Annotated in this window: 105 protein-coding genes and 4 tRNA genes (2 of these 109 cut by a window edge); 43 read left to right on the top strand and 66 right to left on the bottom strand. The window is 45.9% G+C overall.

Annotated elements, in window-relative coordinates:
* Together uspE and ttcA are read left to right on the top strand one after the other, a co-directional pair.
* Positions 1 to 237: the end of a universal stress protein UspE gene (gene uspE, locus K6Y21_RS02815; protein ID WP_233070160.1), read on the top strand. The gene continues 696 nt to the left of window position 1, outside the view; only the last 237 of its 933 coding nucleotides appear in the window; the start codon falls outside the window, past its left edge; the stop codon is at positions 235 to 237.
* A 99-nt stretch (positions 238 to 336) separates the two neighbouring features.
* Positions 337 to 1,245: a tRNA 2-thiocytidine(32) synthetase TtcA gene (gene ttcA / locus K6Y21_RS02810; RefSeq protein ID WP_233070159.1), complete on the top strand. Its 909-nt coding sequence runs from the start codon at positions 337 to 339 to the stop codon at positions 1,243 to 1,245.
* Positions 1,246 to 1,336: 91 nt separating this feature from the next.
* Here ttcA and K6Y21_RS02805 read toward each other — a convergent pair whose 3' ends face one another.
* The 13 genes from K6Y21_RS02805 to K6Y21_RS02740 form a co-directional block, all read right to left on the bottom strand.
* Positions 1,337 to 2,005 (bottom strand): DUF2987 domain-containing protein, encoded by a 669-nt coding sequence (locus K6Y21_RS02805; protein WP_233070158.1) that lies wholly within the window; start codon positions 2,003 to 2,005, stop codon positions 1,337 to 1,339.
* Positions 1,998 to 2,804, bottom strand: coding sequence for a DUF2189 domain-containing protein (locus tag K6Y21_RS02800; protein ID WP_233070157.1), 807 nt, complete (start codon positions 2,802 to 2,804; stop codon positions 1,998 to 2,000). The genes K6Y21_RS02805 and K6Y21_RS02800 overlap by 8 nt, the downstream gene beginning before the upstream one ends.
* A 168-nt stretch (positions 2,805 to 2,972) precedes the next feature.
* Positions 2,973 to 3,707 carry a Sir2 family NAD+-dependent deacetylase gene (cobB, locus tag K6Y21_RS02795; protein ID WP_233070156.1) on the bottom strand — a complete coding sequence of 245 codons (735 nt, stop codon included), beginning with the start codon at positions 3,705 to 3,707 and terminating at the stop codon, positions 2,973 to 2,975.
* A gap of 210 nt (positions 3,708 to 3,917) precedes the next feature.
* On the bottom strand, positions 3,918 to 4,214 hold the full coding sequence (gene ihfA / locus K6Y21_RS02790) for an integration host factor subunit alpha (RefSeq protein ID WP_233070155.1): 297 nt from the start codon (positions 4,212 to 4,214) through the stop codon (positions 3,918 to 3,920).
* Between the two features lie 3 nt (positions 4,215 to 4,217).
* Positions 4,218 to 6,605, bottom strand: coding sequence for a phenylalanine--tRNA ligase subunit beta (pheT, locus tag K6Y21_RS02785; RefSeq protein ID WP_233070154.1), 2,388 nt, complete (start codon positions 6,603 to 6,605; stop codon positions 4,218 to 4,220).
* 14 nt (positions 6,606 to 6,619) lie between these two features.
* On the bottom strand, positions 6,620 to 7,600 hold the full coding sequence (gene pheS / locus K6Y21_RS02780; protein WP_233070153.1) for a phenylalanine--tRNA ligase subunit alpha: 981 nt from the start codon (positions 7,598 to 7,600) through the stop codon (positions 6,620 to 6,622).
* A 347-nt stretch (positions 7,601 to 7,947) separates the two neighbouring features.
* Complete coding sequence (locus tag K6Y21_RS02775) at positions 7,948 to 10,845, bottom strand: EAL domain-containing protein (protein ID WP_233070152.1); 2,898 nt, start codon at positions 10,843 to 10,845, stop codon at positions 7,948 to 7,950.
* A 234-nt stretch (positions 10,846 to 11,079) separates the two neighbouring features.
* Positions 11,080 to 11,439: a 50S ribosomal protein L20 gene (rplT, locus tag K6Y21_RS02770; protein ID WP_233070151.1), complete on the bottom strand. Its 360-nt coding sequence runs from the start codon at positions 11,437 to 11,439 to the stop codon at positions 11,080 to 11,082.
* Between the two features lie 14 nt (positions 11,440 to 11,453).
* Entirely contained in the window at positions 11,454 to 11,651 is a 198-nt protein-coding gene (gene rpmI, locus K6Y21_RS02765) for a 50S ribosomal protein L35 (RefSeq protein WP_233070150.1), read from the bottom strand.
* 98 nt (positions 11,652 to 11,749) lie between these two features.
* A complete protein-coding gene (infC, locus tag K6Y21_RS02760) occupies positions 11,750 to 12,292 on the bottom strand; it encodes a translation initiation factor IF-3 (RefSeq protein WP_233070382.1) in 543 nt (180 codons plus the stop codon).
* A gap of 3 nt (positions 12,293 to 12,295) precedes the next feature.
* Positions 12,296 to 14,221 (bottom strand): threonine--tRNA ligase, encoded by a 1,926-nt coding sequence (gene thrS / locus K6Y21_RS02755; RefSeq protein ID WP_233070149.1) that lies wholly within the window; start codon positions 14,219 to 14,221, stop codon positions 12,296 to 12,298.
* A 158-nt stretch (positions 14,222 to 14,379) separates the two neighbouring features.
* Entirely contained in the window at positions 14,380 to 16,020 is a 1,641-nt protein-coding gene (locus tag K6Y21_RS02750) for a flagellar assembly protein A (RefSeq protein ID WP_233070148.1), read from the bottom strand.
* Positions 16,021 to 16,560: 540 nt separating this feature from the next.
* Positions 16,561 to 17,877 carry a DEAD/DEAH box helicase gene (locus K6Y21_RS02740; RefSeq protein ID WP_233070147.1) on the bottom strand — a complete coding sequence of 439 codons (1,317 nt, stop codon included), beginning with the start codon at positions 17,875 to 17,877 and terminating at the stop codon, positions 16,561 to 16,563.
* Positions 17,878 to 18,039: 162 nt separating this feature from the next.
* Between K6Y21_RS02740 and K6Y21_RS02735 the strand changes: the two genes are divergently transcribed.
* The 4 genes from K6Y21_RS02735 to fabA all read left to right on the top strand — a co-directional run bounded on the left by K6Y21_RS02735 (position 18,040) and on the right by fabA (position 22,860).
* On the top strand, positions 18,040 to 19,983 hold the full coding sequence (locus K6Y21_RS02735; protein WP_233070146.1) for an exoribonuclease II: 1,944 nt from the start codon (positions 18,040 to 18,042) through the stop codon (positions 19,981 to 19,983).
* A gap of 137 nt (positions 19,984 to 20,120) precedes the next feature.
* Entirely contained in the window at positions 20,121 to 20,513 is a 393-nt protein-coding gene (locus K6Y21_RS02730; protein WP_233070145.1) for a glycine zipper family protein, read from the top strand.
* A 103-nt stretch (positions 20,514 to 20,616) separates the two neighbouring features.
* Positions 20,617 to 22,245 carry a S16 family serine protease gene (locus K6Y21_RS02725; RefSeq protein WP_233070144.1) on the top strand — a complete coding sequence of 543 codons (1,629 nt, stop codon included), beginning with the start codon at positions 20,617 to 20,619 and terminating at the stop codon, positions 22,243 to 22,245.
* A gap of 84 nt (positions 22,246 to 22,329) precedes the next feature.
* Positions 22,330 to 22,860, top strand: a complete 531-nt coding sequence (gene fabA, locus K6Y21_RS02720; protein ID WP_233070143.1) for a 3-hydroxyacyl-[acyl-carrier-protein] dehydratase FabA — start codon at positions 22,330 to 22,332, stop codon at positions 22,858 to 22,860.
* Positions 22,861 to 22,909: 49 nt separating this feature from the next.
* Here the strand turns inward: fabA and rmf are convergent, their stop codons facing one another.
* The 5 genes from rmf to rlmKL all read right to left on the bottom strand — a co-directional run bounded on the left by rmf (position 22,910) and on the right by rlmKL (position 29,341).
* A complete protein-coding gene (gene rmf, locus K6Y21_RS02715; protein WP_233070142.1) occupies positions 22,910 to 23,086 on the bottom strand; it encodes a ribosome modulation factor in 177 nt (58 codons plus the stop codon).
* 159 nt (positions 23,087 to 23,245) lie between these two features.
* On the bottom strand, positions 23,246 to 25,084 hold the full coding sequence (locus tag K6Y21_RS02710; RefSeq protein WP_233070141.1) for a DUF3466 family protein: 1,839 nt from the start codon (positions 25,082 to 25,084) through the stop codon (positions 23,246 to 23,248).
* Positions 25,085 to 25,091: 7 nt separating this feature from the next.
* On the bottom strand, positions 25,092 to 27,008 hold the full coding sequence (uup, locus tag K6Y21_RS02705; RefSeq protein ID WP_233070140.1) for an ATP-binding cassette ATPase Uup: 1,917 nt from the start codon (positions 27,006 to 27,008) through the stop codon (positions 25,092 to 25,094).
* Positions 27,009 to 27,011: 3 nt separating this feature from the next.
* Entirely contained in the window at positions 27,012 to 27,227 is a 216-nt protein-coding gene (locus K6Y21_RS02700) for a glutaredoxin family protein (protein ID WP_233070139.1), read from the bottom strand.
* Positions 27,221 to 29,341 carry a bifunctional 23S rRNA (guanine(2069)-N(7))-methyltransferase RlmK/23S rRNA (guanine(2445)-N(2))-methyltransferase RlmL gene (gene rlmKL / locus K6Y21_RS02695; RefSeq protein WP_233070138.1) on the bottom strand — a complete coding sequence of 707 codons (2,121 nt, stop codon included), beginning with the start codon at positions 29,339 to 29,341 and terminating at the stop codon, positions 27,221 to 27,223. Before rlmKL ends, K6Y21_RS02700 begins: the two co-directional genes overlap by 7 nt.
* Before the next feature lie 336 nt (positions 29,342 to 29,677).
* Here rlmKL and K6Y21_RS02690 point away from each other — a divergent pair.
* From K6Y21_RS02690 to K6Y21_RS02675, 4 genes are all read left to right on the top strand, one after another.
* A tRNA-Met gene (locus tag K6Y21_RS02690) sits at positions 29,678 to 29,754 on the top strand.
* A gap of 150 nt (positions 29,755 to 29,904) precedes the next feature.
* Positions 29,905 to 29,981, top strand: a tRNA-Met gene (locus K6Y21_RS02685).
* A 145-nt stretch (positions 29,982 to 30,126) separates the two neighbouring features.
* Positions 30,127 to 30,203, top strand: a tRNA-Met gene (locus tag K6Y21_RS02680).
* 123 nt (positions 30,204 to 30,326) lie between these two features.
* Positions 30,327 to 30,403 (top strand) — tRNA-Met (locus K6Y21_RS02675).
* 401 nt (positions 30,404 to 30,804) lie between these two features.
* Here the strand turns inward: K6Y21_RS02675 and K6Y21_RS02670 are convergent.
* From K6Y21_RS02670 to K6Y21_RS02605, 13 genes are all read right to left on the bottom strand, one after another.
* Complete coding sequence (locus tag K6Y21_RS02670; protein ID WP_233070137.1) at positions 30,805 to 31,128, bottom strand: hypothetical protein; 324 nt, start codon at positions 31,126 to 31,128, stop codon at positions 30,805 to 30,807.
* Positions 31,129 to 31,229: 101 nt separating this feature from the next.
* On the bottom strand, positions 31,230 to 31,610 hold the full coding sequence (locus tag K6Y21_RS02665; protein ID WP_233070136.1) for a hypothetical protein: 381 nt from the start codon (positions 31,608 to 31,610) through the stop codon (positions 31,230 to 31,232).
* A 242-nt stretch (positions 31,611 to 31,852) separates the two neighbouring features.
* Positions 31,853 to 33,025 (bottom strand): group II intron reverse transcriptase/maturase, encoded by a 1,173-nt coding sequence (ltrA, locus tag K6Y21_RS02660; protein ID WP_233070135.1) that lies wholly within the window; start codon positions 33,023 to 33,025, stop codon positions 31,853 to 31,855.
* A gap of 674 nt (positions 33,026 to 33,699) precedes the next feature.
* The gene (locus tag K6Y21_RS02655) at positions 33,700 to 34,086 is read right to left on the bottom strand and encodes a hypothetical protein (RefSeq protein ID WP_233070134.1); all 387 of its coding nucleotides are present in this window, start codon (positions 34,084 to 34,086) and stop codon (positions 33,700 to 33,702) included.
* A 295-nt stretch (positions 34,087 to 34,381) separates the two neighbouring features.
* The gene (locus K6Y21_RS02645; protein ID WP_233070133.1) at positions 34,382 to 34,981 is read right to left on the bottom strand and encodes a LysE/ArgO family amino acid transporter; all 600 of its coding nucleotides are present in this window, start codon (positions 34,979 to 34,981) and stop codon (positions 34,382 to 34,384) included.
* Between the two features lie 33 nt (positions 34,982 to 35,014).
* On the bottom strand, positions 35,015 to 35,302 hold the full coding sequence (locus tag K6Y21_RS02640) for a carboxymuconolactone decarboxylase family protein (protein WP_233070132.1): 288 nt from the start codon (positions 35,300 to 35,302) through the stop codon (positions 35,015 to 35,017).
* A gap of 74 nt (positions 35,303 to 35,376) precedes the next feature.
* Positions 35,377 to 36,069 carry a hypothetical protein gene (locus tag K6Y21_RS02635; RefSeq protein ID WP_233070131.1) on the bottom strand — a complete coding sequence of 231 codons (693 nt, stop codon included), beginning with the start codon at positions 36,067 to 36,069 and terminating at the stop codon, positions 35,377 to 35,379.
* Complete coding sequence (locus K6Y21_RS02630) at positions 36,063 to 38,843, bottom strand: hypothetical protein (RefSeq protein WP_233070130.1); 2,781 nt, start codon at positions 38,841 to 38,843, stop codon at positions 36,063 to 36,065. Before K6Y21_RS02630 ends, K6Y21_RS02635 begins: the two co-directional genes overlap by 7 nt.
* Positions 38,844 to 38,930: 87 nt before the next feature.
* Complete coding sequence (locus K6Y21_RS02625; protein WP_233070129.1) at positions 38,931 to 39,539, bottom strand: MSMEG_1061 family FMN-dependent PPOX-type flavoprotein; 609 nt, start codon at positions 39,537 to 39,539, stop codon at positions 38,931 to 38,933.
* A 116-nt stretch (positions 39,540 to 39,655) separates the two neighbouring features.
* Entirely contained in the window at positions 39,656 to 40,432 is a 777-nt protein-coding gene (locus K6Y21_RS02620; protein ID WP_233070128.1) for an aminoglycoside phosphotransferase family protein, read from the bottom strand.
* A 33-nt stretch (positions 40,433 to 40,465) separates the two neighbouring features.
* On the bottom strand, positions 40,466 to 40,720 hold the full coding sequence (locus K6Y21_RS02615; RefSeq protein WP_233070127.1) for a cysteine-rich CWC family protein: 255 nt from the start codon (positions 40,718 to 40,720) through the stop codon (positions 40,466 to 40,468).
* Positions 40,721 to 40,741: 21 nt separating this feature from the next.
* Positions 40,742 to 41,431, bottom strand: coding sequence for a penicillin-insensitive murein endopeptidase (locus K6Y21_RS02610; RefSeq protein WP_349629454.1), 690 nt, complete (start codon positions 41,429 to 41,431; stop codon positions 40,742 to 40,744).
* Complete coding sequence (locus K6Y21_RS02605; RefSeq protein ID WP_233070126.1) at positions 41,418 to 41,810, bottom strand: VOC family protein; 393 nt, start codon at positions 41,808 to 41,810, stop codon at positions 41,418 to 41,420. Before K6Y21_RS02605 ends, K6Y21_RS02610 begins: the two co-directional genes overlap by 14 nt.
* A 945-nt stretch (positions 41,811 to 42,755) precedes the next feature.
* Between K6Y21_RS02605 and gltS the strand changes: the two genes are divergently transcribed.
* From gltS to K6Y21_RS02540, 13 genes are all read left to right on the top strand, one after another.
* Positions 42,756 to 43,979 (top strand): sodium/glutamate symporter, encoded by a 1,224-nt coding sequence (gltS, locus tag K6Y21_RS02600; protein WP_233070125.1) that lies wholly within the window; start codon positions 42,756 to 42,758, stop codon positions 43,977 to 43,979.
* A gap of 722 nt (positions 43,980 to 44,701) precedes the next feature.
* Positions 44,702 to 45,100 (top strand): acyl carrier protein, encoded by a 399-nt coding sequence (locus K6Y21_RS02595; protein WP_233070124.1) that lies wholly within the window; start codon positions 44,702 to 44,704, stop codon positions 45,098 to 45,100.
* Positions 45,101 to 45,110: 10 nt separating this feature from the next.
* Positions 45,111 to 46,349 (top strand): beta-ketoacyl-[acyl-carrier-protein] synthase family protein, encoded by a 1,239-nt coding sequence (locus K6Y21_RS02590; protein WP_233070123.1) that lies wholly within the window; start codon positions 45,111 to 45,113, stop codon positions 46,347 to 46,349.
* Positions 46,346 to 47,617, top strand: a complete 1,272-nt coding sequence (locus tag K6Y21_RS02585) for a beta-ketoacyl synthase N-terminal-like domain-containing protein (RefSeq protein WP_233070122.1) — start codon at positions 46,346 to 46,348, stop codon at positions 47,615 to 47,617. Before K6Y21_RS02590 ends, K6Y21_RS02585 begins: the two co-directional genes overlap by 4 nt.
* The gene (locus tag K6Y21_RS02580; protein ID WP_233070121.1) at positions 47,614 to 48,951 is read left to right on the top strand and encodes a beta-ketoacyl-[acyl-carrier-protein] synthase family protein; all 1,338 of its coding nucleotides are present in this window, start codon (positions 47,614 to 47,616) and stop codon (positions 48,949 to 48,951) included. Before K6Y21_RS02585 ends, K6Y21_RS02580 begins: the two co-directional genes overlap by 4 nt.
* Positions 48,944 to 49,906: a hypothetical protein gene (locus K6Y21_RS02575; RefSeq protein WP_233070120.1), complete on the top strand. Its 963-nt coding sequence runs from the start codon at positions 48,944 to 48,946 to the stop codon at positions 49,904 to 49,906. The genes K6Y21_RS02580 and K6Y21_RS02575 overlap by 8 nt, the downstream gene beginning before the upstream one ends.
* Before the next feature lie 9 nt (positions 49,907 to 49,915).
* Complete coding sequence (locus K6Y21_RS02570) at positions 49,916 to 50,965, top strand: polyketide synthase dehydratase domain-containing protein (protein WP_233070119.1); 1,050 nt, start codon at positions 49,916 to 49,918, stop codon at positions 50,963 to 50,965.
* Positions 50,959 to 52,092, top strand: coding sequence for a polyketide synthase dehydratase domain-containing protein (locus K6Y21_RS02565; protein ID WP_233070118.1), 1,134 nt, complete (start codon positions 50,959 to 50,961; stop codon positions 52,090 to 52,092). Before K6Y21_RS02570 ends, K6Y21_RS02565 begins: the two co-directional genes overlap by 7 nt.
* A complete protein-coding gene (locus K6Y21_RS02560; protein WP_233070117.1) occupies positions 52,082 to 52,993 on the top strand; it encodes an alpha/beta fold hydrolase in 912 nt (303 codons plus the stop codon). Before K6Y21_RS02565 ends, K6Y21_RS02560 begins: the two co-directional genes overlap by 11 nt.
* Positions 52,986 to 53,513, top strand: a complete 528-nt coding sequence (locus tag K6Y21_RS02555) for a hypothetical protein (protein ID WP_233070116.1) — start codon at positions 52,986 to 52,988, stop codon at positions 53,511 to 53,513. The genes K6Y21_RS02560 and K6Y21_RS02555 overlap by 8 nt, the downstream gene beginning before the upstream one ends.
* Positions 53,514 to 53,531: 18 nt before the next feature.
* Complete coding sequence (locus K6Y21_RS02550; RefSeq protein WP_233070115.1) at positions 53,532 to 54,257, top strand: SDR family NAD(P)-dependent oxidoreductase; 726 nt, start codon at positions 53,532 to 53,534, stop codon at positions 54,255 to 54,257.
* Between the two features lie 89 nt (positions 54,258 to 54,346).
* Positions 54,347 to 55,060 (top strand): 4'-phosphopantetheinyl transferase family protein, encoded by a 714-nt coding sequence (locus K6Y21_RS02545; protein WP_233070114.1) that lies wholly within the window; start codon positions 54,347 to 54,349, stop codon positions 55,058 to 55,060.
* A 108-nt stretch (positions 55,061 to 55,168) separates the two neighbouring features.
* Positions 55,169 to 56,620, top strand: coding sequence for a nitrilase-related carbon-nitrogen hydrolase (locus K6Y21_RS02540; RefSeq protein ID WP_233070113.1), 1,452 nt, complete (start codon positions 55,169 to 55,171; stop codon positions 56,618 to 56,620).
* Here the strand turns inward: K6Y21_RS02540 and K6Y21_RS02535 are convergent.
* Both K6Y21_RS02535 and K6Y21_RS02530 read right to left on the bottom strand, forming a co-directional pair.
* Positions 56,617 to 57,051: a hypothetical protein gene (locus K6Y21_RS02535; protein WP_233070112.1), complete on the bottom strand. Its 435-nt coding sequence runs from the start codon at positions 57,049 to 57,051 to the stop codon at positions 56,617 to 56,619. The genes K6Y21_RS02540 and K6Y21_RS02535 overlap by 4 nt on opposite strands.
* A gap of 46 nt (positions 57,052 to 57,097) precedes the next feature.
* Positions 57,098 to 57,712, bottom strand: coding sequence for a DUF924 family protein (locus K6Y21_RS02530; protein WP_233070111.1), 615 nt, complete (start codon positions 57,710 to 57,712; stop codon positions 57,098 to 57,100).
* 162 nt (positions 57,713 to 57,874) lie between these two features.
* On the opposite strand from K6Y21_RS02530, the gene K6Y21_RS02525 reads away from it, so the two are divergent.
* From K6Y21_RS02525 to K6Y21_RS02505, 5 genes are all read left to right on the top strand, one after another.
* Positions 57,875 to 58,624, top strand: a complete 750-nt coding sequence (locus tag K6Y21_RS02525; protein ID WP_238486316.1) for an HAD-IIA family hydrolase — start codon at positions 57,875 to 57,877, stop codon at positions 58,622 to 58,624.
* A gap of 86 nt (positions 58,625 to 58,710) precedes the next feature.
* On the top strand, positions 58,711 to 60,327 hold the full coding sequence (locus K6Y21_RS02520) for a cation:proton antiporter family protein (protein ID WP_233070110.1): 1,617 nt from the start codon (positions 58,711 to 58,713) through the stop codon (positions 60,325 to 60,327).
* A gap of 191 nt (positions 60,328 to 60,518) precedes the next feature.
* The gene (asnB, locus tag K6Y21_RS02515; protein ID WP_233070109.1) at positions 60,519 to 62,186 is read left to right on the top strand and encodes an asparagine synthase B; all 1,668 of its coding nucleotides are present in this window, start codon (positions 60,519 to 60,521) and stop codon (positions 62,184 to 62,186) included.
* 207 nt (positions 62,187 to 62,393) lie between these two features.
* Positions 62,394 to 62,636, top strand: a complete 243-nt coding sequence (locus tag K6Y21_RS02510) for a hypothetical protein (protein ID WP_233070108.1) — start codon at positions 62,394 to 62,396, stop codon at positions 62,634 to 62,636.
* Between the two features lie 219 nt (positions 62,637 to 62,855).
* Positions 62,856 to 63,803, top strand: coding sequence for a GGDEF domain-containing response regulator (locus K6Y21_RS02505; RefSeq protein ID WP_233070107.1), 948 nt, complete (start codon positions 62,856 to 62,858; stop codon positions 63,801 to 63,803).
* 27 nt (positions 63,804 to 63,830) lie between these two features.
* On the opposite strand, the gene K6Y21_RS02500 is transcribed toward K6Y21_RS02505, so the two are convergent.
* Positions 63,831 to 64,130: a YebG family protein gene (locus K6Y21_RS02500; protein ID WP_233070106.1), complete on the bottom strand. Its 300-nt coding sequence runs from the start codon at positions 64,128 to 64,130 to the stop codon at positions 63,831 to 63,833.
* A 122-nt stretch (positions 64,131 to 64,252) separates the two neighbouring features.
* Here K6Y21_RS02500 and K6Y21_RS02495 point away from each other — a divergent pair, with 122 nt between their 5' ends.
* Genes K6Y21_RS02495 through rsmF form a run of 4 tightly spaced genes read left to right on the top strand, consistent with a single transcriptional unit; the run spans position 64,253 to position 69,585 of the window.
* The gene (locus K6Y21_RS02495; RefSeq protein ID WP_233070105.1) at positions 64,253 to 64,879 is read left to right on the top strand and encodes a paraquat-inducible protein A; all 627 of its coding nucleotides are present in this window, start codon (positions 64,253 to 64,255) and stop codon (positions 64,877 to 64,879) included.
* Positions 64,866 to 65,483 carry a paraquat-inducible protein A gene (locus K6Y21_RS02490; protein WP_233070104.1) on the top strand — a complete coding sequence of 206 codons (618 nt, stop codon included), beginning with the start codon at positions 64,866 to 64,868 and terminating at the stop codon, positions 65,481 to 65,483. The genes K6Y21_RS02495 and K6Y21_RS02490 overlap by 14 nt, the downstream gene beginning before the upstream one ends.
* Complete coding sequence (locus tag K6Y21_RS02485; protein ID WP_233070103.1) at positions 65,467 to 68,100, top strand: MlaD family protein; 2,634 nt, start codon at positions 65,467 to 65,469, stop codon at positions 68,098 to 68,100. The genes K6Y21_RS02490 and K6Y21_RS02485 overlap by 17 nt, the downstream gene beginning before the upstream one ends.
* Before the next feature lie 39 nt (positions 68,101 to 68,139).
* Positions 68,140 to 69,585 carry a 16S rRNA (cytosine(1407)-C(5))-methyltransferase RsmF gene (rsmF, locus tag K6Y21_RS02480; protein WP_233070102.1) on the top strand — a complete coding sequence of 482 codons (1,446 nt, stop codon included), beginning with the start codon at positions 68,140 to 68,142 and terminating at the stop codon, positions 69,583 to 69,585.
* A 135-nt stretch (positions 69,586 to 69,720) separates the two neighbouring features.
* On the opposite strand, the gene K6Y21_RS02475 is transcribed toward rsmF, so the two are convergent.
* The 14 genes from K6Y21_RS02475 to yceD form a co-directional block, all read right to left on the bottom strand.
* Entirely contained in the window at positions 69,721 to 70,332 is a 612-nt protein-coding gene (locus K6Y21_RS02475; protein ID WP_233070379.1) for a trimeric intracellular cation channel family protein, read from the bottom strand.
* A 22-nt stretch (positions 70,333 to 70,354) separates the two neighbouring features.
* Complete coding sequence (locus K6Y21_RS02470; RefSeq protein WP_233070101.1) at positions 70,355 to 71,143, bottom strand: TatD family hydrolase; 789 nt, start codon at positions 71,141 to 71,143, stop codon at positions 70,355 to 70,357.
* Positions 71,133 to 72,107, bottom strand: a complete 975-nt coding sequence (gene holB, locus K6Y21_RS02465) for a DNA polymerase III subunit delta' (RefSeq protein ID WP_233070100.1) — start codon at positions 72,105 to 72,107, stop codon at positions 71,133 to 71,135. Before holB ends, K6Y21_RS02470 begins: the two co-directional genes overlap by 11 nt.
* The gene (gene tmk / locus K6Y21_RS02460) at positions 72,104 to 72,736 is read right to left on the bottom strand and encodes a dTMP kinase (protein WP_233070099.1); all 633 of its coding nucleotides are present in this window, start codon (positions 72,734 to 72,736) and stop codon (positions 72,104 to 72,106) included. Before tmk ends, holB begins: the two co-directional genes overlap by 4 nt.
* A gap of 4 nt (positions 72,737 to 72,740) precedes the next feature.
* The gene (mltG, locus tag K6Y21_RS02455; protein WP_233070098.1) at positions 72,741 to 73,742 is read right to left on the bottom strand and encodes an endolytic transglycosylase MltG; all 1,002 of its coding nucleotides are present in this window, start codon (positions 73,740 to 73,742) and stop codon (positions 72,741 to 72,743) included.
* Positions 73,735 to 74,541 carry an aminodeoxychorismate lyase gene (pabC, locus tag K6Y21_RS02450; protein ID WP_233070097.1) on the bottom strand — a complete coding sequence of 269 codons (807 nt, stop codon included), beginning with the start codon at positions 74,539 to 74,541 and terminating at the stop codon, positions 73,735 to 73,737. Before pabC ends, mltG begins: the two co-directional genes overlap by 8 nt.
* Before the next feature lie 64 nt (positions 74,542 to 74,605).
* Positions 74,606 to 75,844 (bottom strand): beta-ketoacyl-ACP synthase II, encoded by a 1,239-nt coding sequence (fabF, locus tag K6Y21_RS02445; protein ID WP_233070096.1) that lies wholly within the window; start codon positions 75,842 to 75,844, stop codon positions 74,606 to 74,608.
* 78 nt (positions 75,845 to 75,922) lie between these two features.
* On the bottom strand, positions 75,923 to 76,159 hold the full coding sequence (gene acpP, locus K6Y21_RS02440) for an acyl carrier protein (RefSeq protein WP_233070095.1): 237 nt from the start codon (positions 76,157 to 76,159) through the stop codon (positions 75,923 to 75,925).
* A gap of 159 nt (positions 76,160 to 76,318) precedes the next feature.
* Positions 76,319 to 77,053: a 3-oxoacyl-ACP reductase FabG gene (fabG, locus tag K6Y21_RS02435; protein ID WP_233070094.1), complete on the bottom strand. Its 735-nt coding sequence runs from the start codon at positions 77,051 to 77,053 to the stop codon at positions 76,319 to 76,321.
* A 3-nt stretch (positions 77,054 to 77,056) separates the two neighbouring features.
* Complete coding sequence (fabD, locus tag K6Y21_RS02430; protein WP_233070093.1) at positions 77,057 to 77,998, bottom strand: ACP S-malonyltransferase; 942 nt, start codon at positions 77,996 to 77,998, stop codon at positions 77,057 to 77,059.
* Positions 77,999 to 78,011: 13 nt separating this feature from the next.
* Complete coding sequence (locus tag K6Y21_RS02425) at positions 78,012 to 78,971, bottom strand: beta-ketoacyl-ACP synthase III (RefSeq protein ID WP_233070092.1); 960 nt, start codon at positions 78,969 to 78,971, stop codon at positions 78,012 to 78,014.
* A 6-nt stretch (positions 78,972 to 78,977) separates the two neighbouring features.
* Positions 78,978 to 80,006 (bottom strand): phosphate acyltransferase PlsX, encoded by a 1,029-nt coding sequence (gene plsX, locus K6Y21_RS02420; protein WP_233070091.1) that lies wholly within the window; start codon positions 80,004 to 80,006, stop codon positions 78,978 to 78,980.
* An 11-nt stretch (positions 80,007 to 80,017) separates the two neighbouring features.
* On the bottom strand, positions 80,018 to 80,188 hold the full coding sequence (rpmF, locus tag K6Y21_RS02415) for a 50S ribosomal protein L32 (protein ID WP_233070090.1): 171 nt from the start codon (positions 80,186 to 80,188) through the stop codon (positions 80,018 to 80,020).
* Between the two features lie 10 nt (positions 80,189 to 80,198).
* Positions 80,199 to 80,723, bottom strand: a complete 525-nt coding sequence (yceD, locus tag K6Y21_RS02410) for a 23S rRNA accumulation protein YceD (RefSeq protein ID WP_233070089.1) — start codon at positions 80,721 to 80,723, stop codon at positions 80,199 to 80,201.
* Positions 80,724 to 80,851: 128 nt separating this feature from the next.
* Between yceD and K6Y21_RS02405 the strand changes: the two genes are divergently transcribed.
* A complete protein-coding gene (locus tag K6Y21_RS02405) occupies positions 80,852 to 81,433 on the top strand; it encodes a Maf family protein (RefSeq protein WP_233070088.1) in 582 nt (193 codons plus the stop codon).
* Between the two features lie 82 nt (positions 81,434 to 81,515).
* Here K6Y21_RS02405 and rluC read toward each other — a convergent pair whose 3' ends face one another.
* Positions 81,516 to 82,454: a 23S rRNA pseudouridine(955/2504/2580) synthase RluC gene (gene rluC, locus K6Y21_RS02400; RefSeq protein ID WP_233070087.1), complete on the bottom strand. Its 939-nt coding sequence runs from the start codon at positions 82,452 to 82,454 to the stop codon at positions 81,516 to 81,518.
* Positions 82,455 to 82,816: 362 nt separating this feature from the next.
* Here rluC and rne point away from each other — a divergent pair, with 362 nt between their 5' ends.
* Together rne and K6Y21_RS02390 are read left to right on the top strand one after the other, a co-directional pair.
* Complete coding sequence (rne, locus tag K6Y21_RS02395) at positions 82,817 to 85,918, top strand: ribonuclease E (RefSeq protein ID WP_233070086.1); 3,102 nt, start codon at positions 82,817 to 82,819, stop codon at positions 85,916 to 85,918.
* A 211-nt stretch (positions 85,919 to 86,129) separates the two neighbouring features.
* On the top strand, positions 86,130 to 87,701 hold the full coding sequence (locus K6Y21_RS02390) for a SulP family inorganic anion transporter (protein ID WP_233070085.1): 1,572 nt from the start codon (positions 86,130 to 86,132) through the stop codon (positions 87,699 to 87,701).
* Between the two features lie 356 nt (positions 87,702 to 88,057).
* Here K6Y21_RS02390 and K6Y21_RS02380 read toward each other — a convergent pair whose 3' ends face one another.
* On the bottom strand, positions 88,058 to 88,531 hold the full coding sequence (locus K6Y21_RS02380; protein ID WP_233070084.1) for a YaiI/YqxD family protein: 474 nt from the start codon (positions 88,529 to 88,531) through the stop codon (positions 88,058 to 88,060).
* Positions 88,532 to 88,987: 456 nt separating this feature from the next.
* Here K6Y21_RS02380 and K6Y21_RS02370 point away from each other — a divergent pair, with 456 nt between their 5' ends.
* The gene (locus K6Y21_RS02370) at positions 88,988 to 90,670 is read left to right on the top strand and encodes an NAD-dependent malic enzyme (RefSeq protein WP_432757972.1); all 1,683 of its coding nucleotides are present in this window, start codon (positions 88,988 to 88,990) and stop codon (positions 90,668 to 90,670) included.
* Between the two features lie 128 nt (positions 90,671 to 90,798).
* On the opposite strand, the gene K6Y21_RS02365 is transcribed toward K6Y21_RS02370, so the two are convergent.
* The 4 genes from K6Y21_RS02365 to apbC form a co-directional block, all read right to left on the bottom strand.
* Positions 90,799 to 91,248: a low molecular weight protein-tyrosine-phosphatase gene (locus K6Y21_RS02365; protein WP_233070082.1), complete on the bottom strand. Its 450-nt coding sequence runs from the start codon at positions 91,246 to 91,248 to the stop codon at positions 90,799 to 90,801.
* A gap of 58 nt (positions 91,249 to 91,306) precedes the next feature.
* Positions 91,307 to 93,244 (bottom strand): AsmA family protein, encoded by a 1,938-nt coding sequence (locus tag K6Y21_RS02360; RefSeq protein WP_233070081.1) that lies wholly within the window; start codon positions 93,242 to 93,244, stop codon positions 91,307 to 91,309.
* 82 nt (positions 93,245 to 93,326) lie between these two features.
* Complete coding sequence (gene udk, locus K6Y21_RS02355; protein ID WP_233070080.1) at positions 93,327 to 93,971, bottom strand: uridine kinase; 645 nt, start codon at positions 93,969 to 93,971, stop codon at positions 93,327 to 93,329.
* Between the two features lie 94 nt (positions 93,972 to 94,065).
* Positions 94,066 to 95,157 (bottom strand): iron-sulfur cluster carrier protein ApbC, encoded by a 1,092-nt coding sequence (gene apbC, locus K6Y21_RS02350; protein ID WP_233070079.1) that lies wholly within the window; start codon positions 95,155 to 95,157, stop codon positions 94,066 to 94,068.
* Between the two features lie 132 nt (positions 95,158 to 95,289).
* Here apbC and metG point away from each other — a divergent pair, with 132 nt between their 5' ends.
* Positions 95,290 to 97,350 (top strand): methionine--tRNA ligase, encoded by a 2,061-nt coding sequence (metG, locus tag K6Y21_RS02345; RefSeq protein ID WP_233070078.1) that lies wholly within the window; start codon positions 95,290 to 95,292, stop codon positions 97,348 to 97,350.
* 56 nt (positions 97,351 to 97,406) lie between these two features.
* On the opposite strand, the gene K6Y21_RS02340 is transcribed toward metG, so the two are convergent.
* Positions 97,407 to 97,679 (bottom strand): acylphosphatase, encoded by a 273-nt coding sequence (locus K6Y21_RS02340; RefSeq protein ID WP_233070077.1) that lies wholly within the window; start codon positions 97,677 to 97,679, stop codon positions 97,407 to 97,409.
* A gap of 136 nt (positions 97,680 to 97,815) precedes the next feature.
* Here K6Y21_RS02340 and K6Y21_RS02335 point away from each other — a divergent pair, with 136 nt between their 5' ends.
* Positions 97,816 to 99,009 carry a class I SAM-dependent methyltransferase gene (locus K6Y21_RS02335; protein WP_233070076.1) on the top strand — a complete coding sequence of 398 codons (1,194 nt, stop codon included), beginning with the start codon at positions 97,816 to 97,818 and terminating at the stop codon, positions 99,007 to 99,009.
* Between the two features lie 28 nt (positions 99,010 to 99,037).
* Here the strand turns inward: K6Y21_RS02335 and K6Y21_RS02330 are convergent, their stop codons facing one another.
* Positions 99,038 to 99,187, bottom strand: coding sequence for a TIGR02808 family protein (locus K6Y21_RS02330; RefSeq protein WP_233070075.1), 150 nt, complete (start codon positions 99,185 to 99,187; stop codon positions 99,038 to 99,040).
* 153 nt (positions 99,188 to 99,340) lie between these two features.
* Between K6Y21_RS02330 and K6Y21_RS02325 the strand changes: the two genes are divergently transcribed.
* Complete coding sequence (locus tag K6Y21_RS02325; RefSeq protein WP_233070074.1) at positions 99,341 to 99,967, top strand: CDP-alcohol phosphatidyltransferase family protein; 627 nt, start codon at positions 99,341 to 99,343, stop codon at positions 99,965 to 99,967.
* 330 nt (positions 99,968 to 100,297) lie between these two features.
* Here the strand turns inward: K6Y21_RS02325 and K6Y21_RS02320 are convergent, their stop codons facing one another.
* The gene (locus K6Y21_RS02320) at positions 100,298 to 103,774 is read right to left on the bottom strand and encodes an acyl-[ACP]--phospholipid O-acyltransferase (RefSeq protein WP_233070073.1); all 3,477 of its coding nucleotides are present in this window, start codon (positions 103,772 to 103,774) and stop codon (positions 100,298 to 100,300) included.
* Between the two features lie 246 nt (positions 103,775 to 104,020).
* On the opposite strand from K6Y21_RS02320, the gene K6Y21_RS02315 reads away from it, so the two are divergent.
* Positions 104,021 to 104,761, top strand: coding sequence for a M48 family metallopeptidase (locus K6Y21_RS02315; protein ID WP_233070072.1), 741 nt, complete (start codon positions 104,021 to 104,023; stop codon positions 104,759 to 104,761).
* A 104-nt stretch (positions 104,762 to 104,865) separates the two neighbouring features.
* Positions 104,866 to 105,408, top strand: a complete 543-nt coding sequence (locus K6Y21_RS02310; protein WP_233070071.1) for a DUF6942 family protein — start codon at positions 104,866 to 104,868, stop codon at positions 105,406 to 105,408.
* Here K6Y21_RS02310 and K6Y21_RS02305 read toward each other — a convergent pair.
* The gene (locus K6Y21_RS02305; RefSeq protein ID WP_233070070.1) at positions 105,405 to 105,671 is read right to left on the bottom strand and encodes a hypothetical protein; all 267 of its coding nucleotides are present in this window, start codon (positions 105,669 to 105,671) and stop codon (positions 105,405 to 105,407) included. The genes K6Y21_RS02310 and K6Y21_RS02305 overlap by 4 nt on opposite strands.
* 80 nt (positions 105,672 to 105,751) lie before the next feature.
* Between K6Y21_RS02305 and K6Y21_RS02300 the strand changes: the two genes are divergently transcribed.
* Positions 105,752 to 107,026, top strand: a complete 1,275-nt coding sequence (locus K6Y21_RS02300; protein WP_233070069.1) for a hypothetical protein — start codon at positions 105,752 to 105,754, stop codon at positions 107,024 to 107,026.
* 15 nt (positions 107,027 to 107,041) lie between these two features.
* Here K6Y21_RS02300 and K6Y21_RS02295 read toward each other — a convergent pair whose 3' ends face one another.
* The 8 genes from K6Y21_RS02295 to K6Y21_RS02260 form a co-directional block, all read right to left on the bottom strand.
* A complete protein-coding gene (locus K6Y21_RS02295; RefSeq protein ID WP_233070068.1) occupies positions 107,042 to 107,242 on the bottom strand; it encodes a DUF3283 family protein in 201 nt (66 codons plus the stop codon).
* A gap of 78 nt (positions 107,243 to 107,320) precedes the next feature.
* Positions 107,321 to 108,862 (bottom strand): hydroxymethylglutaryl-CoA lyase-like TIM-barrel protein, encoded by a 1,542-nt coding sequence (locus tag K6Y21_RS02290; RefSeq protein ID WP_233070067.1) that lies wholly within the window; start codon positions 108,860 to 108,862, stop codon positions 107,321 to 107,323.
* Positions 108,863 to 108,976: 114 nt separating this feature from the next.
* Positions 108,977 to 109,591: a 3-isopropylmalate dehydratase small subunit gene (leuD, locus tag K6Y21_RS02285; protein WP_233070066.1), complete on the bottom strand. Its 615-nt coding sequence runs from the start codon at positions 109,589 to 109,591 to the stop codon at positions 108,977 to 108,979.
* A 36-nt stretch (positions 109,592 to 109,627) separates the two neighbouring features.
* Complete coding sequence (gene leuC, locus K6Y21_RS02280) at positions 109,628 to 111,031, bottom strand: 3-isopropylmalate dehydratase large subunit (protein ID WP_233070065.1); 1,404 nt, start codon at positions 111,029 to 111,031, stop codon at positions 109,628 to 109,630.
* A 361-nt stretch (positions 111,032 to 111,392) separates the two neighbouring features.
* Positions 111,393 to 111,686 (bottom strand): MliC family protein, encoded by a 294-nt coding sequence (locus K6Y21_RS02275; protein ID WP_233070064.1) that lies wholly within the window; start codon positions 111,684 to 111,686, stop codon positions 111,393 to 111,395.
* A 5-nt stretch (positions 111,687 to 111,691) separates the two neighbouring features.
* Positions 111,692 to 112,249, bottom strand: a complete 558-nt coding sequence (locus K6Y21_RS02270; RefSeq protein WP_233070063.1) for a DUF1415 domain-containing protein — start codon at positions 112,247 to 112,249, stop codon at positions 111,692 to 111,694.
* Complete coding sequence (locus tag K6Y21_RS02265) at positions 112,246 to 112,413, bottom strand: DUF3012 domain-containing protein (RefSeq protein ID WP_233070062.1); 168 nt, start codon at positions 112,411 to 112,413, stop codon at positions 112,246 to 112,248. Before K6Y21_RS02265 ends, K6Y21_RS02270 begins: the two co-directional genes overlap by 4 nt.
* A gap of 392 nt (positions 112,414 to 112,805) precedes the next feature.
* Positions 112,806 to 114,839, bottom strand: a complete 2,034-nt coding sequence (locus K6Y21_RS02260) for a TonB-dependent siderophore receptor (RefSeq protein WP_233070061.1) — start codon at positions 114,837 to 114,839, stop codon at positions 112,806 to 112,808.
* 132 nt (positions 114,840 to 114,971) lie between these two features.
* Here K6Y21_RS02260 and K6Y21_RS02255 point away from each other — a divergent pair, with 132 nt between their 5' ends.
* On the top strand, positions 114,972 to 115,343 hold the 5' portion of the coding sequence (locus tag K6Y21_RS02255; RefSeq protein WP_233070060.1) for a helix-turn-helix transcriptional regulator. 582 nt of this gene lie beyond the right edge of the window; 372 of the gene's 954 nt are visible here — the first part of the coding sequence; it begins with the start codon at positions 114,972 to 114,974; its stop codon lies beyond the right edge, outside the window.

Here is a 115,343-nt window from a genome sequence, read left to right as displayed (position 1 = left end):
GCCGTAAAGCACGGTATTGCAGAGGAACGATTACATGTTGTAGAGGGATTGGCTGAAGATGTGATCCCGCAAACGGCAAAACAAGTCGATGCGGAGTTAGTGGTCCTTGGCACCGTTGGCCGAACTGGGATCAGCGCCGCATTGATAGGTAATACAGCCGAGCATTTAATCGACAGCTTAGATTGTGATTTGCTTGCATTAAAACCGATTGATTACGTCTCACCCTTACAGCAATAATTTCTGCGGCCAAGCAATTGGCCGCCCCCCTACTACCTGACTTGCTTGGTGCATTCTTGACGCTATAATACGCAGACTTTTTTTGCTGTGGATAGAACTATGGGTACACCGACGGCCGAGGCCAAAGCACAATACAACCAGAATAAACTGCACAAACGTTTGCGTCGTGAGACAGGAAAGGCCATTGCCGACTTTAACATGATTGAAGAAGGCGATAAGGTCATGGTTTGCTTAAGTGGCGGTAAAGACAGTTATGCCCTCCTCGATATTTTAATGCACCTTAAGGCCCACGCACCCATTCAGTTTGATATCGTGGCAGTTAACCTAGACCAAAAACAACCCGGATTCCCTGAGGATGTTCTGCCTACGTATTTGGCGGACATAGGGGTCGATTTTGAAATTGTCGAGGAAGACACGTATTCCATCGTAATGGACAAGATCCCCGCAGGTAAAACAACCTGTTCATTATGCTCTCGCTTGCGTCGCGGTATTCTCTACTCCACCGCAACGCGTCTGGGCGCCACCAAAATAGCGTTAGGCCATCACCGTGACGATATTCTCGAAACCTTATTATTAAACATGTTTCATGGGGGGAAATTAAAATCTATGCCCCCCAAATTAGTCAGTGATGATGGCAAACATGTCGTGATCCGCCCGTTGGCCTATTGTAAAGAAGCGGATCTTGAAAAATACGCGCAGGTTAAGCAATTCCCTATCATTCCTTGTAACTTATGTGGCAGCCAAGAGAACTTACAACGCAAAATGATCAAGGAAATGCTGCAAGGATGGGAAAAACGCTTCCCTGGTCGAATTGAAAGTATGTTCCGCAGCATCCAAAATGTTGTGCCTTCGCACTTAATGGATCATCAGTTGTTTGATTTTAAATCAGTGGACCAACACAGTGGCGTGATTGATGGGGGCGATATAGCCTTCGACAAACCCGATTTGCCATCCGTAGCCGCTCCGTCTCATCAACAAGCCCCGCTGCAAGTGATAGAGCTAAAGTAAATATAGCCCTTTAGCTTAAACGATATCTCTCTCAAGTGGCTGATAGGACACTCTATCAGCCATTATGGCCTATTGCACTCGATGGTGGTGACTACTGTACTAACCAAGGCTTAATATCAACCACCCCATCTGTAAGGCTAATTGGCATGCCTATGTGCTCTGCTAACCACTGCTTTGAAATATGGATTTGGCCTTGCTCGACTTCAAAATCCGTATTGACAAGGGTATAACGACTTTGCCCCTGACTTGCTAAGTGGTCGATTAGCGCGTCCGACAAGGTAAGCGTAATACCATTAAAGTCTGGCAAGAAAAGTTTACCCCAAAACCCGGCCTGTCCTAACATCAGCTTTTCCAGCTCATCAGCGATCTTTTTTAACCCATCAACCCTGTCAACCGATTCTATAGGCACCATTAACTTAGTTTGTAATGACATGGTGCAATCTTGTTGATCGCGACGTAACCCTAAGATCAAATCCGCTTTGTCTTGTTTTAGCTTAGCGTCGTAGGGAATAAGCAGCTCACCCGTTGGTTTTTGTAAAACAGTAACGTGACGCTCAGCGGTCTCAATCACCGCCTTAGTCACTTCACAAGGCTGTTGGCCGTGTTTATCCAATAAAAAGAAGGCTGGGCTCACCCGAGTTAAGCCTTCTTTTTTTACCACGGCAAGGCGTTTATAAAAATCACTGTAGGCAAACGTTGATTCTTGTGCGCTGGCCCACGGCGTACACAAAAAAACAAATAGGATTAATAAATTACGCACTAAATTCACCATTATTGTTATCATCTTTCTGTCCATCATTGCCCACTTCAACCGTTAGCCTGATGCCACATACTTCTTTATAAACCACGGCTTGCAATGTAACAACAAATGGAATGATGACCACTAAGCCAACCACCGTCATAAAGCCAAATAACATGAAAAGATTGATCAACGCATGAATGATAAACAAGGAAATGAAGCCCTTATGAGCGACACGGATAGAGGTAGGGATCGCTTGAAACACTGTCATCTGACGCTCTAACATCAAGGGGATCACCAAGGAGAAGATCGCACTAATGTAGATGGTAGGCAATGATGAAAGAATGCCTAACCCGAGGTTCATAAACGCCATCGACAGCAGATTAGGTAATGCAAACGCCACCGCTAATGGCCCAAACAATTTAAAAAAATTAAATATCATTAAAGGTTTTGTTTTTAAACCGACCACATGGTTTAAACTCATCATGGTAAAGCCAGCGATCAGTGACGGCACCACAAACACCGACATAAGTAGGCCAATGGCGATCATTTCTTTAGTGAAAATAACCGGGTTGCCTTCTTCATCAACGACTTCTTTGATATAGCCTAATAATTCACCGCCATGTACCAACACGCTAGTGACCAACATCATAAAACCTAATGCCGCCAAGCAAGCCAGCATTAATGTGCCTAAATTCTTTAAGGTTATTTGGAAAGCTTCGGAAAATACATTCGGTATACTGAGTTTAAAACCTTGCTCTAATGACTGCTTGAGATTGCCGCCAATCTGTACCTGTGTTGTTTGTTGCTCTTCGTTCATTACCAAACCACTTTAGTTGCATGAATGTGCATTTTAAGAGGTTAGCACCAAGATGTGAAAGGGATTTACACCCAATATGGCCTTCTTTAGTGCTTTTTTTAGCTTGGCCCAGACAATTGTTACTAGCTGGCGTAATAAACAGGCTGACCATGATGATTTGTATATTATCTATGCATTGATGGGAGCTAAAATTTGATCTATCAGCTCAGGCACAAGCACACCCGCGGAGCCTAATCTTACTTCGGCAAACTGATTGCTGTTCTCACTCGGCTCTAAGTTAATTTCAATGGTATGAGCACCGTGACTGGCAGCTTCATGGACAAAGCCAGCAGCAGGGTAAACGCTGCCAGAGGTACCAATCGATATAAAGAGATCGGCCTGGGATAAATGACTATATATTCGGTCTAAATGCAGTGGCATCTCGCCAAACCACACCACGTGTGGTCGTAAAGGCTCAGGGAACTGGCAACAGGTACACAGATCGTTAGCCAAGATATCCCCTTTCCATTCCAATGTTTGATTGGTGTGAGGGCAGCGTGCCTTAAGCAATTCGCCATGCATGTGGATGACATTTTCTGCACCGGCTCTTTCATGAAGATCATCAATGTTTTGGGTGATGATGATCATCTCACCATTAAATTCTTGACTGAGTTTCGCCAGTGCCAGGTGGGCACTGTTGGGCTGGATATAAGGTTGTTGCAGTTGCGAGCGACGTTGATTATAAAAACGGTTGACCAGATCAGGATCGCGTTTAAACCCTTCGGGCGTTGCCACATCATTAATATCATGGTTTTCCCATAGGCCATCTTTTGCACGAAAGGTTCGAATGCCTGATTCTGCCGAAATGCCGGCACCCGTTAGGATAACGATATGTTGGTATCTGGATTTGCTGTCCTGTTGCATGGGGGTTAACCCTAATTTTATTATTGATTTGATAACAAATTAGCAACAACAAGGGAAAAAGAACATCACACTATGGTCGTAGTGTGAGGCAGGTTATTAAAATTGAGTGCTACTGAATATGGGCAGCAGCAAAGATGCACTGCACCGCTATTGCAGCAAGGTGTCACAGACCAAAATAACGACAAAGCCGCCCAGAGGGCGGCTTACACATTATTTGTTGGATTGACTCTCTTCAACCCGAGATTTCAATTTCTGACCCGGCCTGAACGTCACAACGCGACGCGCAGAAATAGGGATGTCTTCCCCTGTTTTTGGGTTACGACCCGGTCTCTCATTTTTATCACGTAGGTCAAAATTTCCAAACCCTGAAATTTTTACCTGCTCGCCAGACTCAAGCGACTTACGGATTTCTTCAAAGAATGATTCCACCATATCTTTTGCACCGCGTTTACTTAAGCCTACATCTGTAAACAGACGTTCAGCAATCTCGGCTTTTGTTAGCGCCATAGATCAATCCCTCAAGGAAGCGTTAAACTCTGATTTAACCCCTGCGACGATGTTATCAACCGCATCGGCTATCTCTTTTTCCTCCAGAGTACGCGTGGTATCTTGAAGCACCAAATTAATGGCTAGGCTCTTAAACCCTTCGTCGATACCTTTACCCTGGTACACATCGAACAAGTTTACGCCAACTAACTGATTCCCGCCAATTTTTTGGATAAATTTTATAATTTTACCCGATTCCACTGACTCATCGACCACTAACGCGATGTCTCGACTGTTCGCCGGGAACTTTGAGATAGCGTTAGCTGCAGGTAGTTGACGATTAACAACTTTATCTAACTCTAGTTCAAAAACCAGGGTTCTACCATTTAAGCCACATTTTTTCTCAAATTGCGGATGGATAGCACCGATATAGCCAACTACCTCGCCGTGATGCTTGATCACTGCAGCTTGACCAGGATGTAAAGCACAGTGCTCAGTTTGCTCGAAGCTAAAGTTATTCAGATCAAAAGTATGGCTTAGCAAGGCTTCTACATCGCCTTTAAGATCAAAAAAGTCAGCTGCGCGAGATGGTAAGTCCCAATGTTCATCATGGGCTTTACCCGTCATGATACCGGCAATCATCGGCTCTTGACGAACGCCGTTTTCCGCCGTTTCATCTTTAATAAAGCGAAGACCCGATTCAAACAAGCGTACTCGAGATTGTTGACGGCTTTGGTTATAAGCGACAGCGTCAATTAACCCTGTCCATAAGCTAACACGCATTGCCGACATTTCCGTAGAAATAGGGTTTGGCAAAATAAGGGCATCGGCATCCGGGAACAATAGGCTCTGACGGCTAGGATCAACAAAGCTGTAGGTAATAGCTTCTTGGTAACCTAAGTCAACCAGGGTATCGCGTAAACGCGCTAACGGCAGACGCGCTTCTTGATGATCTGCCATGGCTAATGCTCCCACAGGAGCTGTATTTGGAATATTGTTGTATCCAAACACGCGCGCCACTTCTTCGATCAAGTCTTCTTCAATCGCCATATCAAAGCGATATGTCGGCGTCGTTACAGACCAATCAGCGTCTTGTTTGCGCGCTGTAAAGCCAAGGCGAGCCAGAATTTCTTCTACCTGCTCATCGTCAATATGAATACCGATGATCTTGTCTAACTTAGCACGGCGAAGAACGATTTCAGCGGGCTTTGGTAAGTCTTCAGCACTCACGGCTTCAACGACCGGGCCAGCTTCACCACCACAAATTTCAACAATCAAGGCGCTTGCTCGAGACATTGCACGGGCTTGCAGCTCAGGATCAACACCTCGCTCATAACGATGAGATGCATCAGTGTGTAACCCATACTGGCGAGCGCGACCTGTGATAGCTAAAGGCGCAAAAAATGCGCTTTCTAAAAAGATATCTTGAGTTTCGCTAGTAACGCCTGAATAGAGACCACCAAAGATGCCTGCCATGGCTAAAGCTTTACTTTGGTCAGCGATAACTAAGGTATCCTCAGTTAATGCCACTTCATTACCATCAAGTAACGTTAGCTTTTCGTCGACGTTAGCCAAACGTACATCGATATCCCCGTCAATCTTTGCCAGATCAAATGCGTGCATTGGATGACCAAGCTCAAGCAGGACGTAGTTGGTGATATCTACAACAGGATCGATACTGCGAACACCACAGCGGCGCAGCTTTTCAACCATCCATAATGGGGTCTCGGCATCAAGATTAATGCCTTTGATCACGCGACCTAAGTAACGTGGACACGCCTGCGGTGCGCTGAGTTCGATCGCTTTACTATCATCAATGCTGACCGCAACGTCTTGCCATTGTGGTTCAACCACATCAAGGTGGTTTAACACCCCAACTTCACGTGCAAGGCCTTTAATACCTAAACAATCTGCTCGGTTCGGTGTTAAATCAACATCAATGGTCACGTCTTCAAGGCTTAAGTAGTCGCGTACACACTGCCCGACTGGAGCATCAGCTGGAAGCTCAAGGATACCTTCTGCAGATTCGGCCATGCCTAACTCAGATAAAGAACACAGCATGCCGTGAGATGGCTGGCCGCGCAGTTTAGCTTTTTTAATTTTGAAGTCGCCCGGTAACACCGCGCCGACTTTCGCCACGGCCACTTTTAGCCCTTGACGGCAATTGGCAGCACCACAAACGATATCTAGCAGCGCTTCTTCACCCACATCTATCTTAGTGACTTGCAGCTTGTCAGCTTCTGGGTGTTTACCACATTCAACAACATGACCCACAACCACGTTGCTAAATTCTTTGGCAACGGGCACAACCTCGTCAACTTCAAGACCTGCCATGGTAATTTGTTCGGCCAAGGTGGCTGTATCAATTGCAGGGTTAACCCACTCTCTTAACCAGGATTCACTGAATTTCATGTTAGTCCTTTCTATTACTTAAACTGTTTTAAAAAGCGAAGGTCGTTTTCGAAGAATGAACGTAAATCATTCACCCCGTAGCGCAACATGGTTAAGCGCTCAACCCCGATACCAAAGGCGAAACCTGAGTAAACTTCAGGATCGATGCCGACAGATTTAAGTACATTTGGGTGCACCATGCCGCAGCCTAATATTTCTAGCCAACCATTTTTACCCAGTACGTCAACTTCGGCCGAAGGCTCGGTAAACGGGAAATAAGACGGTCTAAAGCGCACTTGCAAATCTTCTTCAAAGAAATTACGAAGGAAGTCGTGAAGTATCCCTTTTAGCTCTGCAAAGCTGGTGTTTTCAGCCACCAAGAGGCCTTCTACCTGATGGAACATAGGTGTATGGGTTTGGTCGTAGTCGTTTCGGTATACACGCCCTGGCGATATGATGCGAATTGGCGGCTTTTCGACTTCCATAGTACGAATTTGTACACCTGAAGTTTGTGTCCGTAACACTAACTTAGGGTTGAAGTAGAAGGTATCATGATCGGCACGAGCTGGATGGTGCGCTGGAATGTTCAGTGCATCAAAATTATGGTAATCATCTTCGACTTCAGGGCCGGTTTTTACTTCAAAGCCAAGTTCACCAAAGAATTCACAAATCCGGTCGATGGTGCGTGTGACCGGATGGATATTGCCAGGCAGCTGGGTGCGACCCGGTAAGCTAACATCGATTTTTTCGGCGGCTAACTTTGCATTTAACGCAGCTAGCTCGATGCTGCTCTTGCGTTGGCTAAGGGCTTGCTGGATTGCCTGCTTGGCTTTATTTATGGCTTGACCTGCGGCCGGCTTTTGCTCATTGGGTAATGAACCAAGCAATTTCATTTGCTCGGTCATAATCCCTTTTTTACCTAAATACTCGACACGAATTTGATCAAGCTCTGCGGCATCATTTACGGTTTCAATCGCTTTGGTTGCGGTTGCTATCAGTTCATCAAGGTGTTGCATTTGTCCCTCGTCACCCTAAGCTTGTTATGGACTCAATACTCAAACCACCTATCATTGCGTTTGCAACGAGGTGTTATCCTTATTGCGCCAATTGATAAGTTTTACACCACGAACTTGCAGTACAAATCAGTCAACACAACAAGCAAGATCCCGCCCTCTGAGAGCAGCATAAGGGAGCTTGAGTATAAAAGGGCAAATACTACTTAAAACTGCTTGATTTAGCTAGGGCCTGTTGTCTTTTGAGGCGTATTTTAACCGCCAAATGCTAAGGTCTAGCATTTGGCTCAACGAGATAGCTTAGCTCTGCCTTGTGACAGACATAAACGATTCTATTAAGGATGTCTTGTTTACTGGTTCATATTCAGCTTTAGGTGGGTGCTGACCAGTTTTTTTTCTGCCAAAAGACAAGGTTTAGCCACACTAAAGCCCTGCACATAATCAATCCCGATTTGTTTAAGTTTTGCTTCAATGGCTTCACTTTCAACGTATTCGGCAATGGTTTGAACACCTACCGCTTTAGCCAGCTCAGAAAATGAACGTACCATGGCAAAGTCGGTTTCATCTTCCAAGATATCACGGACGAAAGATCCATCTATCTTCAGGTAATCGATAGGCAGACGCTTGAGGTATGAATAAGAGCAAAAGCCAACCCCAAAATCATCCAGTGCAAAGCTACAACCCAAAGACCTGAATGTTTCCATAAAGGCAATGGTGCGATCAATATCACGTATCGCTTGACCTTCGGTCAATTCAAAACAAATTTTATCCGGGGCAATCTGGTATTTCTCAAAACACGCTAAGATGTGAGATTTAACCTCCCTATCGGCCATGGATTGGCCACAGATATTAATACTGGCTTTATTGATGTCTTGGTACAATTCTGGGTTCTGGTTAAGCCAAATGAAAAAGTGCTCAACGACCCACTTGTCAATGGCTGAAATGAGGTTATAGGTTTCAGCAGCCGGTAAGAACTCACTCGGCGCAACCAGCTCCCCCGCTTCATCACGAAATCGGATCAGTACCTCAAAATGTTCGCCTTGGCTTGCGGCTGTTAAAGGTTTGATACTCTGGTATGCCAGTTCGAATGAGTTGTGCTCGAGGGCATCATTTAATCGCGACACCCAACCCATTTCTTTTTGATAACGACTCACAACACTGTTGGTTTCGGTATAGTAGTAAATGCGATTTCGCCCCTGCTCTTTGGCTGTATAACACGCCGTATCAGCGAGACTGAGGACTTCAGCAAAGGATTTCATGTTTTTTTCGATCGCGACGATACCAATACTAATACCTAAGGTAAAAACTTGCTCTCCCCAGACAAATCGGTATTCCTGTACCACCTTACGCAAACGCTCGGCCAGCTCAATGGCATCATTGACAAACGCATTGGTAAGCATGACACCAAACTCATCCCCACCTAAACGCGCTAACACTTGATCTTTTGGAATTTCAGCGACTAACAAGCGTGTTAAGCTTTGCAATAGTTTGTCACCCACACTGTGACCACAGGTGTCGTTAACCACCTTAAACTGATCTAAATCCAGGTAAAACATAATGTTTTTACCTAAATGGGTGCTTTCACTGTTGATCACTTGGGTGACACATTCTTCAAACTTGCGTCGGTTAAATAGACCCGTCAGCTGATCATGTTGCGCCATGTACTTGAGTTTTAATTCTTGTTTCTTGCGTTGACTGATGTCAACGATAGAGCCATCAATAATACGGTCGTCATTGTGATAAAAGTTCGACAAGCGCAGGTTTAACAACGCCCAAAATATGCTGCCATCGGCGCGTACTACCTTGATTTCCACGTTGTTAACAAAACCGGTTTCCAGCATTTCCGCTATCAAGTTATCACGGCTGTTTTCTTGGTGGTAAAACCGGCTCATGTTGCCGCCGTACTTTTCCTTAAGATCATTAAAGTCTTGGTATCCGAAGCTGGCACACAAGGCCGCATTTGCCGACAGCACTTCACCCGACAGAGTACTGGTAAATAGGCCTTCTGGGGCATTCTGAAAAATATCGAAATAGCGGGCGTTGCTGATATCGGCTTGTGCTTGTGCGTCCTTTTTTTGTTGTTTTTCTTGAGAGGTTCGGTGCGCTAAGGCGAGCGCTAAGAAAATCAAACCGAGAAAGGCTGAATTGGCAACAAAGTGTTCCGTAAAATCATTACGGGGGATCACGGCAAAACGGTTCAACAACAACATGCCCATGCCGACAATAAATAATAGCCATGAAGTAGCAAATAGCCGTGCGAGATTATTCCCCTTGACCCAATAATATACGGCTTCGATGAGCGAGCTAAGTGACATAAACGCCACCACAACGGCTAAAAAGTACAAAGCAAATTGGAAATCGATCACTAGGGGGGAGATGATCAAGGCTAAGCAAGCACCGAGTAAACTTTTATTCAGCAAATCAATGATGCGATTGCGTTTAAAGTGCTTTAGTCCTTCACCAAGGAGGCTAAGTACCAAACACAAGGTCCCCACTGACATAATCAGTAAGTTGTCATGCCATTTATTGAGGTTGGAAAAGAAAAAGATGCTGGCGTATCCCTTCAAGATCCACATGGTACTGATAAAGCACAAGCAAAATGCACTGTAGAAAAAGAAGCGTGACTCTTTAAGCATGATAAAGAGGAACAAGCTGTAACAAGACATCAATAAAAAGATGCCCGTCAACATCCCCGTAAATAATTTGCTATTTAGCTGCTCACTGAAATACCACTTTAATTCCCACAAGGTAACGGGGAGCTGAAGAAAGCCATTATTCTCGGCTTTAATGTATACCGTGATGGTTCGCCCAGCCGGTATATCAAGGGGAACACTAAAGGCACGGCTCGGAAAGGGTTTGTTATCGTATGGTCGGCTGGTGCCAAGATCATACTGATACGCAAGTAAATTATTCTCTACTATGTAAATATCCAGAATATTGATCAAGGAGTATCCGACTTCAAGTAAGCTGGCGACATCAGTAATAGTGTGATTACTCAGGTTAAACTTAAACCAATACGGATGGGACACTAAGCCAAAGCTCAATATTTCTTGCTCACTCTCAAGCCATTGGTCTTGGTATTCACCTAATAGCAGGTCTTTAATTTCAATCCGGTCAGCGGTATCGGGTAGGTACTGTACATGCTCGCCAATGGCTAATTGTTTAAAAGAGGGGTTAACAACATGATTGTTTGATTGAGCCAGTGCTTGACTGGTAAACCAACAAATACAAAACAACAACCATCTCATTGGGGGAAACACCTATTCCTTGTTCAACAACGGATACACACCCGATCCAGGTCAACCACTATTGATACTCACATTGATAAACGCAGATTATGCCACGCCTAGGCGGATAATGTCCTAATTAAATTCACTGTTGAAACGTCCCTACTCATCGTTGTCTTGGTCATGGCGAGCTTGAAGAAGTTAAAGACCAAAAAAAAGGAGGCCATGCCTCCTTTTTCATTGCAAATAGCCAAATTACTTAGCTAGTGCACCTTTTGCTGTTTCAACTAACACAGCAAATGTGTTCTTGTCGAAAACTGCGATGTCTGCAAGGATCTTACGATCGATTTCAACAGAAGCTTTTTTCAGACCGTCGATAAAGCGGCTGTAAGACAGACCGTTTTGACGAGATGCAGCGTTGATACGTGCAATCCATAGTTGACGGAACTGACGCTTACGTTGACGACGGTCACGGTAAGCATATTGACCAGCTTTAGTTACCGCTTGTACTGCTACGCGATAAACGCGTGAACGAGCACCGTAATAACCTTTAGCTTGCTTTAGAACTTTTTTGTGACGAGCGCGTGCTACGACACCACGTTTTACTCTTGGCATTTCTCAATCTCCCCTTATGCGAATGGCATCATACGACGTACTTGTGCAACATCAGATGCTGCAACCATGCTTTTAGCACGTAAGTGACGTTTACGCTTGGTGCTCTTCTTCGTCAGGATGTGACGTAGGTGAGACTGTTTACATTTGAAACCGCCAGAAGCCGTTTTCTTAAAGCGCTTTGCAGCACCTTTATTGGTTTTCATTTTTGGCATTGCGAACTCCGCATTGTTCAATGAATATAAATAATAATAGAGGCGAATTAAAATGAGCTTGCCTAGGCAAGCTCAATCAATTACTTGTTGAGCCTTTATTATCGCTTTTTAGGGCCAAGTACCATGACCATTTGGCGTCCTTCCAGCTTAGGGAAAGATTCCACAACACTGATTTCTTCTAAATCCGTTTTGATGCGGTTTAGTAGGTCAGCGCCGAGCTCTTGGTGTGCCATTTCACGACCACGGAAACGCAGTGTGATTTTAGCCTTGTTGCCCTCTTCTAAGAAGCGAGTCAGGTTGCGCAGTTTTACCTGATAGTCGCCTATATCAGTTCCAGGACGGAATTTAACTTCCTTCACTTGGATCTGTTTCTGCTTCTTCCGCTGGTCCTTAGCGGATTTGCTTTTTTCGTAGAGGAACTTACCGTAGTCCATAAGACGACAAACAGGTGGTTCAGCATTTGGGCTGATTTCAACCAGGTCAAGTTGCTGCTCAGCAGCTTGAGCCATAGCTTCAGCTAATGAAACAATGCCGATAGGCTCGCCATCAACGTTAGCCAAACGAACTTCAGTCAGACCTGTGATCTCGTCATTAATACGATTTTTGTTGCCCGCCTGTTGGGGCCTTCTTCCACCTTTTATAGCTTATTCCTCCAAAGTAATTTGAGTTCGGTTTTGGATCTCTTGACTGAGTTTATTTACGATATCGTCAAGTTTAAATTTACCAAGATCCTCACCTTTACGCGTTCTTACTGCTACCTCGCCAGCTTCGACTTCTTTATCGCCGATGACCAGCATGTAAGGAACACGCTTTAATGTATGCTCGCGGATTTTAAAGCCTATCTTCTCATTTCTCAAGTCCGCATTTGCTCTAATGCCCGATTTTTGCAATTTATCGACCACCTGATGGGCAAAATCTGCTTGTTTGTCGGTGATATTGATCACAACAGCTTGCACCGGCGCCAACCAAGTTGGGAAGAAACCCGCACAGTCTTCGGTGATAATACCGATAAAACGTTCAAGTGAGCCTAAAATCGCACGGTGGATCATCACAGGCACATGGCGCTCGTTGTCTTCACCTACATAAGAGGCACCAAGACGACCCGGCATAGAGAAGTCTAGCTGCACGGTGCCACATTGCCATGCTCGGTCGAGACAATCATACAAAGTAAATTCGATTTTCGGACCATAGAACGCCCCCTCACCTGGTAAGTATTTAAATTCTAGGTCTTTTGAATTTAATGCATCGGCAAGGGCTTGTTCTGCTTTATCCCACACAGCATCTTCACCCACTCGCTTTTCAGGGCGGGTTGACAGTTTGATTTCGATATCGTTAAAGCCAAAGGTTTTGTAAGTTTCAAACACCATGTCGATACAACTTGAAACTTCCGCCAAGATTTGGTCTTCAGTACAGAAAATATGCGCATCATCTTGGGTAAAGCCGCGTACACGCATCAAACCGTGTAATGAACCTGACGGCTCGTTACGATGACACGAGCCAAACTCTGCCATACGCAGGGGTAAGTCGCGGTAAGATTTTAAGCCTTGATTAAAGATTTGCACGTGACCTGGACAGTTCATCGGCTTGATTGCATATTCGCGGTTTTCACTACAGGTACAGAACATGCCATCAGCGTACTTATCCCAGTGGCCTGATTTTTCCCATAAGCTGCGATCTAAGATTTGCGGCGCTTTAACCTCTTGGTATTGATATTTAACCAATTTTTCACGCACAAACGTCTCTAACTCACGGAATATGGTCCAGCCATTATGATGCCAGAATACCATGCCAGGCGCTTCTTCTTGCATATGGTAAAGATCAAGTTGTTTACCAATTTTACGGTGGTCACGCTTAGCCGCTTCCTCTAAGCGCTTAAGATAACTCTTAAGCTGTTTCTTATCAGCCCAAGCAGTGCCGTAAACACGCTGTAACATTTTATTGTCTGAGTCACCGCGCCAATAGGCACCGGCCACCTTCATTAGTTTAAAGTGGTGACAAAACTTCATGTTAGGAACATGCGGGCCACGACACATATCGATGTATTCTTCGTGGTGGTAAAGACCTGGACGAGCACCGGCTTCAATGCCTTCAATGATCTCCAGCTTATATTCTTCGCCACGATCGCGAAACACGGCGGCAGCCTCGTCAAGTGATACTTTTTTCTTGATCACTGGGTAATTTGTCTTAGCTAGCTCAAGCATGCGCTTTTCAAGCTTGGCAAGATCCTCTTCACTTAACGGGTTTTCCATATCCACATCGTAATAAAATCCGTTGTCTATGGTTGGACCGATTGCCATTTTAGTGTCTGGCCATAGTTGCTTAATGGCGTGACCAAGTAAGTGAGCGCATGAGTGACGAATGATTTCTAAACCTTCGTCATCTTTGGCAGTAATGATAGAAACATTAACGTCTTTATCAATCGGGTCACACGCATCAACGAGAACGCCATCAACACGACCAGCAATACAGGCTTTGGCTAAACCTGGGCCAATGTCTTGCGCGATTTCCATGACACTTGTTGTGTTTTCAAATTGGCGTTGGCTACCATCAGGAAGAGTAATTAAAGGCATGAGCTTTCCTTGTTACAGTGGTGACGCATACCAAGCGCCACATGTCGATTGTCGATTGTCGATGCTGTACTATACAGCTAAAAAAAGAGCCAACATAGTAGAGAAAAGCCCCTCTCAAATCAACGCTAGGTAACGTAAATCTCCCGCCATGGTGTTAATTAGGTATTTGGTTCGACAATTAATTGCTCATCTTCTAGGCATACATGGCTGTTGATGTACTCTCGCTCCGTGGTTAAGGTATATCTATCTAGGCTCACCACAACCCCCCCATAGAGATGCCCGGCACAACTTACCTGAGCACTTTGTAAATATTCATTGATAAAACGGTCGATTTGTTCGATGCGCTGTTTAACATCTTCGATGCGAGCTTGTTCGTGTTCAATATTCAGCTTAAGGCGATGAGACAAGGTGTCTTTTTTTTCAGATGCAGGTAATGAATTCACTTTCGAGCAAGCCTGAGCCAGCTCTTCTAACTTATGCTCTTCATCATCAATTTCTTGTTGTAGAAACTTCTTTTCTTTTCTTTTTGCTTCAAGCTCGCCTATCAACTGAATTTCGGTGCGAGTGTACGCCTCAGCACCTAAATTAACCGTGCTAACACCTTTAAGGGCCCTAATTATGCCCCCTAAAATCGTGCCTCTTCGGCCCGAGCTGTCAATCACCTCAACCTTATCAAAGCAGGTCACATCACAATGACTAAGTTGATGGTTAAAATGCAAGGCACCATGACATTCAATCTTGGTATATTGAGCAAAAACACCGATGATTTCACCGTGGGCAATTAACTCACAACTAAAGCCGTCATCAGTATGATGACCGATTACCCCTTTTTCCACATGTAAATCCCCGCCAGCTTCCACGTGCGCTGATTCAATCAAGCCTGACACACTGATATCGCCACTGGCTTTCACCTTCATCCCTTCGCAAATGTCACCTTTGATAAGAATGCTGCCATCAAAATCCACATGACCAAAGCTGACGTCCACATTGTTTATCATCAGCACATCATCCACTATCATGCCGTGCTCAATTTCTATGGGGATCCCTGTATTGGTTGCCACTAGGTAATTGGCGTTTTTGTTGCTGACTTCGGTATTTTTACCCACATTAAACGCGATCTCTTTACCCTCTTTATGGGTAATGACTTCCCCTGTCACTTTAAACCCATCTTCCCCTTCAACTTTAGGGTGTTTGCGCATCAATGGCTTGCCTTTCGATACGGAGACCAATGCGCCTAAGTCACGCATGTCTACTTTGCCACCTTGTAATTCCCTTGGTTTCTTTACCCGCTCTTTCAAGGTTTCCACCAACCGTTCAAAACGGGTGTCTTTGCCATCAATGGCTGGTTTACCTTTTGCTACAGGCGCCTTAATAAGTTGGCCTGGTCGGGATTTATTCAAGGTCGACACCAAGGCGTGAATATTGTTTTCTCGAATACCGTAGGTCACCCCAGCCGCACTGATGGCCTCTTTTAGGACATCCTCATCGAGCTTTTTACCGCCCCAAGGCGCAGTCACTCGGGCAATGGCCGTCATCTTTTCTTTATCAATTTCAATTGCGACAACGGCATCGAGTCGCTGAGCAATAATCACAGGATCCGTGTTTTCACTCGGCTCTTTTGCATTTAATCGCGTTAAGGCATCGGTCATACCAACCGAACTGGGTTTAAAGTCGGCATAAGGGCTGGCCGATAAGGCATCAAGAACGTGTGTTTCGGTGACAGGCTCAAGGAGCTCGGGAATATCGAGCAAAAGGTCAACGTCATTTTCATGCAAAGTCAATAAGTCAGGTGAAATCATGTCATCACTTCCTTAGCACAATGAGTGAACGCTGGGTATTACTATATGATTAGTACAGAATCGGACTAGCTCCCCCAATTCCACTCACAATAGCCGCCATAAGTCGATTATTTAGCCACCTTACTGGCATGTCATCGTTGGCTCAATCATTTTTCTCTTTAAACGTGAGACATCTGACAGCGTCTTGTTAAAAGCATCATTTGAGTATAATTCTAGACTAATCTATGCGTTAGGTTTATGCAGCCAGCGGCTGCATAAGGTAGGAAGGCGTTATTCATTGACGTTGCTAGGGCCTGTTGACCTTTGGAGCTTGTTTTTGCAGCGATTTGTTGGGTATTTATGCAAGGCAGCGACTTTGTGGCGTAGTCACCTACGCGAAAAGGCGCTAACGCAGTAGAAATGACCAACAAACACTGTCCTTTGGATTCGGCTAAAAGCGTTTTGCCCGTCGTTGAGCAGTATTTACTTAGAATGCTAAGCTACACACTGCTCGCCTTGCTCAAAACGCTTTTATCTCGAACAAAAATTAACCACGAAAGGTCAACAGGCCCTAGATTTGGGCTTGCGACGCATGGGCGCATCGCCCACATCGATGCCTTTTTCAAAGGTTTTGTTAACACGTTTGATAGGTTTACGTTTAGTTTGCGTTTTACCTGCCTTAACTTGTTTCTTTGTGCGAACTTTGGCAACGGGCGCTGCGTGGCTAAAGCCTTTAAATTTGGCTTCTAGCCCAGCAATGGAGTCAAAGCTAATGGCCTGATTAAGATAAGCTTCAACCGCTTGGAAATTAAGCCAATCTTTTGGCCCGATGAGAGATAAAGCACTGCCTTTCGCCCCTGCCCTGCCGGTACGACCAATCCGATGGACATATTCTTCGGCATGTTTGGGCATATCAAAATTGATGACATGAGACACATTCACTAAATCTAGGCCACGAGATGCAATGTCCGTGGTGACTAACACTTGCTGCTGACCACGTGAAAAACTGTCCATGATTTGATTACGCTTACCTTGGTTCATATCACCACTGAGAGAGGCACAGTTTAAGCCTTGTTCAGTTAAAAACTCGGCTAAGGTTAAGGTATCGGCTCGAGTGGCGGTAAACACGATCATCTGACTGATGGACTCATCGTTAATAATGTGACTCAGCAGTGCTTTTTTATGGTCTAAGTTGTCACATAAAACAAAACGTTGCTGAATATCTTTGTGCTCGTCATTAGCGCCGCCAATGGCCACTCGAACTGGCGCTTTGAGCAATTGTTTGGCTATGCTGTTGACTTCGGTGTTATCTAAGGTTGCCGAAAATAATAAGGTTTGCCTTAGTCTGTGATCCGCAGCGCGGTTGATTTGCAATAGCTGGTCGGCAAACCCCAGATCAAGCATGCGATCCGCCTCATCTAAAATCAACATTTCTAATCCATTAAGATGAATTTGACGCTGACTAAGGTGATCGGCGATTCGCCCGGGGGTGCCAACGATAAATTGCGGGTCTTTAACCAGTTGCTTGGCTTGATCGTTAAAATTCTCCCCACCAACGATTAAGGTCGCCTTTACCCCTGTACCCGCGACTAATAGACGCAGTTGGGCATATACTTGCTTAGCCAGCTCTCGGGTAGGCGTTAAGATCAACACTCGCGCGTCGCGTTTGCTCAATGCGCGTTGCTTTAACACACGTTGCATCGCCGGCAGTAAAAAAGCCAAGGTTTTTCCTGAGCCGGTTTTTGAAGAGGCGATAATATCTTTGCCTTGGATAGCAATAGGAATGGCTTGGCGTTGAATGTCGGTAGCGCGGCTAAGCCCCTGATGTGATAGAGGTTTAAGCAAGCGACGATCGAGTGAGAATTCTTCAAAATCCAAGAGAGGGCTCCAACTAGTGTAAATTTTTCTGATATTATACCCTGTTGTCAGGATCTGGGCACTAACAATACCAAGTTCTCGCTTCTCTCGATTTCAATAGTACTTGGATTTAGCGGCCTCAGCCCTTATATTGCCCTCATCTTTCACTCGGTATTCAACACTATGTTTCAAGATAATCCACTGCTTGCCCAGTTAAAACAGCAAATGCAATCTGAATTGACCAAGAAAGAAGGTCAGGTTAAAGCCAGCGAAAGAGGCTTTGGCTTTTTAGAAACCGATGAAAAAGAGAGCTTTTTTATCCCCCCCAATGAAATGCGTAAAGTGTTACATGGCGATCGCATCACCGCCATTATCCGAGAAAGCAATGACAAACAAACCGCTGAGCCGGAAACACTCATTAATCAAGGACACACCGCGTTCGTCGGTAAATTGCAATCGTATAAAGGCCAACTGCAATTTGTCAGTGAAAATCCACTGTTTAAGTACCCTTTTACTGCCAAACTAAGTAACAAGCTCAAAAGTGAAGGGTTGCAGGAAGGTGACTGGGTCACGGCAACACTACAACACCACAGCCTACGTGATGGCAAACGCTTTAGTGTTAATGTAACAACACGCATCGCCAAAGGTGACGATCCCTACCTAGGCCGTTGGGTCACACTGGCCAAACTTGGCTTACCCACCTTGCCACCGCAAGCGCCATCAGCTTGGCCAGCATTAGATGAATCAAGCCGCAGCGATTATCGCCAACTGCCCTTTATTACTATCGACAACGCATCAACCCAAGACATGGATGATGCGCTTTACATTGAGCAACAGGGCGATAATTGGTTGCTTTATGTCGCCATTGCCGATCCGGAAGCCTATATAGAACAAGGCTCAGCATTAGATGAAGAAGCAGAGCAACGTGGGTTTACAATCTACATGCCCGAATTTAACGTGCCTATGCTGCCACGCCAACTCAGTGATGAATTATGCTCTCTACAACCTAATGTCGATAGACCAGCCTTAGTCTGTAAGATCCTCGTTGCCCCTGATGGCGCTATGTTAGAGAAGCCTCTATTTGAATTGGCGCAAATCCGCTCTCATGCCAAGCTCAGTTATGACGATGTATCGAACTACTTAGAAGAGCAAAGCAGTGATTTCGCTCCTGAGGCCGAGATTGCCAAGCAATTACAGCTACTTAATCTGTTTAGTCAAGCCAGATTAACGTGGCGTGAACACAATGCCCTCACCTTCGACGATAATCCCGACTACAAATTTGTGCTATCTGAACAAGGCGAGCCTATCGACATTTTGTGTTTACCAAGGCGCAGTGCCCATCGCTTGGTTGAAGAAGCCATGGTGTTAGCCAATATTTGCGGTGCTGATTTTTTGACCCATCATCAAGTCGAAGGCGTGTTCAACAGCCAAACTGGCATCCAAAGTGATCGCATTGCAGAAGCGGCCACTTTGTTAAAGGAGCACGGCATTGACGCAACCGAGCAAGCCCTCACCGAGTTAGACGGTTATTGCACCATCCGCCGACAAATCAAAGCCAGTAATAACCGCTATTTAGACTTTCGTTTGCGTCGCATGTTTGCCTACAGTGAATTCAAACCCCAAGCCAGTCCCCATTTTGCAATGGGTTTGCCAGCGTACGCGACTTGGACCTCACCCATCAGAAAATACAGCGACCTGATAAACCACCGCCAAATCAAATCCATATTAACGCAGCAGCCTCCTGCCTCCTTAGATGCCAATATGGGTAACCAATTTAATGAGAAGCGAAAAATACAACGCATGGCTGAAAATGGCGCCAACGCTTGGCTATATGCTCAGTATCTTGACAAGCATCTCAAACAAGGTACCGAGTTTGCTGGCCAGATCATCGACGTGGTTCGCCAAGGCGTCCGTGTCAAACTGACCGACATCGGCGCGATGGCATTTATTCCCGCTCAATTAATATGTCAGGATAAAAATCGGATCACGTGCAAAATGGACACAGGGCACCTACTCATCGATGAAAATATAGTTTTAACTCAAGGAGATGAGCTAGTCGTTAAGCTCCACGAAGTGAATAAAGACAGCAAAAACTTCATTGCTAAACCTGCTGTCAATCTTAGCTAACATAGCAAGACATGGTTACCTCATAAGCAACCTGTATTAAAACTAATCGGCTTCCCTCACTAAGTAGGGGGAAGCCCATATAGCCAGACAACTTCATTGCCGTATGATTTAACAAAAGCAATTGAGGAGTCAGTCACATGAAATCAACTATCGCCATCGCCACATTATTACTCTGTACTTCGCCACTCGCGTTAGCCAACCTGATTATCGACACCGAAGGAGTCGATCAAAATAAATATAATCAAGATAGGTTTCATTGTGAACAGCTTGCTGCACAAGTCAAAACCGAACAGCATAGCCCCAGTGTTGTTGGCACCACCGCCAAAGGCGCATTAGCAGGCGCGGCCATCGGCGCGATATCGGGCAACTCAGGCAGTCAAGGGGCAAAAACAGGGGCCGGTGTCGGTTTAGCCGCAGGGATCATAGGCAAAGGAGCATCAAAGCACTCCGAGCGCCAAGCGAACAGCAATGAAAAGCAGATGGTAATGCGTAACTGTATGACCAATCGAGGCTATACGGTGTTAAATTAAGTGACCATTGCTTTATAGGTCGACAGTGAAATCCGCTTTTAGTGTCGACCTTAATTAAGCTTACAGGCTATAATAGCCTTTTTCATTTCAGACGGTATTGTCATTGCCTAAATTAGCCCCGCTCTTACCCGATTCACTGCAGCCAGACTTTAGCCAGCTTATTGACGCTGTGGCCGATTTACCTCAGTCACCATGGAAAATACTGTTTCCTTATGCCAGTCAACAGCTCACTGATGCTATCGCATTACCTCATCGCTTGATCACCCTCTGTATGAATGATTGGGCGACCGGGATCGCCTTCATTGACTCAACTTTAAGTAGTTTGCCTGAGTCTCCCCTGTATCAGTGTTTGAATAGCTATGGTCAATTGGAACTATTTGGTGAGGTCACCTTAGAAGCTGACGCCCTTACACTCAGTCCGGGGGCGATTTTGCAGCAGCAAAATGGCCTGTTAGGCATCAGCTTGCCGCCATTATTAGAAAATCCACAGTTATGGTATCAAGTGAAAGGTTACCTATTATCAGGGATATTACGATGGCATGATGGTTACGGGGCAAAGCATATTAAAAAAATGCAGCTGCCAAAAGGAGAGCAACCCCGGTGCAAACTTATCCTGATCGGCAGCCGTAGCCAATTTGCTGAGTTAAACCAACTTGATCCTGAGTTTTCCGCCCTCACACAACAGTTTTGTGAAATAGCTGATGAAGCCAAAGTGACCAGCGCGAGCATCAGTGCCATTATCGCTTTGATTGAACAACAAGCAGCACTAGCGGGCATCACCAAGATCACCACATCGGCTAAAAATAAGCTGCTTCAGCACCTGAGTGCAAGACGCGATCATCAGCATTATGTGCAACTTAATGCCAGCTATTTAAGTAAGTTACTCAGTTATTGCCATTACCGGTTTGGCCAAGAGCTCACCCCCAACGCCATTGCTGATTTTATCTCGACCCAACAACAAGCGATGAGGCTGCCGCAACACTATAGCGATGAGTCCATCGTAGAGCGACAAATTCCTATTGCCTTAGAAGGCAAGGCCATCGGCCAAGTCAATGGCTTATCGGTGGTCGAATTAGAGGGTCATCCACTGGAGTTTGGGGAAGTATTTCGTGTTACCGCGGCGGAATTCTTAGGCGACGGCGAAGTGGTTGACGTCGAACGTAAGGCTGAAATGGCCGGTAATATTCACTCTAAAGCCATGATGATAGTAGAAAGCTATCTCAGTCAGGTTTTTGGTAAGGAAGAGCATGTTCCCTTCTCTGCCAACATCGTTTTTGAGCAAAGCTACAGCCATACCGATGGTGATAGCGCAGCGGTCGCAACTTATGTTGCTTTGATCTCAGCCCTAGCACAATTAAGTGTGCGTCAAGATGTAGCCATGACTGGCTCAATGGATCAAGCAGGTAATGTCTTGGCTGTAGGCGGCATCAATGAAAAAGTAGCGGCTATCTACCGCACCGCGCAATTGAAGCAATTACAGCAGCCAGTGTTAGTGTTAATCCCTGCATCCAATCTCGTCAATTTATGTTGCGATGATGCCTTGGTAGAAGCCGTTAATAAACAACGCCTGATCATCTATCCCATTGAGCACGTAGAGCAAGCGATTGAGATCGCCATCGCAGAGGTGGATAAGGTCTATGAAGCCGTCCGCACGCGCATTAAAGAGCTCAACGGCCAAGAAGAAGGCGACACCTCTTGGCTCAAGAAATTAATGCGATATTGGCAAGCCTAACAGCGACACTTTCTTGCACCCCGGCATGCTTTTCTATAAAGTGTGCCACTTTGCTTTTATATCAAACTATTAACGAGTTAGATTATGACCTCTCAAAAAGACTTGGGTAAGCACGCTTACACTAAAGAAGAGCTACAAGCTTGTGGCCGTGGTGAACTATTTGGTGAAACCAATTGCCAACTGCCTGTCGACAATATGCTGATGATGGATCGCATCATCAAGATCAACGACGTAGATGGAGAGCACGGTAAAGGCGAAATCCTTGCTGAGCTTGATATTACACCTGATCTCTGGTTCTTCGATTGCCACTTCCCTGGTGATCCGGTTATGCCGGGTTGTTTAGGTCTTGATGCGATGTGGCAGTTAGTGGGTTTCTTCCTTGGCTGGAGCGGTGGTCCAGGTAAAGGTCGTGCGCTTGGTGTGGGTGAAGTTAAATTCACCGGTCAGATCTTACCAACCTCAAGCAAGGTAAGTTACAAGATCACCATGAAGCGTGTGATCATGCGCAAGCTGGTGATGGGTATTGCTGATGGTGAAGTGTCGGTTGATGGCCGCGTTATCTACACCGCTAAAGATCTAAAGGTTGGCTTGTTTAAAGACACAGATAGCTTTTAATCTCTGGCCTTTACTCGCAGATATAAGAAAGCCCCACTCGGGGCTTTTTTTATTTAAGAAATAGACCGTGGCTCCTTTCTTCATAGGCGTCCCGCCAGCCACCTAGCCAAGAGCTTTTAGCATCGACTTGTTGAAATGGACAAACTTCTTTCGCGCGGCCCATGATACCAGCTTGATAACCTTTAGCGTGCGCCCGTGCGATACGATCTCGTTTTTGTCTTTTCATCGAATACGACCTCATACTAAGCAAAAAAAAAGCACAAGGCGAAGCGCCTTGTACTTTAGAATTAGTTTAAAATTTTGTCTTAGTCAACGATGATAACGCAGCTCATCTCGCCTATAAAAATAAGCTGTTGAATAAAAGTCAGATCCTTTTACAAGGATATTAGCGTTTTGTGAAGCGGCGCACACCCATAAAACCCACTGCCAACGCCACTAACCAAAATGCATGGCCACCTGAGCGCTTAAATGGTTTATCTAAATCTTCACCCTCATCTGCCTCCCAGCAGTTAGGTTGATCATTAATATCACCCGCCGCAAGGTTACGACTAAGCTTTAGCATCACCGGCTTGGCATTACTGATAGATAAAAAATCTTCTTTGGTATCATAGCGATAACCCGTAGCTATGATGGTACCGTCATGACTAATATCTTTGGCCTTTTCTACGCGGTAGTAAGGTAGGTTAATCTTGCCATTAGCATCTTGTGTACATATTAGGTCATTGATGAACCATGCATCTTTTGTTGCGATGTCGTAAACAAACGCGTTTTGACGGCGCAAGTTACCCGACTCAACCGGTTGTGTTTCTTGCCAAGCATCAGCCCAGCCCACCACAGTGCCTGCATCATTGATGGCACTCACCTCGCTATTTGAGCCCGGTTTATTGGTGTTGCTACCTTCGATACGCTCTTTCTTGGTGCGTATATTTTTATCAAGTAATGGAAACTCAATCGCTTTAGTTTGCTTGTTGTAAACGAAAAACTCAGTCGGGTAGTTTCGGCCCTTGACCGTATCAAAGAAACGGTTACCCACAATGATGCCATTGTTATTGATATCCACTGCCCATGTATGGCGCAAGTTATCATCTGGATCATCAATGCCTTGCTCTACTTGGGTGATCTCAATAGGCGAGCCTTGGTAGACGCCGTTGCTGTCTGGCTCAAGATAGATGGCACGAGCGCGATCGCCTCTTTCACCACTGCGGTATGGCAAGGTTGAGTAACCCACAGCGATACCCTGAGCATCAGTATTAAATACATTGGCACTGTATTGCATGTTACGTCTTTTGCTGCGAGGATCTTCTAACCATTGCTCGGTAGGATTAGCCACCATGGCCTGCCCTTCTAATTCACCGGCTGGACACCCTTCTGTTACATCCCAAACCCAAGGCTGAGTGTTAAACCCAGGACAGAAAACAAGTTCATTCAGGCTGTATCTGTCATCGTCTTGCTCACTGGAAAAACAGCGATCCAAGTACACATTCTCATCATTGGGGCGGTTAACACTGGCGTGACCATAAACTAATGTACGCACTTGGCCATTGGGTAAGGTCACGGTGTTTATATGGTAAGCCGCGCTGTAACCGCCTCGAGTTAAGTCAGTCGACGGTTTCAATTGACAAAAAGCGCCGGAAGCATCTTTATAAAAGGCATGACGGTGAAAATCACGGCTAAATGGCACCCCTGTAGAATACTCAGCTGAGCCATAACCCACCACGGCGCCGTCATCTGTAATATCAGTCACAACCTGATCCGTTGTGCCAGAATTGCTCACATCAAAGCCCACTTCTTTTTTCGGTTCAGTCCCCGTTGACAAGGTAAAAGGGATAAATTGACTGCTGTATAAGCGCTCGCCGGCTTCGTTTTGATCCATTCGCCACTGCTTGATGGCATTTTCATAGGTGTTAACTGCAGGGTTGTCACTGCCTTTAAACAACAGATCACAAATATCGGTTGAATAAAAACATTCTCTTTCGTATGTAAAGTGTTGGCCATAATCAAGATTATTGATTGACGAGCGTGTGGTCACGCCTGCAGCTTTGCTTGCGTCTGGGGAAATAGCGACCGCATAAGGGCCAAAATTAGCATCTGCAAAATCGCCGCTTCGCTCAATACTGATTTCTTCCATTTCATAGTATGCACCTGGGTTAACCGGTGCAGCGGTGCTACCTGCGGCGTAAACCAAACCTAATGCCAAAGATAATGCAGATAATTTAACTTTCATCAAAGAGTTATTCCCCTGTTTGTAATGCTTCTAATTCTTCCCAACGCTCTAACGCTGTTTCGAGCTGTTGCTCTAATTCTGCGAGCTTGTTGAGCTTGGTGGACGTCTCATCGTTAGGACGACTAAAAAATTCGGGATCATTTACTTGCGCTTGCAGCGCTTCCATTTCGGCTTCAATACCTTCTAATAAACTAGGTAACTGTTCTAGTTCCAGTTTTAGCTTGTATGATAACTTGTTCTTCTTCGCTGGCGTAGGCTTTTTCGTAGCTGGCTTCGCTTCTGTTGGTGCAGTCACAGCTTGCTGATGTTGTTTTTGTTGCTCAGCACGCTGATCCAACACAGCACGAGCATCACTGTAGCCCCCCACAAAGGTTTCTACTTCGCCTTCACCTTTAAACACCCAGCTGTGAGTGGCCGTATTATCAACAAAATAACGGTCATGGCTCACCAGCAGTAAGGTGCCTTTGTAATTGGCAAGCAATTCTTCTAAAAGTTCCAATGTTTCAACGTCTAAATCATTGGTTGGCTCATCGAGAATGAGTAAGTTACTGGGCTTTAAGAAGATTTTCGCCAGCAACAAACGGTTTTTTTCACCGCCCGATAAGGCTTTAACGGGCGTTCTCGCGCGTTTGGGGTGAAACAAAAAGTCTTGTAAATAGCCCAATACATGACGCATTTTGCCATTGACTTCAACTTCTTGCTTACCCTCGGCTAGGTTATCCATCACCGACTTCTCTGGGTCTAGCTTGTCGCGATATTGGTCAAAGTAAGCCACTTCCAACTTAGTGCCGCATTTTAACTTGCCGCCCTGCACCGCTAATTCGCCCAGCATAATTTTCAGCAGCGTACTTTTACCGCAGCCATTGGGGCCAATTAAGGCTATCTTGTCACCGCGTTGAATGGTGAAGCTCAAGTCATTAACAATGGGCTGTTGTTCAAATTCATAACGTAAATGCTCGGCTTCAAACACAATTTTACCCGAGCGCACCGCTTCGTCGACATTGATCTTCGCCTTGCCCATGACATTCACGCGCTGTGCTCGCTCTTGACGCATGGCTTTTAATGCGCGTACACGTCCCTCGTTACGGGTACGTCTTGCTTTAATCCCTTGACGGATCCACACTTCTTCTTGTGCGAGACGGCGATCAAACTCGGCATTTTGCTCTTCTTCTACCCTAAGGGCTTCTTCCTTACGTTCTAGGTAAAGATCATAATCCCCCGGCCAAGAGGTTAAGTTACCTCGGTCGATGTCCACAATCCGGGTAGCCAAACGGCGAATAAATGCCCTATCGTGACTGATAAACACGATGCTGCCAGCAAAGTTAAGCAAGAATTGCTCTAACCATTCAATGGTAGCCACATCTAAGTGGTTAGTTGGCTCATCTAAAAACAATAAGTCCGGCTCGCTCACCATGGCTTTTGCCAAGGCGACCTTACGTTGCCAGCCCCCCGATAATTGATCCAGTGCGATATCTGGCTCAATTTCAAGCAAAGCCAAAGTTTGATTGATCTTAGTATCCAGTTGCCAGCCATTATGCAGATCAAGTTGCTCTTGTAACTGCTCTAGCCGCTTTAGCTGTTGCTCGCTAGGCGCATCGCCAAGCTCATGGGATAAGTTGTGGTATTCGGTGACCGCCTTACCCACTTCTGCCATGCCACTAGCAACGTATTCGTAGGCTGTCACCCCTTCTACCTGAGGCGGATCTTGCTCTAGCCGGGCAATCTTAACGTCGTTATTTTTAACAATGCGACCGTCATCTAATTGGATTTCACCGCAAAGCACTTTGAGCAGGGTAGATTTACCCGCACCATTGCGCCCAACTAAACAAACCCGCTCTTTGGGTTCAATGACCAGTTCGGCCCTGTCTAATAGCGGATTATCACCAAAGGCCAGATCCGCGTTTTGTAATGTAATTAATGCCACAATCTATTCCAAAAATTTACTTACTGCTTGGCCATCAAAAGGCCAGCCCAATTCTTTACCGTTATACGCAAGTACTGGGATCCTTATGCCATATTGCTCTACCAACTGCTCATCTAAGGCAATATCGACTAACTGATAGTTGAGCCCAGCTTGGTTTAATACCTGCTGGGCTTGTTCACATAAGTGACAGCCCTCTGCTGTATATAAGGTGATCAACATTTTGTTAAGATCCAACACTGGTGGATTTTTCCGTTGCGCTTGAAGTCTTCTGGGATAGACGCCTTACTGACGTCTTCAATCCGATAACCCGCAGCGGCCACGCCCGCGTCATCTAATTTAAAGCCGCGTTTGTTATTTGAAAACACTAATACACCACCTGTAGTTAGGTTCTTGCTTGCATTAGTTAATAGCGCCACATGGTCACGCTGCACATCAAAGGTACCGTCCATGCGCTTTGAGTTAGAAAAGGTTGGCGGATCTAAAAAGATTAAATCGTACTGATGCTGACAATGGTCAAGCCATTTAAGTACATCGGCTTGCTCAAAATGGTGCGCGCCCTTAATGTTGTTTAACGCAAAGTTACGCTTGCCCCAGTCTAAATAGGTATTAGACATATCCACGCTAGTAGTGGAGGCCGCGCCGCCAAGGGCTGCGTGAACCGACGCGCTAGCGGTATAACAGAATAAGTTTAAGAAATGCTTACCCTTAGCCATTTCACCCAGGCGTTTACGCATCGGGCGATGATCTAAAAACAAGCCCGTGTCTAAATAATCACTTAAGTTCACCTCAAACAAGGCATTGTTTTCGGCCACCGTGATAATGGTTTGTTTTTTATTTAGTGCTTGATACTGATTTTTGCCTTTTTGCACTTCACGCACTTTAAGGAACAATTTGTTTTCTGGCGTCGCCATCACATAGCGTGTGGTAGCCACAATATCCAGCACCCGTCTTCTCGCCTTGGCTGGGTCGACTTTCTTGGGCGCGGCGTATTCTTGGATCACCACGTTGTCATCATACACATCAATGGCCACGTTATATTCAGGTAAATCCGCATCATACACGCGATAACAACTGATGTTTTCACGCTTCGCCCATTTTTGGCGTTGCGTTAAATTCTTTTTCAAACGGTTAGCAAAATCTTCAGCATAAATAGCCGGTTTATCGCTAGTTAAACCGCGGTCGCTGATTTGATAGTTTTTCAGCACACACTCAAGTGGGCCATTAAATAATTTATAGGTTTTGCTGGCGCGCAGCCCGATGCAGCTTAATAACTCGGTATCGGTTGAAAACAGCGACGCTTGCCAGCCCGGAAAGGCTTTTTTAAGTTGGTTACCAAATTTAGAGTAAAGATCGATGGCGCCGCTCATGTCGCCCATCCGTTCACCATAAGGCGGGTTCGCAATAATGACACCGGTTTGCTCTGTTAACGGGTTTGCAAATTCGGTTGCATCTTTAACGCTAAAGGTGATCAAATCCGCCACGCCCGCACGCTGTGCATTACCGCGTGCAATTTCAATCAAACGGCGGCTTTTATCCGATGCAAAAAAGCGCGTATCACATTGGTTTTGATTACGTTTATGCATCACGCTTGCCTGCGCGAGCATGCTGTTCCAACAGTCACTGTCATGGCCCAGCCAATGCTCAAAGGCATAGCCTTTACGCAATAAGCCCGGCGCGCGATTGGTTGCCATTAAAGCGGCTTCAATAACTAACGTACCCGAGCCACACATAGGGTCGATTAATGGCTGATCGATTTGCCAACTACTGCGTTTAATGATGGCCGCAGCCAGGTTTTCTTTTAATGGCGCCGCGCCCGTTTCGGTTTTGTAGCCACGATGATGCAGTGGGCTACCGACCATATCTAAATAAACATGGGCTTTATCTTTAAACAAACGAACATTAATGCGGATTTGCGCGTCGCTACGCTCCACATCAGGGCGCTGATCTAACTTTTTACGAAAACGGTCAACGATAGCGTCTTTTACTTTCAACGCACCAAATTGGGTATTACGAATTTCATCGTTGGTGCCGGAAAAATCGATGGCAAATGTCTTATCTACGGCAAAGGTATCCTCCCAAGGGATATAACTACACCCTAGGTATAAATCCATCACGTCGTTGACTTTAAATTCATTCAATCGCATTAATACCCGAGAGGCATATCGTGACCATAAACAAACCTGATAGCCTTGCGCTAGGGTTCCGGTAAAACTCACGCCCGAGCGTACCGCCTTGCCAGTGGTAATACCATAAGATTGCAATTCTTCTTCAACTAAAGGCTCAAGCCCTTGCGCTGTGGTAACGAAGTATTCATAAAGCGTATTTGTAGACATTCAGATTTCCGAGATAAAAGACATTACACCAAGGCGCCGCTGGACACCTTGCAAAAACAAACGGCTAAACAGCTGGCGGGGGTTTAACCAGACAAACAGCATGCTTAACAAGCGCCGTAGTATAACGTATGCAAGCCGCTTAAACATAAACAAATCGCCCTTAGCTCACGAATAAAGCCGCCATTTCGAAGCAGATAGCTAGGTGAGGTGACGTTTCGTGCTGAACCGGTTACTCCTTACCCTGATTGCCTAACAAACGAGCAAACAAATATTATTTCACTTTTAGCCCTTGCATCTCGCTAATCTTATCTATACTATTCGCCGCACTTAGACGGACGCGGGATGGAGCAGTCTGGTAGCTCGTCGGGCTCATAACCCGAAGGTCGTTGGTTCAAATCCGGCTCCCGCAACCAACTTGGTTTTAAAGAACTTGTAGCTCGTTGGGCTCAACTCTTTATTAATGCGAAGGTCGTTGGTTTAAAAACCATGTCCAGCAACCAATTTTAATTAAGATGTAAATTATCCTAGTTAGCAATGGTATCCTCTAAGTAGCATTATACAGTCGCGGGATGGAGCAGTCTGGTAGCTCGTCGGGCTCATAACCCGAAGGTCGTTGGTTCAAATCCGGCTCCCGCAACCAATTTGGTGTTTAAGAGTGTAGCTCGTCGGGCTCAACTCTTAATAAACGCGAAGGTCGCTGGTTTATATCCAGACTGAGCAACCAATTTTGTTAGATTCTATAAAAGAAGTGTCTATCAATGTAATGCAAAATATAGAAATACAGTCGCGGGATGGAGCAGCTTGGTAGCTCGTCGGGCTCATAACCCGAAGGTCGTTGGTTCAAATCCAGCTCCCGCAACCAATTTTGGTGTTTGAGAGTGTAGCTCGTCGGGCTCAACTCTTAATAATTGCGAAGGTCGTTGGTTCAAATCCAGCTCCCGCAACCAATTTCTACACCACATCATATAGTTTCAAAAAATCCAGTCGCGGGATGGAGCAGTCTGGTAGCTCGTCGGGCTCATAACCCGAAGGTCGTTGGTTCAAATCCGGCTCCCGCAACCAATTCTCAGTTTCATATAATATCTCAAGTATCCTTTCTTCAACGCCTTAATCTGGTAGCTCGTCGGGCTCAACTCTCTAAAAATCACAAAGGGCATTAATTCAAATCCGGCTCCCGCAACCAATCTTAATTTTTATTACCCCCTAATCACTCAATAAAGATGGCTGTCCTGTTACTTGATAACACGGCTCGCAAAAGAGGTGCTAAGACGGCGGGACCACCAAAGAAATTACGCGGATATACAGTGGGCAATATGCGAATACATACGCGTGATCCATCAAACAGCAATGCTTAAATTATGAGGGGATCCGTCAGCGCCTCGCAATAAGTGAACCAATTGCTGGCGGGCGAATTGCGCAGCAATTGGCATGACAGCCTTGGTGAATCTTAATTCAGCGACTTGTTAGCTATATTTTTCAATAATTAAAAAAGACTCAGACATTAGTTTTGCACGAAAATTATATTCAACTTTAGCCAGCAAAGGATCGAGCTCAAGAACTTTATCAAAATGCCAGAATAGCCGCTCTGTAGATATTGGTACCTCTGCTGGCAAAGCATTTCTAAATTCTGTGTATATAGGATACCTTTCTACCCAATCATCGCCCAAATCATAAAGGCAGCGTAAAACATGATTAGCTGCTAACGTGATTCCTTGCTGGCCTGTAACCAAACTTCTTGCAGCAGAAACTAGACGTTTTACCCTCGCCGTTTTTTGTTCTGGAGTCATTATAAATCTTTAGCACTCTCGTTATATAGCTAACGCCGCGCGCAGCGTCACAAAAAGTGACAGGTTTTACAGTCCGTTGCTGCGCTATGTTAAGTGCATTTTCATATATTGCGCCAATCCTCTAGCCCACTTTCTCGAAAGAACGTTATCCAATGCTTATGATCTGGGTCGAAAGCCAATCCAAACTTTGGGCTAACAAGGAACCCGAATTTATTAAATATACCTACGTCTTTCTTGGTTAGATAGCCTTCGAGATCACAGAATTGAACGACATCAGAATCTAATGCCAACTTCTCGAGATTAACCGTGACCTCAACGAGTTTACCGCTTGATTCAAATCGATAGATACTCTCTCCATAGTCGAGCTCTTGTAATCCAATAGAGTTAACTCCGGTACTATCTGGCGGTCCAAATCTTTCAATTACTTCAGATTCTGCTGAATCAAAAGGAATCTCATTTATGGATTTATATGGACGATGCATAATTCTCACTAGTACTATCGTGGTAGAGCGACCCATTACTGGGCCGACCCCACACAGATCCGGACGTGCGGAATTACCGCATCCGGCTCTTCAGTTATATATTCACGCGTGTAAACCAACACGCTCCTAGTACCAGTCAACATGAATAAATCGCTTACTCACTCTTGGTCGCTCTATGGCGTAATACATTAGCATCTTCTTGAAATTACTCCAGTTGTAACTGCGCCTGCCACTTCGCCTATTCAGCCATTTATACAAACTGTGCAGCACATAACTGTACAATCTATCAAGGCTGCGGCTGTTGTCTGGCGGCCGAAGTAATTTCGGTATCCCATCAGTTTGCGTTTCAATTGCGGCATCCAAGTGTTCAGCTTGTTTGACCGCTTAGCTTTGATGTATTGGTAAAACTCACTCATGCTGGCGCGGTGCTTTTCAGCGCCTGTTCGCCGCCTGAGTCGGGGCTTACCCTTCGCATCTTTTGCCCAGTAAAAGGCAAAACCGAGAAACACAAATTGCCGTTTGCGACTCGGGTGAAATCGACTGAAACGCAGCAGTGAGGTTTTCTCTTCTGCCACTTCTAAGTTGAACCTCTTGAGTCGTTTTGGCAGTACCTCATAAAATCGCTCTGCATCGTTGGCGTATTGAAACGCACACACAAAATCATCAGCGTACCGGATGAGCATCGCGCGGCCACGCATTCTGGGTTTTACTTTCTTTTCAAACCATAAGTCGAGTGCGTAGTGCAAATAGATGTTCGCCAGTACCGGGCTAATGATCCCCCCTTGCGGCGTACCGCTTTTCGGGTGTTCAAACACCCCTTCGGGTGATTTTATGCGGGCTTTGAGCCATTGGCTGATTAAACTCAGCATGGCTTTATCATCAATGCGTTGTTTGAGCATCTTCATCAGCCAGTTGTGGTCAAGGTTATTGAAGAAGCCTTTAATATCAGCCTCTACTATGTAACCGTATCCTTTAAACTGAAGATTCAACGCTAAACTGTGCACCGCCTGATGGGCGCTTTTATTTGGTCGGTAGCCATAGCTATTGGGCAAAAAGTCCGCTTCCCAGATACTTTGTAATATCTGGCTCACGCCTTGTTGCACCAACTTATCGTCCACCGTGGGCAAGCCCAGCGGTCGTTGTTTGCCATTGCTTTTGGGAATAAAGACACGTTTGATGTCATTGGCTCGAAAGCGCTTATGCTTAAGGGCATCGCTCAGTCGAGTAATGTTGCCAACAAGTTGCTGCTGATAGACAGGCATGGTGATGCCATCAATACCGGCCGCCGCTTGTTTGTTGAGCTGCCCCCAACTTTGGTACAAGTAATCTTCCCTTAGCAATCCGTATAAGTTCTGAAGCCTGTGTTTGGGGTGGCGCTGTGATTTAAATGTGATCGCGTTTAGTTCGGTTATCATAGTGAGTCCAGCCCTACATTGTCCGGCCTATGTGTCTGCTAAACACGGGATATAACTGCCAGCCCCTTCGCCATGTGATCGGCTTTCCCGTCTCAAACTACTACGAGCTGGTCTGACCGGGCGGCGCTCCGCTGCCAAAGGGTCATCGTTGGCCTTGCTTTTTGACTTAGCTTCCCTACCGCGTTCATGCGGAACACCCTTGGCTCTCTCAAGTTCCTGATGCATCTCTTTAACCATACCACGGCTTAATAACTCCGCTGACTCGCCACAACCTCACTCATTACGGTTGCTTTGCTTGGACTTCAGTGGCGTTACAAACCTCGTCAGTCAGACTGTATTTATCGGAGCGATAACAGCGCTTCAGGGACACGCATCCCCTGTGGCCTAGTTAATTCTCTGTGTACGCTTCACCTATCTTGTTCGCTGAAAAAAAATCAGCTCCGCCATAGGCGCAACACTCGATACGGGTGGTGAGTTAGACCTTACCCGACAGGGACTTGCACCCTGCAAGATGCATCAAGCTTCGCTTGACGCACTAACGCCGCTATTTGCGGCAAATTTGGAGTGGAGCGGTTTGTGCTAGCGCAGCGAAAAAGCACAAAACGAACCACGGAAAATTGTCCAGCCAGCTTGCTGGCGGTGCAACATAGCCTTGTTAGGCTATGTACACAAACCTACTCCGGCTCAATAAAGCCAGTATTTGCCTGAATTCCACAAGGACAGCACTTCTCAGGCCACCACATTACCGATATATAAGGCTTTTCTTCTCCTTTTTTTTCTATAAAGAAGGTAACCGTAGATACACCATTCGTTACTACAGGTTTCAAAACTTCATATGGGTCATAAATAGGTATACCACCTGCATGCGTTTTATCATATGCCAGTATTATTTCTGCACTTGTTAGGTCTTCCAATATCTCAGGCACAGTCACTCTATATTGATTTTTTTTAATACGCTCCAACGTTATTAGAGAGTCAAACTTCTCTCCACCACGAGGAGCTACACACGCATCGGCAGAGAAAGAAAATAAAGTGAAAATTACTACAATTATGCTTTTCATCATTTTCGCCTAACGCCTCGCTCTAGCGAATCCCCACAAAATATCTTTCGCTATCAAGTATATAGAAACGCATCTCGTTGTGTAATCTAATTAATTTCGCCAAAAACAAACCAGATTACAACGAGATGCGCGAACTTAATATCATACACCAACAGCTACAAAATCAATGCCCTTTCATTCACAAAAAGCGACTTCAATCCCTCATTGATTCCACTCAAGCATTGCTCAACGGTGACCGTCTCAACCTTACTCAACTTGGTCGCTTCATGGCCGGTAAGACATCAGCAAAGCAGGCCTAACCCACCACCAAAGAAATAGCGATCAATGACATCATCACGCCCACCAGCAGCTCGAGTACCTTCCACGCCTTAGGGCGGCTAAATACAGGCGCTAAGAGCCTTGCGCCATAGCCAAGAGAAAAGAAAAAGATAAATGATGCACACATAGCACCAAGGGCAAACTGCAGTTGCTCACCTGGATATTGCGTTGATATAGAGCCCAGTAGCACTACGGTATCTAAATAGACATGGGGGTTAAGCCAAGTAAAGGCAAGACACATCAGCACCGCCTTCCAAGCCGAGCCCTTTGTTTCTATGTTGCTACCTAGGGCATGATTGGTGGTCAGTGCCGATTTAAAACTGAGCAAGGCATAGCTAGCCAAAAATAGCGCGCCGCCATAACGGGCAATCTGTTCTATCTCAGGGAAGCGCTGAACGATAGCGCCAAATCCCGCTACACCAAAACCAATTAAAATAGCGTCAGACAAGGCGCAAACTAAACAAATGATAAACACATATTGTTTTTTTAACCCTTGCTTTAACACAAAGGCATTTTGTGAGCCAATAGCAAGAATCAAAGAAAGACCTAGGGTAAAGCCGGCAAGGTAAGTGGTCATAGTGATTCTGTTTTTAAAAGTGGAAAGGGTATTTTAGTTAAAGTCATTCAAATCAATATGGTACTTACTAATTACCTCTTGCATTTGTAGCTTTTTCTGCCCCGCTGCTACGGCCATGACCTTCGCCGTCACGTCAGAAATCTCACCCTGGGTAATGCCCGCTTGTTTAGCTTGTAGTAAATAATATCGGGTACAAGGTGCACAATTCATCGCCATTGCAGCCGCAAGGCCTACTAGCAATTCCGTCTTGGTATCGAGGTGCTCATTCTCATGGGTGGAATGATAAAAATCCTCGTAGGGCTGTTGGTGCTTTCCTAGCATGAACGACTCCGGAACTAGCTAAAAGTGATGAGTAAACCACTATAAAACAAATGGTTATTTTTTGTTAGGCCTTTTTATTCGTTGTTTTGGTAAGCGTTCAAACTCGTATAATGCCTACTGCCTGCATGATTACAGTAAGAGTCCCGCTGCATCAATTGCTTTAGGTTCAATGATTTATCTTCAAAGTCATAAGCTATGTCCTTGATGGCCATGGACTTCCATCGGGCTAACAGCGATTGATGAGCTAAATACAGGCTGGTGTATGATGTAAGTTTAATGCGCAGCAGTTGACGCTCTGCCACTGGAATAGTCGCTAGCCTTGACTCAGCCCGCGCATAAGTGAGTACCTTATGAAACGACAAGACGCTATAGCCATGGCGTTCTTGTCCTGCCGAGTCATGTAGCGTGGCTGGCGTTCGGGTCACCCCTAAGATCGGCGAAAAGAATATGCCTTTGATAAGCTCATCCGCCATCATAATGCTTTGATCCCTGCCCCAACAAAATGAAATGGCGGGCAACCTTAAGGCTTCGCCATTTAGCTTGGCAATGAGTGCTTGAGATACACGACCGCGCCTTTCAGAGTGAAAGATAACGGGGGTTTCACCCGTGAATATTTGCGCGGTATCGCCATCAATTTCGTCAGGTTGCCAAGAAAAGTCGTACTCATTGAGGTATTCAATATAATCATCCCCCTCCTTTTCACACACACCTGCACTGTAAACAGATAAGGGTAAATACTCTTTAAGAATTCCTTGCATATCTAGCATACCTGCTCCCCCTCCCCATATAATCTCGCTAATTGTTTTGCTGTTTCTGCTTTAAACGCTTCCAGCTCTTTTTGCCCTTGAGCGGTTAAATCTTCTATCTCTATCTCTCGGCGCTCGTCAAAACTGATAGCCCCACCTGCGAGCAAGGTATCAAGGTATAACTCAGCACAGATATCAGCCAGAACATATTGTCCATGAGTCGGATGTGACGCCAATATACTGATTAGTCTCAAACGTTTTTCGCGATCTTTTTCGGTCAAGATAACAGACAAAATGTGGCCCACGTACTGGCTGTAACCTTCGATATCTAAGCTGTAAACCTTTCGATCAATAAAATGTTTAGTGGCCGTATTAAACGCATCAAAAGCAATATCACCTTCAATGTATCTAACGGCAAAGCGCTCAATGGTTTCACTGCGTTGCAAGGCATCTGGCAGGGAGTCAATAATGCTAAACACCGCCTCATTCGTTACATCTGGGCCTAAGATCAGCACCCTCAACACGTACAAATGGCCAGTTTCTTTATCAAATGGCCGGTTCATTGAATCAACCACCAGCTCAAGATGATCTTGATTAAGGCGCAACACGGCAAAGTTACACGGCCAAGGCATAAATCGTGTGTCTTGGCTGGCTTTTATGGGTAAACACAGCGCTTCGGGAAGAAATTCCAGATAATCAACGAAAAGAACGTCGGCTTTATTAAAGTAACTTGCCAATACTTCTTCGTCATTTCGCTGGGCATGACGATGAATTTCTCTAAAAATATCGACATACTCGTGCGCGGTTGGAAAATCAAAACTGGGATTTAGGCGTGATACATCAGTAAAGAAACGCTGATAATAGTGAGGTCGCAATCTCAATAAGCCGCGATTGAACCTTTCCTTGTCATTCGCATTAAATTTAACGTACTGCGTGATGATTTCTGCGTAGGCTTGGCTATCATGTTGCTGAGCAAAACGTGCGTTAAAGGCAAACAAGTCTTCCTCGATCACATTGAAATTTTTCAAGCTAAGATAGAACTCTTGCGCTAAGGCCTCTGATTCAAAGCCTGCTCGTCGACCAGCGTAAAATTGCACTAAGTGATTTAGCGTTGCCTGAGGCTCGAGCGCTAATGCAAGTGAAATCACTCTTAAGCACAGCTCATTTGGCTCGGCTAAATAGCGCCAATAACAAATGGCTAAAACCAGATAAAAGTCACTCGAGGACTTAAACAATTCATAACGGGGTTGGGCTTTGCTTTCTGCTCCAGCGTCATGAACAAGCTCAAGACATTCCCCTAGCTCTAACGCCATCGCCTGAGCGGTTGTTGCACTCACATCAAATTGTGTAAACCAAAGGGTGACCCCATCGGGTAAGGTTGAGCTTGGTTTAAGGGCATCCGAGAAATCCTCTAAAATGGCACGGTGTAAATGATCATCAACTAATTGCTTCAATGCAGCGCTGTATTGGTCGAATACCTGTTCACGGCTGTCAAAGGCCAATAGTATCGCAGCCAACAGCCATTCATTGCGCTCTCCTTGCAATGCCCAACCTGTTGGATCGCACGTTTTTCTCGTCTCTCTTCTCAAGCGCGCTATTTTCTTGATAATACTGTGATCAAGCCAAGACACATACTCCAAACCATCCAATATTTTCCTGAGGGTTTGGGCTTGGCTACAGCTTAATTCATCCGTTACCGACTCTGTAATGGCATACCTTTGCTGATACTCAGTTTCAGTAAGAAATGCCGTGTCCTCATCTTCAACTAACTGTTCAAACAAGTCGTCATTAAAAGGCGTTTGGTCAAACAGGTGATAAAAAATATCCAATATCCGTAAGTAACAATCCCGCTTTTGCTGTACAAACTCATCAACGGCTAATAACTCATTCGCTAACGGCATCAAGATGCGGTCTAGATCATCAAAGATATCAGCTTGCTCTGGAAACCCTGACCTACATATTTTATCGCAAATGTCTTCAAAAAAATCAGGCGCGAAACGTTTGGCATGCAGACTAACTAAAACATGATCTAAATCCAGTAATATATCTTGTTCTCGGATCGTGTTTCCATGCTCGCCGGTTAACACATATTGCCAAAGCAGTTCACCTGCGGGTAAATGAACAATAAAGGGGGCAAGGCGAATTAACTCTTCGTTAAGGGGAAACGCTAACACGCTTTCTGCATAGTTTAGATAGCCTTCTTGGTGGGCACTTTTATTGCCCTTCTCATTTGTTGAAAACACATTCAACATACGGCGTAACCAGCTAGGTTTTCTGGTTGATTCCAAAGGCAGGTTAGCTTCATCTTGGTCAGAGGCAGCAACTTGTTTATTTGATAAATAGGGTTCAATGCCAGGCCAATTTCGCTTATCGGTAAAATCATTAATGGCTAGGCCACTTGTGTTTTGATTATCTTGTATAAGACTTTGTAATTGCTGAACATTCCATCGTAAGGTTTGCTGGGGATTGCCTATCGAGTTATGGCGAAATACGCCAATCCAGATAAGTGAGCCGCTTTCTTTCACCAACGTTAGCATCTCATTGGCCAATATTTTTACTTCGGTGTGCGCTTCATTCACTACAAGCAGCCAAGTATCCTTGGTTAGGGTGATTGGCTCAGATATGGCGATTTGCGCACGGCTCGCGCCGACATTTAGGGCTTTACGAACGCTCTGCTGAGCAGCGTTGCTCGTAATCAAAATAAAACAAGGCGAGTCGTAGCTGCCAAGCTCAGCTAATTGCTGCTGCACCTGCTCATGACTTTCGCAAATTGAGTTAAGTTGTTTATTGACCATTAGAGGAGGCCTATTAATTTAAGTTGGTACGAGTAACTATGATGCAGCTAAAGTGCTAAGCCGCTAACAACGAGCTCATCGATTCAATCATAAATCCGTTTTATAGCGCTCTTTTACCCCTGCATCGGCTTGCTCAACAAAAGCCGCATCTTTCCCTGTGTTCTCGGCTATCTCGGTGCCAAAGGATATTTTCATCGGCGCTAAATAGGTGTTAACGTCCCATATCTTGCTGCGTAAAAACGCTTTACCGCAATGAAAATAAGCACTGTCGACGGCAATTTCTAGCACCATTAAGGCTCTGTGAGTGACACCTGCAACTTCGTCGCTCGGCTCGGTATTACGAAGCCTACAACAGCCATGAACCCGTAAGGTTTCCATGGTACCCGGCCTTAGAAAAATCAGTCCCACTTTATTGTTAGTCGTCAGGATGTTTTGCATTGAGAAAGCCAAATTATTGCCACGTAGCTCAGGAAGTAACAAGGTATATTCATCACAGACTTTAACAAAACCGGCTTCATCGCCTTTAGGTGAAATGGTCGGAAAACCCATTTCATCCACGGTAGAGAGCATCACCAAGGGCGAAGTGCTGATAAAGGCCTGCATCCGCGGGTTTAACTTATCATATATTTTCTTCGCGGCGAGTGGATTAGGCTCCCCCAGTACATCTCTTACCTGATCAAATGACGCTAACTGCATCCGAGTACTCCATGACGACTAAATTCGATTATTTCAATATTACAACTGTGAGCATTCCATAAACAATGCCATAACACAAATTAAAAACAATGAGTTACAAAATAGATAGAGTAAGTTTAAGCGCCTAAACCTTGGCTGATCCCCCTTTTATTCGCGCGTAAGTAATCCATATCGGCAAGATAAGCTAAATGATGGCCATCTTGGATATTAGCGATAAACGCCTCGTTACCGGCTTTAGCCTGTGCGAGCATAAAATCAACCAAGGCTTGGATCCTAGCTATCATGGCATCAACTAAGGTTTCACGCTGCTCAGCACTCACGCCATAGGCATCGCAAAACTGTTTTGCTCGCTCAATTTGGCTATGTAAATTCCCCATGGCATCATATTCATGAGTTTTAAAAGGAGCCCAGCAATACAGTGCATAGGCTAGATCCCAACTGCGCGGCGCTGGATGCGCGGTATCAAAATCGATTATGCCTATGGTTTGCTCACCATTGAGCACCACGTTATAGGGCGCAAAATCGCCATGGCAGATCACCTCAATAGGCTCGCGAACAGGTAGCATCCACCGCATTGTTCCTACGTTTTGCTGAGCAATAAATTCACTGGTTACATCATGGTATTCACGTAATAACCTTGCTGCACTAACAAGGGCTTGCTTTGATGCTATGTTGCCCGTTAACGGGTAATTGAACACCTCCCCTTCAAGGTAAGACAAGATTTCATTGCCCTGCTCGTCCATCCCATGCACCTTAGGCGCAGCATTAAATCCCGCATGTTCTAGGTAGCGCAATAGGCTATGGATAGTCTCTGTCCAAGGGCCTGCGGGGCGAACCACCTTATCTTGGATACGAAATATACTGCCTTCACGGCCACCATTGAGTACTTCCATCATGACTCCTAGGTTAATAGATGAGTGACGGCCTTATTCTGCCAACTGGGCTTGTTGAAAGGCCAAGGCACAGGCGCGGCAAACACAGGCCTTGCGCCGCTTTTCTGCGGGGATTTGTCCAAGCAACTCCTGCGGAAAACGGATATTGGGATCATTGCACCAACAGGATTTGGCGACGTCTTTTTCGGCTAAATTGACACACGCATTCGCTTGGCCACAAAGTGGGCACACCAAGGGGTCGGGTTTGTCTGTCAGCTGATTTGTTTGTGTAACGCTTTGTTTATCCAAAATACCGCCTTTTAATACTACTTAGAGTGGCTTACACGCGACTCGAAAATCGACATGATAATGCTCATCGTGGCGAACCCAAGAGCGTTTTTTAGAAAATTGCACATTGGCTTTTAAGTACTTCCCATAAGCGGTTTTAAACAAAGGGGGTTGCAACGTGGGATCAAAGATAACCCGCCACAGCCCATGGCCTGACTTTTTGGCTTCTTTATGTAATGCCACAATGTGAGCCGCCAGGGCATCATAGTCTATTTCAAGACCGTCGTATCTGCCCTGCTTATCAAACTCGATATTGTAACCAAATTTATTTAAGGGATGGGTGGGTAAATGAACCGATTGACCGGCCTTGTCTTTCATCGGCGTCATAAAATCAACCGACAAGCCGTTTTGGTGGGTTTTATGGGGTCTAAAGCGCCCTCCTTCAGCAAAACCCGTTTCGGCATATTTATACACCTTCTCTGGCGCCATGGTTTCAAGGCGGGCATAGCTGTTCACTACTATGTCGTAAACCGCTGAGTGCACATAGGTTCGCCCTGCCAATTGAGCAATAGTACTGTAACCTTCATAGTTAGTGCCCGAGCTCGGCAGCTTCACGCCTTGTTCTAATCGTCCGTTAGACGTCGTACCAAAACAAGTACTAGCCTGGGCCCAACTTAAGGGTGCCACCGCCAACACCCACAATAACAGCAAACTGACTTTATAAAGCATCATGATTCTTTAGTTTCCAAGGCGGATTAAGGCGATGCTCACCCGCCCAATATAATTTGATCTTATTGCCAGAGGGATCGCTCAAGGTAGCTTCTCGCCATAAATAAGGTTGCATTGTGGGCTCATGCTCAAACTCAATGCCCTTCGCTTTTAGCTCACCAACCAACTCATCCAGTTGCTGATGTTCAAAATACACTACCCCTCTACATGCTAACGCGCACTTATCAGGATCAAGATACACCGAGAAGCTGGCATCGCCATCAGGAAAAGCAAAGCGTGCATAATGCTCATCTTTGACGATAGGTACTAAGCCAAGGGCGGTATAAAACTGCACCGCCAATTTCATATCGTGAACGGCTAAAGTCACTTGGTTTAAGTTCATTCTCTCATTGCTCTCTTTATATCCATAGTTGACAATACTTTAGCACAACCCCTTCCATAGAGAACGAATGGAATTAGCATGCACTTTTTAATGGCGACAAACCAGTTTGATATCCATCTATAACAAAGTTGCTTCACGCACAGGGCAAACGCATGAGTTGTTTTTAAGCGATAGGTGGTGTTTTCTTACTCGAATATCTACTGCAAGGATGTGGTAGTTAGGTCATCATCAATTATTGATGGATGATTTCACGGCGTTTCGAATAAAAAATTCCACCTTATTCACTAATTTGATTACATTTTGCACGTTCATGGGCTCACCCTGGCTACACGCAAGCGTATTTTTGGGGACGGTAGTTATCCAACGCGAGACTTTGGTGCCATGAAAAGAGCAATAACGGCAATCACAACCGACAACAGCAATAAAGGATAGATAATCAATAGATCGAATCTGATATTGCACTCTCCACTGCACGTGATGCGCAAAAAGTTGAGCAATTCAAAAACAAAATAGCTCAACCAAAGGCTTGCAGCCAATAGGGATGTTTTTCGTTTAAATCGCCAATAAAGCAAGGCTAATATCACAGCCATCACTAGTGCCATATAAGGGAACATGGTCATTACGGCCATCCATTGGATCAGTATCATTGTCTATAGACCCCCTATTGATCCATCCATTTTGGGTAACGGGTCTGCTTTTCACTGTCTACTTGGTGTTAGCAGTCTAAGCAGTCGGCATGCCCATTGGAGCAAATGAAGTAAGTAATGGCGTTATATTCTACACTAATACCATGGCTGTAGATGACTGTTGTGATATTTCCCCATGATAATTAGCGCCTTATCGGCACAGAAAAAGATTACAACGCTAAGGGTTATCACCTATATACCCACTACCCAAAAAGAAATATCTTTTTAGTAAGCCTAAACGTTTAGAATAGGAAGCCCCATGAATTCAGTTATCATTATCGGCGAACTTGAGTCATTTCTCATCGCAATATTAGTCTTGTTTATCGGACACACTATCAACCGCAAAGTTCGAGTTCTAAAGAAGTACAATATTCCTGAGCCAATCGTGGGCGGTTTAGTTGTTGCCAGTGTGATCACCTTGCTCCATTTCAACGGCATCAGTCTTGAATTCTCTTTGTCGATGCAAAACACCTTAATGCTCATGTTTTTTAGCTCTGTGGGTTTGGCTGCCAACTATAAGCTACTTTTGCAAGGTGGCAGTAAGGTGATTTTATTTCTTGGCGTGGCATCACTGTATATTATCATCCAAAACGGTGTGGGGGTAAGCCTTGCATCTATGCTAGGGCTTGAACCTTTAATGGGTTTGGTTGCCGGTTCCATTACCTTATCAGGTGGTCATGGTACCGGTGTGGCTTGGGCGCAAACCTTTTCTCAAGATTACGGCCTAGAAACGTTAGAGTTTGCCATGGCCGCCGCCACCTTTGGGTTAGTGATAGGAGGCATTATTGGCGGTCCCGTTGCGCAGCGACTAATTAGCAAACACCAGCTTGTATCTAGCTATGGTACGGGCAGTAAACACCACAAAGATCATCCCGATCTGGTGACCTATGATCAGCTAGAAGAAGACAGGATCACCCCAAAAAGCGTGCTAGAAGTCACCTTCATCATGCTGTTATGTGTCGCAGGGGCCAAATGGGTATCCACACTCATCGATACTTATCAGTTGGGGTTACTTAAAATGCCTGATTTTGTCTATGCCCTGTTCATTGGTGTGGTGATCACAAATATAACTGAAGTATCACGTGGCTTTAAGATCAATAAACAGAGTGTTGACCTACTAGGTACAGTGGCTCTCGCCTTGTTTCTTTCTATGGCACTGATGAACCTAAAGCTTTGGGAAATTTTTGATTTAGCCCTTCCGCTACTGGTGATCCTGTTTGCCCAAGCGCTCGTGCTGGCTTTATTCGCTTTTTATGTCACTTTTAAACTCATGGGTAAAAACTATGATGCCGCCGTGATGTCAGGTGGTCATTGTGGCTTTGGTATGGGTGCCACGCCAACCGCAGTGATGAATATGGGGGCATTAGTCTCGCGTACTGGGCCTTCTCCTCAAGCGTTTATGGTCGTCCCCATTGTCGGTGCATTTTTCATCGATATTGTTAACGCCATTATTCTTCAAGGATATCTGAGCTTTATGAACTAATGGCCCGATGCAAAGGGGGACGGGCATCCCTCAATAGCACTGCGGGTATGCCCTATACCTTGTTAGACCACAGATGCGGTTGACTGAATGCTATCCCACTGATTGAGGCATGGTACCAAAATAGCTCCGGGTTCCGCTTCCTTGTTAGGCATACGAGGTTTTCGGAATGCTTTCACTTACCTTGTTAACACTCCACTTAATTCTATCCGACCGTACTTAAAATAAGCCCCCATAGCGCATACATTAGTGTGAAGCAGCGATGTCTGCCGTCGTCCTCCCCCCCCCCAGCTCCTCATTCCACCACCACTTGTTACTCAGATGTTACCCATTTAACCCTTGCGCTTCACATTTCCCATACTTTTAACTGATTCGTTACACATTTTGGTTCTTAAAAACACTCCAACTATTTCGCTATTTTATACAGTTAAAGAATAGCAAAACCCACCCAATCAACTGATTTTATTGACGATTTTCGTCAACCCTAGAATAGAGCGTTATTTTGGTTTTTTTCACTAAAAAAGGAGCCAATAACACTAACCAGTAAACAACTAACCAATAGGTAGCCACAGAAAAACAGCCCAAACACTATTATCTTTTCTATCAAAAAGAACGAGAGAGGCTCCCCTTTTTCATTGAAAAAAATAATTTAAACTATTGTTTTCAAAGGGTTTTATTTACTGTTATGTTTTTAGTCGCAGATTTATTAAACAACAGGAGACGTTATGATCTTGCAAACGGTAACAAGCCTTTTAGAAGAAGTATTAGGTATAGAAAAAACTGAAATTACACCACAAGCGAACTTAGTGGATGACCTAGCAGCAGAGTCCATCGACTTTGTTGATATTGTTTACGCCCTTGAGCAGACCTATCAATTAACCATAGCACCTGGTGATATCTTTCCCGCGTTTTTACAACAAGGCAGCTTTGTTGACGACACGGGTGAGATCAGCGCGGCAACTAAGGCGCGCTTTGACAGCGATTACCCTCACCTAGATAGCGCCCTATTAGATGAGTTTTATCGCGACAAAGATCCCAGCATCTTCTTTCGCGTCAGTGTGTTAGTTGATTTTGTTACCACTAAGACTAACGCCCACGCAGCAAACGAAGCCGTGCCAGCTTAAGGAGAGCCCCATGAAACGCACAGATGCTGTCGTCACAGGGCTTGGCTGCGCGAGCAGCTTAGGCAACCAAGTAGGGAGTCTTTGGCAAAACTTGCTAGCAGGCAAGCTAGGCTATCAGACCATGCCGTCGGCCTTGGCTGAATGTTGCCCTGATGTGCATCTGTTAGCCCAAGTTGAACGCGACACCTTGTTAGCGCCCAATCCAACTTGGCCAGTGCCCGCTAAACAGCTTCGTCAAATGACGCACGTGAGTAAGATGTTATGCCACAGTGCGATAGCGGCCATTGAGCAATCAGGTCTGTTACCCGAGCAACTAGCCAATAACCCTAAGGTCGGTTTGTTATTTGGCTGCGGCGTTGATTTATGCGAGCGCCATACATCGCAAGCCATTAACGCACGCAATCCAAATTGGCTACTTGATGCTTACCCCAATATGCATCTGGCCCATTTAGCCAAAATACTTAATTGCACCGGCTTTAATAGCACCTTAGTTAACGCTTGTACCAGTGCCAGTCAGGCCATCGGCCAAGCCATGCAAATGATTAATGCAGGTTTGCTTGATGTTGCCGTCGTTGGCGGCTGCGATAGCCGCATTTCACCGGCATTTTTGTCTGGTTTTGCGCGCTTGAATATGCTCAGTCAACACCAAGACCCTAACTTGGCCATGCGCCCTTTTGATGAGCATCGCAGTGGATTTGTGTTGGCAGAAGGCGCTGGCGTATTAGTGTTAGAAAGCCGTGCCCATGCCAACAAACGCAGTGCCAAGGTATTAGGCAGCGTTGTAGGCTTTGGTTGTAGTCAAGATGCTTATCGCCTTACCGAGCCCTGCCCGAAGGGAAAGGCAAAGGCGATGCAACAAGCCTTGCAAAGAGCAAATTTAGCGAGCTCGCAAATTGGTTACATCAATAGCCATGGTACAGCAACGCAGCAAAACGATGCCACCGAAGCCATTGCAATCGAGCAAACCTTTGGCCATCACGCTGGGCCATTACCTTGGGTAAATTCAAGTAAAGGCCTGCTAGGCCACAGTTTAGCCGCCAGTGGTGCCATCGAGGCCATCATCTGTGTGCAAACCCTATGTAAACAAATGATCCACCCTAACCGCCCCCTAACCCAAAGTGACGCTGAGCCAAGCTTACGCTTCGTCACAAACGCGCCGCAACCGGCCGAGCTTGATTATTGTATGTCCAACTCAAGCGCCTTAGGGGGCACTAACACCAGTTTAATTTTTCAGCGAGAGCCAGTATGACAACAAACGCCGTTTATATATCCGGTTTTGGTGCGTTAACCGCATTAGGCTCGCAGTTAACGCAGCATGCCCAGCTTCATCAACAGGGGATTTCCGGTGTATCACCTCACCCCCAATTGCCTTGGCGACAAGGACTCGTCACTGAGCCCAACCTTAAGCAGTGGATCCCAGATAAAAAAGCGTGTCGTATGCTAACCCGACAAGGCTTATTAGGCATCGCCAGTGCCACCTTGGCCATCGAACATGCAGGTTTAACCGCCGCCGATTTTAGCCAAGATGACCATCAAACCGGGGTGATCTTCGGCGCTTTTTATAGTCAAGGCGTGTGTAATGCCGCGCAGCCTTATTTGAATTGCTATCGTGATGGATCACTAGATTATCACGCCTTTGGTGAGCAGCATTATCGTGACTTTCCGCCATTGTGGATCTTACCCCGTTTACCCAATACCACGGGCGGGCAAATCTCGATTCAATATGGCCTGCGCGGGTTAAGTTACAGCGTGGTCAATGGCTTTAGTGGCGGCATGATAGCCGTGGGCGAAGCCTATAGCGCCATTAAGCAAGGGCGCGGCTATCGCTATGTGGCTGGCGCCAGTGAAATGGATCCCACGTTAGAGCAGCTTTTTGCCCTTGACTACAATGGTCTGTTGGCAAACGAACAATCCAATAATGCCGGATTAGAGATAGGTGAAGCCGGGGTCAGTTTTATTGTTGAGGCAAGTAACCAAACTCTATCTCGCACTAGCAATAGCCATCAGCCGCTGATTGAAATTTTGGCGTATCACAATAGCTATATTCCCAATGTACTTAGCCTAAATCCGAGGGTTAGGCAGCAGATGATCCAAGCCCATCTGCAGGCTTGTTTAAGTAAAGCCGGCGTATCGGCCAGTGATCTTAGCGCTGCGCAGCTAACGCTTGCCGGCATTAAAGCATTAGACCAGAGTGAAGTGGCCGCTGCCCTCAACACCTTAGGTGAAAGGGCCTTGCTGCTTTCGGCAACGGATTATTGCGGTTTTACCTTAGGCGCCAGCGCAGCGACTAATCTTTTCTATGCTTGTTTACAGCTTAGTCAAGGCTATTGGGCACCCGTACTTAATATCAAGGACAAACCCCAAAGCCAACAAGCAAACTACAACCAGCAAGGCCTAAGCCATCAAGGTGAGCAAATTCTTCTTTGTCACCACCAAGATCATCAAGGCAATCAAGTGTCACTGTTACTAAAAAGTACCTTTCATAACAACACGCCTGCCACAGGAGTCACGCCATGAATTCAAATTTAAACCGCTCACATCATCGCGTGGTGATCACAGGCGTTGGCGCCATCAGTGCCTTTGGTGCTGGCGCTGAGCAGCTGTGGCAAAACCTTTTACAAGGCAACAATGGTTTATCGGCCATCACCCATTTACCCATCTCGGGTGAGATTGTTGCAATTGCAGGGGCTATGCCGGATGTAAACGAAAACATAACCGATGATGCCAAACTAAAGGAGATGCAAACCTTAGACCCTTCCATCCCTAAGTTTTTCCTCGCTGTTGCCGAAGCCATCTCACAAGCGGGGTTAGATATTGGCAATATCGACCAACAACGACTGGCTTGCATGGTGGCCGACCGGCCCTTTTCGCCCACCAGCATCATGGAGCATTACTTGCCAAGTCTGATTGAGGCAGCCCCAAGTAAGCAATTAGGAGATTTAGATATAGGACGCTATTGGCAGGCGCTGCAAAGCAATACGGCGCTGCGTCAATACTATCAAGCTCCCGAGCAAGAAAGCTTAAATCACTTTATTGCCCGCTATTACCAGCTCAGTGGCCCTTGTTTGAGCATAGGCACCGCCTGTGCGTCAGGCAATAACGCCATCGGGGAAGCCTTTTTAAAGATCCAACAAGGCGAGTTGGATTGCGCTATCGTCGGTGGCGCCTACGATTTTGATGTTAATTCCATGGTTGGCTTTACTCGCATTGGCGCCCTAACCACTCACAAGGATGCTGACAGTGCATGTCGGCCATTTGATTTAAACCGCAGTGGCTTTGTGATGGGCAGTGGCTGTGGCATCTTAGTGCTGGAATCTCTAGCTCACGCGAAGGCTCGCGGCACCACTATCTTGGCCGAAGTCAGCGGTTATGCCTCTTTTTCCGATGGTTATCGCGCCACCGACCCAGATCCTTCCGGCATGGGCGCAAGGCGCACCCTTCAAGGTGCGCTTGATTGCGCAGGGCTAAAGCCAGAGCACATTGGTTATATCAATGCCCATGGCACCTCAACCAAGATGAACGATCGCACCGAAACCAATGCCATCAAGGCGGTGTTTGGCGAGCATGCTTATCGCGTGCCCATTTCATCAACCAAATCCATGATAGGTCACGGCATTATGGCGGCGGGCGCGCTCGAAGCCATCGCCTGTATCTACGCGATGCGCGATAACATGATCCACGGCACCCGCAATTACCACACCCCCGATCCCGAGCTAGATCTAGATTACGTGCCCGAGACCAAACGTGAACTGCACTTTGATCATGCTCTGTCCAACAACTTTGGTTTTGGCGGCCAAAATGCCAGCGTGATCTTCTCTCGCTTTAAGGCTAAAGGGGAAGTGTATGAATAAGTTAAAACCCGTCGCCCCTGATCAGCTGCCTCGCACCTTAGCAAGTTATGGCCAGCTAGATTACACCTTAACGAAGGATGTTATTTGCGCCAAGCTGCAAATCAACATCAGCGAGCATCGCTACTTATTGTCCCATCTCATCAATGAAAAAGTCGTCATTCCTTCGGTATTTATGCTTGAGCTAGCCCATGGCGTTTTAGCGAAAACCAACAGCAAGTTGGCTGAGCGGCTGCTTAGCCAACCCCAGCTGCAATGGCGCCAAATCAGCGCAACGCGCTTGGCCTATTTAACGGGTGGCGAACAACAAACCTTGTATTTTGATTGGCAGCCATGCCAGCAGCAGGGCGATTATCAGCTAACGGTCAGTTACGACAAGTTAAATCAACAAGGTCAATGTGTCCGCCCTAAACTGACCGTGTTAACCGCCACCTTAGTTGGTGATGCGAAAAATACAACGCCCAACCTAGTGAACGCCATGCCCAGTGGCGAGCTGATTGAGCGAGCCTTGATTGATGACTTTAAGGCGCAGTCACCGGCAACCTTAGGGATTTTATTTAACAATTTAACCTTTAAATACTTACGTTGCCCTAAAACCCAAGCGTTATGGTGTTATTCCGATCTGCGCAACAGTCGCCAATATTGTTTACAAACCGAGATTGAGCCTGATTTTATCACACCTGTGCTCGCAGCCATGTCAGCGGTGCAGCATCTGCCTTTTTATGGCTATTTAGACAAGGCCATCGCGCTGCCTAGCCATATCGGTGGCCTCACCTTTTATGGCGACAGGCAAAACTCGCTAAACCACCAAGGCAAGCTGGTCTGTCAGATCGCGCCCGCTAAGACGTCACCCCTCACCAACCAAGGGCTGTGTGTTGATGTATTGGTCTGTCGTGAAGCGGATTTAACACCCATCTTGCAATTTGAACATTACCATTTGCAACCCCAACTACACTGAGGTAACGCTATGAATTATTGGTATTTTGAACCGTTTTTATCGAATCTGTCTCGCCTTGGTGATGACATGAGTTGCCAATGGCAATTAAGCCCAGAGCAGCAATACTATTTGCGCGACCATATCTTTTCTGGCCAATGTTTGGTGCCGGCTGCTATCAGCGCCGAGCTAATGAGCCAAGTGGCGATCATGGCATTAGCCCTTAAACCAACCGACGCCATAGGGGTTGAACTTGTGGATTTTAACATCCGCCGCCCCTTGGCCTTTGATCCCAGTGCAGATCTCACCGTGTTTGCTGATGCCAAGCTTGTCGCGCCGTTGGCGAAGACCGATCTCTTAGGGGATAATTCGCACGAGCTAAAGGTTGAGCTTAAGCGAAACTACTATGATGACAAGGGTAAATGCTTGCGCCAAGGCGTGCTGGTGGCAAGTGCGCGGGTGAAGGTAAGCCTAACCCAAGTTAAAGCCAAGCCTAGCCACGGCCCTGACTGTTCGCCAAACTGGGATCATTATCACTTTAGCCAAGCAGAATATTATCAACTATTTAACCCAACCCATGGCCGCTTGTTTCAAAGTTTAACCGGCCGCTTTGCCCTCGCCCCTGACAACCTGAGCTTGATCAGTGAGTTTAATTTACAAACCACGGAGGCTGACTATGCCGACGCTTTACCTAGTGAAGAATTTGCGTTTGCCTTAGGGCCGCTGGCACTTGATAGCGTGCTACAGGCCTGTGTGCTGTGCTGCGTGCAAATTGAAAGTCAGTCCAGCGAGCACTTTTTTAGTAAATTGCCCGTGGGCTTAAGCCAAGTGCAGCGCTATCAGCCGTGGCGAAAAAATGAAAACTATCGCACCTTAGTGCAAAGCCTATCCGTTGATGACACCACCCAAACCCTGCGCGCTTGGGTGTTAGATGAAACGCAGCAGCTGGTGGCCTATATCGACAAGATAAAGCTACATCGCGCCCCCAATGAGCAGCGTGTGGCCTGTCATGTCCATGATCACTACCGCCACCATAGATGTGAACAAGCGCCTTTTGCCAAGGTGTTGGAGGCACTATGCTAGTGAAAACCAAACCGAGCAAGCTGCAGCTTTTAGTTAATACCCTAAAAAGCAAAATTCAAAACAAATTTAAACAGCAAGGGCGCGGCATTAAATACCCCTTGTTACATTATGAAGTTGCGGGCAGCCAAGAGCAGATAAATTGCGCCGACTATCCGCTACTGAACATGGCAGAAGTGCACTGGGGCAATAAGGGCCTGTGTCGCTTTAACCTGAACGTTAATGAGCAAACCTGTCCTTATTTACGCCAACACCGCTTTCCCCTTGGTGATCTAATGCCCGCCACGGCTATCTTAGAATATTTTGTCGAAGCCGCCACTTGGCTCCAACATCGCGGGCAAGGCACCTTGTATTGGAGCCCACTGCAAGTTTATGGCCTTAAGCTTGACCGAATTTTACCCTTGCCTGCGGGCAATGAGTCAGTCCAACTTGAAATCGAAGTCCTGAGCCGTTTACTTGGCCCCAAGGGGCATGAAATTCAGTTGCAGCTGCTCACCCCGCGCTACAACAAGCAAGGTGTATCTCTGGGCATGAAACGCCACGCCAGTGTCACCATTGCCTTTGACCCCTTACTCACCGCCAATAAAGGCGCGCCGCTGTTATTTGGCGAGGTGACCCACTACCAAGCCAATCCCGCTGAGCTTTATAGCAAGGTGTTCACCACCCACGGGCCTTTGCTGCAAAGCCTAACGGGTGACATGGCCATTAATCACACACGCCAGCAAATTTTGGCGCAATATGATTGCCAACAAAAAGAGCGAGCTTGGCTTGAGCCAGCGGGCCATCGCTTTTTACTGTCTCCCTTGGGGCTAGATTCATGCCTACAATTGCTGTGCTTTTTAGCCATATTACAAGACGGTCAGCCCCGCTTACCCGTCGCCATCGATAAACTCCTACTCTATCGCCTCCATCCAGAGCAAGGCCGCTGCCGCGCGTTGATTGAGCTCACCAAACAAGGCCATGGCCAAACCTGTGCCCGCATCAGTGTGTTTAATAGCTGCAATGAGCGCATTTTGGATATAGAGCAGGCCATCGCCCAAAGCCAAAGCGGCAATGACTTTGACCTCGCGTTATTTAATCTATGGTTACGCCAGTGTGAGATAACCAAGGAGACCTTATATGAGATTTGATCCAGCCGTTGATCACGGCCAAGACTCAGGTAAACGGATAAACCTAGGGTTAGACTATAAACTAAAGGGCAACCTAGACTCCCCCCATTTGTTGGTGTTTTTTAACGGGCTATTTCACGGTGAGTCGTCTTGGGTTAAGCAGCAGCGCTGTCGTAAATTGAGTCAGATGCGGATGCTGTTTATTGATTATCCCGGCTGTGGCAACGCTGCCCTTGCGCCACACATCAATCATTTTGACTTTGATGATATTGCCTTTGCGATATTGGCGCTGATTGAGCAAGTCCAACAGCAAGGGGCAACTCAGACCACACACTTTATCGGCTATTCCCTTGGCGGCATGGTGGCCAATCGTTTGTGCGAATTGATGGCGCAACCGCCCCATTCGTTAACTTTTATCAATAGTGCGCCCAGCATAGGCGAAAAGGCCCATTACTTGATTGACAATGTGCTGCTGATGTTAAGGGCCAAACTGGCGCCCGAGCTGCTCTTTAGCCAGATCTATCCTTGGTTTTTTAGCGACTTATACCTTCAAAAAATCAAGGGCATGAAAGCGTATGTGTTAAATAGCTATGTCGAATACAACCAAGATCTAGCAGGCCTTGGCCAGTTTCTACAAGCTTGCTTAAACCAAGATCATACACCCAAGCTAAGCCCTATTCCGAGCATGATGCTCAGCTGCGACGGCGACCCATTATTTCCTCCCGAGGTGCTAACGCCTTGGCTTGAACAATCACCTTGCCTTGAACATCACGCCCTTCGCCTTAGCTCACATGTGGCCAACTTAGAAGCGCCAAATCAGGTCAACACTTGGCTAGCGGAATTTATTCAGCGCCATAGCCAGCAACAACCCCCTCAACATGCCACCAGCCAATTTAACAATAAGGAATGTCAACATGGGTGATCCTATTTCTAATCAGCCGATAATCCCTCAACAAGCGCTAGATGCGCCCTGCGAGCTTATGGTGTTTCAAGCCGCTCATTTCCTTGGTCAGTTAAGTTTTAACGATACGCTATTTCATGCAGATGAGCAGCAAGCCAAGCTGGCGCAGTTAACCCAGCTGTGCCAAACGCCTAAGCTGCAACTGGTGATGATTATTGATGCGAGGCAAGCATGCCAAGGGTTACTGGATCTGCAATTTGCATTAATGCAGCACGTCTATCGCCCCTTGATGCGCAATAAGGGCGCTCAAGTCTGGGTTATTTGGCAACACAGCAACGAAGTCATTTGGCGCGAGGGCGCCTTGGCCCTTTGTCAAATCATGGCGCTGGAATTAGCACCCAAGCAAGTGGCAATTAACTTTTTGCATCAAAGCCAAGGCGTGAGTACGCAGCAGCTCACGCCGTTATTGACTTGGTCCAGTGGCCATTATTGCACGGCGCAAGCATTAGCCTTATCGCCCATCAACGCAGCAGAGCTTTGATAAATTAAGGAGCAAAGAATGAAACAAGTATTAATCACAGGCGCAGGCCAAGGCATAGGTAAAGCCATGGCCCTCACCTTTGCCGAGCACGGCTATCATGTGTTTATCAATGTCCGCAGAAACACTCAGGAAGTCGATAAGCTACTCGGCGAGATCCAGCGCCTTGGCGGCAGCGCCAGCCTTGCGCTATTTGATATCAATGATGCAACCCAGCGCCGCCAATTTGCCCAGCGCTGCGATAAGCTCGATGTGCTGATCAATAATGCGGGTGTGCTTAAAGACAATTTATTAGTCAATACGCCCCTCACCGATTGGCAACAAATCATCACCACGAATTTTCAAAGTGCATGTGCCCTGTTTGAGCAACTAAAAACGCCCTTATTGGCGGGGGAAGCTGGCACAGTGATCAACTTGGCCAGCATTGCCGGCGTCAGGCCACGAGCGGGACAAAATGCCTATAGCGTCAGTAAGCGCATGATCATCGCATGGACCGAGCAACTGGCTAACGCCTACCCTAGCCTACGTTGTTACAGTATTTCTCCTGGGCCCGTTGCCACCGAAATGATCAAGGCCAGCCCCTGGTATCAACAGCCCAATGCTCACAAACGCATTCCAATGCGCCGTTTTTGCCAGCCAGAGGAAATCGCCCAAGTCGCGTTAAGTTTGGCAAACCAAGCGATGTTTCGCTCTGGGTCAAACTTGGTGCTAGATGGGGGTTTTAGTCAGACCTTGCAGGTGGCTTAAGTCCACCCGAATTATATTTTTGTTTAGCTGATAACTTAACCCAGCATGGCCAGTTTACCCTGGCCTAACTCACCATAGGTTTAGATAAGATGTTGACATCCACCCACAATATGACAAAACCATCAAAGGGCTTAACTGAGGGTGCCATTGATATTCATATTGCTCAGCTTGGCAATAAAGTCATCCCGATACAGCCTGCGCTAACAGAGCTAACGGCGCAACAACAACAAAAAGCAAACCAGTTACAAGAAATCAACCAACTTAGGTTTATCAAACAGCGCTTGTTTTTAAACCGAATTTTAAGGGCGTACCTTTATCCTCAAAGGTTGACGTTGACCACAGATGTCAATGGCAAGCCGATGCTACTCAATACTGCTCTCCAGTTTAATCTTTCACATTGCGGCAATTATCTTATCTTGGCCTTGTGCCAAAAGGGACAGATCGGAGTGGATATCTGCTTACACAAACATGAGCAAAGTAAAATTGAACGCTTATGGCGTGCCTGCTTTGATCAACATGGCAAGGTCGTAACAGCAAAACGGTTCTACAGCTACTGGGCACTGCAGGAAGCATGGCTAAAAGCCACTGGCGAGGGATGGCATGGTAGCCCAAGTCGCATCAATACCCTTTCGACTCCACTTAATGACGGCCAATGTATTGAGGTGGCGCGGGGGTTCTACGCGAAACTCTTGCCGTTAAAAAAGGTATTAGGGATGAAAAATTGCCAACGACCTATCACTGCAGCCATTTGTCACAGTCATTTTATTGACAAAATTAACTATTACAATTATCAATTGGATTGACGGCCGATTGTTGTATGCTTCATTGGCCATGACGAATCTGTAAGGCCCATGATGCAATCAAACAATTTATTTCTTGCCCTTTTACTTAGTCTTAGTTCCGGAATACTCATGGGCTTGGCCACGCCAGGTTATGAGTTAGGGTTTATCACACCGGGTTGGCTCGCTTGGTTTGCCTTGGTGCCGGCATTATATGTCGTTCATCATTGGTCACACATCAAAGCCTTTCGGCTATTATTGCCCGCCACAATAAGTTGGTCATGTTTCGCTCATGCTTGGTTTATGGATCTATTTGGCACTGCCATTGGTTTGCCATTGATGATAGCCGCAGGTTTTTTCTTTGCTCGAGTGATGCATTGGGGCATTTGGCTCAGTTTTAAGGTACCTGATAAATGGCGTATTTTTGCACTGCCCTTATTTTGGTGCAGTATTGAATACTTGCGTTTTGTATTGCCTTACCTTGAAGATGTTTGGTTTGTGTTAATCGCCAAAACTCAATGGCAACAACTGAATGTATTGCAGTTATTATCCATCACGGGTTTTGTTGGGGTGAGCTTTTTGGTTCTACTCAGTAACACCGCCCTGACCCAATTAGTGATCAATAAACAAACCCGTACCCCCGTTAACCGCAGTGCAATAGCCAGCTTACTCCTTGTCATCTTAGTCTTTGCTTGGGGCCAAATTGAACTAGAAAATCAGGTACTTTCACCCAATAAAGTCAAGGTCGCCGCCACGGTCGATTTAAGTAATCAAGACCCACAAATCCAAAGCTTAGCCATCAATCCCATGGACGGTGAAGGCTACTGGGCCGACACGCCTGCCATGTCGCAAGCCATTTTTGATGTGAATGCACAATTAACCAAACGGCTGAACCAAACAATTAACCCAGCTGTCGATGTGATTGTTTGGCCCGAAAATGAAATGGCCAACTTGGACGATGCTTTGATGGTAAACCAAGTTAAAAACTTGGCTAAAACAATGTCCAGTTACTTGGTGGTGGATATGATTTGGGAGCATCAAGGACAACGTTTTGACACGGCCGTCATGTATGATCCCCATGGCAATGAAATACTCAGAACCCCAAAAATCGCCATCACCTTTCGTGAAAAACAATTTGGTTTTACGGCTGGAACATTAACACAAAGCAAAGTGGTTGAGACTTCATTTGGGCGAGTCGGTTTGGGGATCTGCTATGATCGTCATCGCTTGTGGATAACAAGGCATCTTAAACAGCAGGGAGCACAAATTATCCTAATGCCCGTCGATGATGATTTTAGAGCTAACCGTCAGTTCCCTTTACTTCATGCCACCGACAGTATTTTTAGAGCAATCGAGCACCGTGTTGCCTTTAGCGTAGGAACGACCAGTGGCGTCAGTATGGTGATCAGCCCCTATGGTGAGTTAGTTTCAAGAAGTGGGATTAATCAACGAGCTTTGATTCAAGGTGAGGTGCAGCTAAGTACTGTCACCCCATTTTATAGTCGTTATGGCGATGTGTTTGCGTGGCTAATATGCGCTATCACCTTAGGTTTGATTATTCGCGCTAGGCGTAAAAAGGCTTAGTTAGTCGCCACATCACTTGGCTTACAACTTTGCTCAATGCGCTTGGTCAAACTTTCACGTTTGCTTTGCTGCTCCTTAAGGGCGGCCGTTTTTTCTGCATCGCCATGCACCGCGACGCGCGCTTGGTATTCTTGATAAGCTAGGATAGTTTCGTAAAAGAACTCTTTGTCAGATATCTTGGCTATTTGACCCTGAATACAATCACAATCTTGCTCGGTAGTTTGCCCTTTTTCTAGTGCATCTTGGCAATTTTTAACAAAAAATACGCGCCCTTTTACGATATGCCCTTCAGCAAGCGCTTTATCAAACTGGGCTTGATTAGCGGGCTCGGCATAAAATTCATCCATGGTTTGAGCTTGAGCAGTCAACAAGCCTGAGGTGAGAAACATGCTTGCGCTGAGGCTAGCGGTAAGTAGAAATTGCTTAAGCATAATAGCATCCTATTGATTGAAATCTGGCCTATGTATCAAGACCGCATTATTGGCCAAAGCGGTTGTGCTCGCCAGCCAAATAGCGTAACTCAATTTGTCTTGAAGATCTTCCCAAGGCTTCATTTCTGTGGGGGAATCGGCCAAATTGGCGCACAATATCGTAATGCTGCTCAGCAAAGGTTAAGTAACCCTGAGCCTGTTTTTGACCCTGTGCCGTCTTGGCATCTTCTAGCAAACCTTGAAATAGCGCTAAGCAGTGTTCTTGCTCTTTAATGTCTTCGGCATGTTCAAACGGCAAATACATAAACAAGCGGTAATCAAGTGGCAAGCGTAAGTCAACGCCCTGAGCCACCGCTTCTTTCGCCAGTGCAAGGGCTTGCTCATCATAGGCAAACGCCTGAGCCGTGCCGCGATACAGATTACGACTGAATTGATCAAGTACGATAATACTCGCCAAGCGGCCTAAATCATGGTTTTGCCAGTGTTTAAGTACCCCCTTGGCAAGTTGCTGGTGAATGAGGCCAAATTTTTCCTTAATGTCGGCATCGGCTTGCTCACCGCCGGCAAACCACAATTGATGATGCTGCGCATCAGCCATCTCATCGGTTAATTCACCAAACCAATAGGCAATGACCGCTTCATACCCTTGTTGTTGTGTCATGTTTTCTCCTTGAAATAGGTGTGATGATGCCAATCCGAGACGTTGACTACTAGGGCCTGTAAACCCTTGCTGAAATCAAGCATATCCAGCTTGATTGGGTATATACAGACGTTTTGTTACTGGTTAGTATTAAACGGCATTCAACATTATACGGAACTTATCATGCAAAAAAGCATTATCTGCGATATTGACGGCGTATTACTGCATAACAATACCTTGATCCCAGGTGCTGATACCTTTATCCACCGAATCATAGAGCAAGGTAATAAATTGGTCATCCTCACCAATTATCCCGCCATGACAGAAAATGATCTGCATAACCGCTTTAAATCTGCCGGCTTGAATGTTCCCGCTGAATATTTTTACACTTCTGCCATGGCCACCGCGGCCTTTATGGAGCGCCAAGAAGGCAATAAGGCATTTGTTATCGGCGAAGGTGCCCTGACCCATGAACTCTACAAGGCTGGCTTTACCATTACAGATATTAACCCCGACTTTGTAATTGTCGGGGAAACCACCAGCTATAACTGGAGTATGATCCAAAAAGCGGCGCGCTTTGTCGCCGAGGGCGCACGCTTTATCGCCACTAATCCTGACACGCATGGTCCAGGCATGAGCCCCGCTTGCGGTGCATTATGTGCCCCCATTGAGCGTATGACCGGCCGAGAGCCCTTTTATGTCGGTAAACCAAGCACTTGGATTATTCGCGCCGCATTGAATAAAATTGGTGCACATTCCAAAGATACCTGTATTATCGGCGACAATCTTCGCACCGATATTTTAATGGGCTTTCAGGCGGGCCTTGAAACCATTTTGGTGTTAAGTGGCGTCAGTCAATTAACCGATATTGATAAGGTCCCGTTCAAACCCAACCACATAGTTAATTCTATTCAAGATATTGACTTTTTATAACCGACATAAGCCCATGATGCTAACCTTGGTTTAGCATCATGTAAGTTAGATTCTCTAGAACTAAAAATAATAAAGATAATAAATAAATGGAACCAACATTACTTGTTACTCTCATAGGCATCGCCTTTGCAACCGGCATGGCCATCAACGCCATTGGCTTACCCCCCATGGTGGGCTTTTTATTAGCGGGCTTTGTGCTTAATGGAATTGGTTTTGAATCCAGTGCCGGATTAACCGCAATTGCCGATCTTGGTGTTACCTTGCTGTTATTTTCAATTGGTTTAAAGTTGGATATCCGCACCTTGTTTAAAGGGGAAGTATTTGGCGCTGCAACTTTACACATAACGGGCTCAGTGCTGTTTTTTGCCTTAGTGCTGTTTGTTTTAAAAGCCCTAGGCCTGTCTATTGTAGACAGTTTAGATAACACAGGTTTGTTTATCGTTGCTTTTGCCCTGAGTTTCTCAAGTACCGTTTTCGCTGTTAAAATCTTAGAAGAAAAGAGTGAAATGAACTCCTTGTACGGTCGCATCGCCATTGGCGTACTGATCATGCAAGATATATTTGCGGTATTGTTTCTTACTTTTTCAACCGGTAAGTTACCGGAATATTATGCCATTGCACTCGTCTTGTTGCCTTTACTGCGCCCAGTCCTGTTTAAAGTGATGGACAAGGTGGGCCATGGTGAGCTTTTGGTATTGTATGGTTTTTTCTTGGCCTTAGTGGTCGGTGCCGGCCTGTTTGAAGCAGTAGGAATGAAAGCCGACTTGGGCGCCTTGATTGCGGGAATGCTGGTCGCAGCGCATCCCAGCGCAGGTGGCATGGCAAAAGCGCTATTTAACCTTAAAGAGCTGTTTTTAGTTTGTTTCTTTTTGAATATTGGGTTAAATGATATGCCCAATGAGAGCCACTTAATCATCGCTGCAATCTTGGTTTTACTGCTGCCCATCAAGACCATGCTGTACTTTTTCTGTTTTAACTTATTTAAACTGCGTGCGCGAACGTCTCTGCTGGGCTCGTTTTCATTAGCTAACTACAGTGAATTTGGTTTGATCGTGGCGGCCCTTGCGGCCAGTAAAGGTTGGCTAAGCAACGATTGGCTAATTATTGCGGCCATCGCCCTTTCCATCAGTTTTGTTCTCTCGTCATTGTTGAACAATCAAAGTGATGAACTCTATCAAAAAATGTCACCCCGCTTGAAACGCTTTCAGCACCTGCGATTACATGTCGAGGATAGGCCGATACGTGTGGGTGACGCCACGGTGTTGGTGATGGGGATGGGCCGTATCGGCACTGGTGCTTATGACGAACTTAAACAGGTATTTGGCGATACCGTACTCGGTATCGACAACAGCCATGAGAAAACCATCAAGCACAGAGAATTGGGCCGACGGGTGATCACCGGTGACGCGATGGACTCCGATTTTTGGAACAAGCTTGAACTCACAGATCAAATCAAGCTGATATTACTGGCCATGCCGGATCATAATGGTAACCATTATGCTGCTATCCAGTTAAGAAATCGTAACTGCAGCATGAATATTGCCGCCATCGCACGTTTCGCCGAGGACATCGAAGAACTAAAAGGCTTAGGTGTAGATGCAGTGTTTAATATGTATGATGAGGCAGGGGCTGGTTTTGCTCGCCACGTTTGCAATGAAATGCAAAGCATGACAACACCAATAGCCAGCCGAATTAATATTTAATCCTGTAATACTGCTCAATTATTGATGTAATTGGGCAGTGACTTTGTGTTGGATATTTGTTAAAACCAACGTCTAATTATAAAAGCGTAATGGAAACAGGTTGTAAATCGCAGCCTGCCTTACTCCAGATCTCTTTAGATGCAAAAACAAAATGAGCTATTGCTCAAAGACTTATTTAAGAAGGGAAGTCTATGTGTTCGATCTTTGGTATTCTCGACATTAAAAGCGATGTCGCTACACTGCGTGAACAAGCGATTCAAATGTCAAAATTACTGCGCCACAGAGGGCCAGATTGGTCAGGTGTTTACAGCAGCGATAATGCTATTTTAGTTCACGAGCGTCTTTCTATCGTTGACGTTAATACAGGGGCTCAGCCTTTATACAACCAAGACAACACACATATCCTTGCTGTAAACGGTGAGATTTACAACCACAAAGACTTAGCGGCTAAGCTAACCTGTGCTTATCAGTTCAAAACCAAATCTGACTGTGAAGTTATCCTTGGCTTGTACGAAGAAAAAGGCAATGCCTTCCTTGATGATCTAAACGGCATCTTCGCTTTTTGTCTCTATGATGAGAACAAAAACAAATACCTCATCGGCCGTGACCATATTGGTATTATCCCCCTATACATGGGTTGGGATGTGCACGGTAACTTTTATGTTGCCTCTGAGATGAAAGCCTTAACGCCAATCTGTAATAAGGTTCAAGAATTCCCACCGGGGCACTACCTAGATAGTGAAGAAGGTAAGATCACCCGCTATTACAACCGTGATTGGATGAGCTACGAAGGCGTTAAAGATAATGGTGGAAGCCCGGCTGAAATCGGCCAAGCCCTTGAAGATGCGGTTAAACGCCAACTAATGTGTGACGTGCCTTACGGCGTATTGCTATCAGGTGGCCTAGATTCATCGGTTATTTCTGCTATCACCCAACGTTTTGCGAAACAGCGTGTTGAAGATGATGATAAATCAGCAGCTTGGTGGCCTCAGCTTCACTCTTTCTCAGTGGGTTTAGAAGGCTCACCGGATCTTGCCGCGGCACAAAAAGTGGCGGACTCTATCGGTACCATTCACCACCCGATTATCTTTACGGTTCAAAACGGTATCGATGCGCTGCGTGAGGTAATTTATCACCTTGAAACCTACGATGTAACGACTATTCGCGCATCGACCCCTATGTATTTAATGGCTAGAAAAATCAAAGCCATGGGCATTAAGATGGTACTTTCAGGTGAAGGGGCAGATGAGATCTTTGGCGGTTACTTATACTTCCATAAAGCGCCTAATTCTCAAGAATTCCACGAAGAGCTTAACCGTAAGCTAGACAAACTACACATGTTTGACTGTTTACGCGCGAACAAATCGATGGCGGCGTGGGGCATTGAGGCCCGCGTGCCTTTCTTGGATAAAGAGTTCATGGATGTAGCAATGCGCACTAACCCAGAGCTTAAAATGATCAAAGATGGCCGCATTGAGAAAAATATCCTGCGTGAAGCGTTCGACGGCAAACTGATTGACGATGTGTTGTGGCGTCAAAAAGAGCAATTCTCTGATGGCGTTGGCTACAATTGGATCGACAGCCTTAAAGAGTTCATTGATACCCAAGTGACGGACCAACAATTGGCCAGCGCGGAGTTCCGCTTCCCAATTAATACCCCAGATACGAAAGAAGCCTACTACTACCGTTGCATCTTTGAGGAGCACTTCCCCCTTGAGTCTGCAGCCAAATGTGTACCTCACGGCAAATCGGTGGCATGTTCAACGCCCGAAGCACTACTTTGGGATGAATCATTCCAAAACAATGCCGATCCATCTGGCCGTGCGGCTGGGGTACATAACGACGCTTACAAAAAGTAATCCCTGCTAATAAGCAATAATGCCTTAAGACCTTACCCTAAATACGCTAGGGTAAGGTTTTTTGTTTCTGGCCCTAGAAACCTTTGTCTATAACCCCTGCCCCCTTAATCACCGAAGCCAATTATTGGCCTTAACATGTTGATATTAGACTAAGGGGTAATAGCGTTTGTTGCTTGCATTGCTATCATGATCAAAAAGGAGGTTTTCATGTGGCAACAAATATTAACCATCGCAGAGCCCGTCTCTTTGCTATTTGGCATTTGCTTAGTGCTCATAGGTTGTATTAGTTATAGTAAGCGTAAATCTGATTTTTTCGCCCCTGTGAAAATATTCTTTAATCGTGTAGACGATCTGACCCTAGGTGAATTCAAGTTCATTCGCTCTGGCGTCGTATTTCTCTTTATCGCTGTTGCCATGAGGTTTATCAGTCTGACATTCTTTGTTAACTAGCCCGGTTTGCTTCACTGTTGTCTGTTGCGTTTGATACCTAAGTTAGCTGAAGCTGCCTATTCAGCGAGAATTTGTAAGCTGCTGGGCGCGCCTCTGGCTCCTGCATCTTGAGGTGTCTTGGGTATAAGCTTGTTTTAATAGCCAAAATTGAAATTTTTCCCAACAGAAAATAGACATTAGCATATACTATTTATTAATCCCCTATCACATCCACTGGTTATGAAGATACTGCTCGTTGACGACTCAAAAATCGAACAAATGGTGATCAGTTCCTATCTTGATCCGCAAAAGCATCAGGTCATCATTGCCTCTTCAGGTGAAGAAGGCGTGGAGGCTTTTCACGCCGAGCGGCCCGATCTCATTTTGTTAGATGTAATGATGCCAGGAATTGACGGCTATGAGGTGGCAAAGCGGATCCGCCAGTCCGATGAGCCATGGGTGCCTATCATCTTTCTTTCTGGCAAAACCAGCTCCGAAGACCTTGCACAGGGTATCAATGCGGGGGGGGATGATTACTTAACTAAACCGGTCGATCCCTTAGTATTAAGTGCAAAACTGCAAGCAATGGATCGCATAGCAAAAATGCGTGCCCAACTTATCGCCACGACAACGCAGCTGGAGCAAGCCAATCAGGAGTTAAAGCAATTAACCTTGAGTGATGGTTTAACAGGCATAGCCAATCGACGTTACTTAGACCAAAGCTTACCAGCAGAGCTTAACCGCGCATTTCGAGAGCAGCTCCCTATCAGTATTTTGCTGATCGATGTCGACCACTTTAAAAAATTCAATGACCATCACGGCCACTTAGAAGGAGACGACTGCCTTAAAAAGATCGCACAACAGCTTAAATCTGCCTGCCGACGCGGCTCTGATTTTGCCTGTCGTTATGGTGGTGAGGAATTTTGCGTATTACTTCCTAATACCGATGTCTCGGGGGCCATCGCCGTTGCAGATAATATTCTTAACTCGATGAATACAGTCAAGATTCCCCATCATGGCATCCAGCCTAGCGGGCACGTTACGGTGAGCATCGGCATTAATGCTGATCCAAGTCGCGAGCCAATCAATGTCAATGATTTCCTCGCACATGCCGATGAGGCGTTGTATCAAGCAAAGCATGCAGGGCGTAACCGAGCTGTTGTCTACCCGCATCATGCTAATGTATAAATCAATTACCTTAACAGCACACTCAGCTTATGCGGCCGATTCAGCGGCTAACTTAATCTTCTTTTCCGTTTTGGCAGCGGCTTTTTTTGAAGCGGCGGGCACGCCTCCTTTTAACATGGTCATCACGTCATCTTTATTAGCAGCTAAAAACAAGCCTAACTCTTCCAGCTGGTTGTCATCTAAGCCCACAGGACCCGTGCCAAGAAAGTCAGAAAGCTTATCCGCTATGTCCAGCATTTTATCGTAAGCATCTGCTTCTTTCTTGCTTGTAAAGGTCATTTTTTCTTCACCATTTCTTTCAACTATGTATTTTATAACGACGGCCACAGGTTTTCTCCGATAACTGTTTTTATATACAGTACCATTTCTTCTCTTGCACGCCAACATAAAATTCGTGTTGTTATCACAGTTTAGATATACTTTATGCAAAGTAACTAGCCGTTATGACCATGACAAAACCACAACTAAGTGCGTGTAGCCACTGTGATCTCTTAATTGCTCCCTATCAACCACAGCGTCCACAAGACATTAAGCACAGTGCCAAATGTCCCCGTTGTGGCAGTCACCTGTATCACAAAGCACAATGCCAGCCTTCCACTATTTTAGCCTTATCCATCACCGCTTTATTGCTGCTGATACCTGCTAATACTTACCCCCTACTCGCCATGACCATGATAGGTACGACCGAAAAAGTCAGTTTGATCCAAGCCACAGTGAAGCTCTATCAAGAGGGTAATTTTTTTATCGCCTTGCTGATCTTCATATGCTCAACATTAGCCCCCGCCATGATGCTACTATCATTGGCTTGTGCGAGTTATTTATCGATTTTTCACACTCAATCACCCAGGCTAAAGTTATTTCTTAAATGGGTCGATCACTTGTCCCACTGGTCAATGTTAGAGGTCTATTTAGTTTCTTTTTTAGTTGCATTAATTAAATTAGTGGATATTGCTGACATTGAATTAGGGGTTGGCCTGATTTGCTTTAGCCTTTTAATGGTGACCAACAGTTTAATCTTAACTTTATTTGATCCAAGTGATTATTGGGATAGAGTAACCGTCAATGGAATCAGCTAAAAATAATGGCTTAGCGCGCTGTCACGAATGTGGTTTGGTGTGTCGTTTTCAGCCTAACAGTCAATGTCCACGCTGCGATGCCAAGCTACATTTACGCCAACCTCATAGCATACAAAAAACCTGGGCATATTTAATTACCGCCTGCATTTTTTTGATCCCTGCTAATTTCATGCCTATCACCCTACTTGTCAGTCAAGGCAAAGCAACACCCGATACCATTATGTCTGGTGTCTATGCCCTCATTGATGAAGGCAGTACTGGCATCGCTATCATCGTTTTTGTTGCTTCCATTTTGGTGCCGTTAGCTAAAATCGTTGGCATCATGATTATTCTTGTTTCAATTCATTTTCGGCTTAAGATAAGTCACAAATTACGTTTACTCATGTTTAAATTTATTGATTGGATTGGTCGCTGGTCAATGTTGGACTTGTTTGTTATTTCGATCATGGTCGCCGTTATCGATAAAGGCCAATTATTGGTGATTGTACCGGGACCTGCTGCAACCGCATTTGCTTTGGTGGTATTATTGACTTTATTGGCAGCAAAAAATTTTGATACACGTTTAATGTGGGACATGGAAGAAGATAATGACTGGACAAATTGAGCCGGCGACACCCGTAATTAGGGACAAAGAACGTTTATCGGCTATTTGGTTTTTGCCTTTACTCGCGCTTTTTTTAGGCGGATGGTTATTATTTCAACACCTCAACAACAGTGCCACTGAAATTCGTATCCATTTTGATAACGCCAACAGCATTTTAGTTGGTAAGACCCGGATTAAATATCAAGGGGTGGATATAGGCAAAGTCACCGACATTAAACTTGATGAGGATATTTCAGGTGTCTACGTGGTAGCTGAAATCGAAAAGCAAGCCGCCCACATGCTTAAAAGTGATACTCAGTTTTGGTTGGTCAAAGCAAAAGCTTCTCTTACAGGTGGGATCTCAGGTTTAGATACGTTATTTTCTGGAAGCTACATTAACATGCGCCCGGGTGTTGGCGTGCCCGCCAGTGACTTCATTGCCAGCGAGGAGCAGCCCTTAACCCAACCTGAGCGCGGCCTTGTAGTTAAACTCTTGGCTGACGACATGGGCAGTGTGTCCATTGGCTCCCCCGTCTATTATAAAAAGATCCAAGTAGGTGAAGTTTACAATTTCCGTCTTGTTCGTGATGCGCAACAAGTTGAAATTCAGCTAAATATTCAATCAAAATATGCCAACCTAGTAAAACAAAACTCGCGTTTTTGGAATGTCAGTGGCATCAACGCGGAGTTTTCATTCTCTGGTCTTAAGGTACACACAGAAAGTTTAGCGTCTATCATCTCCGGCGCGATATCCTTCGATTCGCCAGCAGAGGGTAATAAAGCACCTTCTAATTTTTTATTTAAGTTATACAACGATGTCAGCGCAGCTGATCGAGGCGCTAAAGTTCTACTTAAACTTGAGAATATCTCTGGTATCGGCTTAGGCACACCGATTATCTACCGTGGCTTTAAAGCAGGTAAAATTACTCACCTTGATTTTGATAATGAGCAAAATCTTTTCTTGGCAAACGCCGTTATTGAGCCAATGTTTAAACATCAACTCAGCAACAAGAGTCGATTTTGGCTTGAGCGAGCCAATATTGGTCTTGGTGAAATAAAAAATCTCGGTAATTTAATTAAAGGGGATTACATTGGCTTTCAACCGGAAACAGGTGAGCCAATGCGGACATTTCTGGTGTCTGATGGCGACTTTAACATCGCTAATGGACTCGGTATCACCATCGTTGCCGATGATGCTGCGGGGATCAGCACGGGAGATCCCCTCTATTATCGGCGATTAACCGTCGGTAAGATCACCTCCATTAAGCTCAACCCCAGTGCCGATGGTGTCATGGTCAATGCCGTGGTCAACCCAAGGTTTAAACATCTAATCGGCGCCAATAGTCGCTTTTATCTATCCAGTGGCATTGCCGTTAAAGCCTCATTGGAAGGACTACAAATTAACGCAGAGCCCCTGTCCAGTTTTATTTCCGGTGGCATCAGCTTTTATAACACTAACAATAAGGCGACCGGCAAGCCACTTAATAAATACCGCCTCTACCCAGATAAATCGTTGGCACAATTGGGCCAAACCGCTTTCGCCACCCCGTTAACGGTTAAACTACTCAGTGATACCATGACGTCTGTCACCTTGGGCTCACCCGTTTACTTTCGCAAACTGCCGGTGGGTAAGGTAAGCCACTATGACTTAACCAGAGACGGTAAGATATTAATTAAGTTGTCTATTCTTGGTCAATATCGTCATTTGATTAAATCAAATAGCGTGTTCTGGGATGTCAGCGGATTAGATATCAAGGCTGGTTTAAGCGGTGTTGAAGTGCAAGCAGATTCATTAATGGCCATTGCCGCCGGCGGGATTGCCTTTGACAATATTGCCGATAAGTCGACGAAACAAGGCGCGTATTACCCTTTGTTTGAGTCCTTTCAAGCGGCCACCGAAATAAAGCATACATTGGCGTTGACCCTCGCCCGAGCCGATGGTCTCAAGACCAATGCTTTAGTCAAATATAAAGGCCTCACCATAGGTGAAATTACTCAGTTGAGCCTAGATCAGCGAACCGACAATGTCACGGCCAAGGTTGCGCTAAAAAGCCAATATGCTGACCGTTTTTTACGCCAAGGCAGCGAGTTTTGGCTGGTGAATGCAGACCTTTCATTAAAAGGGGCAAAGCACCTCGACACGGTGATCACTGGACCTTACATAGAGGCGGTGCCGGGTTCGGGTAAAAGACAAACTCGATTTAGCGTTAATGCCAGTGCGCCCATTGTTGATCGCAAAGCATCTGGCCTCGCGCTCGTGTTAAAGGCACCGCGTGCAGGATCATTAAGCTTAGGGAGTCCGGTCTATTTTAGACAGGTTGAAGTTGGCAAGGTGACGGACTTTAACATAGCTTATGGCGGGGATGCGGTTGAAGTCCATATCAATATTGAGCCGAAGTTTCAGCACTTAGTGCGCACCAATACCGTATTTTGGCAGGCATCAGGCTTTAATATGGATATTGGCATCACGGGGGCCAGTTTAAAAGCCGAGTCGCTTGAAGCGATACTCAGTGGCGGTATTTCCTTTGCCACCCCTGATGGCAGAGTGCAAGGCAAAGCCAAGCCTGGACAAACGTTTAAACTTGAACAGGAATTCGATGATAAATGGCTATCATGGCAGCCTAAAATTCCGCGCTAATCATGCTACTATGTCGCCTCAAGTAATAAGGGGCGACATGTGGCTAATTCAATACATTTACCTGACTCATTTTTAAACTGTATTCAGCAAACCTTACCCAGTCATTTAGATCTCAATGACTTTATCACTAGCTGCCAGCAGCCATTGAGAAAGAGCATTCGGGTTAACACACTTAAAATTTCAGTGGCGGATTTTTTAACTCGCATCGCCCCACTCCAATGGCAGCTCACCCCTATCCCATGGTGTGAAGAGGGTTTTTGGCTGACGCGTGATGACGAAAGCACGCCTCTAGGCAATACCGCAGAGCATTTAGCCGGACTTTTTTATATCCAAGAAGCCAGCTCTATGATGCCTGTGAGTGCACTATTTCACTTATGGAAGCACCAGGATAATAACCAAGTTGTGCTGGATGCAGCCGCCGCACCCGGTTCAAAAACCACCCAAATTGCCGCGCACCTTAATAATCAAGGTTTATTGATTGCCAATGAATTCTCTTCCAGTCGCGTGAAAGTGTTACATGCAAACCTAGTACGCTGTGCTGCCACCAATGTAGCACTGACTCATTTCGACGCGCGGGTGTTTGGCACTTGGCTAACAGAAAGTGTTGATGCCATCTTACTTGACGCTCCCTGCTCAGGAGAAGGCGCCATTCGTAAAGATGATTTAGCCATGAAAAACTGGACCTTAGAATCGGTTCATGACATAGCTGCGTGCCAAAAAGAACTCATTCAAAGCGCATTTTATGCCTTAAAACCCAACGGGATTTTGATTTACTCAACATGTACATTGAATCAATATGAGAACCAAGGTGTGTGTGAACATCTTCTCACCACCTTTGGTGACGCGGTTGAACCTGTGCCATTAACAGATCTTTTTGCTAAAGCGAAAGGCGTAGCCACCCCAGAAGGCTATTTACATGTTTGGCCACAAGTATACGACAGTGAAGGTTTCTTTGTGGCAGGTTTTCGTAAAAAACAATCGGCTGTCCCCGATAAGCAACAACGCCATCGAGGACAATTTCCTTTTCGCTTAGCCAGCGCGAAACAAGCCAATGGTTTATTTAGCTACCTTAACCAGCAATTTGCCATCACACCTGACCATTTGCCAGGCGATGTCTACATCCGTGATGCCGAATTTTGGCTTTTTCCAACCGCATTTTCTCAAGTACAAGGTAAAGTGAAGTTTGATCGCGTCGGTATCAAGTTAGCTGACGCTATCAAAAAGTCGTTTCGAATTAGCCATGAACTCGCGATGAGTATCGGAAGGCTGGCTCAAAACAATGTTTATGAATTAACGGCTGAACAAGCCCGTGAATATTACATGGGCCGCGATATTTTCTTAGAGCAAGTTGATCCAAGTAAGAAGGGGGAGCTGATTGTGCATTACAAAGGCAGCCCTATTGGCCTTGGTAAATGGGTTGGGCCAAGGATCAAAAACAATTACCCAAGAGAGTTAGTGAGAGACAACCATCTGTTTGTGGAATAACGCAAGATTTAATTGGAGTGATTCTTATTGACAAAAAACTGGCAGCTTGTCGGTACTGTTCTAAACTAGATTTATTAACTTCAGTTATTCACTTCCCCTAGCTCGGGATACTTGGAATCCGTCCCGAGCATTTTTTTACTCCCTCGGGCCAATCATTAACCGCTCTGGGTAAGTCACATTAAACCGGATCGCGATAAAACGAACCACAAACACGACTAAAAACCCGATCACGGCAGCCAGGTTAGGGTCGAGCTCAATGGCTTTTAGGGTCACATAGAGTATGCTCCCAAATAAAACCGGAGTCGCGTACAGTTCTTTGGTGGATAATAAGGTGGTATGCCCGGTCACCACATCGCGCATCACCCCGCCCATAATAGCGGTGATCACCGACATCAGTACGGCAACGGTTGCCGAGAAGCCAACACCTTGCACCTTGTCAATGGCTTGAATTGAAAACAAGGCAATGCCCAAGCCATCAAGATACAACACCCAATGATAACGCTTACGCATACTGGGCTCAGTAATAAAAGTGATAAGGGAGCCAAGTAATGCTACCCATAGATAAGTTTCATCCACTAACCAAAAAACAGGTTGCCCAATCAACAAGTCCCTTAACGTACCGCCACCTAAGGCGGTGATCATCCCCGTTAATAGCACACTGATCAAATCAACCCGTTTACGGCTTGCCGCAAGCACTCCCGTTGCGGCAAATGTAAACACGGCGGCCAAGCCAAAAAAGTACCACATACTCACAAATTATTTCACTTCGTTACCTAGAAGTTACCGGACGCGCATGGCGGAACAAGTTAAAAAAGTTAGTCGTGGTTTGCTCGGCAAGCTCCGCCGTACTGACGCCTTTGAGCTGAGCTATAAATTCGGCCACCGCTCTGGTATAGGCGGGCTCATTTTGCTCACCTCGATACGGTACCGGCGCCAAATAGGGAGAGTCTGTTTCCACGAGTAACCTGTCTAGCGGGATCTCTTTAACCACCTCGCGCAATTCCTGTGCATTTTTAAACGTCACTATTCCTGATATAGAAATATAAAATCCCATCTCGATGGCGGCCTTAGCCATCTCAAGGGACTCGGTAAAACAGTGCAACACCCCCGTAACTTCACCTTTGCCTTCTTCTACTAACAAGGCTAAGGTATCTTCTCTGGCATCACGAGTATGGACAATAAGGGGCTTTTTTAGCGCTTTTGCCACACGAATATGACGTCGAAAACAATCCTGTTGCAACGCTTTATTATCCGGTGAGTAAAAGTAGTCTAAACCGGTTTCTCCCACAGCAACCACGTTATCTTGCTGACAATAAGCCAATAATTTGGCTTCATCTTGATCTGAATTTTGATGCAACGGATGAATGCCACATGACAAGAAAACATTGTCAAATGGCGCAACTAGCGCTTGCAGAGGCTCAAACTCTGCCAATTCGACAGCCACCGCCAGCATGTGGGTAACACCGCGTTGACGCGCTTTGTTGATCACATCAGCGACATCGATATGCTTACCTTGATAATCAAGTTTGTCTAAATGGCAATGGGAATCAACTAGCACCCTTTCCTCCAATTTGATTTTTAAGATCGATAAAATACTGGCCTAACAGTAACTCTTTTTTTAAGCCAGAATGTTGTTGAAATTCATTGGTTAACCCTAACCAGCGCTGGATCAGATGATAGCCGACGGTAGGCGGCCATAGCCGTGCGCAGCGCTCAAGCAGCCCTTTGTGGTTAACAAAAACCCATTGATCATCCTTAACGCCTAAGGCCACTTTTTGCACATCATGTAATAGATAACTAAACCAACGCATCCGTGTGGTTAGATCTTTAGCAATAAAATCCGCTAGCTCAAAGCAATGACTAGGATCATCTAAGAACTGGTTAAACCCATCGGCAATCTGTTCATGCTCATTGCTTCGACCTTGTTGCAGTAACCCTAAAATAACTAATGGTGCCCCCTGATATAGCTGTAAAATACCCGAATGCACATGGCTAAAGCCTTGCTCTGCCAACCAAGGGCGGCAATCAGGAGGCGCTTTGATCAGTAACTTTTGGCAGCGACTGGTGATGGTCGGCATTAAGCGCCCAACACTCTCGCAAACTAAGATAAAAAAGGTATTATCACTGGGCTCTTCCAGTGATTTAAGTAACGCATTAGCAGACGATTCATTAAACATTTGCGCATCATAAAATAACGCGACTTTTGCGCCACCTTGTTGCGAGCGCTCAGCAAGTTTTGCATTTAATTGGCGTACCGAATCCACCGAAATATGGCGGCTTTCGGGTTTTATTGGGTGAAAGTCTGGATGGTTACCGGCATGGAATAAAGCACAAGCATGACACTGGCCACAAGGCCCCTCCTGAATAGGTCGTTGGCAGAGTAACTGCTTCGCCAACAGCTGCGCCAGCTCAACCTTGCCTAAACCAGCGATACCACTGATTAATAAAGCATGGTGTAAGGTTTGCTCGCCAACTTGGCGATAAAGCTGGCTTTGCAGAGCCTCAAACCAAGGATAGCTCACAATAAATGCTCTCTCACCTGGTCAAGTTGCGAAAGGATTTGAGCGCCCACTTGTTCCATATTTTGCCCTGCATCTATAATATAGGCTTGGGGGTCTTGAGCAACCAAAGATAAATAAGCGGTGCGCGTACGTTCGAAAAAATCCAGCGCTTGTTGTTCAATTCTATCTAACTCACCACGGCGACCTGCCCGAGCTAAGCCCTGTGCCGGATCGATATCCATATACAAGGTAAGATCTGGATTAAAGTCAGCCAAAACAGCGCGTTTGATTTGCTTTATTAAATCAAGATCAATGCCCCTGCCTCCACCTTGATAAGCTTGCGACGATAAATCATGACGATCACCTATCACATAGGCGCCTCGCTTTAAAGCCGGCTTAATCACATGCTCAACCAATTGCACCCGCGCCGCATACATGAGCAACAATTCAGCCTTATCACTTAATGGCTCATCACCGGGCTCTTTTACTAAGGCACGCATTTTTTCAGCTAGGGGGGTGCCACCGGGCTCACGAGTACACACCACTTCTTTCACGCCATTGGCCAATAGCCATTGCTTAACACCTGCGACCGCGCTGCTTTTTCCAGCTCCTTCTAGGCCTTCGATGACGATAAATTTACCAAGATTCATAATACTACTTTTTTAATATGTATTTTCTAACGGCACGATTGTGCTCGGCTAAGTTTTTCGAGAAATAGTGCTCGCCATTCCCTTTACTGACAAAGTAATAGTATTTAGTGTCTGCTGGGTTAAGTGCAGCCCAAATTGCGTCTTTACCTGGCATGGCAATGGGGGTCGGTGGCAAACCATCTATGACATAGGTATTGTAAGGTGTTGCTTCTCGTAAATCCTTGCGGCGAATATTACCATCAAACCTGTCTCCCATGCCGTAAATCACAGTAGGATCCGTTTGCAGGCGCATGTTGGCGTTTAATCGATTGATAAACACAGAGGCGATGGTGGTGCGCTCTGGTGCATGACCACTTTCTTTCTCAATGATAGAGGCGAGAATAAGCGCTTCATAAGGTGATGCCAGAGGTAAGTCTTTCGCTCTTGCTTCCCATGCGGCTTGAAGCTCTGCTTTTTGGGCTAAAAAAGCGCGCTCAACCACTTGATAATCCGTACTATTATAAGGGAACAAGTACGTTTGAGGCTGTAAGTACCCTTCCAACTTAGTCTGCTCTATACCGAGTTTATTTGCCAGTGCCGCTTCATCTTCTAGGGCGCCGGTGAGCACCACCCCTTCGACTTGCTCTATCTGAGATTTCCATTGTTTAAAGGTCATGCCTTCTATCAAGGTCACCTTAAACTGATAAGTCTCGCCAGCCACAAAATGTTGCAATATTTGCTCGAGGCTCCAACCTGGCTGCAACAAGTAGGTTCCACTTTTTAGTGGCGTTAATTCTGGATGTAGTCGACCTAGCCAAACAAAGTAAGGTGACGTTGGTAACAGCCCTTGCTCGATTAACTGGCTTTCAAGCTGGCGAAAGTGGCTGCCGCTGGTCACCGTGAATACCGTCTCGGCGTTCACTCGAGGCTCGGTCTTATAATCTTGAAGTTGTTGCCAAAGATAGGCTGCGGTTGCAGCAGCCATTAACCCTAACAAGAGTAAAGTGAAAAATATTTTTTTAATCATCGGTGAGTTCTTTTCTGATTTTTTCAGCAAGTGAAAAATCACTTAACTGTTTTTGTTGGAACTGTTTTATGGGCACTATGCCCATCAACGCATTGGTAATGAAGATCTCATCAGCACTGTCCAATGCGCTCACTGGAAACATGCCTAATTGACAAGGCAAATCAAGCCGCTGGGCACAATTTAAAACTTGTTTTCGCATCACCCCTTTCACACCAGAGTGAGATAAACATGGCGTGTAAAGGGTATCACCTTGACGCCAAAATAGGTTGCCAGCACTGGCTTCGACTAAATTGCCCTGTAAGTCGGTGACCGCCACATCGTCGCAATCAAGCTCGGCTAATTCTTGTTTTATCAACACCTGCTCTAGCCGATTAAGGGTTTTATAACCCGCCAGCGCCGGTTGCATGCCAAGGGTAAAAGTCGCTGTATCAAGATGAACACCATGCTGTTGCCACTGCTGATAATGACTGGGCCAAGGACTCAGTTGTAAGATCCTTGTCGTCTGCGTACACCCTTGCGGGCTGTAGCCCCTGCCGCCAGCACCACGGGTGATGGTTATCTTAAGGCACCCTGACTCAACGCCTTGGATCATTTGTTGCACTTCGCTAAAAAGCGTCAGCACACTGGGTAATTCAATCTTAAAGCGCTTTGCCGAAAGCATTAATCGCTCAAGATGATCACGCCAAAATTCCACTTGCCCATCGACGACTTTAGCCGTTGTAAAAAAACCGTCCCCATAGGATAAGCCGCGATCGGCATGGCTAAGGGTCAACTGCTCGCTGCCGTTTATTAAAATCATAAGGGAATAAAAAAGCCTGATACAAACATATCAGGCTTTATACCAGAAATAAGGGATTAAGGCATTAAACGCGTTTGAAAATCAACGAACCATTTGTCCCGCCAAAGCCAAATGAGTTAGAAAGTGCGTATTCTAGCTCGGCTTTACGTGCCGTACCGACCACATAGTCTAAATCACACCCTTCAGATGGGTTTTCTAAGTTAATGGTTGGAGGCGCGATTTGGTCACGTAATGCTAACACAGTAATGATGGCTTCAATGGCCCCTGCTGCGCCAAGTAAATGGCCCGTCATAGATTTAGTTGAACTCACCAATAAGTTATTAGCCGCTTCACCAAATACGGCTTTTACCGCTTGCGTCTCGGCAATATCCCCGGCAGGTGTAGATGTACCATGAGCATTAATGTAGCCGATTTGGCTTGGTGCTATCTTGGCATCTTCGATGGCGTTTTGCATCGATGCTGCCGCACCTTCACCATCTGCAGGGGGTGACGTCATGTGATAAGCATCGCCACTCATACCAAAGCCAACTAGCTCGGCGTAAATTTTGGCACCGCGTGCAACCGCATGCTCGTATTCTTCGAGTACCATCACACCAGCACCATCGCCTAATACAAAACCGTCACGATCTTGATCCCATGGGCGGCTTGCCTTAGTCGGGTCGTCATTACGTGTAGATAATGCTTTAGCTGCACCAAAACCGCCCATGCCTAATTCGGTTGACGCTTTTTCTGCACCGCCGGCTAACATCACATCGGCATCTCCGTATTGGATCATGCGTGCCGCTAAGCCGATACAGTGAGAGCCGGTTGTACACGCGGTTGTCACGGCAATATTGGGGCCCTTCAAGCCTTTATTAATAGAAACATGGCCAGAAACCATATTGATGATAGTTGAAGGCACAAAAAACGGGCTGATCTTGCGTGGGCCAGACTTTTGTAAGTTTTTCGCATTAGATTCAATCAAGCCCAAACCACCGATGCCTGAGCCAATAGCAACACCAACGCGGCGTGCATTTGATTCATTAACTTCCAGTTGGCTGTCTTGCAAGGCTTGCTCTGCTGCAATGACACCGTATTGAATGAATAAGTCCATTTTACGGGCATCTTTGCGGCTCATGTAATCTTCAACGTTTAAGTCGCGGATAAGGCCAGCAAATTTAGTTGAATACGCTTCGGTATCAAAATGTTCAATGTTGCTGATACCACTTTGACCAGCTAATAAAGCCTGCCACGATGCATCAACGGAATTACCGACAGGGGATAACATTCCCATACCAGTCACAACTACTCTGCGCTTTGACACGTCAAAATCTCCGGATGGTAGATAAATTAAAGGCGGTCAAAAGACCGCCCCAAAAATTAACTTTTAGCTAAGCTGCAATTATTCAGCGTTGTTTACTACGTAATCGATAGCTGCTTGAACTGTAGTAATTTTCTCAGCTTCCTCATCTGGGATCTCTGTGTCGAATTCTTCTTCAAGAGCCATAACAAGTTCAACTGTATCAAGTGAATCTGCGCCTAAGTCATCAACAAAAGAAGCTTCATTTTTTACTTCTTCTTCTTTAACACCAAGCTGCTCAATGATGATCTTCTTTACGCGTTCTTCAATATTACTCATGATCAATTTTTTCCTTTAGAAAATACGCTAATTGCGTTAGTCGCGATAGTGTATTCCATCGCTCGAAAGTTTCAACCCCGAGATGACTGGTCTAACCAATTTTTTCGTGATTTTTATCGAAAAAACGGGCTTAAACCACATCTCGGCAACAATATGGCATCAAACCATATACATCCCGCCGTTAACGTGTAACGTTTCGCCGGTGATATATGCAGCACTGTCAGACGCTAAAAAGCACACAGTTTCCGCAATTTCTTTCGGATCGCCTAATCGGCCCGCAGGAACCTGACTTAAAATACCTGCGCGCTGCTCTTCATTAAGCGCCTTCGTCATGTCCGTTTCAATAAACCCAGGTGCAATGGCGTTCACTGTGATGCCGCGTGATGCAACTTCACGGGCAAGTGACTTAGTAAAACCAATCACACCGGCCTTCGCTGCCGCATAATTGGCTTGGCCTGCGTTACCCATGGTACCGACCACCGAGCCGATGCTGATAATACGGCCATTGCGCTTTTTCATCATCGCACGTAACACGGCCTTACTTAAGCGGAAAATAGACGTTAAGTTGGTGTCGATTATATCTTGCCACTCGTCATCTTTCATGCGCATCATCAAATTATCGCGGGTAATACCGGCATTATTCACCAGCACATCGATTTCACCAAAATTAGCTTTGATATCAGCAAATAATTGATCGATTGAAGCCGCATCAGTGACGTTAAGTACCAGGCCTTTACCATGTTCACCTAAATACTCGCTGATGGCAGCAGCCCCTTTTTCACTGGTCGCAGTACCGACAACAGTGGCACCTTTAGCAACAAAACTCTCAGCAACGGAGCGGCCAATACCTCGGCTTGCACCCGTTACCAGAACGATTTTGCCTTCAAAGTTCATGTTTTATCCCTCATTAGTTGCAGCAAGTGCTTGTTCAAGACCTGCAACATCATTTATCGCTTGTGCAGCGATGGTTTTATTAATTCTTTTTACTAGCCCAGATAAAACTTTACCTGGACCCGCTTCGATTTCTAAGCTTACGCCCATGTTCGCCATTTGTTGAACCACTTCTGTCCATCTCACTGGCATATACAATTGGCGAACGAGTGCATCTTTAATTGCACTTGGATCGGTTTCTTGAGCCACGTCGACATTGTTGATCACAGGTATGACAGGCGTATTAAACTCAATATTTGTCAGCGCCTTAGCAAGCTCATCGGCGGCTGGCTTCATTAGGGCACAATGGGAAGGTACGCTCACAGGTAAAGGTAACACACGCTTTGCACCGGCTTCTTTACACAAAGCACCCGCGCGCTCAACCGCAGCCTTATTACCTGCAATCACAACTTGGCCAGGCGAGTTGTAATTAACTGGCGAAACCACTTCTTCTCCCGCCCCTTCAGCACAGGCATCACTAATGGCTTGATCATCTAACCCGATCACCGCCGCCATGGCACCCACACCTTCAGGTACGGCTTGTTGCATTAATTGGCCACGCAGTTCAACCAGCTTGATAGCATCTTGAAAATCAATGACACCCGCACAAACCAATGCAGAATACTCACCTAAGCTATGGCCAGCCATGACTGCTGGCGCAGCGCCACCTTGCTCTTGCCACACGCGCCAGATCGCCACGGAAGACGCTAATAGCGCAGGCTGAGTTTTAAATGTTTTATTTAACTCTTCTACTGGGCCTTGTTGTACCAGTTGCCATAAGTCATAGCCAAGGACTTCACTCGCTTGAGCAAAAGTGGCTTCAACACTTGAGTATTGCGCAGCCAGTTCGGCTAGCATGCCTACGGCTTGAGAGCCTTGACCTGGAAAGGCCAGTGTAAATGTTGTCATGTTGTTTCCTTTACTACATTCGAATCAGTGCAGAGCCCCAAGCGAATCCACCGCCAAAAGCTTCTAACAGAACAAGATCACCCGCTTTTATTCGACCATCACGCACGCCTTCATCTAAAGCGATTGGCACCGAGGCTGCCGAGGTATTACCGTGTTTTTCTAAAGTCAGAATAACTTGCTCAAGGGGCATGTTAAGTTTTTTTGCCGTTGCATTAATGATCCTGTAGTTGGCTTGGTGAGGCACCAACCAATCTAACTCTGATTTATCTATGTTGTTGGCCGCTAATGTTTGCGTCACCAACTCACTTAATTTCGTTACCGCAACTTTAAAGACATCATTGCCTTTCATGAACATATAAGATTCAAGTTCACTGCCTGACATACCACGTTTCGGATTGGGTAATTTTAGCATTTCGCCAAAACGGCCATCGGCATTGATTTGGGTTGACAGGATCCCCTGCTCTTCACTCGCTTGTACCACAGCAGCACCAGCGCCATCACCGAACAGGATAATGGTGCTGCGATCATCAGGATCACAGGTATGAGATAAGGCATCCGCGCCAATCACCATAATGGTTTTGTACATCCCACTGCGGATGAAGTTGTCGGCAACACTTAAGGCATAAGTGAAGCCCGCACACGCCGCACCTAGGTCAAACGCAGGGACATCGGTTAAGCCCAGTAATGCCTGAACCTCACAGGCGGCAGCAGGAAAAGCATTGTTTGCTGACGTGGTCGCTAAAATAATCAGGTCGAGCTTATCAGCATTTAATTGGGCAGCATCAAGGGCATTTTCTGCTGCTTTATAGGCCATGTAAGAGACCGTTTCTTCTTGATTAGCAATACGGCGCTCTTTGATACCTGTGCGTGCGGTGATCCATTCATCGCTGGTATCAACCATTTTTTCTAAATCTTCGTTAGTGCGAACAGCTGTTGGCAAATAACTTCCGGTTCCAATAATTTTTGTATACATAAGGAGTCACGAATCTCTTTCTAGTAGTACTGCTTCTAATTTATCCGTTATTTGCGCTGGGACTTGTCGCTCAACTTCCTTCACTGCGGCTTTAATTGCATTTAAAAAAGCCCGACTTTGAGCACTGCCGTGGCTTTTGATCACTATGCCACGTAAACCAATTAAACTCGCCCCATTATATAAATCTGGATTTAAGTGAGCCAGTTGCGGCTTCAGCGAAGGCTTCAATAAATAACCCAAACAGCGGGTAAACCAATTGTGATTTATACTTGAAATAAGCTGTTGTTTAAAGAGTTTTGCTAGACCTTCACTGGTTTTTAGGGTGATATTGCCGACAAAACCATCAGCTACGATGACATCGGCCTTGCCCGTGAACACATCATGGCCTTCAATAAACCCTGCGTAATTCACTTGTGCGCAATTCGCAAGCAGCTGCGCCGCCCGCTTTACTTGATCGTTGCCCTTGATTTCTTCTTCACCCACATTGAGCAACGCTACTTTTGGGTGGCTGAGCCCTTCTACCTTTTCCGCTAACACCGATCCCATCAAGGCAAACTGGAATAACGTGTCCGCTTCACAACTCACATTGGCACCAATATCGAGTAAATAGGTGTGCGTCCCTCGGGTGTTGGGCATTGCCGTAATCAACGCAGGCCTGTCTATCCCGGGTAATGATTTTAAAATCATCTTAGATAGGGCCATGAGCGCACCTGTGTTGCCTCCACTCACGCAAGCTTGAGCTTCACCTGCTTGTACTAAATTGAGTGCAACACGCATAGAAGAATCTTTCAAACCACGTAAAGCTTGCAAAGGCGTGTCATTCATCCCGACTGTTTCGCTTGCATGGACAAAACGAAATCTCGGGTGACAGTCCAGCTGATGTTGCTTTAAGTAAGGCATCACATCACAGGTTGCACCAACCAATATGATATGTAATTGAGGGAAAAGATTGAGTGCCTGCTGGACTGCAGGCACCGAGACCTGGGGGCCGAAGTCGCCCCCCATGGCATCTAGCGCGATCGTCAGATCGTGCAATGCAGAGAACCTTACAGGTTAACTACTTTTTGGCCACGGTAGTAACCATCAGCAGTTACATGGTGACGTAAGTGTTGCTCACCTGAAGTTGCATCTACAGATAGTTGTGTAGAAACTAGTGCATCATGTGAACGACGCATACCGCGCTTAGAACGAGATTTTTTGCTCTTTTGAACAGCCATGGCTGACTCCTTACTTACTTTTGCGTTTTAGAGACTCTAAAACTGCAAATGGGTTAACGCGCTCTTCTTCTACGATTTCACCGAACGAGGTGTCAAACTCTTTAATGCCACAATCTTCCACCTCATGCATTGCAATCAGTGGTAAGTTGATGATCAATTCGTCTTCCACAAGCTGATGAAGGTTTATTTCACCTTCTTCATCCCGCTCAATAACGTCGTAAGCGCTAGGTAAATCGGTATCCTCTGCGCCAAAGCGCACAGGGGTGTATATAAACTCGGCTTTACAAGTATACTGAAATGCGTCTGAGCACCTCTGACACTCAAGCATAACGTCTACTTCAGCTGTTCCTTTTATAATCGGAAGCTTCTGCAGATCGAAATCGAAACTCAAGTTTGTTTCAATATCTTTGCAAATACCTTTAGTCGACTCTGCCAATCTACCCAAATTTGCCGCTGGGACTATCCCTTGGACATCCAACCGTTTTTGGGCAGCGCGAACAGGATCAACGCTAATTTGAATCTTCAGTCTTTGCATAAGGCGCGCATAATATAGATTCAGGGTATTAGAGTCAAAGGAAAAACCTATTTTTTCCGCTTTAACTCGCTTTATGTTACTCGCTTAAAATACAATAGCCTAAAACAGACCATGAGAATGAAACTAAAATGAACAAAAAAATAGTCTTAGCGTCCACTTCTCCTTACCGTAAAGCCCTATTGGAAAAGCTCCACCTTGACTTTACCACCGCCAAACCGCAGACCGATGAAACGCCGTTAGCCGGAGAATCGGCCGTTGAATTAGTTGAACGTTTAGCCATTGCAAAAGCCCAAGCCATTGCAACGCACACTCCCGGCGCATTAATCATCGGCTCAGATCAAGTTTGTATGAATGGCAATCAGATTTTAGGCAAGCCTGGCACATTAGAGAATGCGGCTGCGCAACTCAAGGCTGCCAGTGGCAAAAAAATAACCTTTTATACAGGCTTAGCCCTGATCAACAGCGATACAGGTAACATTAGCTCCTTAGTGGAACCCTATACGGTCCATTTTCGAGAACTCACGGATCAGATGATTGATAATTACATTCGGTTAGAGCAACCATTAGACTGTGCAGGCAGCTTTAAGAGTGAAGGCTTAGGCATAAGTTTGTTTAGCCGACTTGAAGGCAGAGACCCAAATAGTTTAATCGGCCTCCCCTTAATATCATTAATCGCGATGCTAGCCGAGCAAGGCGTTGATGTGATTTAAACAAGCTACCCCTAATCTACTTGAATATGCCTATTCCAGCCCCGTCAGAACCTCGGGGCTGAAAGTGGCTTACAATGAGATATTATGTGCGCTGTAACTGGTCTAAAACGTTAATCAGCTCTGGGCTCAAAGGCGCCGTTACCGACATGTCCTTCTCTAAGCCTGGATGATAAAAGTCCAATTCAGCGGCGTGCAAAAATAAGCGATGTAAACCTTGCTGTTTCATGGTTTTCGCAAAGACTTCATCACCATACTTGTCGTCCCCTGCGATAGGATGGCCATGACAAGCACTGTGCACCCTTATTTGGTGGGTTCGCCCCGTTACGGGACTCGCTTCAACTAAGGTACAGCCTTGATAGCGCTGCAAAATTTTAAAGCGCGTTTCACTGGCTTTACCCTCGGGGTGCACCTGAACAATGGATTGCTCAGCTTTTTTTAATAGCGGTTCACGCACTACTCTGATCGACTTTGGCCAAGCCCCTTGCACCAACGCCTGATAGCGTTTACGCATTGTCTTAGTTCTAAGCTGCTCATGCAGATGCCTTAATGCACTACGTTTTTTGGCAATCAGTAAACACCCAGACGTGTCTCTATCAATTCGGTGAACCAATTCTAAGAACCGACATTGTGGCCTTAATGCCCGTAACCCTTCGATTACGCCAAAACTGAGGCCGCTGCCGCCATGAACGGCTAACCCCGAGGGTTTATTAAGCACAATGAGCCATTCATCTTCATGTAGAATTTGTGATTCTAACGCGGCCACTTTATTTAGTTTTACCGAAGGCGGGGCATCGGGCTCCGCTAAGCGCAAAGGGGGAACGCGAACTTGATCACCCGATTGCAACTTGTATTCAGGTTTAACCCGCTTTTTGTTGACCCGAACTTCGCCTTTTCGCACGATTCGATAGACAAGGCTTTTCGGCACCCCTTTAAGGCGGGCGATTAAATAGTTGTCAATGCGCTGTCCTTGATATTCCTGATCAATATCGAGTAGCTGCACTTGTTTATATAATTCATTCATGGCCGCATTCTACCAGATGCGCAGCGTAATCAAATAAAAATTATGCCTTGCTATTGTTCCAAATAAAATGGGATAATCGGCAGGTTTTTCCCGCCAAAACGGTAAAAAGCAAAACACAATTAAGCAGACTGAACTAATTTTAAGTTGTAATAAAGCAGCTGCTAGTACGTTACATTCCGAGCAAAACAGAGCCTGCTAGGTAAATACGGTATAAAACCACCATAAAATAGTAAAAAGGTTTTATGCATGCCGAAACAGCGCCCCATGCATTCCAGCCGTGAGGCTGCATTCATGCTAACGACCCGGGGCCAAGCAGTCGCAGAATGTGGCGATTTAAGAACCGAATTTATATAGAGTAAAAAATGAAGAGAATGTTAATTAACGCAACTCAAGCAGAAGAGTTGCGCGTTGCCCTTGTTGATGGGCAAACCCTGTACGATCTGGATATTGAAAGCCCTGGACACGACCAAAAGAAAGCCAACATCTACAAAGGTAAAATCACTCGCATTGAACCCAGCCTAGAAGCCGCTTTTGTTGACTACGGTGCAGAGCGTCACGGTTTCCTCCCCCTCAAAGAAATTGCCAAAAATTACTTCCCCAAAGACTATTCTTTCAAAGGTCGCCCAAACATCCGTGAGGTGTTAAAAGAAAACCAAGAAGTCATCATCCAAGTTGACAAAGAAGAGCGTGGCAACAAGGGCGCAGCCCTGACGACCTTTATCAGTTTAGCAGGCTCGTACTTAGTGCTGATGCCAAATAACCCTCGCGCTGGAGGTATTTCCCGTCGTATCGAAGGTGATGAACGCACCCAACTTAAGGAAGCCCTTAGTAATATTTCATTGCCCGATGGCATGGGCTTGATTGTCCGCACCGCGGGGGTTGGCAAATCGGCAGAAGAACTTGAACACGATCTTAAAATGTTGATCAATCATTGGTCTCATATCACTGAGGAGGCCGATAAGCGCAACGCTCCATGTCTACTTCACCGTGAATCCAATGTCATCGTTCGCGCCATCCGTGACTACTTACGTCGTGATATTGGCGAGATCCTGATTGACCATGCCAAAACCTATGAATTAGCTAAACAGCACATTTCCATGGTTCGACCTGACTTCCTGAGCCGAGTAAAACTGTATCAGCTAGAGTCACCTATGTTCACCCACTACCAAGTCGAAAGCCAGATCCAGTCTGCTTTTCAACGTGAAGTTCGGTTACCTTCTGGCGGCTCAATTGTTATCGATCCAACCGAAGCCTTGACTTCAATCGACATCAACTCAGCGCGCTCAACACGCGGCGGTGATATCGAAGAAACGGCATTAAATACCAACCTTGAAGCAGCAGATGAAATTGCTCGTCAATTACGATTACGTGACCTTGGTGGCTTGGTTGTTATTGATTTTATCGACATGTCTCCAGTACGTCATCAACGTGAGGTTGAAAACCGCATGCGTGATGCCGTTCGCCAAGATCGTGCAAGAGTACAGCTAGGGCGTATCTCGCGTTTTGGTTTGATGGAAATGTCGCGTCAACGCTTGCGCCCTTCTCTAGGTGAGTCGGCCTCTCATGTCTGTCCGCGCTGTAACGGGCAAGGCACCATACGTGATAATGAATCATTAGCGCTGGCCATTTTGCGTTTGATTGAAGAAGAAGCCATCAAAGAAAATACGCAACAAATTCAAGCCATGGTGCCCGTTCCAGTAGCGGCGTACCTACTTAACGAAAAACGCCGAGCTGTAGCCAAAATAGAAAAACGCCACAATGTTGAAGCGTATATTATTCCTAATGAGAACTTACAGTCGCCGCATTTTGAAGTGTCTCGTTTACGAAAAAATGACGAAGTTGAAGCCATTGATTATGAGAGCTTAGAGCGCACGGCCGAGGTCTACCAGCCAGGTCAAATCACGAGCCAGCGCGCAACGGAAGAGCCTGCTGTGCATGGCTTTATCACCGAATCGACTCAAGGGGCACCGCAAGCGCCAACTCCCGTAGCAGCCGCTAAATCGCCTTCTTTACTCAGTCGATTCTTTGATGCTATTGGCCGTTTCTTTGCGCCAGCTTCAACGCCTGAGGCTCAAGAGCCTGCGCAGGAAGAAAAGCCAAAGAAAGCACGCCGTAACAATAAAGATAATCGCCGCCGTAACAACCGCCGTGGTGAAAATAGTGATCGTAATGGGCGCAGTAACGAGCGCAATGACCGAAATGAACGCAATGAGCGACCAAAACGTCGCACCAAAGCCAAAGCGGACAACCCAGATCAAGAAAACAAGTCAAACCAGGCTAAAGGTGAGCGTCAAGAAAAGCCAAACCGTAAACGCCAAGACAACAGCGACAACCACAACAAAGAGCAAGTCGTGGCTGAGCGCCGTCAACGCCGCAACTTACGTAAAAAAGTGCGCGTTAAACAAGATAACGCTGTGGACATAACCGCTGAAGATCAACAAGCCGCCTCTCAACCAGCTCAGGCTCAAAACAATGAGCAAAAAGTGGTGGAAAGCGCGCCTGTGGAAACAGCGGAGAAAAAGCCACGTCGTAAGCCTGCGAAGAAAAAACCGGTTGAACAAACGGTGGCCGAAACGACCTCAACGCAGGAGCCTGGAGCAGAAAGTAAACCCGAGACTTCACTTGCCAGTACCCATCAGGGCGAAGCGCCAGCTGCGAGCAAAAAGCAGCCTGACGCCGAGCAATCAAGCTCACAGACCCCAGCTCAACCCGAGCTAGAAGCGAAAACTGAGCTTGAAGCAGTAGATAAAGGTGAACCAACACCGGCAAACGAGCAGACCAAAGAGGCGAATGCCGAGCAGGAAGAAGATCAGAAACGCTCACGCCGTATGCCAAGACACTTACGTACGGGGAACTATCGTCGTAAGCGTTTTAGTGATCAACGTAATCAAGAATCCAAAGACGCTGAATCGTCTGCCCCACAGGCAAATGATGCCGTTACTTCTCGCTACCCTGAAGAAGCATCTTCTGATAGTAGTGAACAAGTGAAAGTGAACGAGGATAGCCAGCTAAATAGCGAACAAGCACCAGCGGCAAAAGCGCCTGCTGAAGTAATGGATAACCAAGCAAGTTCAGCTGCTGACGCCAAAACGCCTAACAGCTTGGATAATGCTGCACAAGACACACACGTGCAAGATGTCCCTTCGGCTAATCAAGCTAAGGAGATTGTTGTATCAGAGCCTGCCGTAATAACCACGGATGCACAGGACGTTGACGTGAACAGTTTACCGCAAGTGACCAAAAAGGATGACGCCCCGTCAAGCAATACAGCAAAAGTATTGGTACCAAAAGGCCACGCGACTGCAGCCATGACTAAGCCAAATTTTGCGCCGTCAAATGCGCCTAAGGTGCAAACAAAAATAGCCACTGAGCGTGCGTTGATCAGCAAATCGGCTAAACAAGCGGGTAGCTTACATGCCACCAGCAGTGCCAGTAGCGAGATGAGCAGACCAGCACAATCTTAATGTGTTAATTTGCCCAGAAATTAAAAGGACCGCCTTGGCGGTCTTTTTTCATGTGTAAGGCCGCTCGTTTTTGGTTATATCAATCGTGTTTATAACCCAATAGCAGCCAACTACGCGTCATCATGACCAGCATGGTTTAAATATGCTGTCGTTAATCAGCCAACTCAACTAGGCTGAAAAAATAGCCATTAAAGGAATAAGAAGTTAACTGATGTTTGAGTTTCCCAAATTTACCAAAGTCAGCGTCAAAAATGACGTTTTATCCGGCCTTACCGTGGCCCTCGCGTTAGTACCGGAAGCGGTGGCATTTGCCTTTGTCGCCGGCGTAGAGCCCATGATAGGCCTCTATGCCGCCTTCATGGTTGGCTTGATCACGGCCGTATTTGGTGGGCGACCGGGAATGATTTCTGGTGCCACTGGCGCCATGGCTGTGGTCATGGTCTCCCTCGTAGCCACACACGGTGTACAATATCTGTTTGCAGCCGTATTACTTACTGGCCTTATCCAAGTGTTAGCAGGCGTATTCCGCCTTGGTAAATTTATCCGAATCGTGCCCCACTCCGTGATGATAGGTTTCGTCAACGGCTTGGCCATCGTGATTTTTCTTGCCCAATTTGGTCAGTTTAAAGAAAAAGTGGGCGTTGATGAGCTGGGTAACAATCTATACCAATGGTTGCCAGCTGATCAGCTGACTATCATGGGCGGCCTGATTTTACTCACTATGGCAATCATTCACTTTTTACCTAAATTAACCACCGCGGTACCGTCATCCTTAGTCGCGATAGCGACGGTCACCCTGTTGGCTATCGGGCTCGATCTTGATACACGCAATGTACAAGATTACCTCGTCAACATGACAGGCGACATCAACGCAACCGTTCAAGGATCGCTGCCCAGCTTTGCCCTGCCTGAGGTGCCGCTGTCATGGGAAACCTTGCAGATAATATTGCCTTATTCACTTATTTTGGCCGCCGTTGGTTTAATCGAATCTTTACTTACACTTACCGTGATTGATGAAATGACAGAAAGCCACGGTAATAGTAATAAAGAATGTGTAGCTCAGGGCGTGGCTAATATGACCAACGGTGTGTTTGGTGGCATGGGCGGTTGTGCCATGATAGGTCAATCCATGATCAACATAAACTCAGGTGGCCGTGGCCGTTTATCTGGGATCACTGCGGCCCTTGGTTTACTCGCGTTTATTTTATTTGCTTCAAGTATCATCGAAGTGGTACCGCTGGCAGCCTTGGTTGGGGTTATGTTTATCGTGGTACTGGGCACGTTTGAATGGGCCTCGTTTAAGGTAATGCGTAAGGTGCCTAAACATGATGCCTTTGTTATTGTACTCGTGACCGTGGTAACCGTATTCACCGATTTAGCCGTGGCCGTATTTGTTGGTGTCATCGTGTCTGCGCTGGTGTTTGCTTGGCAACACGCTAAGCACATATATGCTGACAGTACCCAAGTTGATGAAGATCATAAAGTCTATCAACTCCATGGCCCTCTATTCTTTGGATCAGTAAGTCACTTTTTAGCCTTGTTCGATGTTAAAAATGATCCCAAAGACGTGATCATCGATTTTGCTGGTTCACGCGTGGTAGACCATTCGGCACTCGAAGCCATTGATACTTTGGCCGAACGCTACATAAACCAAGGTAAAACCCTGCACTTAAAGCATTTAAGCCCCGAGTGTCGTCAGCTGCTAACCAGAGCCGGCGATTTGGTTGAAGTGAACCTGATTGAGGACCCTAACTATAAAGTCATGACCGACAGCCTAGGCTAAGACGTCATTAGGGCCTGTTGACCTTTCGTGGTTAATTTTTGTTCGAGATAAAAGCGTTTTGGGCAAGGCGAGCGGTGTGTAGCTTAGCAATCTAAGTAAATACTGCTCAACGACGCGCAAAACGCTTTTAGCCGAATCCACAGGACAGCGTTTGTTGGTCATTTCTACTGCGTTAGCGCCTTTTCGCGTAGGTGACTATGCCACAAAGTCGCTTCCTTGTATAAATACCCAACAAATCGCTGCAAAAACAAGCTCCAAAGATCAACAGGCCCTACTACCCAATCAAGCCTGTCCAGGTTGATTGGGTATTGGGCACTTGTCTGCTGCTATCTAATAGTCACGCCAAGTGCCTTTGCTTATTTCGTCCCTTTCGCTTTTTGTTTGCGTTGATAAACAGTAAGTAACTTATCCAACTCATTAGCAAAGTTCATTTTATCACGATTGCCTAACGGCGCTGGCCCACCTGATTGCACCCCGCTCGCGCGCAGCGTATCCATAAAGTCACGCATGTTAAGTCGTTGACGTATGTTGTCTTTTGTCATCACCTCCCCCCTTGGACTTAACACATGTGCTCCTTTGCTAATGGCTTCATCAGCGAGAGGGATATCACTGGTGATCACGATATCCCCTGCATCACAGCGCTTTACAATCTCTTGATCCGCCACATCAAAGCCAGAGGAGACTTGAACACTATGTAGATACGCAGATGGAGGAACTGGGATCGACATATTGGCAATCAAGGTGGTATGTACACCGACTCGCTGCGCAGCACGAAACAGGATTTCCTTGATCACGACCGGACAAGCATCCGCATCAACCCAAATATTCATATTGGTTCCTTAGGGCCTATTGGCCTTTCGTGGTTAATTTTTGTTGGAGTGGGAGACACCTTGTCTAAAAGCGTTTTGGGCAAGGCGAGCAGTGTGTAGCTTAGCATTCTAAGTGAACACTGCTCAACGACGCACAAAACGCATTTAGCCGAATCCATAGGACAGCGTTTGTTGGGCATTTCTACTGCGTTAGCGCCTTTTCGCGTAGGATACTATGCCACAAAGCCACTGCCTGGTATAAATACCCAACAAATCGCTGCAAAAACAAGCTCAAAAGGTCAACAGGCCCTATTACACTCATTCCATGATCCGAGTAAAACCATAACATAAGGCAATTTTTGACTTGTTTTAATTGTTCTGAAATAGCTTTAGTTCACATTAAAACCAGTTGTAAATATATGTTTATAGGTCACAATAAAAATGCCATTTGATAACCACTTGATTGAGTTCACCGTTATGCCATTTCAACGTCCCTTATACATTCCCTTTGCGGGCCCTGCTTTATTGGAAACCTCACTGCTCAACAAAGGCAGTGCCTTCTCACAAGAGGAGCGCGACAGTTTTAATTTAACCGGTTTATTGCCCCATAATATTGAAACCATCGAGGAGCAAGCCGCACGATGTTATCAGCAATTTAGTTCATTCAAAACCGATCTAGACAAGCACATCTATTTGCGCAACATTCAAGATACCAATGAAACCCTATTTCATCGCTTGATCAATGATCATCTTGAAGAAATCATGCCTCTTATCTACACGCCAACCGTCGGCCAGGCTTGTCAAAAGTTTTCCAAGATCTATCGCCGTAAGCGGGGCTTATTTGTTTCTTACCCCGAGCGTGACAAAATTGATGACATGTTACAAAACGCCACCAAGCAAAATGTAAAAGTGATCGTGGTGACCGATGGTGAACGTATTTTAGGCCTTGGTGATCAAGGCATTGGCGGCATGGGGATCCCGATTGGTAAACTGGCTCTATACACTGCCTGTGGCGGCATCAGCCCTGCTTATTGTTTACCTATTGTACTCGATGTGGGCACCAACAATACCCAACTGCTTAACGATCCTATGTACATGGGTTGGCGTCATCCCCGCATTACTGGCGACCAATACGCAGAATTTGTTGAACAATTTATTCAGGCGGTCAAACGTCGCTGGCCAGAGGTGTTATTGCAATTTGAAGATTTCGCTCAAGCCAATGCCACTCCCCTGCTAAACAAGTATCGTCATCAACTGTGTTGCTTCAATGACGATATTCAAGGAACCGCCGCTGTCTCTGTGGGCACCTTGATCGCAGCTTGTCAAAATAAAGGGGAAAAATTAAGCCAACAAAAAATCGCGTTTTTAGGGGCTGGATCAGCCGGCTGCGGCATCGCGGAGCACATCATTAAACAAATGCAGCGTGAGGGCTTATCCGAACAACAAGCCAGACAACAAGTGTTTATGGTTGACCGATATGGTCTGCTCACTGACGATATGCCAAACTTACAGCCTTTTCAGCAAGCTTTAGTTCAACCTAAATCGGCTATCCACCGTTGGCCAACTCCTGCACCTATCGGCTTACAACAAGTTGTGGAACAGGCTAACATCACAGTGCTGATTGGGGTGAGCGGACAACCCGGCCTGTTTACCCAAGAGATCATCAATCAACTGTGCCACAATACTGCACAACCTATTGTATTGCCTCTTTCTAATCCAACCTCGCGCGTTGAGGGTGCACCAGCGGATATTATAAATTGGAGTCAAGGAAAAGCCATTGTCGCCACTGGCAGCCCGTTTGCACCGGTCAGTTTTAATGGTGAAACAATCGAGATTTCCCAGTGTAATAACAGTTACATTTTCCCGGGTATTGGCCTTGGCGTGCTTGCTGTTAGCGCTAAATCTATCAGCGACAATATGTTAATGGCGGCCAGCCAAGCCCTTGCGGATGCGGCGATGGAGTTTAAGTCTGAACAACACGGGCTGTTACCACCGCTATCACAGATCCAAGGTGTGAGTAAGCAAATCGCCAAGGCCGTGGCCATGCAAGCCATCGAAGATGGGCTCGCTTTACCCGTTGCAGAAGAAGTACTCGATCAGGAGCTTATCAGCCAATTTTGGCAACCTGTTTATCGTAAATACCGACGAACATCTTTCTAGCACCCTAAGTTTTGCCTTGGTGGCACTAAGATCAAGCCACCAAGGTTTACTCTACTATCGATTTGCTCAATACTTGGCAACACCTTTGCTAGCGAATACCTATCATTAAGCCTTAAGGTGATTAGCCCTTAACTTAGTTCCTCTAGCAGCGCATCACTGGCTCGCTCTATCAAATCAATGACATGATTAAAGCCACCCGTTCCACCGTAATAGGGATCGGGGATTTCATCTGTGTCTAAGGCGGCATAGCTGAGCAGTAACCTAATTTTGTTTTGATACTGTTGCGGCGCAATGGCTTTTAGGTCGCGTACATTTTGATTGTCCGCAGCTAAAATCAAGTCGAAATTAATAAAATCATCAGCCCGAACTTTACGCGAATAGATCCCCGTAAAATCGTACCCCCTTGCCTCTCCTGCGGCAATTGAGCGGCGGTCAGGAGCTTCACCTGCATGAGCCGCGATCGTACCCGCTGAATCCACCACAAGCTCCTGTCCTCTGGCCGCGGCTTTGTGTCTCAGCACTGCTTCAGCCGTCGGTGAGCGGCAAATGTTGCCTAAACACACAAGCAAAATTTTCATATCCATCTCTATTTTCTAGCTAAAAATATGGCCCACACGCTAATGAGCCATTTACAGCTTAATTAAACAAACCATCAAGGGGCAATTTTTTTAACAGCTCCTTAGTGCCTTCATCTTTGATTTTGTCATCGATTTGCTTATCGATTTTTTCCTTTAGTTTTTGTCCATGTTGCTGCATCTCTTGCTTCAACAAGGCCTCCATATCCAAGGCAAAATTAGGTTGTTGCCATGTGCCTGCTATTTTTAATGGCACGTTAAATCCTTTTAGTTCATCTTCTGACTTGCCGCCTTGCCCCTTCAGACTGCCCACTACGGCAACATTAAGGGAAAAATCTAAGGTTTCCTTGATTAAACTCGTTTGCCCTTTACCGGATATCCGTAGTGCCGGTGAATCCATGTCTAGGTCTTGGGTTTTAGCCACCCCATTAGCAACCTGAAAACTGCCGGTAAGGGCCGTGAAATCTGTTTTTTTCTCCACGACTTTATCAGGAGACTGCCCTTTCAGTTGCGCCTTAGCCTGTCGCACCATTTGCGCAATATTGATGCCATGTAAAGCGCCATCGCTAAATTTAAGCCCCGCGGTGCCAGCTAAACTTTGACGGATCTCGGCATCGGTTAACCCTCGACCTGTTAAATCCAGTTGCGCATTCATGCTGCCCGATAGCTTATCTAACTGCGCCATGGCCGTCAGCAGTGGCCTCACCTGCACGCCGGTTAAGGTTTGTTTGATTCTAAAACTAGGCTGTTTACCTTGGCCGTTCAGACTCAGCTGTCCCGTTAACTTGCCTTGGTATAATTGAGCTTGGATATCCGTTAACGATGCTTTGCCATTGCCAATATTCGCTGTCATCTTAACGTGTTCAATTAAGACCTGATCTAGGGTAACTTGAGCGGCACTTAGCTCACCTTTCACATCAACAGCCGCTAACCCACTCAAATCTGTGCTTGACTCAGGGGCGCTCGATACAGATGTTGACTCGCTATCATCTGAGGTCGATTTAGCCGCGCTTGCTTGCTGCGCCTGCCCTAACTGCCCTTGCAACTTGTTCAGATCAAGTTTTTCAGTGGCAAAATTAAAGCGTATAGATGGGACCTTGGCTTGCAAAAATGAAGCCTCACCCGTTATACGATGGGCAAGTGCGTCAAGTTCGATTTGCTTTATCTGCGCCTTTTTACTGCTCACCTGATAAACCACGTCGGCCGCTAACTGCACAACCTGATCCCCATTAGGCACCGCATCACCTGCCAGCTCAAATCTTGCTGATAGCCGATCTAACGAGAAGGTATTAAAATCTTGACTAAGCGTCAGGGCAAACTCAGTGTTGGCTCGGGCCACCAGTCCCTCCGCAATAAAATCGGCTGACAAACGAGTAGGTATAGCATTAGCCAGCGCTAAACCATCCAGGCTCACATTAATATTGGATACTTTTTGCTGTTTACCAGTTTGCTCATCGGTGATCTCGACTTGACCGTTTTCAATACTGATACCAGCAATACTGATGACATAATCGCTGGCTGGTTTAGATTTTGGCGAAGGCTCCGGCGATGGCTCAGAAGGCACATTTTCGGTATTGGCTTGTGCCGTCGCACCTTGTTTGGCCATGGTTTGGGTTAATTCATCTAGGTTGTTTTTACCGGCACTGTTGGTGATTAAGTTTAATGTTAACCCTGACAGCGTGACTTGCCCGATCTCAACCTTTCTATCAAACAAGGGTTTGACTGCTAAATCCATGCTAGCACTGGTAAATTCAACCAAATTTGCTTGACTATAACCACTTGGGTTGCGCAGCTCGGTTTTACCTAAGGTAAATCCCAAGCGAGGAAAAAACTGCCAGCTGAGATCACCCGATATCACCAACTCAGTACCCGTTTTAGCTTTTACCTGCTCTGCAACTAAGGCTTTGATCTTATCGGTGTCGATCATTGATGTGATCAAAACGAGGCCAATAATAGCCAATATCAGCAGCGCCACCCCAGCATATAATAGCTTTTTCATGATGATTCCTATGTGTCTTTCGCATGAATGCCTGCTCCCTTAACAGGGTCACCAACCAACACTATCGGGTAAAGGAGCAAGCCTAATTTTTTAAAAACTGACGAATTCGAGCCGTCAACACATCGATTGCGATGGTGTTTTTACCGCCTCTAGGAACAATAATATCAGCATATTGCTTTGATGGTTCAATGAATTGCAAAAACATAGGACGCACTGTGGCTTGATACTGTTGCAGTACAGATTCCATCGAGCGACCGCGCTCTTCAACGTCTCTTTTTAACCGACGCAATAAACAAATATCAAGGGGCGTATCCATAAATACGCTAGTGTGCATTAATTCACGAAGTTCAGGTACATTCAATAGCAAAATCCCTTCAAGAATGATGACCTTTTTCGGTTTAAACTCCGTGGTTTCATCCATACGGGTATGTTCGGTGTAAGAGTAGTTTGGCAACTGAACCACTTCACCAGCTTTTAGCGCTTTGAGGTGCTCGACTAAAAGCTCATGCTCCATGGCATTAGGGTGATCATAATTGGTCAATACCCGCTGCTCCATCGGTAAATGGCTCTGATCACGATAGTACCTGTCTTCTGAAATCACCCCGATTTCTTGCGAGCTAAAATCTTTTCGCAGTTTTCGATAAATAGATTGTGCAATTAAGCTTTTACCTGATGCCGATGCACCCGCTATGGCGATGATGACGGCTTCATTTTGAGATTGAGACATAGTGGCCTTGTTGTGATCATTTTTCAGTTGAAAATATTTCTAATATTATAGGTAGCTAGATATTTCATCAGCAAGTCAAGAATATATGTAGCGCTTAATCTACTGCCATCACAGGAATACTTTGCAGCCCAAGCTGACCTGTCTGATACAGATTTATCGCCACTTGCTCGGCAAGATCTCGATACGCTAGGGTCAACGCCGAATCAGGTCGCGCCACCACAGTTGGTGTACCTTGGTCGGTGTCTTGGCAAAAATGGCGATGCAGTGGCAGCTGAGCAAGCAAAGGTGCCTCGTATTGCTCGGCCAATTCAGCAGCGCCACCATGGCTAAAGATGGCTTCTTGATGACCGCATTCACTGCACACGTGCATACTCATGTTTTCCACCACGCCCACCACGGGCACGTTCACCTTACGAAACATATTGATGCCTTTGCTGGCATCGGCTAAGGCCACATTTTGCGGTGTGGTAACAATCAAGGCCGAGGTGACAGGCACTTGTTGTGCCAGCGTTAATTGAATATCCCCTGTCCCCGGCGGCATGTCCACCACCAAATAATCAAGTTCGCCCCAACGTGTCTCACGGATAATTTGAGCCAGCGCTTTGCTGGCCATGGGGCCGCGCCAAACGGTCGCGTCATCTTTAGGCACCAAAAAACCGATGCTATTGGCCACTAAACCATGAGCGGAAATCGGGGTCATGGTCTTGCCATCAATACTTTGTGGGCGCGTATCTTGTTGTCCCAGCATTAATGGCACCGAAGGCCCATAGATATCGGCATCTAGCATGCCTATCTTGGCTCCATTTTTAGCCAGCGCTAACGCCAAATTCACCGCCACGGTAGACTTGCCCACACCGCCTTTTCCTGAAGCCACCACTAATACATTTTTTACCCCAGTTATGGTTTGCGCCTGCTTTGCCGCCATTGTCGCCACTTGGGTATTGACGCTGAGGGTTAAGCCCAACATGGCCAATTTGACTTGGCACTTTTGTTTTAACTTAGCCAACCAACTAGGGGCATAAAAGGGCAAATGCAAAAGAAGCGCGTTCTGTTGACAGCTAATGGCGCTGCGCTCAACTAAAGTGTTAATCACCCCTGTGGTTTCGGCGGCGGCAAGGATGGCGATAGCTTTGTCTAATTTAGTCATCTCAACATTTACCTGTTGTTTTCTTTTGTTCGTATCCATGCTCATTACCTAACTGAAATTTTGCGCCAGTGTAGCAAAATTCTGGCTATTTTCATGTCACCACTGGGATTTACAGGCGCTATTAGGTAACATTCGCCCCAGAATTATCATTGTTAAAAAGAACTGGAAAATATGGCCAATCAAGCTCGCAAAATTTTAGTCACCTGCGCCTTGCCTTATGCAAACGGCTCCATTCACCTCGGTCACATGCTAGAGCATATCCAAGCGGATGTTTGGGTACGTTACCAACGAATGCGTGATAACAAAGTGCACTTTATTTGCGCCGATGATGCCCATGGCACCCCAGTAATGCTAAAGGCGCAAGAGCTAGGTATTGAGCCAGAAGCCATGATTGCGCAAGTAAGCGAAGATCACCAACGTGATTTCGCAGGCTTTAACATCAGTTTTGATAACTATCACAGTACGCACAGTGAAGAGAACCGTGAATTATCGGCTTACATTTACCAGCAGCTAAAAAGTAAAGGCTACATCAGCAGCCGCACTATTTCACAGCTATTCGATCCTGAAAAAGAAATGTTCCTGCCTGAGCGTTTTGTTCGGGGTACTTGTCCTAAATGTAAAGCGCCAGATCAATACGGCGACAACTGTGATTCATGTGGCGCGACCTATGGTTCGACCGAGTTGATCGACCCTCGCTCGACCGTATCGGGTGCCACACCTGTTATGAAGGACACCGAGCACTTTTTCTTCGACTTACCCCAATTTACCGAAATGCTACAAACTTGGGTGCGCTCTGATGCGGTGCAAGACGAAGTAGCCAATAAATTAGAAGAATGGTTTGAAACGGGCCTTAAGCAATGGGATATCACCCGAGATGCGCCATATTTCGGTTTTGAAATTCCCGGCGAAGCAGGCAAATTCTTCTACGTATGGCTAGATGCGCCTATTGGTTACATGGGCTCCTTTAAAAACCTGTGTGATCGTACGCCGGGCCTTAACTTTGATGAATACTGGGGCACCAAGAGCGATGCCGAGTTATATCACTTTATCGGTAAAGACATCGTAAACTTCCACTGTCTGTTTTGGCCGGGCATGTTAGAGGGCGCAGGCTTTAGAAAACCAACCGCAGTGAACGTTCATGGCTATGTGACCGTTAACGGCGAAAAAATGTCTAAATCGAAAGGCACCTTTATTAACGCCGCCACTTATCTGAAATACCTTGAGCCTGAATGTTTGCGTTATTACTACACAGCTAAATTATCAAGCCGCGTCGATGATTTAGACCTTAACCTTGATGATTTTGTCCAACGTGTTAACGCTGATGTGGTAAACAAACTGGTTAACCTAGCCTCTCGTAACGCGGGCTTTATCAGCAAGAAGTTCGACGGCATGTTGGCCGAAGAGTTTGCTGAGCCTGAGCTATATCAGCAATTTACAGATAAGGCTGACACCATCGCCAACGCCTACGAAACCCGTGAGTTTGGTAAAGCAATACGTGAAATTATGGCATTAGCAGACGTCGCCAACCGCTATGTTGATGAAAAAGCCCCATGGGTACTGGCAAAACAAGAAGGCGCGGAGCAACAAGTACAATCAGTTTGCTCGGTGGGCATCAACTTGTTCCGTATTTTGATGGGTTACCTCAAACCGGTTATGCCACAATTAGCCGAACGTGCCGAAGGTTTTTTAAACGAAACGTTAACGTGGGATGGTATTCAAACACCGTTAACTGGCCATCAAATTGCTAAGTTTAAGGCACTATTCCAACGCGTTGATCCAAAACAAGTTGAAGCCATGATTGCCGAAGAAAAGGCCAGCTTTGAAGCGGCAAACAAAGCAAAACAATCGGCACAAGCCAAAGCAGAAAAAGCAAGCCAATCTGAGCTGGACAAAGAGCCGATTGCCGAGCAAATAAGCTTTGATGATTTTGCTAAGGTGGATTTACGGGTTGCTAAAATTGTCAAAGCAGAGGCCATCAAAGAAGCCAAAAAGCTGCTTAAACTCACCTTAGATCTAGGCGGAGAGACACGCCAAGTGTTTGCTGGTATTAAATCCGCCTACGAGCCAGAACAACTCGAAGGTAAATTAACGGTGATGGTTGCCAACTTAGCACCGAGAAAGATGAAATTTGGCATGTCTGAAGGCATGGTGCTAGCAGCAGGGCCAGGAGGAGAAGAAATCTACATCCTTAATCCCGACCAAGGTGCTGTACCCGGCATGCGTATTATGTAACAACATAAGCGTTAACCTTGCTAGAACGACGAACAAGCCAGCTCATGCTGGCTTGATTAGTCTGAGGTAAACGAAATGAGATGTTTTACCGGTATTTCTTTGGCAACAAGATGCTCTACTTGAGCTGTTTTCGGCCCGTGCTCAAGCCAAGCCAATAAACTTTTTATTGCTTCAGGCTCACCATAAGCTTCCACCTCTACATCACCCGATGTCAAGTTACGAACATGGCCCACCACGCCTAAGCGTTCTGCCTCTCGCACAGTAAAAAAACGAAAACCCACGTCTTGTACCACACCCGAGACCAACACATGCACACCGATTTTAGTCATACACCCTCCTCTTTTGTTTTAGTTTATGCAATTAACGCGGTAATTTCCTGCACCTTGAACACAGTTTATTGCCAATTTGCCTATTAAAAAGGTTAGCCAAGTCGTAAAATTGGGCAAATTTTTTCGAGGCCATCTCATGTCATTAACAATTACCCTTGCCAAGGGCAAAGAAAAGTCCCTCAAACGCCGTCATCCATGGGTGTTTTCTGGTGCCATCAAATCCACTCAAGGAAAAGCGGAAACCGGCGCAACCGTAGATATCCTTGACGCAAACGGCAACTGGCTCGCCAAAGCGGCTTGGTCTAATCATTCCCAGATCCGTGCTCGTGTGTGGAGTTTTGATCCGGACCAAGCCATCGATGTGAAATTTTTCATCGACAAGATCAGCCAAGCTCAGCAGCTTCGTGACGAATTAATTGAGCGCCAAAACCTAACCGGTTATCGGTTAGTGGCGGGTGAAGCTGATAACTTACCTGGGATCACCATCGACCGTTACAATCACGTCATGGTGTGCCAACTGCTATCGGCTGGCGCCGAGTACCAAAAAGAGAATATCGTAAAAGCGCTGCAAGCCCTTTATCCTGACTGTGCTATCTATGAGCGCTCAGATGTCGCTGTGCGTAAAAAAGAAGGGCTGCCTCTAAGCCAAGGCTTATTGGCCGGAGAGTTACCCACAGACGATATCGTGATCAGCGAAAACAATGGCGTCAAGATCAAGGTTGATGTGGTGAATGGCCACAAAACCGGTTTTTATTTAGACCAAAGAGACAATCGCGCCATTGCCGCAAAATACGTCAAAGATAAAAGCGTGCTTAACTGTTTTTGCTACACCGGCACCTTTGGTGTCTATGCCCTAAAAGGCGGTGCTAAACAGGTACAAAATGTGGATGTGTCTGATATGGCATTGGCCACAGCAAAGGAAAACGCCGAACTCAATAACTTAGATTTGACTAAGGCCGAATTCATCAACGAAGACGTGTTTGCCTTACTGCGTAGGTACCGGGATCAACAAGTTAAATTTGATACCATTATCTTAGATCCACCTAAGTTTGCAGAAAACAAATCACAAGTCGTCAAGGCATGCCGCGGTTACAAAGACATCAATATGATTGCCATGCAATTACTCAACCCAGGTGGAACCCTACTGACTTTCTCTTGTTCGGGATTAATTTCAAGTGAACTGTTTCAAAAGGTCATTGCTGATGCCGCCGTCGATGCCGACAAAGACGCTTACATCGTCGAGCGTTTATCTCAAGCCGGAGACCACCCTATCAAAACGAATTACCCCGAGGGGTTCTACCTGAAAGGTTTAGTCGTTAAGGTCTATTAAGCCAATCCATTAAGGCCCAACATGGGCCTTAATTCGTTTCACGCGGTAATGTTTTCGCACCGGTCAGCTTTAAGATCCATAATGAAACGAAAAACACACCAATAAACCCTAGCGCAAAAATAACCGGCATGACGCCATAACCCAATATATGCCAAATGATGGACTCTAATGTGCTCATTGCCACTCTCCTAATCTTGTGCAATTCTCAGTATATGCAGGCGACACGAGAAAAGCTTGTAGTAAGTCAAACTAACTGGCAAACATCCCTAAAGAGGTAGAAGGTTTTGTATGACAATCAAGGGCTAATAGGTCATGTAAAAAGGAATAAGTCATGTTAGACAAATGGGCACTGAAGTGTCTGTCAAAGCCGAGCCAGTGGAGTGCCAGACAACTGGCAAAAACGCCATTAAGCGCCAATCAAGTCACTCTGTTTGGCTTTGGCTGTGGACTGGGGGCCGCTATTTTGGTCGCCTTTAACCAGTATCAGGGCGCCTTAGCGCTGTTATTAATTAATCGCCTTTGTGACGGCTTAGACGGCGCCCTCGCACGGGTAAAAGGCAGCACAAGTGCAGGAGCTTACCTGGACATTTGTTGTGATTTTATTTTCTACTCAGCCATGGTAGTGGGATTTGCATTTTCAGCGCCAGAGCAAAATGCCTTGATTAGCTGCGTATTAATCTTAAGTTTTATGACCACGGGCTCCACTTTTTTGGCCTTTGCTATTTTGGCGGAAAAACATCAGTTAACCAAGCTTCACTACCCAAATAAAGGCTTTTACTATTTAGGGGGCATCACCGAAGGCACCGAAACCATTGCCTTTTTAGTGTTATGTTGCTTATTTCCCGACGCGTTTTACCTTCTTGCTGCTATTTTCGCCAGCTTATGCTTTATAACCGGGCTAATTCGCCTGTATTCAGGCTACCTGACATTAAAACCCTTGGCGAACATTGGCGACTAAACGAGCCATGCCAACCCTAGCTGACGATAAGCGCCAAAGCAGGCATGAGCTTGATCACTTTTTCCGTCACGCTATCCGTTAGCCAAGTCACAGATAGCAACACGAAACAAGGCCCAGTTAACGGTTTTATTACCGAAAAATTGATTTAACGCAACTTGAGCATTAATCTGCTTTAAAGCGTTCCATGTTAATAACAATAAAAAGTATGGGCTCTTGTTGTTATCATGCCTAATTCAATGGCTGTGATAGTGAGTTAAACGCCATCTACACCGCAAACTGCAACGCAACTTTTGGCTCCTTACCCAAAAATCGCGTTGCATTTTTTTATCTCTATTTCACCTCATTCAGCGAACTTAAACGTTCAATGGCAAGCTTTTTCACCTGATTAAAATCGGTCTTACCCGAGCCTAATTTCGGAATACTCTCAACCTGCAACCATAATGACGGCATCATCAAAGGGTTGATAGCTGCACTTCGTAACTTGGCTTTTAGGCCATCCAGATCCCAATCACCTTGATACAAGATAGCGACTTTTTCCCCTTTTTTCGCGTCAGGAATAGCAACCGCAACATAGGCAGGCTCCTCGACGTCAAGATGAGGGGCGACCCCTTGCTCAACTGCACTCAAACTGACCATTTCGCCGCCTAATTTAGCGAAACGGGAGTAGCGATCGATGATGGTTAAAAAGCCGTCTTTATCTAATTGTCCTTTATCGCCCGTAACATACCAACGAACGCCGTCAATGTGTTTTATCACTTCGGCTGTTTTGTCCGGATTAGCTAAATAACCTAACATTACCTGAGCCCCACCAATCAGCACCATGCCCGCCTGCTCCGTTTCTAGCTCCTCAAAGGTAACCGGATCAACCACCTTAAAACTGGTGCCAGGCAAAGGCATGCCCACCGTCCCTAATTTGCCACCTAATTGCACCTGCCACCATTGGGTATCAAGTTGATCAGGCAAATTAACACTCGCCACTGGCGTCGTCTCCGTGGTGCCATAGCCTTCCAAAAGCTGTAACTTAAATTTCGCCTCAAAGCTTTGTCTTACTTCGCTACTGAGTCGCTCGGCGCCAGCCACCACGATGCGAAGTGAGCTAAACATCAACGGATGGACTTTTTTACTGCGAGTATACATACTCAAAAAGGTGGAAGTACCAAACATGATGGTCGCTCTGTGTTTTGCAACGGCTTTTCCCACCCCGACGGCATCAGTAGGATCGCTGTGACACACTAAAGGTAGCCCTTCAATCAAAGGCATAAATTGTGTGACGGTTAGACCAAATGCATGGAACAAAGGTAATGAAGCCATAACCACATCGGTGTCTTGTGTGTTCAGTACCTCTGCAATCTGCTTTAAGTTGGCCATGATATTTTGATGACTGAGCATCACACCCTTAGGTTGACCTTCGCTGCCACTTGAAAACATGATCGCAGCGGTATCTTGCGCTGAGGTATTTACACAAACCCACCTACGTAGGAGCCACTTGGGTAACCATTTAACCAAGGTTAAAGTGGCCATTTTTTCACGTTTTGAAATACCTCGACTCATGTCCTCAAGGAGAATAACTTGGCAAGGGGCTAACACGTCACTGATGCTAATACCACGCTGCTCTAGCTTCTTCAAAAACCGCTTAGAAGTATAAACCGTATCAATCTCGGCTTGTTCTAAAGCCGCTTTAAGCGCTTCTTTGCTACTGGTGTAATTTAGATTAACAATGCACTTGCCTGCCAATAAGGTGGCCATATTGACCAGCACACCCGGTGCACTGGTTGGCATCAACACCCCCACATTGGCACCCTTAACCTGTTTGCGGATCCGCCGAGACATGCAAACAGCGCCAGTTAGCGCCCGATAGGCCGATAGTTCACCACTCAAAGCATCGTTCATAATGGTTTGATTGCCTATGCGTTTAACCGTATTGACCCAAGCATGACTTAAACTAGGCAGGGTGTCGGCATAGCTTTGCCATGAGCTAATTGACAGGTCAAACACACGACGTTTGACTAAATCAGCTGAGGTCGATTTTGCTAAGGTTGGGCCAAATGCCACAATCAACTCGCGCGAGATCCCCTGATTCGATGTTTTCTTAAGATGATCGGAGGACCGGCTAAATTCGCTGCCCCACAAACCTCTTAAATAAAATGGCACTATCTTAACGTCCGTTTCACAACTTGCGCATGCCTTTTCAAACCCTCGCCTAAATTCTGCCAAATGGCCAGTGCGACTAATCGTCCCCTCAGGAAATAGCGCGACGGTTTCACCGGCATCCAATAACTGCGCAATGATATTTAATGACTTGACACTCGACGCCCCTGATTCAATGGGCACACAGCCGACTAAATCGAAAAACCATTTTAAATACCACCGTTGATAAATCGCTTTAAGCATGACAAAGCGGATCGGCCGCGGGCAGGCAATTTGCAATATGGCCCAGTCAATCCAGCTAATATGGTTGCCCAGTAGCAACACCCCGCCTTCACCCGGAATATTCTTCATGCCTTGCACCGAGATATTGTAGCGTTGTGACAACACCCAGCGCACCAAGATACGCAGCAAACTTTGTGGTAATTTAAAGATGGTATAGAGACCGCCAATCACCGCAACTACAGCGGTGAATCCCAACAGAAAACGACTGTCTAAGCCATACACCGCCGCCAAAGCCGTGATCAACAAAAAGCTGGCCATGGCCACATTCTGTACCCAGTTATTGACCGCTAAGATCTTACCCATCTCATGCTCACCCGCATGAAATTGGATCAACGCGTTTAAGGGGACAATAAAGATACCGCCCATGGTGCCGACCACCAGAAAACACAGCGCTTGGCTCAACGAGGACGACATTTGTGGCAATAGCCACAAGGATAGCGCTATACCAATAGCCCCTAGCGGCACTAAGCCCGTTTCGATATGGGCTTTAGACCAACGCCCAGCTAACCATGAGCCCAGCGCAATGCCTAACCCTGTTGTGGCGATGGTACCTTGGATCACTAAGGTATTGGTAACATCAAAATAGGCTTTGGCATAAGCCGGAAATGCCGCTAGCAGCATTTGGCCTATAGCCCAAAACATCGCTAGGCCAATAATGGAGAGCCTGATCACCTTACGCGACTTTAATGGCTCAAGGCTGGCTTTCATTAACCGCCCCGTGCGGTAGGCTGCCCAATCAAAATCTTGCTTATTATTGTCTTTTTCAAGCTCAGGTAATCGATACACCATGACTAACTCAATCAATGAATTGGCAATTAGGATCCAGCCCAAAGGCGCAATGAGTAGTAAGATGTCTGCGGGCGTGGTCGCTTGCTCTTGATAAAACGTCTCAAACAACAGGGAATACACTAAGGTACCGGCCAAAATGGCAACGATGGATACGGCTTGCACAATACCATTGGCATGTGCCAATTGCTCTTTACCAAACAAGGGCTTAATGTAGCCAAACTTGGCTGGAGAATACAAAGCAGATTGCACCGCGAGTAGGAAGGTCATGGCAAATGCGGGCCAAAATAAGCCGAGGTAATAACAGGCTGTAATGGCAACCGTTAAAAATACAGCGGCCCACGCCGCCCCTTTCATCACTCTGTTTTTCGGATAGCGGTCCGATAAGAAGCCAGCGGGTGACAAAAGTAAGATAAAAGGAAGCAAGATCAGTGCATTCACTATCGCTGTCAGGATAATTTGCTGCTGGCCATCGTATACCTTGAAAACCGTATTTTGAATGATGATTTTATGCCCTAAATCCACGAATGAATTGAGAAAAACTGCCAGAAGATAAGGCAAAGCTCCAGCGTAGCGCCATATTTGTTTCATATCTCACCCTTTTACTAAGGCTTGCAACCAAGTGGTAACCTGAACGTTAAACAACTAAGTGTATTGAGTTACCTAAAAAATAGCATCACTAAAGTCACATTAATTTGATGCTAAAGCTAAGTTTTGAAAACAATAAACCTTTTTCTCACCATAAATAATGAAAAGTAAAAAAATTAGCATTTTTGATATTGCACATGTGTTACCACGCTGTTAATGTGAGGTAGATTTTTTATTTGAGTTTCTGATATGCATAAGTTTTTTTCATTATCTCTGCTAACCTTAGCCTTGGCTACCACGCCGGCTTGGGCCTTTGATTTAAGCATTAATAACGACCTAGTTGATGCAGCCAAAGACGCGGGTAAAGCAGCCACCTTAAGTGATGACGACATTATTAAAATGGGTCGCGAGTCAGCCAATGCCTATGACGCCCAAAACAAAGTAGCTGCACCCAGTTCTGACTATGCTAAACGCTTAACAAAACTTACCCAAAAACACCTAAAAGAAGATGGTTTAAACCTCAACTTTAAAGTTTACTTGGATGATAACGTCAATGCCTTTGCCCTACCCGATGGTAGCATTCGTGTTTATGCTGGCTTGATGGACATGATGACAGATCAAGAGCTCATTGCGGTGATCGGTCATGAAATTGGTCACGTAAAGTTGCAACACAGTAAGTCCCAATTTCAAAAAGCCTATGCCACTAGCGCAGCACGAAAAGGTGTTGCCTCTCAAGGCGGTGTGGCGGGCAGTTTAGCGAAGTCACAACTTGCCGATTTAGCTGACCAAGTGCTCAAAGCACAATTCTCGCAATCTGATGAATTAGGCTCTGATGACTATTCAATTAAATTTATGAAAAAGCATGGTTATGATCCCAAGGCCTTAGTTTCGAGTTTCAAAAAGCTGGCAACCCTTGGTGATGTGGACAGTATTACATCCACTCACCCTGCACCATCTAAGCGAGCCAAACGAATAGAAGAGACGCTATAACGTCTTACCACCCCTTTAACGCAAAAGACTGCAATCTAAGCGTTTGCCGGCCGTTTGGCCGGCTTTTTGCTTTTCAGCTTTTGGTTTTTTAGTTAGGAGCTCACATGCAGCAGCACATCGGCTTGGGTTGTACTCATATGAAACTGGCCGTTTATATTGCCAATCGCCCTGATACCGCAGATTACCAGCAGATGACAGAGTTTCGAGCCCTGCAAAAAGGTGATATTGCAGCCATTAATCTGGCATGTGGTAATGGCTGGCGTAAGGTGTTTAATGTCTACGCAAAACTCGTAGCAGCCTTGGGTGAGCCATACCAATCTGCTCATCCCAAGCCAGCCACCTGGCAAGATTATCGCGATAGCCACTTGCTTCAACGCCATTCAAAAACAGCGTTATTATTTAGTGCTCCGTCCTTTCCCTTAGCCCCCAATGTGACGCATTTAATCATGGGTAAAACCTATGCAAACCAGCTACTCCGTCAAGCCAACCTATTCGACCAGCTGGTTTGGGTTGAGCCCTACCTTGCTCTATTGCCCAAGCAGCGACTCATTGTTTGCCCCTACTTTGATTACCGTCAGTTGAGCAATGCCAAGCTGGCTCGGTTAGTGGAAATAATTCACGCCATGGACAAACGTCTCCCCGCTTAGGCAAGTTTCTCACCACAAAATGGACAGTAGTGAATCAAAATCATACTGTGATAAATGATCTCACCCACTTCTTCTGCCTCGCCCATTGCCACTTCTTCCTCGTCGGCATAGTGAATACCGTGAAGCTGCCAAGCATCAACGGGCTCGTCTTGGCTCGCAACACAATGAAGAATGCGGTCAAATTTTGGATACGTATTCGCACTGCAACGATGTTCTTTATCGTATTCACAATCCGTCATGTCATTTAGTTCTGATAGATTCATAGATCCTCTTGTCTGAATTTAAAGCCCGGTACTGACTCGAGTTAGCTATACTACTTGTAACACTATCATACGGGCATAGTATGCAAATCAGTCAATTGCAACAAACCACGCACACCCAGTACTGCCAATTAAGTGCAAAGGTAAGCTTTGAAAACCAACAACAAGCACATCAGGTCTACTTTCGTGTTCCCCTTGCATTTAGCCATCATATTCGCCTTTGCTTCGAGCCATTTTTATTTTCGCTGTTGCCTATTGCCCTCGTTAAACAAGAACAACACCTTCATATAGAGGGCGCACTTTGCCCTGACAGCCTAGCTAACGCGACCTCCATATTGAAACTATTTCAACTCTGGTATCAACACCCGCACCTGCCAAAGATAACGGCACAATCATATCAAGTGCAACAGCCTACTTCGACTAAAGCCGGGCTTTTTCTATCTGGAGGGGTCGACTCGATGGCCAGCTTTTGTCGCAGCGTCCAGACTTACCCCGCTGACCACCCACGCCGTTTTGCTCACGCCTTTTTTGTTTATGGGATGGATCTGGGCGATCCCAATAAGCCTGATGCTCGGAAAACCTATCAGCAAACTGTTCATGCCTTAACCCAGTTTTTACAACCCTACGGTTGTACCTTAGTCCCCGTGACCACCAATGTTCGACAGCTTTACGGGCACTGGCGATTCTACGCTGACTACCATTTTGGCCCTTTAATGGCAGGGATCGCTCACGCCTTGTCGGCAAAAACCAGTGAATTTACCATTGCGTTAGATAACCAAATTCAAAACTATGTGCCACGCGGCTCACACCCTTTACTGAATAAATACTTCAGCAGCAGCTTTTTGACCAGTCAGGGCCTATTAGAAGCTTATACTCGCCTTGAAAAATACGCTTTCTTTGAAGGGGTCCCGGATGCCATTGGTTACTTACGCGTCTGTCATAGTCCGCCAACTAACAGTCAATACACCAACTGTGGCCAATGTGAAAAGTGCGTAAGAACGAAACTGGAATTATTGGTTAATGGCTATTTGGAGCAAGGTACAAACTTTGCCGATCAAGCCATCACGGTACAACACCTTCAGCAGATCCAATTAAGCAATATACTCGAGCTAGAGTATTACCAAGCTATCGAAACCGCGCTCACGGCGCAGCAATATGATGAACTGGCTAAGATCATTCGCGCTAAGTTGACCAAAGCCTGGCGCCTGCGGTTCAAGCACAAGTTACTGCAATGGGATCAACGCCATTTGGATCACCGTTTACTAAAAACCAAAAATAAGCTTTTGGCTTGGCTTAAACCCAGTAAAAAAAGCGAAACATTGTTGGAGTCCATCGACAATATCTCGGGTAAAGGCTAGGGCCTGCTACACCTATTATATCCCTTTATATCGCTCAACAGATTCGGTATATATCGCCAATTGATCTGCGTCGCTAAATTTAGCCTTTTGTTGTTCAAGATAAAAATCCGGCTCTTGACCATTTTTCACTTTCCATACGTCATAGGCAGCCTGCTTATCTATCTCGATAGCTTGTTTCTCGTCGCTGGGTAATAAAGCTAAGTTGTAACTGGTCATTTAGTATTTATTCCAAAAAAAATCGCCCGTAGGCGATTTTAGCTGATCCTATAACCTGAATTAAACCCATTAACAAACTTAGTTTAATGCCTGTTTGTTATGCAGCTTAATATTGATCATGCGTAACGTGGCTCCGATACCGGCAAGAACTTGGTTCGTGTTTACGCCTCGGGTGCGCAGCAGCTTGCCTTCATCTCGCCAGGTGACAATACATTCCGTCAATGCGCTGGTTTGGCCGCCAGGGGGGATCCTAAGCTCATAATCCACCAGCTCAGGGAACGCAAAATCGTCCTCGCCCAGCACTTGTTTCATTGCGCCAATAAAGGCGTCAAAGCCACCGTTACCACTGCCTGCGGCTTTGTGAATAGTGCCGTTAACTGAAACCCGAATACTGACAACGGATTCTAAATCCATCCCGGAAGTGATCGAGCAGTTTAATAACTCAACATGGTTGTAGTCTTTGCGCTCTAATAAATCCGCCACTAAGAAAGGTAAGTCTTCGGGCGTAATGGTCGCCTTTTGATCGCCTAGCTTAACAATGCGCTTAAGTAGCATACGCTGCTGCTCTTCACTAAGCTCGATGTCCATGGCTTCCAAGTTTTTAGCAAGAGAAGCTTTGCCACTCATTTTACCTAAGGCATAACTACGTAAACGGTTAAAGCGTTCAGGCGTCAAGGCAGACATGTATAACCCGCCTTTTTTATCGCCATCGGCGTGAATACCACTAGTTTGGGTAAACACATCGGCGCCAACGATCGGCGTATTATCGGCAATGCGTTTGCCAGAGAAGTTTTCAACTAATTGGCTAATATGATGCACTTGGCCTTCGTCAATGCCCACCTCAAAGCCGAGCTTATCTTTAAGCACCACGGCGACTTCCGCGAGCGACGCATTACCTGCGCGCTCACCTAAACAGTTAACGGTACAGTGAATAGCGCTTATGCCCGCTTTAGCTGCAAACATGGCATTGGCCGTGGCTAGGCCGTAATCGTTGTGGGGATGGAAATCAAATTTGGTATCAGGGAAGCGCGCAATCATGTCCGAAAGACTGTCAAACACCTCATCAGGTGACATCACTCCGAGCGTATCGGGCAACATAAAATGCTCAATACCTGTGTGGCGCAGTTTATCGACCATTTCGTAAACATATGCTGGGCTATCTAGGTAACCATTTGACCAATCTTCAAGGTAGAGATTGACCCTTAAACCTTGGCTTAAAGCATAGTCAACGGTTTGGATAACATCAGCAACATGTTGATCCAATGTCTTTTTTAATTGTTCACTGCAATGTTTTAAACTGCCTTTGGCCAGTAGGTTTAACACTTGGCCGCCGGTATCTTTGATCCAGTCAACACTTAAGGTGTGATCAACAAAACCCAGCACTTCAATGCGATCGACTAAGCCTTCGGCTCGTGCCCAGTCATTAAGTTTTTTAACCGCTTCTTTTTCACCATCGGACACCCGTGCAGAAGCCACTTCCAAGCGGTCAATTTTTAATTTTTGCAATAATGCCTTAGCAATACTGACTTTTTCTGTCGGTGGAAATGACACAGACTGGGTCTGCTCACCATCACGTAGGGTCGTGTCCATTAATAGCACACGGCGTTTTGACTGTCCCATGCTGAATTATCCTTGTCTCACGTAAAACTTACGCAAATCATGCGTAAAAAAAAGCGCGGCGAATGCCGCGCCTTGATCCAAGCTACCTTAGGTAAGGTCAGCAAATAACCTAGGTTATTTCCAAAGCCAAGGTAGTTGTTGCTTGTGCTTTTCTTCGAAAGCTGTGATCTTATCTTCGTGTTTAAGTGACCAAGCGATGTCATCTAAACCTTCTAATAGACTTTGCTTACGGAACGCATCGATCTCAATCTTGATCTCGATACCGCCCGGTGTGGTCAATTTCTCTGCTTCTAGATCAACGGTAAACTCAACGCCTTCGTTGGCGCGAATTTCATCCATCAAAGCATCCAATTCAGCTGGGGTAACCTTGATTGGAATGATGCCGTTTTTGAAACAGTTGCTGAAAAAAATGTCAGCAAAGCTGGTCGAGATAACGGTGTTAAAACCGTAATCTTCAATCGCCCAAGGGGCATGTTCACGAGATGAACCACAACCGAAGTTGTCACCCGCAACCAAGATTTTCGCACCTTGGAAAGCCGGCTTGTTAAGTTCAAACTCAGGATTTGGCGTAATACCGTCATCCAAGAAACGCCAGTCGTGAAATAAGTGAATACCAAAACCGGTACGCTCAACTTTTTTCAAGAACTGCTTTGGGATGATTTGGTCTGTGTCTACGTTACTGCGATCCATTAATGCCGCAATACTAGTGTGTTTTTTATATGGTTGCATTTATAACTCCAAACAACTTAGTGAAGCGATTAAGGATTAGTCCCAATCACGGATGTCAACAAAAGTACCCGCTACCGAAGCAGCAGCCGCCATCGCTGGTGAAAGTAGGTGCGTACGACCACCCTTACCTTGACGTCCTTCAAAGTTACGGTTAGAAGTCGATGCACTACGTTGACCTGGTGCCAATTGGTCACCATTCATCGCTAGACACATAGAACAACTTGGCTCACGCCATTCCCAACCGGCTTCGATAAAGATTTTATCTAAGCCTTCTTCTTCTGCTTGGTTTTTCACTAAGTATGAACCCGGTACTGCAATCGCTTGTACACCAGGTGCAACCTTTTTACCTTTTAACAGCTCTGCTGCCGCACGAAAATCTTCAATACGACCGTTAGTACAAGAGCCGATAAAGATGATGTCTAACTTAACATCGGTCAGCGACTGACCCGCTTCAAGGCCCATGTACTTAAGTGCTGAAGCCGCAGCTTGCGATTTGATCTTGTCGCTAAAATCATTAGGACCAGGAATCGGCGCATTCACATTGATCACTTGCTCTGGCGACGTACCCCAAGTGACTTGTGGTGCAATGTCTTCGGCTTTTAGTTCTACAACGGCATCAAATTGTGCGCCTTCATCGCTCACTAGCGACTTCCAGTACGCTACCGCTGCATCCCAGTCTTCACCTTTAGGTGCAAACTCTTTACCTTCTAGGTAATCAAAGGTCGTTTGGTCAGGTGCTATTAGACCCGCACGCGCACCGCCTTCAATCGCCATGTTACACAGGGTCATACGCCCTTCCATGGTTAGATTACGAACTGCTTCACCAGCAAATTCAATAACATAACCTGTACCACCCGCTGTACCAATTTTGCCGATAACAGCCAGTGCGATATCTTTGGCGGTAGCAAATTTAGATAGCTTGCCGTCAACCTTAACCAGCATGGTTTTAGATTTCTTCTGTTGTAACGTTTGGGTTGCCATTACGTGTTCAACTTCAGACGTACCGATACCAAATGCTAGCGCGCCGAATGCACCATGGGTAGCTGTATGGCTATCACCACAACATGCCACCATACCTGGATGAACAAAGCCATGCTCAGGTACAACAATGTGGATTACGCCGTTATTTGGGCTTTCCATATCGTATAGATTTAAACCGTGCTCTTTACAGTTGGCAGCCATGGTCTCGATTTGCTTTTTGGCAATCGGATCAGTTAATACCGCACGGGCTTCTTTCTTGGTTGGCACACAGTGATCCATGGTAGCAAGCACACTGTGTGGGTTACGGATTTTACGATTCTTAAGCTTCATGCCTTCAAAGGCTTGTGGGCTTGTGACTTCGTGCATGAGCTGTCGGTCCACGTATAGCAGAGGCGTGCCGCCTTCTGGCTCATGAACTAAATGACTGTCCCATATCTTTTCATACATCGTTTTATTCATTGCTTCCCTTACCACTCTTCACTTTGCGTTACTACTTGCGTGACTACGCAAATCAACCGCTGACAATGCAATTTGAATCTGCTTATCATGTCGGTGGATCAGCTGAAAATCGCAATATTAAATCATCACTAGAATTGGCTCAAGCGAGAAATAATAGTTTGAGCCAATTTCACAGGCTAAAATGCTAATCCAAAAGGTTCAGAACCTAAAAAATTAGAACTTTAATCTGCAATATTCATGAAATATGACACTTGATACTTAAAATAATAAATAGTACAGAAGCATTATCTATATCACACTAAACCACCTCTTGTGAATATTTATTAATTTTTTAGGCGGTTTTATTCAGTAATCAAGGTGTTTATGCTTGTTTTTTACACTCTTTATGTAAGTTTTGTCCCTCTCCTAGCATCGCGCTGTCTTGGTGCGACCAGAACATATGCTCATCGCTGACGAACTTAGCCCCTGAGCCAGCTGGCACCGAGGTCAACTCCTTAGCATCACCATTGAGGTATAAGGTCGCCTTGTCTTGCTTGATATCAATGTAGAATTCAAGGTTTCCTTGGCACACATACTTGTCACCTTGCGGCCCTTTCGAACAAGCCGATAATCCAAATAACGCAACCATGCTCGCTGCTAGAACTAAGGTTTTCATTTAATTCAATCCTTAAATAAATATGAAAATAATTGTCTTCTTTCTGTGTCACTTAATGCCGTGACACGGGCAATATTTCGCTCTGGGATCAGAGCATGATCAGGATAACTGTCCAGTGCTCTGTTCATGCTCTCTTCCCTGATCAGGTGAAATACCGGAAACGGTGCGCGGTTGGTCAGGTTTTCCGCATCTTCTGGTTCTGTGTCAGCAAATTGATAGTCAGGGTGGAAGCTGGCTATTTGATACACGCCGTACCACCCTTGCTCTTCAATCAGCGCATCGGCCCAATCGAGTGCATCATTAAAATCATAGAAATCGGCCAGCATCTTAGGGGTCACGAACAAAATCGTATCAAGCTGATGGGCCTCTGTTTCGTCAAGGTGGGTGAAGGCTTTGGCCAAATCACTGAGTAAATTTGTTGCTTTATGAGCATCACTCACCCACACTGCAATCTGCTTGTTACGGTGTGGCTTATTGGCAAACGGACACAAATTGAGCCCGATAACCACTTGCTCTAGCCACTGCCAGATAAGCTGTTCGACCCCCTTGTCTTTAACGATCATTTAAAGACACAATGTTTGGCGTAGTCAGCGGCTTCATTGGCGGTAATATCACCCGCCGACTTGTCTTTAATTTGCTGACACCACTTTTCTGAGCCAACTTCTGGTTGACATGCCGCCAAAAAAAAGACGACCACACCTAGTCCTAAGTATTGCGTTAATTTCATCCTATTCTCTGTCATTAAGCTTTAATAATGATCAGATCTTACTACAAATCAAGCGCATGCTTAATAGCCAAAAAATAAAAATTCTCGGCCGCCTTAATCGGCCAATTCTTGGTTTACTGCTATAACCAGCCTCATAACATGGCCAATTTGGTTGGCCAGTAAACAAGTCATTGAGTCACTTAACGAGGGGGCGCCGAGTGAATGTTGAAAGGGTTAAGATAAACCCATTGAGACAGCGAGGCCGTGTTCAGTCTTTATCACTTCAATTGCTTAGCACCATTTCCCCCCTACCTTATGTTTTATCCCATCTACTAGGTGAAGCGTGATTTAGGCGATTGTGTTGATGGGGAATAGACCCCATCAAGCATCTTCTGGTAAATAAGAAATAGCGATTAAAACTGATAGGCAGCCGACAGTTTAACGTTACGCCCTGGCTCATAGTCATCCACCACGACGCCCCGCGCAGTACCGGAGCGAGAAGCATGAGAGGTGTAAGTTTCATCAAAGATGTTATCAATGCCGAAGGTTAAAGATAGCCCTTCGATATGAGCCGGCACCCACTGCGCATATAAATTGTGAACGTCATAGCCTTCTTTCACTGGTTGGCCCTCAAACACGTTGTCTTCTTCAAGCACCACCATAGACGTCCAACCAAACACACTGTCTATTTCATCAGCTTGGTAATCCAGTGTTAAAGCTATGCTATCACCCATATCAATACTTTGGCCTATACCGTTTGGCACCGGCCCGCCAGTGGTTTTATCTTTCGCGTCTGATTTAGCGTAAGACAGCTTAGTGTTAAATTGCTCGAAACCATAGAAGACGCTGGCTTCAAAGCCTTTAATTTCAACATCACCCAAGTTATAGATCCGATAAATCGCGGGGGTGCTGTCATACATGTATTGCTCAACAATGTAATCATCGATATCCGTAATGAAATAACTGATATTGGCGCTCAATACATGCTTGCCTATCTTCTTGTCAAAGCGTATCCCTGCTTGGCTATTTAAGCCCGTTTCTGCTTTGATATTTTTATCTAAATAGGCCACATTTTGATAAGCAATAAAGGACTCTAATAAATCAGGGCCTTTAAACAAAGATCGGCTGCTCGCGTAGAGCGCCCATTCCTCACTCACTTGCCAATCTGCCGCCAGCGCCCAAGTGAGCTCATCAAAGGTTTTGTTGCCTGTTACAGCCTTACGTTGGTAATCCTCATATCTCAAGCCTGCTGTGATGTAAAAATGTTCGGTGACGTCAAACTTATCTTCTAAAAAGAGCGCCGTTGATATGGCGGACTCTTTCATAAACCCTTGACCACCGTATTTACTCGAAGACGTTCTGTCCAAATAATCCGCACCATAGGTAAGGGTATGGTTAAACGCACCCAACAAAAGCTGGCTTTGAAATTGTGCGTTTGCGCCTACATTTTTATTTTTTGCTGAATTTTTCGACAACCGATTCGCTGGCCAGCGACCCGTGATCACCGACTCGTCACGTATAATTTCGGTCTGACTCTGATACAAGGTAACCTTGCCTTTATGCTGCTCACCCCGTAATTCATAATTTAATGTCACGGTATCACGATCATAGTCCGTCGGGATCAGTTGATCCTTAGACAATTGGGTATTCGCTCCGCCAAACATATCAGGGCGAGGACTATAATCCCCGCTGTCACGATAAATATCGTAGGACAACTCTAAACGATGTAAATCACTTATTTCATAACCTAGTTTTCCGAGCACATTATAAACATCGCCCGCCGCGCCAAAGGTTGTTTCGCCATCGCCATTTTTAAAGTCGTCACGGGATACATATTGGCCATACACCATGGCGTCGACCTGCTCACTAAAGAGGCCATATAAAGTTAGCGAGCCTTGCTGGCTATCATTACTGGCATAGCCCCCGTAAATACGTGAGCCAAACACTTCACCATAGCTAATCAAGTCTCTGGCATCTTTAGTTTCAAAATACACCGAGCCGCCAAGACCACTTTGCGTCACTGAATTATTGCCCACTTGGATCTCAGCAGATTTCAAGATGTCGGGGTTTAAGGTTAAATTACCTATGTGATGGAACATGTTAGCGTGTTGCGATGCGCCGTCTAAACGAATATCAAGCCGAGTTTCGTTCAAGCCACGAATGGTAATACGTTGGTTAACCGAGTGAGTCCCCCCTACGTCAACGCCCGGCACATCCCGCAATAAGTCCGACATATGGTCGGCTTGTTTCAACGACATGTCTTGCGTCAATAAGGATTCGGCATTGCTGGACACCTTTGTCCCCCAAACCACCATTTTTTCCGATTCTACCGACACTTCTTGTTGCTGCGCGTAAGCCATTGATGTCATCGCCATGCCCACGGCTATCCCAACTGTGGACTTTTTCAGACCGGAAGGATTGTGCGAACGACTTGGAGCGTTTTTCATATACACCTATAAATATGAATGATAATGATTATCATATATAATATTCATTAATCTCCACAATACAAAGACGATTGAGTTATGCAAAAACGCACAGATGCTGTGAGCAATGGGCAAGTGATAAAGAAGTCAAAAATGACCGAAAGTAAAATAAAAGTGGCGTTAACCAAAACCATTGCGGTTGAAGAAAGCCAGTTTATCGTCAGTCAAGGCCAAACAAATCCAATCCAATTGGCCCAAGGCAACTTAATGTCTTATCAATTTAATCAAGATATTTATGTCCATGGCGGCCTATGTACCGAGCTGGTAGATTCCTACATTGTCGCCACCACCCGTCCTGCGCTCCTCATTACTATCTTGCTGTCTGGTCGCCTCAACTTTAGTTATGACAACCTTCAGTTTGAACTCGATGCTAAGGATGGGCCTAAGGGCGTCGTGGTTAACCTAACCAAACCAACCAATTTTCGCCGAGGCCTAACGAAACAAAATGTCGTGAATAAGATCAAC

This window comes from Motilimonas eburnea, assembly GCF_021295345.1.
GTDB classification, from domain to species: Bacteria; Pseudomonadota; Gammaproteobacteria; order Enterobacterales; family CBDFNC01; genus Motilimonas; species Motilimonas eburnea.
Note: the sequence above shows the minus strand (reverse complement) of the source record. Positions and strands in the feature narration are given on the sequence as shown.

Coding starts and splice junctions, on each gene's coding strand:
- ttcA (WP_233070159.1), top strand. CDS start 337: ATGGGTACACCGACGGCCGAGGCCAAAGCACAATACAACCAGAATAAA.
- K6Y21_RS02800 (WP_233070157.1), bottom strand. CDS start 2,804: ATGAACGAAGAGCAACAAACAACACAGGTACAGATTGGCGGCAATCTC.
- cobB (WP_233070156.1), bottom strand. CDS start 3,707: ATGCAACAGGACAGCAAATCCAGATACCAACATATCGTTATCCTAACG.
- ihfA (WP_233070155.1), bottom strand. CDS start 4,214: ATGGCGCTAACAAAAGCCGAGATTGCTGAACGTCTGTTTACAGATGTA.
- pheT (WP_233070154.1), bottom strand. CDS start 6,605: ATGAAATTCAGTGAATCCTGGTTAAGAGAGTGGGTTAACCCTGCAATT.
- pheS (WP_233070153.1), bottom strand. CDS start 7,600: ATGCAACACCTTGATGAACTGATAGCAACCGCAACCAAAGCGATTGAA.
- K6Y21_RS02775 (WP_233070152.1), bottom strand. CDS start 10,845: ATGAGATGGTTGTTGTTTTGTATTTGTTGGTTTACCAGTCAAGCACTG.
- rplT (WP_233070151.1), bottom strand. CDS start 11,439: ATGCCAAGAGTAAAACGTGGTGTCGTAGCACGCGCTCGTCACAAAAAA.
- rpmI (WP_233070150.1), bottom strand. CDS start 11,651: ATGCCAAAAATGAAAACCAATAAAGGTGCTGCAAAGCGCTTTAAGAAA.
- thrS (WP_233070149.1), bottom strand. CDS start 14,221: ATGCCTTTAATTACTCTTCCTGATGGTAGCCAACGCCAATTTGAAAAC.
- K6Y21_RS02750 (WP_233070148.1), bottom strand. CDS start 16,020: ATGATTTCACCTGACTTATTGACTTTGCATGAAAATGACGTTGACCTT.
- K6Y21_RS02735 (WP_233070146.1), top strand. CDS start 18,040: ATGTTTCAAGATAATCCACTGCTTGCCCAGTTAAAACAGCAAATGCAA.
- K6Y21_RS02730 (WP_233070145.1), top strand. CDS start 20,121: ATGAAATCAACTATCGCCATCGCCACATTATTACTCTGTACTTCGCCA.
- fabA (WP_233070143.1), top strand. CDS start 22,330: ATGACCTCTCAAAAAGACTTGGGTAAGCACGCTTACACTAAAGAAGAG.
- rmf (WP_233070142.1), bottom strand. CDS start 23,086: ATGAAAAGACAAAAACGAGATCGTATCGCACGGGCGCACGCTAAAGGT.
- K6Y21_RS02710 (WP_233070141.1), bottom strand. CDS start 25,084: ATGAAAGTTAAATTATCTGCATTATCTTTGGCATTAGGTTTGGTTTAC.
- K6Y21_RS02700 (WP_233070139.1), bottom strand. CDS start 27,227: ATGTTGATCACCTTATATACAGCAGAGGGCTGTCACTTATGTGAACAA.
- rlmKL (WP_233070138.1), bottom strand. CDS start 29,341: ATGTCTACAAATACGCTTTATGAATACTTCGTTACCACAGCGCAAGGG.
- K6Y21_RS02670 (WP_233070137.1), bottom strand. CDS start 31,128: ATGACTCCAGAACAAAAAACGGCGAGGGTAAAACGTCTAGTTTCTGCT.
- K6Y21_RS02665 (WP_233070136.1), bottom strand. CDS start 31,610: ATGCATCGTCCATATAAATCCATAAATGAGATTCCTTTTGATTCAGCA.
- ltrA (WP_233070135.1), bottom strand. CDS start 33,025: ATGATAACCGAACTAAACGCGATCACATTTAAATCACAGCGCCACCCC.
- K6Y21_RS02655 (WP_233070134.1), bottom strand. CDS start 34,086: ATGAAAAGCATAATTGTAGTAATTTTCACTTTATTTTCTTTCTCTGCC.
- K6Y21_RS02645 (WP_233070133.1), bottom strand. CDS start 34,981: ATGACCACTTACCTTGCCGGCTTTACCCTAGGTCTTTCTTTGATTCTT.
- K6Y21_RS02640 (WP_233070132.1), bottom strand. CDS start 35,302: ATGCTAGGAAAGCACCAACAGCCCTACGAGGATTTTTATCATTCCACC.
- K6Y21_RS02635 (WP_233070131.1), bottom strand. CDS start 36,069: ATGCTAGATATGCAAGGAATTCTTAAAGAGTATTTACCCTTATCTGTT.
- K6Y21_RS02630 (WP_233070130.1), bottom strand. CDS start 38,843: ATGGTCAATAAACAACTTAACTCAATTTGCGAAAGTCATGAGCAGGTG.
- K6Y21_RS02625 (WP_233070129.1), bottom strand. CDS start 39,539: ATGCAGTTAGCGTCATTTGATCAGGTAAGAGATGTACTGGGGGAGCCT.
- K6Y21_RS02620 (WP_233070128.1), bottom strand. CDS start 40,432: ATGGAAGTACTCAATGGTGGCCGTGAAGGCAGTATATTTCGTATCCAA.
- K6Y21_RS02610 (WP_349629454.1), bottom strand. CDS start 41,431: ATGATGCTTTATAAAGTCAGTTTGCTGTTATTGTGGGTGTTGGCGGTG.
- K6Y21_RS02605 (WP_233070126.1), bottom strand. CDS start 41,810: ATGAACTTAAACCAAGTGACTTTAGCCGTTCACGATATGAAATTGGCG.
- gltS (WP_233070125.1), top strand. CDS start 42,756: ATGAATTCAGTTATCATTATCGGCGAACTTGAGTCATTTCTCATCGCA.
- K6Y21_RS02595 (WP_233070124.1), top strand. CDS start 44,702: ATGATCTTGCAAACGGTAACAAGCCTTTTAGAAGAAGTATTAGGTATA.
- K6Y21_RS02590 (WP_233070123.1), top strand. CDS start 45,111: ATGAAACGCACAGATGCTGTCGTCACAGGGCTTGGCTGCGCGAGCAGC.
- K6Y21_RS02585 (WP_233070122.1), top strand. CDS start 46,346: ATGACAACAAACGCCGTTTATATATCCGGTTTTGGTGCGTTAACCGCA.
- K6Y21_RS02580 (WP_233070121.1), top strand. CDS start 47,614: ATGAATTCAAATTTAAACCGCTCACATCATCGCGTGGTGATCACAGGC.
- K6Y21_RS02575 (WP_233070120.1), top strand. CDS start 48,944: ATGAATAAGTTAAAACCCGTCGCCCCTGATCAGCTGCCTCGCACCTTA.
- K6Y21_RS02570 (WP_233070119.1), top strand. CDS start 49,916: ATGAATTATTGGTATTTTGAACCGTTTTTATCGAATCTGTCTCGCCTT.
- K6Y21_RS02565 (WP_233070118.1), top strand. CDS start 50,959: ATGCTAGTGAAAACCAAACCGAGCAAGCTGCAGCTTTTAGTTAATACC.
- K6Y21_RS02560 (WP_233070117.1), top strand. CDS start 52,082: ATGAGATTTGATCCAGCCGTTGATCACGGCCAAGACTCAGGTAAACGG.
- K6Y21_RS02555 (WP_233070116.1), top strand. CDS start 52,986: ATGGGTGATCCTATTTCTAATCAGCCGATAATCCCTCAACAAGCGCTA.
- K6Y21_RS02550 (WP_233070115.1), top strand. CDS start 53,532: ATGAAACAAGTATTAATCACAGGCGCAGGCCAAGGCATAGGTAAAGCC.
- K6Y21_RS02545 (WP_233070114.1), top strand. CDS start 54,347: ATGTTGACATCCACCCACAATATGACAAAACCATCAAAGGGCTTAACT.
- K6Y21_RS02540 (WP_233070113.1), top strand. CDS start 55,169: ATGGGCTTGGCCACGCCAGGTTATGAGTTAGGGTTTATCACACCGGGT.
- K6Y21_RS02535 (WP_233070112.1), bottom strand. CDS start 57,051: ATGCTTAAGCAATTTCTACTTACCGCTAGCCTCAGCGCAAGCATGTTT.
- K6Y21_RS02530 (WP_233070111.1), bottom strand. CDS start 57,712: ATGACACAACAACAAGGGTATGAAGCGGTCATTGCCTATTGGTTTGGT.
- K6Y21_RS02525 (WP_238486316.1), top strand. CDS start 57,875: ATGCAAAAAAGCATTATCTGCGATATTGACGGCGTATTACTGCATAAC.
- K6Y21_RS02520 (WP_233070110.1), top strand. CDS start 58,711: ATGGAACCAACATTACTTGTTACTCTCATAGGCATCGCCTTTGCAACC.
- asnB (WP_233070109.1), top strand. CDS start 60,519: ATGTGTTCGATCTTTGGTATTCTCGACATTAAAAGCGATGTCGCTACA.
- K6Y21_RS02510 (WP_233070108.1), top strand. CDS start 62,394: ATGTGGCAACAAATATTAACCATCGCAGAGCCCGTCTCTTTGCTATTT.
- K6Y21_RS02505 (WP_233070107.1), top strand. CDS start 62,856: ATGAAGATACTGCTCGTTGACGACTCAAAAATCGAACAAATGGTGATC.
- K6Y21_RS02495 (WP_233070105.1), top strand. CDS start 64,253: ATGACAAAACCACAACTAAGTGCGTGTAGCCACTGTGATCTCTTAATT.
- K6Y21_RS02490 (WP_233070104.1), top strand. CDS start 64,866: ATGGAATCAGCTAAAAATAATGGCTTAGCGCGCTGTCACGAATGTGGT.
- K6Y21_RS02485 (WP_233070103.1), top strand. CDS start 65,467: ATGACTGGACAAATTGAGCCGGCGACACCCGTAATTAGGGACAAAGAA.
- K6Y21_RS02475 (WP_233070379.1), bottom strand. CDS start 70,332: ATGTGGTACTTTTTTGGCTTGGCCGCCGTGTTTACATTTGCCGCAACG.
- tmk (WP_233070099.1), bottom strand. CDS start 72,736: ATGAATCTTGGTAAATTTATCGTCATCGAAGGCCTAGAAGGAGCTGGA.
- mltG (WP_233070098.1), bottom strand. CDS start 73,742: ATGATTAAAAAAATATTTTTCACTTTACTCTTGTTAGGGTTAATGGCT.
- pabC (WP_233070097.1), bottom strand. CDS start 74,541: ATGATTTTAATAAACGGCAGCGAGCAGTTGACCCTTAGCCATGCCGAT.
- acpP (WP_233070095.1), bottom strand. CDS start 76,159: ATGAGTAATATTGAAGAACGCGTAAAGAAGATCATCATTGAGCAGCTT.
- fabG (WP_233070094.1), bottom strand. CDS start 77,053: ATGAACTTTGAAGGCAAAATCGTTCTGGTAACGGGTGCAAGCCGAGGT.
- fabD (WP_233070093.1), bottom strand. CDS start 77,998: ATGACAACATTTACACTGGCCTTTCCAGGTCAAGGCTCTCAAGCCGTA.
- K6Y21_RS02425 (WP_233070092.1), bottom strand. CDS start 78,971: ATGTATACAAAAATTATTGGAACCGGAAGTTATTTGCCAACAGCTGTT.
- rpmF (WP_233070090.1), bottom strand. CDS start 80,188: ATGGCTGTTCAAAAGAGCAAAAAATCTCGTTCTAAGCGCGGTATGCGT.
- yceD (WP_233070089.1), bottom strand. CDS start 80,723: ATGCAAAGACTGAAGATTCAAATTAGCGTTGATCCTGTTCGCGCTGCC.
- K6Y21_RS02405 (WP_233070088.1), top strand. CDS start 80,852: ATGAACAAAAAAATAGTCTTAGCGTCCACTTCTCCTTACCGTAAAGCC.
- rluC (WP_233070087.1), bottom strand. CDS start 82,454: ATGAATGAATTATATAAACAAGTGCAGCTACTCGATATTGATCAGGAA.
- rne (WP_233070086.1), top strand. CDS start 82,817: ATGAAGAGAATGTTAATTAACGCAACTCAAGCAGAAGAGTTGCGCGTT.
- K6Y21_RS02390 (WP_233070085.1), top strand. CDS start 86,130: ATGTTTGAGTTTCCCAAATTTACCAAAGTCAGCGTCAAAAATGACGTT.
- K6Y21_RS02380 (WP_233070084.1), bottom strand. CDS start 88,531: ATGAATATTTGGGTTGATGCGGATGCTTGTCCGGTCGTGATCAAGGAA.
- K6Y21_RS02370 (WP_432757972.1), top strand. CDS start 88,988: ATGCCATTTCAACGTCCCTTATACATTCCCTTTGCGGGCCCTGCTTTA.
- K6Y21_RS02365 (WP_233070082.1), bottom strand. CDS start 91,248: ATGAAAATTTTGCTTGTGTGTTTAGGCAACATTTGCCGCTCACCGACG.
- K6Y21_RS02360 (WP_233070081.1), bottom strand. CDS start 93,244: ATGAAAAAGCTATTATATGCTGGGGTGGCGCTGCTGATATTGGCTATT.
- udk (WP_233070080.1), bottom strand. CDS start 93,971: ATGTCTCAATCTCAAAATGAAGCCGTCATCATCGCCATAGCGGGTGCA.
- apbC (WP_233070079.1), bottom strand. CDS start 95,157: ATGGATACGAACAAAAGAAAACAACAGGTAAATGTTGAGATGACTAAA.
- metG (WP_233070078.1), top strand. CDS start 95,290: ATGGCCAATCAAGCTCGCAAAATTTTAGTCACCTGCGCCTTGCCTTAT.
- K6Y21_RS02340 (WP_233070077.1), bottom strand. CDS start 97,679: ATGACTAAAATCGGTGTGCATGTGTTGGTCTCGGGTGTGGTACAAGAC.
- K6Y21_RS02335 (WP_233070076.1), top strand. CDS start 97,816: ATGTCATTAACAATTACCCTTGCCAAGGGCAAAGAAAAGTCCCTCAAA.
- K6Y21_RS02330 (WP_233070075.1), bottom strand. CDS start 99,187: ATGAGCACATTAGAGTCCATCATTTGGCATATATTGGGTTATGGCGTC.
- K6Y21_RS02325 (WP_233070074.1), top strand. CDS start 99,341: ATGTTAGACAAATGGGCACTGAAGTGTCTGTCAAAGCCGAGCCAGTGG.
- K6Y21_RS02320 (WP_233070073.1), bottom strand. CDS start 103,774: ATGAAACAAATATGGCGCTACGCTGGAGCTTTGCCTTATCTTCTGGCA.
- K6Y21_RS02315 (WP_233070072.1), top strand. CDS start 104,021: ATGCATAAGTTTTTTTCATTATCTCTGCTAACCTTAGCCTTGGCTACC.
- K6Y21_RS02310 (WP_233070071.1), top strand. CDS start 104,866: ATGCAGCAGCACATCGGCTTGGGTTGTACTCATATGAAACTGGCCGTT.
- K6Y21_RS02305 (WP_233070070.1), bottom strand. CDS start 105,671: ATGAATCTATCAGAACTAAATGACATGACGGATTGTGAATACGATAAA.
- K6Y21_RS02300 (WP_233070069.1), top strand. CDS start 105,752: ATGCAAATCAGTCAATTGCAACAAACCACGCACACCCAGTACTGCCAA.
- K6Y21_RS02295 (WP_233070068.1), bottom strand. CDS start 107,242: ATGACCAGTTACAACTTAGCTTTATTACCCAGCGACGAGAAACAAGCT.
- K6Y21_RS02290 (WP_233070067.1), bottom strand. CDS start 108,862: ATGGGACAGTCAAAACGCCGTGTGCTATTAATGGACACGACCCTACGT.
- leuD (WP_233070066.1), bottom strand. CDS start 109,591: ATGCAACCATATAAAAAACACACTAGTATTGCGGCATTAATGGATCGC.
- leuC (WP_233070065.1), bottom strand. CDS start 111,031: ATGAATAAAACGATGTATGAAAAGATATGGGACAGTCATTTAGTTCAT.
- K6Y21_RS02275 (WP_233070064.1), bottom strand. CDS start 111,686: ATGAAAACCTTAGTTCTAGCAGCGAGCATGGTTGCGTTATTTGGATTA.
- K6Y21_RS02270 (WP_233070063.1), bottom strand. CDS start 112,249: ATGATCGTTAAAGACAAGGGGGTCGAACAGCTTATCTGGCAGTGGCTA.
- K6Y21_RS02265 (WP_233070062.1), bottom strand. CDS start 112,413: ATGAAATTAACGCAATACTTAGGACTAGGTGTGGTCGTCTTTTTTTTG.
- K6Y21_RS02260 (WP_233070061.1), bottom strand. CDS start 114,839: ATGAAAAACGCTCCAAGTCGTTCGCACAATCCTTCCGGTCTGAAAAAG.